Annotated in this window: 133 protein-coding genes, 1 pseudogene and 1 riboswitch; of the genes and pseudogenes, 51 read left to right on the top strand and 83 right to left on the bottom strand. The window is 42.1% G+C overall.

Annotation, left to right across the window (positions count from 1 at the left end):
• Nucleotides 1–111 precede the first annotated feature (111 nt).
• The 5 genes from mog (at nt 112) to DC077_RS05830 (ending at nt 4,591) form a co-directional block, all read left to right on the top strand.
• Complete coding sequence (mog, locus tag DC077_RS05850) at nt 112–678, top strand: molybdopterin adenylyltransferase (protein ID WP_109217896.1); 567 nt, start codon at nt 112–114, stop codon at nt 676–678.
• A 115-nt stretch (nt 679–793) separates the two neighbouring features.
• Nucleotides 794–1,465 (top strand): 5-oxoprolinase subunit PxpB, encoded by a 672-nt coding sequence (gene pxpB / locus DC077_RS05845; protein WP_109201689.1) that lies wholly within the window; start codon nt 794–796, stop codon nt 1,463–1,465.
• Entirely contained in the window at nt 1,462–2,415 is a 954-nt protein-coding gene (locus DC077_RS05840) for a 5-oxoprolinase subunit C family protein (RefSeq protein WP_109201690.1), read from the top strand. Before pxpB ends, DC077_RS05840 begins: the two co-directional genes overlap by 4 nt.
• 18 nt (nt 2,416–2,433) lie before the next feature.
• Nucleotides 2,434–3,192 carry a LamB/YcsF family protein gene (locus tag DC077_RS05835; protein WP_109201691.1) on the top strand — a complete coding sequence of 253 codons (759 nt, stop codon included), beginning with the start codon at nt 2,434–2,436 and terminating at the stop codon, nt 3,190–3,192.
• 169 nt (nt 3,193–3,361) lie between these two features.
• Nucleotides 3,362–4,591, top strand: a complete 1,230-nt coding sequence (locus DC077_RS05830; protein ID WP_109201692.1) for an NRAMP family divalent metal transporter — start codon at nt 3,362–3,364, stop codon at nt 4,589–4,591.
• Nucleotides 4,592–4,790: 199 nt separating this feature from the next.
• Here DC077_RS05830 and tsf read toward each other — a convergent pair whose 3' ends face one another.
• Nucleotides 4,791–5,657, bottom strand: coding sequence for a translation elongation factor Ts (gene tsf, locus DC077_RS05825; protein ID WP_109201693.1), 867 nt, complete (start codon nt 5,655–5,657; stop codon nt 4,791–4,793).
• Between the two features lie 86 nt (nt 5,658–5,743).
• Nucleotides 5,744–6,514 (bottom strand): 30S ribosomal protein S2, encoded by a 771-nt coding sequence (gene rpsB, locus DC077_RS05820; protein WP_109201694.1) that lies wholly within the window; start codon nt 6,512–6,514, stop codon nt 5,744–5,746.
• Nucleotides 6,515–7,003: 489 nt separating this feature from the next.
• On the opposite strand from rpsB, the gene hemE reads away from it, so the two are divergent.
• The 4 genes from hemE (at nt 7,004) to DC077_RS05800 (ending at nt 9,745) form a co-directional block, all read left to right on the top strand.
• Nucleotides 7,004–8,071, top strand: a complete 1,068-nt coding sequence (hemE, locus tag DC077_RS05815; RefSeq protein WP_109201695.1) for a uroporphyrinogen decarboxylase — start codon at nt 7,004–7,006, stop codon at nt 8,069–8,071.
• Nucleotides 8,072–8,080: 9 nt separating this feature from the next.
• A complete protein-coding gene (locus DC077_RS05810; protein ID WP_109201696.1) occupies nt 8,081–8,533 on the top strand; it encodes an NUDIX domain-containing protein in 453 nt (150 codons plus the stop codon).
• Between the two features lie 123 nt (nt 8,534–8,656).
• The gene (locus DC077_RS05805; protein ID WP_109201697.1) at nt 8,657–9,061 is read left to right on the top strand and encodes a response regulator; all 405 of its coding nucleotides are present in this window, start codon (nt 8,657–8,659) and stop codon (nt 9,059–9,061) included.
• Nucleotides 9,062–9,118: 57 nt separating this feature from the next.
• Nucleotides 9,119–9,745, top strand: coding sequence for a DUF1007 family protein (locus tag DC077_RS05800; RefSeq protein WP_157953496.1), 627 nt, complete (start codon nt 9,119–9,121; stop codon nt 9,743–9,745).
• An 86-nt stretch (nt 9,746–9,831) separates the two neighbouring features.
• On the opposite strand, the gene DC077_RS05795 is transcribed toward DC077_RS05800, so the two are convergent.
• Nucleotides 9,832–10,836, bottom strand: a complete 1,005-nt coding sequence (locus DC077_RS05795) for a nickel/cobalt transporter (protein WP_109217895.1) — start codon at nt 10,834–10,836, stop codon at nt 9,832–9,834.
• 472 nt (nt 10,837–11,308) lie between these two features.
• Here DC077_RS05795 and DC077_RS05790 point away from each other — a divergent pair, with 472 nt between their 5' ends.
• The 3 genes from DC077_RS05790 (at nt 11,309) to DC077_RS05780 (ending at nt 15,016) form a co-directional block, all read left to right on the top strand.
• The gene (locus DC077_RS05790; RefSeq protein WP_109217894.1) at nt 11,309–11,776 is read left to right on the top strand and encodes a sugar dehydrogenase complex small subunit; all 468 of its coding nucleotides are present in this window, start codon (nt 11,309–11,311) and stop codon (nt 11,774–11,776) included.
• Between the two features lie 147 nt (nt 11,777–11,923).
• On the top strand, nt 11,924–13,579 hold the full coding sequence (locus tag DC077_RS05785; protein ID WP_109217893.1) for a GMC family oxidoreductase: 1,656 nt from the start codon (nt 11,924–11,926) through the stop codon (nt 13,577–13,579).
• A 3-nt stretch (nt 13,580–13,582) separates the two neighbouring features.
• Nucleotides 13,583–15,016, top strand: coding sequence for a cytochrome c (locus tag DC077_RS05780; RefSeq protein ID WP_109217892.1), 1,434 nt, complete (start codon nt 13,583–13,585; stop codon nt 15,014–15,016).
• A gap of 116 nt (nt 15,017–15,132) precedes the next feature.
• Here the strand turns inward: DC077_RS05780 and thiQ are convergent, their stop codons facing one another.
• The 4 genes from thiQ to DC077_RS10855 form a co-directional block, all read right to left on the bottom strand.
• Nucleotides 15,133–15,798, bottom strand: coding sequence for a thiamine ABC transporter ATP-binding protein ThiQ (gene thiQ / locus DC077_RS05775; RefSeq protein ID WP_109217905.1), 666 nt, complete (start codon nt 15,796–15,798; stop codon nt 15,133–15,135).
• A 188-nt stretch (nt 15,799–15,986) separates the two neighbouring features.
• Nucleotides 15,987–17,579 carry a thiamine/thiamine pyrophosphate ABC transporter permease ThiP gene (gene thiP, locus DC077_RS05770; RefSeq protein ID WP_109201703.1) on the bottom strand — a complete coding sequence of 531 codons (1,593 nt, stop codon included), beginning with the start codon at nt 17,577–17,579 and terminating at the stop codon, nt 15,987–15,989.
• A gap of 25 nt (nt 17,580–17,604) precedes the next feature.
• Nucleotides 17,605–18,660, bottom strand: a complete 1,056-nt coding sequence (thiB, locus tag DC077_RS05765; protein ID WP_109201704.1) for a thiamine ABC transporter substrate binding subunit — start codon at nt 18,658–18,660, stop codon at nt 17,605–17,607.
• Nucleotides 18,661–18,707: 47 nt separating this feature from the next.
• A riboswitch (TPP riboswitch) is annotated at nt 18,708–18,809 on the bottom strand.
• Nucleotides 18,810–18,866: 57 nt separating this feature from the next.
• On the bottom strand, nt 18,867–19,016 hold the full coding sequence (locus DC077_RS10855) for a hypothetical protein (RefSeq protein WP_157953495.1): 150 nt from the start codon (nt 19,014–19,016) through the stop codon (nt 18,867–18,869).
• Nucleotides 19,017–19,363: 347 nt separating this feature from the next.
• Here DC077_RS10855 and DC077_RS05760 point away from each other — a divergent pair, with 347 nt between their 5' ends.
• From DC077_RS05760 to DC077_RS05725, 8 genes are all read left to right on the top strand, one after another.
• Nucleotides 19,364–19,612 carry a FeoA family protein gene (locus DC077_RS05760; protein WP_109201705.1) on the top strand — a complete coding sequence of 83 codons (249 nt, stop codon included), beginning with the start codon at nt 19,364–19,366 and terminating at the stop codon, nt 19,610–19,612.
• A complete protein-coding gene (gene feoB, locus DC077_RS05755) occupies nt 19,609–22,233 on the top strand; it encodes a ferrous iron transport protein B (RefSeq protein ID WP_109201706.1) in 2,625 nt (874 codons plus the stop codon). The genes DC077_RS05760 and feoB overlap by 4 nt, the downstream gene beginning before the upstream one ends.
• A gap of 75 nt (nt 22,234–22,308) precedes the next feature.
• Nucleotides 22,309–22,611, top strand: a complete 303-nt coding sequence (locus DC077_RS05750) for a hypothetical protein (RefSeq protein WP_109201707.1) — start codon at nt 22,309–22,311, stop codon at nt 22,609–22,611.
• 193 nt (nt 22,612–22,804) lie between these two features.
• Entirely contained in the window at nt 22,805–23,608 is an 804-nt protein-coding gene (locus tag DC077_RS05745) for a DUF4198 domain-containing protein (RefSeq protein ID WP_109201708.1), read from the top strand.
• Nucleotides 23,609–23,610: 2 nt separating this feature from the next.
• Nucleotides 23,611–23,835, top strand: a complete 225-nt coding sequence (locus tag DC077_RS05740) for a FeoB-associated Cys-rich membrane protein (RefSeq protein WP_109201709.1) — start codon at nt 23,611–23,613, stop codon at nt 23,833–23,835.
• Between the two features lie 32 nt (nt 23,836–23,867).
• The gene (locus DC077_RS05735; protein WP_109201710.1) at nt 23,868–24,635 is read left to right on the top strand and encodes a DUF4198 domain-containing protein; all 768 of its coding nucleotides are present in this window, start codon (nt 23,868–23,870) and stop codon (nt 24,633–24,635) included.
• Between the two features lie 712 nt (nt 24,636–25,347).
• Nucleotides 25,348–25,569: a type II toxin-antitoxin system RelB family antitoxin gene (gene relB, locus DC077_RS05730; RefSeq protein WP_109201711.1), complete on the top strand. Its 222-nt coding sequence runs from the start codon at nt 25,348–25,350 to the stop codon at nt 25,567–25,569.
• The gene (locus tag DC077_RS05725; RefSeq protein WP_109201712.1) at nt 25,570–25,830 is read left to right on the top strand and encodes a type II toxin-antitoxin system RelE family toxin; all 261 of its coding nucleotides are present in this window, start codon (nt 25,570–25,572) and stop codon (nt 25,828–25,830) included.
• Here the strand turns inward: DC077_RS05725 and DC077_RS10655 are convergent.
• Nucleotides 25,768–26,004, bottom strand: a complete 237-nt coding sequence (locus DC077_RS10655) for a hypothetical protein (protein WP_133243423.1) — start codon at nt 26,002–26,004, stop codon at nt 25,768–25,770. The genes DC077_RS05725 and DC077_RS10655 overlap by 63 nt on opposite strands.
• A 22-nt stretch (nt 26,005–26,026) precedes the next feature.
• Nucleotides 26,027–26,173, bottom strand: a complete 147-nt coding sequence (locus DC077_RS10850; protein WP_157953494.1) for a hypothetical protein — start codon at nt 26,171–26,173, stop codon at nt 26,027–26,029.
• A gap of 128 nt (nt 26,174–26,301) precedes the next feature.
• Between DC077_RS10850 and DC077_RS10845 the strand changes: the two genes are divergently transcribed.
• The 5 genes from DC077_RS10845 (at nt 26,302) to DC077_RS05705 (ending at nt 28,272) form a co-directional block, all read left to right on the top strand.
• Nucleotides 26,302–26,475, top strand: coding sequence for a hypothetical protein (locus tag DC077_RS10845; RefSeq protein WP_157953493.1), 174 nt, complete (start codon nt 26,302–26,304; stop codon nt 26,473–26,475).
• Between the two features lie 92 nt (nt 26,476–26,567).
• Nucleotides 26,568–26,747, top strand: a complete 180-nt coding sequence (locus DC077_RS05720) for a hypothetical protein (RefSeq protein WP_109201713.1) — start codon at nt 26,568–26,570, stop codon at nt 26,745–26,747.
• A 7-nt stretch (nt 26,748–26,754) separates the two neighbouring features.
• Nucleotides 26,755–27,216, top strand: a complete 462-nt coding sequence (locus DC077_RS05715) for a type II toxin-antitoxin system death-on-curing family toxin (protein ID WP_109201714.1) — start codon at nt 26,755–26,757, stop codon at nt 27,214–27,216.
• Nucleotides 27,217–27,789: 573 nt separating this feature from the next.
• Nucleotides 27,790–28,011 (top strand): type II toxin-antitoxin system RelB family antitoxin, encoded by a 222-nt coding sequence (relB, locus tag DC077_RS05710; protein WP_109201711.1) that lies wholly within the window; start codon nt 27,790–27,792, stop codon nt 28,009–28,011.
• The gene (locus tag DC077_RS05705; protein ID WP_109201715.1) at nt 28,012–28,272 is read left to right on the top strand and encodes a type II toxin-antitoxin system RelE family toxin; all 261 of its coding nucleotides are present in this window, start codon (nt 28,012–28,014) and stop codon (nt 28,270–28,272) included. It abuts the gene before it with no gap.
• Here the strand turns inward: DC077_RS05705 and DC077_RS10650 are convergent.
• From DC077_RS10650 to DC077_RS05645, 12 genes are all read right to left on the bottom strand, one after another.
• Nucleotides 28,210–28,446 (bottom strand): hypothetical protein, encoded by a 237-nt coding sequence (locus DC077_RS10650; protein WP_133243424.1) that lies wholly within the window; start codon nt 28,444–28,446, stop codon nt 28,210–28,212. The genes DC077_RS05705 and DC077_RS10650 overlap by 63 nt on opposite strands.
• Before the next feature lie 202 nt (nt 28,447–28,648).
• On the bottom strand, nt 28,649–29,188 hold the full coding sequence (locus tag DC077_RS05700; protein WP_157953492.1) for a DUF2335 domain-containing protein: 540 nt from the start codon (nt 29,186–29,188) through the stop codon (nt 28,649–28,651).
• Nucleotides 29,163–29,402, bottom strand: coding sequence for a hypothetical protein (locus DC077_RS05695; RefSeq protein ID WP_109201717.1), 240 nt, complete (start codon nt 29,400–29,402; stop codon nt 29,163–29,165). Before DC077_RS05695 ends, DC077_RS05700 begins: the two co-directional genes overlap by 26 nt.
• A gap of 181 nt (nt 29,403–29,583) precedes the next feature.
• Nucleotides 29,584–29,805 carry a hypothetical protein gene (locus DC077_RS05685; protein WP_109201719.1) on the bottom strand — a complete coding sequence of 74 codons (222 nt, stop codon included), beginning with the start codon at nt 29,803–29,805 and terminating at the stop codon, nt 29,584–29,586.
• Between the two features lie 230 nt (nt 29,806–30,035).
• Nucleotides 30,036–30,656 (bottom strand): DUF3164 family protein, encoded by a 621-nt coding sequence (locus tag DC077_RS05680; RefSeq protein WP_109217891.1) that lies wholly within the window; start codon nt 30,654–30,656, stop codon nt 30,036–30,038.
• A 338-nt stretch (nt 30,657–30,994) separates the two neighbouring features.
• Complete coding sequence (locus tag DC077_RS05675; RefSeq protein WP_109217890.1) at nt 30,995–31,324, bottom strand: hypothetical protein; 330 nt, start codon at nt 31,322–31,324, stop codon at nt 30,995–30,997.
• Nucleotides 31,317–31,700: a hypothetical protein gene (locus DC077_RS05670; protein ID WP_109201722.1), complete on the bottom strand. Its 384-nt coding sequence runs from the start codon at nt 31,698–31,700 to the stop codon at nt 31,317–31,319. The genes DC077_RS05675 and DC077_RS05670 overlap by 8 nt, the downstream gene beginning before the upstream one ends.
• 83 nt (nt 31,701–31,783) lie before the next feature.
• A complete protein-coding gene (locus DC077_RS05665; RefSeq protein WP_109201723.1) occupies nt 31,784–32,422 on the bottom strand; it encodes a phage baseplate assembly protein V in 639 nt (212 codons plus the stop codon).
• A gap of 3 nt (nt 32,423–32,425) precedes the next feature.
• Nucleotides 32,426–33,559: a phage baseplate assembly protein gene (locus tag DC077_RS05660; protein ID WP_109201724.1), complete on the bottom strand. Its 1,134-nt coding sequence runs from the start codon at nt 33,557–33,559 to the stop codon at nt 32,426–32,428.
• Nucleotides 33,543–34,793 (bottom strand): DNA circularization protein, encoded by a 1,251-nt coding sequence (locus tag DC077_RS05655; RefSeq protein ID WP_109201725.1) that lies wholly within the window; start codon nt 34,791–34,793, stop codon nt 33,543–33,545. The genes DC077_RS05660 and DC077_RS05655 overlap by 17 nt, the downstream gene beginning before the upstream one ends.
• Nucleotides 34,793–37,522, bottom strand: a complete 2,730-nt coding sequence (locus DC077_RS05650; protein ID WP_109201726.1) for a phage tail tape measure protein — start codon at nt 37,520–37,522, stop codon at nt 34,793–34,795. The genes DC077_RS05655 and DC077_RS05650 overlap by 1 nt, the downstream gene beginning before the upstream one ends.
• Before the next feature lie 81 nt (nt 37,523–37,603).
• Complete coding sequence (locus tag DC077_RS05645) at nt 37,604–38,131, bottom strand: hypothetical protein (RefSeq protein WP_109201727.1); 528 nt, start codon at nt 38,129–38,131, stop codon at nt 37,604–37,606.
• A 311-nt stretch (nt 38,132–38,442) separates the two neighbouring features.
• Here DC077_RS05645 and DC077_RS05640 point away from each other — a divergent pair, with 311 nt between their 5' ends.
• A complete protein-coding gene (locus tag DC077_RS05640; RefSeq protein ID WP_109201728.1) occupies nt 38,443–38,766 on the top strand; it encodes a hypothetical protein in 324 nt (107 codons plus the stop codon).
• 41 nt (nt 38,767–38,807) lie between these two features.
• On the opposite strand, the gene DC077_RS05635 is transcribed toward DC077_RS05640, so the two are convergent.
• The 32 genes from DC077_RS05635 to DC077_RS05475 form a co-directional block, all read right to left on the bottom strand.
• On the bottom strand, nt 38,808–39,233 hold the full coding sequence (locus tag DC077_RS05635) for a hypothetical protein (RefSeq protein WP_109217889.1): 426 nt from the start codon (nt 39,231–39,233) through the stop codon (nt 38,808–38,810).
• A gap of 10 nt (nt 39,234–39,243) precedes the next feature.
• A complete protein-coding gene (locus DC077_RS05630; RefSeq protein ID WP_109202149.1) occupies nt 39,244–40,467 on the bottom strand; it encodes a pyocin knob domain-containing protein in 1,224 nt (407 codons plus the stop codon).
• Between the two features lie 53 nt (nt 40,468–40,520).
• Nucleotides 40,521–41,120, bottom strand: a complete 600-nt coding sequence (locus DC077_RS05625) for a YmfQ family protein (protein ID WP_109202150.1) — start codon at nt 41,118–41,120, stop codon at nt 40,521–40,523.
• Nucleotides 41,117–42,166: a baseplate J/gp47 family protein gene (locus tag DC077_RS05620; protein ID WP_239990368.1), complete on the bottom strand. Its 1,050-nt coding sequence runs from the start codon at nt 42,164–42,166 to the stop codon at nt 41,117–41,119. Before DC077_RS05620 ends, DC077_RS05625 begins: the two co-directional genes overlap by 4 nt.
• 9 nt (nt 42,167–42,175) lie before the next feature.
• Nucleotides 42,176–42,529, bottom strand: coding sequence for a phage GP46 family protein (locus DC077_RS05615; protein ID WP_109202151.1), 354 nt, complete (start codon nt 42,527–42,529; stop codon nt 42,176–42,178).
• A 92-nt stretch (nt 42,530–42,621) separates the two neighbouring features.
• On the bottom strand, nt 42,622–44,040 hold the full coding sequence (locus DC077_RS05610; protein WP_109202152.1) for a phage tail sheath subtilisin-like domain-containing protein: 1,419 nt from the start codon (nt 44,038–44,040) through the stop codon (nt 42,622–42,624).
• Nucleotides 44,040–44,246 (bottom strand): DUF2635 domain-containing protein, encoded by a 207-nt coding sequence (locus DC077_RS05605; RefSeq protein WP_109202153.1) that lies wholly within the window; start codon nt 44,244–44,246, stop codon nt 44,040–44,042. The genes DC077_RS05610 and DC077_RS05605 overlap by 1 nt, the downstream gene beginning before the upstream one ends.
• Complete coding sequence (locus tag DC077_RS05600) at nt 44,239–44,952, bottom strand: DUF1834 family protein (protein ID WP_109202154.1); 714 nt, start codon at nt 44,950–44,952, stop codon at nt 44,239–44,241. The genes DC077_RS05605 and DC077_RS05600 overlap by 8 nt, the downstream gene beginning before the upstream one ends.
• Before the next feature lie 9 nt (nt 44,953–44,961).
• On the bottom strand, nt 44,962–45,384 hold the full coding sequence (locus DC077_RS05595; protein ID WP_109202155.1) for a gp436 family protein: 423 nt from the start codon (nt 45,382–45,384) through the stop codon (nt 44,962–44,964).
• Nucleotides 45,385–45,401: 17 nt separating this feature from the next.
• The gene (locus DC077_RS05590; protein ID WP_109202156.1) at nt 45,402–45,749 is read right to left on the bottom strand and encodes a hypothetical protein; all 348 of its coding nucleotides are present in this window, start codon (nt 45,747–45,749) and stop codon (nt 45,402–45,404) included.
• A gap of 77 nt (nt 45,750–45,826) precedes the next feature.
• Entirely contained in the window at nt 45,827–46,744 is a 918-nt protein-coding gene (locus DC077_RS05585) for a Mu-like prophage major head subunit gpT family protein (protein ID WP_109202157.1), read from the bottom strand.
• A 2-nt stretch (nt 46,745–46,746) separates the two neighbouring features.
• The gene (locus tag DC077_RS05580; RefSeq protein ID WP_109202158.1) at nt 46,747–47,868 is read right to left on the bottom strand and encodes a phage protease; all 1,122 of its coding nucleotides are present in this window, start codon (nt 47,866–47,868) and stop codon (nt 46,747–46,749) included.
• A 270-nt stretch (nt 47,869–48,138) separates the two neighbouring features.
• Nucleotides 48,139–48,618, bottom strand: a complete 480-nt coding sequence (locus DC077_RS05575; RefSeq protein ID WP_109202159.1) for a phage virion morphogenesis protein — start codon at nt 48,616–48,618, stop codon at nt 48,139–48,141.
• 121 nt (nt 48,619–48,739) lie between these two features.
• A complete protein-coding gene (locus DC077_RS05570) occupies nt 48,740–49,987 on the bottom strand; it encodes a phage head morphogenesis protein (RefSeq protein WP_109202160.1) in 1,248 nt (415 codons plus the stop codon).
• Entirely contained in the window at nt 49,980–51,662 is a 1,683-nt protein-coding gene (locus DC077_RS05565; RefSeq protein ID WP_109202161.1) for a DUF935 domain-containing protein, read from the bottom strand. Before DC077_RS05565 ends, DC077_RS05570 begins: the two co-directional genes overlap by 8 nt.
• 81 nt (nt 51,663–51,743) lie before the next feature.
• Nucleotides 51,744–51,968, bottom strand: coding sequence for a hypothetical protein (locus DC077_RS05560; RefSeq protein WP_109202162.1), 225 nt, complete (start codon nt 51,966–51,968; stop codon nt 51,744–51,746).
• Between the two features lie 16 nt (nt 51,969–51,984).
• Nucleotides 51,985–52,284 carry a DUF3892 domain-containing protein gene (locus tag DC077_RS05555; RefSeq protein WP_109202163.1) on the bottom strand — a complete coding sequence of 100 codons (300 nt, stop codon included), beginning with the start codon at nt 52,282–52,284 and terminating at the stop codon, nt 51,985–51,987.
• A gap of 91 nt (nt 52,285–52,375) precedes the next feature.
• Complete coding sequence (terL, locus tag DC077_RS05550; RefSeq protein ID WP_109202164.1) at nt 52,376–54,025, bottom strand: phage terminase large subunit; 1,650 nt, start codon at nt 54,023–54,025, stop codon at nt 52,376–52,378.
• 2 nt (nt 54,026–54,027) lie between these two features.
• On the bottom strand, nt 54,028–54,576 hold the full coding sequence (locus tag DC077_RS05545; protein ID WP_109202165.1) for a DUF1804 family protein: 549 nt from the start codon (nt 54,574–54,576) through the stop codon (nt 54,028–54,030).
• A 1-nt stretch (nt 54,577) separates the two neighbouring features.
• Nucleotides 54,578–54,778: a hypothetical protein gene (locus DC077_RS05540; protein ID WP_109202166.1), complete on the bottom strand. Its 201-nt coding sequence runs from the start codon at nt 54,776–54,778 to the stop codon at nt 54,578–54,580.
• Nucleotides 54,779–54,787: 9 nt separating this feature from the next.
• Nucleotides 54,788–55,063 (bottom strand): hypothetical protein, encoded by a 276-nt coding sequence (locus DC077_RS05535; protein ID WP_109202167.1) that lies wholly within the window; start codon nt 55,061–55,063, stop codon nt 54,788–54,790.
• 255 nt (nt 55,064–55,318) lie between these two features.
• Nucleotides 55,319–55,579, bottom strand: a complete 261-nt coding sequence (locus DC077_RS05530; protein WP_109202168.1) for a hypothetical protein — start codon at nt 55,577–55,579, stop codon at nt 55,319–55,321.
• Nucleotides 55,566–55,799, bottom strand: coding sequence for a DUF2644 domain-containing protein (locus DC077_RS05525; protein ID WP_109202169.1), 234 nt, complete (start codon nt 55,797–55,799; stop codon nt 55,566–55,568). The genes DC077_RS05530 and DC077_RS05525 overlap by 14 nt, the downstream gene beginning before the upstream one ends.
• Nucleotides 55,800–55,811: 12 nt before the next feature.
• Nucleotides 55,812–56,018, bottom strand: a complete 207-nt coding sequence (locus DC077_RS05520) for a hypothetical protein (RefSeq protein ID WP_109202170.1) — start codon at nt 56,016–56,018, stop codon at nt 55,812–55,814.
• Nucleotides 56,011–56,541: a glycoside hydrolase family 108 protein gene (locus DC077_RS05515; RefSeq protein WP_109202171.1), complete on the bottom strand. Its 531-nt coding sequence runs from the start codon at nt 56,539–56,541 to the stop codon at nt 56,011–56,013. Before DC077_RS05515 ends, DC077_RS05520 begins: the two co-directional genes overlap by 8 nt.
• A gap of 86 nt (nt 56,542–56,627) precedes the next feature.
• Nucleotides 56,628–57,341, bottom strand: coding sequence for a Mor transcription activator family protein (locus DC077_RS05510; RefSeq protein WP_109202172.1), 714 nt, complete (start codon nt 57,339–57,341; stop codon nt 56,628–56,630).
• Between the two features lies 1 nt (nt 57,342).
• The gene (locus tag DC077_RS05505) at nt 57,343–57,744 is read right to left on the bottom strand and encodes a regulatory protein GemA (protein WP_109202173.1); all 402 of its coding nucleotides are present in this window, start codon (nt 57,742–57,744) and stop codon (nt 57,343–57,345) included.
• Nucleotides 57,741–57,992, bottom strand: a complete 252-nt coding sequence (locus tag DC077_RS05500; protein WP_109202174.1) for a hypothetical protein — start codon at nt 57,990–57,992, stop codon at nt 57,741–57,743. Before DC077_RS05500 ends, DC077_RS05505 begins: the two co-directional genes overlap by 4 nt.
• 224 nt (nt 57,993–58,216) lie before the next feature.
• Nucleotides 58,217–58,507, bottom strand: coding sequence for a hypothetical protein (locus tag DC077_RS05490; RefSeq protein WP_109202176.1), 291 nt, complete (start codon nt 58,505–58,507; stop codon nt 58,217–58,219).
• A 13-nt stretch (nt 58,508–58,520) separates the two neighbouring features.
• Complete coding sequence (locus DC077_RS05485; protein WP_109202177.1) at nt 58,521–59,396, bottom strand: AAA family ATPase; 876 nt, start codon at nt 59,394–59,396, stop codon at nt 58,521–58,523.
• 9 nt (nt 59,397–59,405) lie between these two features.
• Nucleotides 59,406–61,292, bottom strand: coding sequence for a Mu transposase C-terminal domain-containing protein (locus DC077_RS05480; protein WP_239990369.1), 1,887 nt, complete (start codon nt 61,290–61,292; stop codon nt 59,406–59,408).
• 40 nt (nt 61,293–61,332) lie between these two features.
• On the bottom strand, nt 61,333–61,599 hold the full coding sequence (locus DC077_RS05475) for a helix-turn-helix domain-containing protein (protein WP_109202179.1): 267 nt from the start codon (nt 61,597–61,599) through the stop codon (nt 61,333–61,335).
• A 168-nt stretch (nt 61,600–61,767) separates the two neighbouring features.
• Between DC077_RS05475 and DC077_RS05470 the strand changes: the two genes are divergently transcribed.
• Entirely contained in the window at nt 61,768–62,526 is a 759-nt protein-coding gene (locus DC077_RS05470; RefSeq protein ID WP_109202180.1) for an XRE family transcriptional regulator, read from the top strand.
• Nucleotides 62,527–63,227: 701 nt separating this feature from the next.
• Here DC077_RS05470 and rsmD read toward each other — a convergent pair.
• The 4 genes from rsmD to glyS form a co-directional block, all read right to left on the bottom strand.
• On the bottom strand, nt 63,228–63,827 hold the full coding sequence (gene rsmD / locus DC077_RS05465; protein WP_109217888.1) for a 16S rRNA (guanine(966)-N(2))-methyltransferase RsmD: 600 nt from the start codon (nt 63,825–63,827) through the stop codon (nt 63,228–63,230).
• A 2-nt stretch (nt 63,828–63,829) separates the two neighbouring features.
• On the bottom strand, nt 63,830–64,615 hold the full coding sequence (locus tag DC077_RS05460) for a lysophospholipid acyltransferase family protein (RefSeq protein WP_109202182.1): 786 nt from the start codon (nt 64,613–64,615) through the stop codon (nt 63,830–63,832).
• Between the two features lie 9 nt (nt 64,616–64,624).
• Complete coding sequence (locus DC077_RS05455; protein ID WP_109217904.1) at nt 64,625–65,251, bottom strand: HAD-IIIA family hydrolase; 627 nt, start codon at nt 65,249–65,251, stop codon at nt 64,625–64,627.
• A gap of 252 nt (nt 65,252–65,503) precedes the next feature.
• Nucleotides 65,504–67,573 carry a glycine--tRNA ligase subunit beta gene (gene glyS, locus DC077_RS05450; RefSeq protein WP_109217887.1) on the bottom strand — a complete coding sequence of 690 codons (2,070 nt, stop codon included), beginning with the start codon at nt 67,571–67,573 and terminating at the stop codon, nt 65,504–65,506.
• 224 nt (nt 67,574–67,797) lie between these two features.
• Between glyS and DC077_RS05445 the strand changes: the two genes are divergently transcribed.
• Nucleotides 67,798–68,943: a glycosyltransferase gene (locus DC077_RS05445; RefSeq protein WP_109217886.1), complete on the top strand. Its 1,146-nt coding sequence runs from the start codon at nt 67,798–67,800 to the stop codon at nt 68,941–68,943.
• Here DC077_RS05445 and DC077_RS05440 read toward each other — a convergent pair.
• From DC077_RS05440 to DC077_RS05370, 15 genes and pseudogenes are all read right to left on the bottom strand, one after another.
• Nucleotides 68,936–70,063: a glycosyltransferase family 9 protein gene (locus DC077_RS05440; RefSeq protein ID WP_109217885.1), complete on the bottom strand. Its 1,128-nt coding sequence runs from the start codon at nt 70,061–70,063 to the stop codon at nt 68,936–68,938. The two genes, DC077_RS05445 and DC077_RS05440, sit on opposite strands and share 8 nt — an antisense overlap.
• 399 nt (nt 70,064–70,462) lie before the next feature.
• A pseudogene (locus DC077_RS05435) lies at nt 70,463–70,597 on the bottom strand (transposase); the annotation flags it as partial.
• A 97-nt stretch (nt 70,598–70,694) separates the two neighbouring features.
• Complete coding sequence (locus DC077_RS05430; RefSeq protein WP_109217884.1) at nt 70,695–71,075, bottom strand: hypothetical protein; 381 nt, start codon at nt 71,073–71,075, stop codon at nt 70,695–70,697.
• A 34-nt stretch (nt 71,076–71,109) separates the two neighbouring features.
• The gene (locus DC077_RS05425; protein WP_109217883.1) at nt 71,110–72,183 is read right to left on the bottom strand and encodes a hypothetical protein; all 1,074 of its coding nucleotides are present in this window, start codon (nt 72,181–72,183) and stop codon (nt 71,110–71,112) included.
• Between the two features lie 98 nt (nt 72,184–72,281).
• Entirely contained in the window at nt 72,282–73,538 is a 1,257-nt protein-coding gene (locus DC077_RS05420) for an O-antigen ligase family protein (protein WP_109217882.1), read from the bottom strand.
• Between the two features lie 278 nt (nt 73,539–73,816).
• Nucleotides 73,817–75,784, bottom strand: a complete 1,968-nt coding sequence (locus DC077_RS05415) for a polysaccharide biosynthesis protein (protein WP_109217881.1) — start codon at nt 75,782–75,784, stop codon at nt 73,817–73,819.
• Nucleotides 75,785–75,817: 33 nt separating this feature from the next.
• Nucleotides 75,818–76,411, bottom strand: coding sequence for a sugar transferase (locus DC077_RS05410; protein ID WP_109217880.1), 594 nt, complete (start codon nt 76,409–76,411; stop codon nt 75,818–75,820).
• A 7-nt stretch (nt 76,412–76,418) separates the two neighbouring features.
• On the bottom strand, nt 76,419–77,561 hold the full coding sequence (locus DC077_RS05405; RefSeq protein WP_109217903.1) for a DegT/DnrJ/EryC1/StrS family aminotransferase: 1,143 nt from the start codon (nt 77,559–77,561) through the stop codon (nt 76,419–76,421).
• Between the two features lie 37 nt (nt 77,562–77,598).
• The gene (locus DC077_RS05400) at nt 77,599–78,441 is read right to left on the bottom strand and encodes a glycosyltransferase (protein WP_109217879.1); all 843 of its coding nucleotides are present in this window, start codon (nt 78,439–78,441) and stop codon (nt 77,599–77,601) included.
• On the bottom strand, nt 78,438–79,559 hold the full coding sequence (locus DC077_RS05395; protein ID WP_162297637.1) for a glycosyltransferase family 4 protein: 1,122 nt from the start codon (nt 79,557–79,559) through the stop codon (nt 78,438–78,440). The genes DC077_RS05400 and DC077_RS05395 overlap by 4 nt, the downstream gene beginning before the upstream one ends.
• Nucleotides 79,560–79,618: 59 nt before the next feature.
• A complete protein-coding gene (locus DC077_RS05390) occupies nt 79,619–80,908 on the bottom strand; it encodes a hypothetical protein (protein ID WP_109217877.1) in 1,290 nt (429 codons plus the stop codon).
• 5 nt (nt 80,909–80,913) lie between these two features.
• Complete coding sequence (locus tag DC077_RS05385; RefSeq protein ID WP_109217876.1) at nt 80,914–81,879, bottom strand: glycosyltransferase family 2 protein; 966 nt, start codon at nt 81,877–81,879, stop codon at nt 80,914–80,916.
• Nucleotides 81,876–83,141 (bottom strand): flippase, encoded by a 1,266-nt coding sequence (locus DC077_RS05380; RefSeq protein ID WP_109217875.1) that lies wholly within the window; start codon nt 83,139–83,141, stop codon nt 81,876–81,878. The genes DC077_RS05385 and DC077_RS05380 overlap by 4 nt, the downstream gene beginning before the upstream one ends.
• Before the next feature lie 3 nt (nt 83,142–83,144).
• Complete coding sequence (locus DC077_RS05375) at nt 83,145–83,366, bottom strand: hypothetical protein (protein WP_133243543.1); 222 nt, start codon at nt 83,364–83,366, stop codon at nt 83,145–83,147.
• Nucleotides 83,367–83,697: 331 nt separating this feature from the next.
• The gene (locus DC077_RS05370) at nt 83,698–84,174 is read right to left on the bottom strand and encodes a hypothetical protein (RefSeq protein ID WP_109217873.1); all 477 of its coding nucleotides are present in this window, start codon (nt 84,172–84,174) and stop codon (nt 83,698–83,700) included.
• A 573-nt stretch (nt 84,175–84,747) separates the two neighbouring features.
• On the opposite strand from DC077_RS05370, the gene DC077_RS05365 reads away from it, so the two are divergent.
• Nucleotides 84,748–85,707, top strand: a complete 960-nt coding sequence (locus DC077_RS05365) for an Abi family protein (RefSeq protein WP_109217872.1) — start codon at nt 84,748–84,750, stop codon at nt 85,705–85,707.
• A gap of 37 nt (nt 85,708–85,744) precedes the next feature.
• On the opposite strand, the gene queG is transcribed toward DC077_RS05365, so the two are convergent.
• From queG to DC077_RS05350, 3 genes are all read right to left on the bottom strand, one after another.
• Nucleotides 85,745–86,815 carry a tRNA epoxyqueuosine(34) reductase QueG gene (gene queG, locus DC077_RS05360; protein WP_109217871.1) on the bottom strand — a complete coding sequence of 357 codons (1,071 nt, stop codon included), beginning with the start codon at nt 86,813–86,815 and terminating at the stop codon, nt 85,745–85,747.
• Between the two features lie 19 nt (nt 86,816–86,834).
• Complete coding sequence (gene coaD / locus DC077_RS05355) at nt 86,835–87,344, bottom strand: pantetheine-phosphate adenylyltransferase (RefSeq protein WP_109202195.1); 510 nt, start codon at nt 87,342–87,344, stop codon at nt 86,835–86,837.
• 861 nt (nt 87,345–88,205) lie between these two features.
• Nucleotides 88,206–89,234 carry an LPS O-antigen chain length determinant protein WzzB gene (locus DC077_RS05350; protein WP_109217870.1) on the bottom strand — a complete coding sequence of 343 codons (1,029 nt, stop codon included), beginning with the start codon at nt 89,232–89,234 and terminating at the stop codon, nt 88,206–88,208.
• A 359-nt stretch (nt 89,235–89,593) separates the two neighbouring features.
• Here DC077_RS05350 and DC077_RS05345 point away from each other — a divergent pair, with 359 nt between their 5' ends.
• The 3 genes from DC077_RS05345 to DC077_RS05335 all read left to right on the top strand — a co-directional run bounded on the left by DC077_RS05345 (nt 89,594) and on the right by DC077_RS05335 (nt 92,821).
• Entirely contained in the window at nt 89,594–90,379 is a 786-nt protein-coding gene (locus DC077_RS05345; protein ID WP_133243443.1) for a methyltransferase domain-containing protein, read from the top strand.
• A gap of 226 nt (nt 90,380–90,605) precedes the next feature.
• A complete protein-coding gene (locus tag DC077_RS05340) occupies nt 90,606–90,923 on the top strand; it encodes a HesB/IscA family protein (RefSeq protein WP_109217869.1) in 318 nt (105 codons plus the stop codon).
• Between the two features lie 119 nt (nt 90,924–91,042).
• On the top strand, nt 91,043–92,821 hold the full coding sequence (locus DC077_RS05335; RefSeq protein WP_109217868.1) for an N-acetylglutaminylglutamine amidotransferase: 1,779 nt from the start codon (nt 91,043–91,045) through the stop codon (nt 92,819–92,821).
• Nucleotides 92,822–92,899: 78 nt separating this feature from the next.
• Here the strand turns inward: DC077_RS05335 and DC077_RS10840 are convergent, their stop codons facing one another.
• Nucleotides 92,900–93,040, bottom strand: coding sequence for a hypothetical protein (locus tag DC077_RS10840; RefSeq protein WP_157953491.1), 141 nt, complete (start codon nt 93,038–93,040; stop codon nt 92,900–92,902).
• A 141-nt stretch (nt 93,041–93,181) separates the two neighbouring features.
• On the opposite strand from DC077_RS10840, the gene DC077_RS11075 reads away from it, so the two are divergent.
• Nucleotides 93,182–93,307 (top strand): hypothetical protein, encoded by a 126-nt coding sequence (locus tag DC077_RS11075; protein ID WP_275663891.1) that lies wholly within the window; start codon nt 93,182–93,184, stop codon nt 93,305–93,307.
• 156 nt (nt 93,308–93,463) lie between these two features.
• Here the strand turns inward: DC077_RS11075 and DC077_RS05330 are convergent, their stop codons facing one another.
• Complete coding sequence (locus tag DC077_RS05330; protein ID WP_109202200.1) at nt 93,464–93,889, bottom strand: ACT domain-containing protein; 426 nt, start codon at nt 93,887–93,889, stop codon at nt 93,464–93,466.
• A gap of 277 nt (nt 93,890–94,166) precedes the next feature.
• Here DC077_RS05330 and uvrC point away from each other — a divergent pair, with 277 nt between their 5' ends.
• The gene (gene uvrC / locus DC077_RS05325; RefSeq protein ID WP_275663890.1) at nt 94,167–96,278 is read left to right on the top strand and encodes an excinuclease ABC subunit UvrC; all 2,112 of its coding nucleotides are present in this window, start codon (nt 94,167–94,169) and stop codon (nt 96,276–96,278) included.
• Between the two features lie 41 nt (nt 96,279–96,319).
• Here uvrC and DC077_RS10645 read toward each other — a convergent pair whose 3' ends face one another.
• A complete protein-coding gene (locus tag DC077_RS10645; protein ID WP_133243441.1) occupies nt 96,320–96,610 on the bottom strand; it encodes a hypothetical protein in 291 nt (96 codons plus the stop codon).
• On the opposite strand from DC077_RS10645, the gene DC077_RS05320 reads away from it, so the two are divergent.
• The 12 genes from DC077_RS05320 to DC077_RS05265 all read left to right on the top strand — a co-directional run bounded on the left by DC077_RS05320 (nt 96,604) and on the right by DC077_RS05265 (nt 107,653).
• Nucleotides 96,604–97,986 carry an MATE family efflux transporter gene (locus DC077_RS05320; protein WP_239990370.1) on the top strand — a complete coding sequence of 461 codons (1,383 nt, stop codon included), beginning with the start codon at nt 96,604–96,606 and terminating at the stop codon, nt 97,984–97,986. The two genes, DC077_RS10645 and DC077_RS05320, sit on opposite strands and share 7 nt — an antisense overlap.
• 505 nt (nt 97,987–98,491) lie before the next feature.
• On the top strand, nt 98,492–99,043 hold the full coding sequence (tsaE, locus tag DC077_RS05315; protein WP_239990373.1) for a tRNA (adenosine(37)-N6)-threonylcarbamoyltransferase complex ATPase subunit type 1 TsaE: 552 nt from the start codon (nt 98,492–98,494) through the stop codon (nt 99,041–99,043).
• Nucleotides 99,044–99,120: 77 nt separating this feature from the next.
• Entirely contained in the window at nt 99,121–100,227 is a 1,107-nt protein-coding gene (apbC, locus tag DC077_RS05310; RefSeq protein ID WP_109202201.1) for an iron-sulfur cluster carrier protein ApbC, read from the top strand.
• 137 nt (nt 100,228–100,364) lie between these two features.
• The gene (gene dcd, locus DC077_RS05305) at nt 100,365–100,931 is read left to right on the top strand and encodes a dCTP deaminase (RefSeq protein ID WP_094567487.1); all 567 of its coding nucleotides are present in this window, start codon (nt 100,365–100,367) and stop codon (nt 100,929–100,931) included.
• A gap of 202 nt (nt 100,932–101,133) precedes the next feature.
• The gene (map, locus tag DC077_RS05300) at nt 101,134–101,898 is read left to right on the top strand and encodes a type I methionyl aminopeptidase (protein WP_109202202.1); all 765 of its coding nucleotides are present in this window, start codon (nt 101,134–101,136) and stop codon (nt 101,896–101,898) included.
• Nucleotides 101,899–102,000: 102 nt separating this feature from the next.
• Nucleotides 102,001–103,527, top strand: a complete 1,527-nt coding sequence (locus DC077_RS05295; RefSeq protein WP_109202203.1) for an FAD-dependent monooxygenase — start codon at nt 102,001–102,003, stop codon at nt 103,525–103,527.
• 55 nt (nt 103,528–103,582) lie between these two features.
• A complete protein-coding gene (locus DC077_RS05290) occupies nt 103,583–104,800 on the top strand; it encodes a UbiH/UbiF/VisC/COQ6 family ubiquinone biosynthesis hydroxylase (protein WP_109202204.1) in 1,218 nt (405 codons plus the stop codon).
• An 11-nt stretch (nt 104,801–104,811) separates the two neighbouring features.
• A complete protein-coding gene (locus tag DC077_RS05285) occupies nt 104,812–105,063 on the top strand; it encodes a hypothetical protein (RefSeq protein WP_109202205.1) in 252 nt (83 codons plus the stop codon).
• An 18-nt stretch (nt 105,064–105,081) separates the two neighbouring features.
• Entirely contained in the window at nt 105,082–105,366 is a 285-nt protein-coding gene (locus DC077_RS05280; RefSeq protein ID WP_109202206.1) for a cell division protein ZapA, read from the top strand.
• A gap of 188 nt (nt 105,367–105,554) precedes the next feature.
• A complete protein-coding gene (locus DC077_RS05275) occupies nt 105,555–105,965 on the top strand; it encodes an HIT domain-containing protein (protein ID WP_109202207.1) in 411 nt (136 codons plus the stop codon).
• A 42-nt stretch (nt 105,966–106,007) separates the two neighbouring features.
• Complete coding sequence (locus tag DC077_RS05270) at nt 106,008–107,189, top strand: YihY/virulence factor BrkB family protein (RefSeq protein ID WP_109202208.1); 1,182 nt, start codon at nt 106,008–106,010, stop codon at nt 107,187–107,189.
• Between the two features lie 8 nt (nt 107,190–107,197).
• Nucleotides 107,198–107,653 carry a YcgN family cysteine cluster protein gene (locus tag DC077_RS05265; protein WP_109202209.1) on the top strand — a complete coding sequence of 152 codons (456 nt, stop codon included), beginning with the start codon at nt 107,198–107,200 and terminating at the stop codon, nt 107,651–107,653.
• A 14-nt stretch (nt 107,654–107,667) separates the two neighbouring features.
• Here DC077_RS05265 and DC077_RS10640 read toward each other — a convergent pair whose 3' ends face one another.
• The 5 genes from DC077_RS10640 to DC077_RS05260 form a co-directional block, all read right to left on the bottom strand.
• Nucleotides 107,668–107,940: a hypothetical protein gene (locus tag DC077_RS10640; protein WP_133243440.1), complete on the bottom strand. Its 273-nt coding sequence runs from the start codon at nt 107,938–107,940 to the stop codon at nt 107,668–107,670.
• A gap of 37 nt (nt 107,941–107,977) precedes the next feature.
• A complete protein-coding gene (locus DC077_RS10635) occupies nt 107,978–108,259 on the bottom strand; it encodes a hypothetical protein (RefSeq protein WP_133243439.1) in 282 nt (93 codons plus the stop codon).
• Nucleotides 108,260–108,296: 37 nt separating this feature from the next.
• Nucleotides 108,297–108,578: a hypothetical protein gene (locus DC077_RS10630; protein ID WP_133243462.1), complete on the bottom strand. Its 282-nt coding sequence runs from the start codon at nt 108,576–108,578 to the stop codon at nt 108,297–108,299.
• An 81-nt stretch (nt 108,579–108,659) separates the two neighbouring features.
• Nucleotides 108,660–108,869 (bottom strand): hypothetical protein, encoded by a 210-nt coding sequence (locus DC077_RS10625; protein ID WP_133243461.1) that lies wholly within the window; start codon nt 108,867–108,869, stop codon nt 108,660–108,662.
• A 72-nt stretch (nt 108,870–108,941) separates the two neighbouring features.
• Nucleotides 108,942–109,142, bottom strand: a complete 201-nt coding sequence (locus DC077_RS05260; RefSeq protein ID WP_109217867.1) for a hypothetical protein — start codon at nt 109,140–109,142, stop codon at nt 108,942–108,944.
• A 183-nt stretch (nt 109,143–109,325) separates the two neighbouring features.
• Here DC077_RS05260 and moaC point away from each other — a divergent pair, with 183 nt between their 5' ends.
• The 5 genes from moaC to DC077_RS05235 all read left to right on the top strand — a co-directional run bounded on the left by moaC (nt 109,326) and on the right by DC077_RS05235 (nt 112,822).
• Nucleotides 109,326–109,799, top strand: a complete 474-nt coding sequence (moaC, locus tag DC077_RS05255; protein ID WP_109202498.1) for a cyclic pyranopterin monophosphate synthase MoaC — start codon at nt 109,326–109,328, stop codon at nt 109,797–109,799.
• Nucleotides 109,800–109,873: 74 nt separating this feature from the next.
• Nucleotides 109,874–110,383 (top strand): YceD family protein, encoded by a 510-nt coding sequence (locus tag DC077_RS05250; protein WP_094567478.1) that lies wholly within the window; start codon nt 109,874–109,876, stop codon nt 110,381–110,383.
• Nucleotides 110,384–110,434: 51 nt separating this feature from the next.
• Nucleotides 110,435–110,629 (top strand): 50S ribosomal protein L32, encoded by a 195-nt coding sequence (rpmF, locus tag DC077_RS05245; protein WP_094567477.1) that lies wholly within the window; start codon nt 110,435–110,437, stop codon nt 110,627–110,629.
• A gap of 184 nt (nt 110,630–110,813) precedes the next feature.
• Complete coding sequence (plsX, locus tag DC077_RS05240) at nt 110,814–111,857, top strand: phosphate acyltransferase PlsX (RefSeq protein ID WP_420810007.1); 1,044 nt, start codon at nt 110,814–110,816, stop codon at nt 111,855–111,857.
• 11 nt (nt 111,858–111,868) lie between these two features.
• On the top strand, nt 111,869–112,822 hold the full coding sequence (locus DC077_RS05235; protein ID WP_109202497.1) for a beta-ketoacyl-ACP synthase III: 954 nt from the start codon (nt 111,869–111,871) through the stop codon (nt 112,820–112,822).
• Nucleotides 112,823–113,031: the final 209 nt, after the last annotated feature.

Below are 113,031 nucleotides of genomic sequence, written 5' to 3'. Positions count from 1 at the left end.
ATAATTGATTTAAACGCTATTTTCAGAAGTTTTAGATTTCGAGTATTATAGAAAAATAGAATTAGATAAGATTGAGATTTAAATAAGATTAGATGAGAAGAGGGAGTAAATATGCAAGTGATTAAGATTGGTGTTGTCTCTGTTTCTGATAGAGCAAGTCAAGGTGTCTATCAAGATGAGGGAATTCCCCACCTTAAAACGTGGCTCTCCTCAGCGATTAAGAATGAGATCGAATTTCATGAGCGGCTGATTGCTGATGAACAACCGATTATTGAAGAGACATTGAAGGATCTAGTGGATAATCTACACTGTGATCTTGTTTTAACCACCGGTGGAACGGGCCCAACTAAGCGAGATGTCACTCCCGATGCCACCTTAGCGGTTGCCGATAAGGAGATGCCCGGTTTTGGTGAACAGATGCGTCAGGTGAGTCTCTACTTTGTTCCTACCGCAATTCTTTCCCGCCAAGTGGGGGTGATTCGTAAAGAGAGCTTAATTGTCAATCTCCCCGGTCGCCCAAGAGCGATCGAAGAGACTCTCGCCGGTGTTAAAGATAAAGAGGGGAAGACAGTGGTTAATGGCATCTTTTCGGCAATTCCTTACTGCCTTGATTTGATTGGAGCTGGATATATCGAAGTCAATGAAGCGGTGACAACAGCGTTTAGACCGAAGAAGTAATCTTAGTTCTTCACAAAATATAAAATAAACAACATATTTATTTTTGAGTAAATATACAGATACCCTAGAGCACTGTATGCTAATTATATAATTATAACAATCATAGGAGGATTTTGTGTCTGTAAGCATATATACCATTGGTGATCGGGGAATTACACTTTCAGTTGATGGTGAAATCAGTTTAGAGAACCAACAGAAAATTTGGTGGATTGGGAAACAACTAGAAGATGGAGAGGATACCTCTATTATTGATATTGTTCCCGGTATGAATAATTTAACAATATTACTTAATCCGTATAGTGATATTGATAGAAATATATTGAAACAACAACTTCGTCAATTATGGGAAGACTCTAAAAAAAATAATTTTTCACAAGAAATGGGTGGAAAATTATTAGAAGTTCCTGTTGTGTATGGTGGAAACAAAGGCCCAGATTTACTCGACGTGGCTCGGCAGAATCATATGACAATAGATGAAGTTATTAAGCTTCATACAGCACCTATTTATACAGTCTACTTTATAGGTTTTATGCCAGGTTTTGTTTACCTAGGAGGGTTAGACTCAAAAATCCATACACCAAGAAGATCAAAACCAAGGATGAGTATACCTGCTGGTAGTGTTGGAATAGGGGGCGCTCAAACAGGGGTATATCCTAGAGAGTCCCCCGGAGGTTGGCAGATTATTGGTAATACTGAATTACTATTTTTTGATCAAAATAGGGATAATCCTTCGCTATTTCATCCTGGAGATCAATTACGTTTTGTTGTAGAGGAGATATTAGTATGATCGAGGTTCTTGCCCCTGGAATTTTAAGTAGCATCCAGGATTATGGTCGATTTTCTTACGCTCAATCAGGAGTAGGCAAAGCGGGTGCAATTGATGGAGTGTCACTTCATTTAGCAAATCGTTTAGTAGGAAACAAGGGGAATACACCCGCACTTGAAGTCAGTATCATTACCCCGGTAAAACTAAAGTTTCATAGTAGTACCTGGATTTCTGTAACAGGTTCTAATTGCGTAATTATTATTGATGGGCATAGTCAAGGTTGGCATGGTTGGAGAACTTATATTCATAAAGGGCAAGTTGTTGAATTAAGACCTACTTATAACTCTGGAATGTATAGTTATTTAGCTGTTGCAGGAGGGTTTGATGTAGCCCCTACAATGGGATCTTGTAGTACTGATCTTAAAAATGGTATCGGTGGGCATAAAGGAGATGGTACTCCGCTATCAAAAGGAGATAAGCTTCATTTAAATGAACCTTTTCACACTATTACTCGAGCCATTGGGGTAAGGGCATTTAGTCGAACCTATATTAGCAGTACAGTTTCTGTTTTAAAGGGACCAGAGTTTGATCAATTTGATGTTAACTCCCAAAAAAAATTTTTTACTCAAGAATGGGAAGTTGATAGCAATAGCAATCGTATGGGAATTCGTCTAAAGGGAGATCCATTAGAATTTCAGAGTGTAAAAGAGATGCGCTCCCAGGGAGTCTTTGAGGGTGTTATTCAAGTTCCACCAGATGGGCAACCACTTGTCCTTGCTGCAGAGTGTCAAAGTACCGGAGGTTATCCTCGGATAGCAGTTATACCTCAGGCAGAATTATGGAAGTTAGCATATTTGCCGGCGAGAAATAAGGTGCGTTTTCTTTTAATTAATGAAGAAGAGGCTAGAAAAAAGTTAAGCATACAACAGCAGTATCTGAATAACTTTGAATATATTTTGCAAGAATCTTAAGAGACTTGGGAGAAAATTATGGAGAAAACAGTAGACCTTAATTGTGATTTAGGTGAAAGCTTTGGTATTTGGAAAATGGGAAACGATGAGGCTATTTTGCCCTTTGTAAGTTCTATTAATATAGCATGCGGATTTCATGCCGGTGATCCAGATGTTATGCATAAAACAGTTCAGTTAGCACTAGATCATGATGTTGCTATAGGAGCCCATCCAGGTTTTGCTGATTTGCAAGGATTTGGTAGAAGAAATATAGCTATAACCGCTGAAGAGGTATATAACTTGATTATTTATCAAGTTGGGGCATTGCAAGGGTTTACTCATGCTTTAGGAGGAGACATTCATCATGTAAAACCTCATGGTGCTTTATATAATATGGGAGCAGTAAATCAAACTATTGCCTTTGCTATTGCTCAAGCTGTAGCGGATATATCTAAAGGTCATGCTATTTTATATGGCTTATCTGGGAGTGCGTTAATTGAAGCTGGAGAATCTATTGGTTTAAGAACAAAAAGTGAAGTTTTTGCAGATAGAAGTTATCAGCCAGATGGTACATTAACAGCTCGTTCCGAACCTAATGCCTTAATTACTGATCATGTTATTGCTACTGAGCAAGTTCTTCAGATGGTAAGGGAACAATCCGTAACTACCGTAACAGGAAGTACCATTCCATTAAAAGCAGAGACGATTTGTGTGCATGGTGATGGGGTTGCGGCATTAAAATTTGTGAAAAAAATTAGTCAATCTTTAACAGAACAAGGAATTAAAATTAAAGCTTAATTATCGATGAACTATCTCAAAATAGTACATTTGCTTGAAATTTAATAATTTTTGTGTAGATAAAAAATAAATTAAAAATATCTATTTGATGCTATATCTATATATGAAATAAGCCATAAAATAATAAACAATAAATATAATAGATTATCTAAAACCAAAGGAGCCATCTATGGAAAGGGATATTTCAACTCAGCCCTATAATATTAACGAGAACACAAAAGCGCGGCGTAGTGCAATTCTTGGGGCTGTTTTTTTAATGGGTCTATCTGCAATTGGGCCAGGATTTTTAACGCAAACAACTACTTTCACGATGCAGCTAGGTGCTAGTTTTGCATTTGTTATTTTCTTATCAATTATTCTTGATTTAGGTGCGCAGCTAAATATTTGGCGAATCATTACTATCTCTAATATGAGGGGACAGGATATTGCAAATAAAGTAATACCTGGTTTGGGGTATTTTATTTCTATTCTTGTCGTGATGGGTGGATTGGCTTTTAATATAGGAAACGTCGCGGGTGCCGGTTTAGGGCTAAATGTCTTTACTGGTTTATCTGTTGAAGCAGGTGCAATGATTAGTGCTGCTATTGCCATAGCTATCTTTCTTTTTAAAGAAGCAGGGCGGATTATGGATAAATTTATTCAGTTAGCCGGCATTATAATGATCTTTTTAACAATTTATATTGTACTTCAATCGGATCCTCCGGTCGGTGAGGCTGTTTATAGAACTTTTGTCCCGGATGCTCCTATTTCTGCTTTAGTCTTGGCAACTGTTACTTTGGTTGGCGGGACAGTCGGTGGTTACATTACATTTGCCGGAGCACACCGCTTATTAGATGCAGGAGTACATGGTAAGTCAGCAATTCGAGATGTTTCTAATGGGTCTTTAATGGGGATTGGCGTAACTGCAATTATGCGAGTTATTCTTTTCCTTGCAGCTCTAGGGGTGATCAGTCAAGGATTTCAATTAGCAGCTACAAATCCAGTAGCATCTGTATTTGAACATGCGGCTGGCAATATCGGATATCTGATTTTTGGTGTTATTATGTGGGCAGCTGCAGTCACGTCTGTTATAGGTGCAGCATATACATCTGTTACATTCCTTCGTATTTTTAGTAGTAAAATAGCGGAGCATCAAAATAAGGTTATTATTGCTTTTATTTTTATTTCTACAATTGTTTTTGTAAGTATTGGCCGTCCTGTAGAGATATTAATTTTTGTAGGTGCTTTAAACGGGTTAATTTTACCATTGACACTAGGTCCAATTTTATTTGCTGCTTATCGTAAAGATGTAGTGGGAGATTATAAGCACCCTGTGTGGCAAACAGTTTTTGGGGCGATAGTTGTTATTGTTATGACTATTTTAAGTGTTCAGACTTTATATCACTATATTGCTGGTTAGTTATAAGGGATTACTATTTTTTATTAGACAGAAAGCTTTAAAGAGATAACAGAGATATATTTTAGAGATGTTGTAAAAGAGAGAGCCACTTCATTGAAGTGGCTCTCTCTTTTACAAAATAGTCTCTGCTGATTTAACATTGAGATCGTGCAATGCTTTATTGCGGGATCTGTTGTGATCAGCTCTGATCTATTGAGATCTATTTTAATTGTTCCATAACTTCTGCTGCGAAGTCTGATTCAACAATCTCAACACCTTCACCAAGCTCTAAACGTACGAATGCGTTTACTTTTGCAGATTCTGATTTAAGAAGTTTTTCAACTGTCATATCAGGATCTTTCACGAAGCTTTGTCCGACAAGAGTAACTTCTTCAAGATACTTACGGATACGACCTTCGATCATTTTTTCTTGGATATCTGCAGGACGGCCTGACTCTGCTGCTTGTGCAGTAAAGATATCACGCTCTTTTTGTAAAAGCTCAGCAGGAACACCTGTTGCATCAACACAAACAGGGTTTGAAGCTGCGATATGCATTGCGATATCACGTGGAAGCTCTTCATTTCCACCTTCAACGTCAACGAGTGCAGCGATACGGATACCGTGTGCATAAGCACCGATACGACCTTCAGCATGAAGACCTGCTACGCGACGAACTGTGATATTCTCACCGATTTTAGCGATAAGGTTTTTACGCGCTTCATCAAGTGATACACCATCAACAGTGATCTCAGCTAAGTCATCAATTGTGTTCGCACGTTTTTCAAATGCGATATCTGCTACTTTGTTTGAGAATGCGATGAAGTCTTCGTTTTTAGTAACGAAGTCAGTTTCACAGTTAATTTCAACGATTACACCAAATTTGTCATCGTTACGAATTAAAAGAACGCCTTCTGCAGCTGCACGATCTGCTTTCTTGTCAGCTTTTGCTTGACCGCTCTTACGCATTAATTCGATTGCTGCTTCGATATCGCCGTTAGTTTCGGTGAGCGCTTTTTTACATTCCATCATCCCTGAACCTGTACGTTCACGGAGTTCTTTTACCATAGCTGCTGTAATTGTCGCCATTATAAATACCTTAATAAATGAAAAGTGAATCGGAAATTGGTGATAAAGTGAAGCGCCCATACAAGATGAGCGCTTAACCTTACTGATTATTCTGCGGCTTCTTCTACCACTACAACTTCTTCAACTTCTACGAATTGATCTTTCTTTTGAAGATCTTCAGAGATAAGTTGTGCATTTGAACCACGGCCTTCAATTACCGCGTCCGCTGCTGCTGTTGCATAGAGTTGAATTGCACGAATAGCATCATCGTTACCAGGAATGACATAGTCAATGTTCTCTGGTGAGCTGTTTGTATCTACAACACCGATTACCGGAATACCCATTTTTTTCGCTTCAGCTACTGCGTTGCTCTCATAGCCAACATCAATAATGAAGATCGCATCCGGAATATTAGGCATATCTTTAATACCGCCAAGGCTTTTTTCGAGCTTCGCTACTTCACGCTCTAATAAAATACCTTCTTTTTTCGTCAAGCGCTCGATAGAACCATCTTCTTTCATCTCTTCGATTTCACGAAGACGGCGAATTGAGTTACGAACAGTTTTGAAGTTAGTAAGCATACCACCTAACCAGCGATGGTTAACGTAAGGCATACCTGCACGTTTCGCTTGCTCTGTGATAATGTCAGATGCTGCGCGTTTTGTACCCACAAAAAGGATACGACCATTTTGTGAAGCAACTTTAGAGATAAAGTTCATCGCATCATTAAACATTGGAAGAGTCTCTTCTAAGTTAATGATATGAATTTTAGAACGTGATCCAAAGATGTAAGGCTTCATTTTTGGATTCCAGAAACGAGTTTGGTGACCAAAGTGAACGCCCGCTTCGAGCATATCGCGCATTGAAACTTGTGACATATTATTTCCTTTTGTAAATTTAGGGTTAAGCCTCCAGATTTTCCTAAGACGTAACTCATATATGGCTTTTGCACCTCTCCTCTTAAGTGAAGTTATCGCATTTCTGCCATGATGGATTGATCAATATTTATCGATCGACCTCTATCAGTGCTGCGATGACTCAATCTTCAGCGCTATGAGAAGTTAAGCCCTACAGAGCACCCCCGTCTTGGAGTTTTCATCTGTGAGTAGTTTAAGTTAAGTTTTACCAGAATATCCCTTCCGTTTATGGGTCATAAAAAGGGTTAATCCAGCCTTCTTTGCCCTTGTTACCTCTCTCAGTGAGTGATTCGATGAGTAGAAAGTAATCAAAATGGCAAGCCCCGTATTATAGTCCAAAAAAGCCTTATAAGCTAGCGATTTAAAATAATAAAGAGAGAGGAGAAAAGGGGGATATGATATAATCGTGCCGATATAAATTAGATATAAACTAAGTGTTAGGACAGAACAATGACTTATAAAAATGATCGTTTTATTCGTGCCCTTTTAAAAGAGAAAGTAGACAGAACACCGGTCTGGATGATGCGTCAAGCAGGGCGTTATCTACCAGAGTATCGCCGAGTGCGCGCACAAGCGGGTGACTTTATGGCGCTCTGCCGTAATGCTGAACTTGCGTGTGAAGTGACCCTTCAGCCCATCGATCGTTTCGGCTTTGATGCTGCGATCCTCTTCTCTGACATCTTAACAATCCCAGATGCAATGGGCTTAGGTTTAAGCTTTGTTCCTGGGAAAGGTCCTGTCTTTGAAACGCCGATTACCGATCCTGCACAAGTTGCAAAACTCCCGGTCGTTGATGTGGAAGACTCCTTAGGCTATGTGATGAATGCGGTATCAACCATTCGTAAAGCATTGAAGAATGAAGTGCCACTAATCGGTTTTACCGGAAGCCCTTGGACACTTGCCACCTATATGATTGAAGGGGGCGGTAGTAAAGATTTTGGTAAGGTGCGCGGCTTTATGTATGAGCATCCAAAAGTGATGCATCAATTGCTCGATAAGCTCTCTGATGTCGTGATCGACTACCTCAATGCTCAGATTAAAAATGGTGCCGCTGCCGTTCAGATCTTTGATACTTGGGGCGGTATTCTCTCTAAAGAGCATTATCAAGAGTTCTCTTTGCGCTATATGGAGAAGATCCTAAATGGCTTGATCAAAGAGTATGATGGCGAGAAGATTCCTTCAATCGTCTTTACCAAAAATGGTGGCATGTGGTTGAAAGAGCAGGCGGCAATTGGTGCTAACGGCTTAGGCTTAGACTGGATGACCGATATTTCTGAAGCGAAAGCTTTAGTGGGTAAAGAGGTTGTGCTTCAAGGAAATATGGACCCAGGTGTTCTCTACTCAACGCCTGAAATTGTTCGTGAAAATGTGAAGAAGGTGCTTGCGGGCTTTGGTAAAGTTGCAGCAGATGAAGGGCATATCTTCAACTTAGGTCACGGTATCCATCCGGGAATCGATCCTGAGAATGTTAAAGCAATGGTTGACGCTGTTCGTGAGTTTAGCCCTGAGTACCACTAAAGGTTAAAGATGAAACAGAGTCCTCCTGAGATTTTATCTTGTGGAGCGGTCATCGTACGATGGGATAGACGAGAGTTTCGCTACCTTCTGCTTCGAGCTTACAACTTTTGGGATTTTCCTAAAGGTCAGATCGAAGCGGGAGAGAAACCCTTAGAGACAGCACTGCGGGAGGTTCGTGAAGAGACAACCATTCGTGACCTCACCTTCCCCTGGGGCTATGACTACTTTGAGACAGATCCCTACTTTCGCGGTAAAAAGGTTGCGCGTTACTATCTTGCAGAGACGAAACGACGCGGTATTCGCTTGCCGATCAATCCCGATCTTGGGCGTCCTGAACATAGCGAATGGGCTTGGGTTACGCGCGCAGAAGCGTTGCGCCGAGTGACCCCCCGTGTGCAGGAGGTGATTCTCTGGTCAGATACCTTTTTAGCGTATGATCGAAGAGTCTCCGGCGGTCGTTAGAGCGGTGTGCAGGTTCCCAATTTAAGATCAATTATTCATCTCTAGAGCGATCCCTAATGATTGCAGATAAGATGCTGAGTGCCGGGCAAATGCTACGGCACTCTCTATTTGGAGGCTTAAAGAATGTTATTGAAAAATATTCTATTGGTGACGGAAGATGCCACATTGCAGGAGAAATTTCGTGGGCTCTTCTCGCAGGATCAATGTCAATGTTGTTATCACTATGCAGAGGCTGCTCGCCTCTTAAATGCCGGTTATACGCCCGATCTTATTGTTGTGGATCTGATCTTGCCGGTTATCACCGGCGTTGAGACCTTAGATCTCCTACAGAAACAGCTCGCTCCGAAAGAGGTGCCGGGTATTATTGTGACGCAAAATGATCGTTTAGTACTGCACTCTCTTCCTCGCCCGCCGGCGCTCTTAGGCATTATTAGTAAAAAGGCAGATCCTTTAATCCTCTTTGAACGCATCAAAAAGTTGTGGGAGGAGTATCAAACATGGTTATTTGATGATGAGGATGCTTTTTAGTAAAAAAGGGTTTATTATTGGCATTAATAGAGGTCTGTCAGTTAAATGTGGTTGATTATGAAAAAGATATTATGGGGACTACTCTTTCTTTTTTCGCCGATAATAATATTGGCTCATCCTCATGCTTGGATTTATACAGGTTCAACATTTCTAGTCTCTAATGATGGAAAATTGATGGGTATTAAGCAGCGTTGGCATTATGATAATCTCTTAACTGATGTCGTATTACAAGATTTAAATTATCCTAAATCAAAACAGAATTTTCATCTAGATCAGTGGGCAAAAGAGACTCTAAGAAAATTAGCCCCCTATGATTATTTTTTAAAATTAAGTGTGAATGGTCAAAGCGTTCCTTTAAGTGAAGTGGCGCAATATCGAGGCGAGTTAATCGATGAGACTTTAGTGCTCAGTTTCACAATGTTACTTAGCTCACCGATTGATATTAAGAATCAAAATATTACCTTAGCAGCTTATGACCCCTCTTTTTATATCGAGATATTACAGTCTGCAGATTTTCCACCACAGATAGAGGGGCTTATTGATAATTGTCGACTCTATATCGAATATCCAGAGCCTACGGCAGATGATTTCCTTCAAGCAGCGATGATCGATTATGGGGTACAAGTAGATCCTCAATTTGGGGAGTTATTTGCGGAGATCGTTCATCTTGAATGTTCATCTTGAATGTACTTATTAATGTTGGTGAGTCGTTAATAGCTGTTATCAACTCTAAAGTACCTTTTGGTTAAGGGGCTTTATGAGATATAAATTTATAGCAGGGGACTCACCGGCTGCTGTATACCTTGTAACAGGAGCATGATCCCCATTGTAAAAATCAAGATGCCGCCTAATAGCATGGAGGTGTTGGTAAAAATTTGATAACGGGAATGTTTTTTTTGTGCTTTTGTTAAGTGTTTTAATACAAAGTTACGGGAAGAAACGGTTAAAATTGCGATAAAACTGACGGTAATACCCGTGCCAATAGACATGACTAATACAGCAATAATCCCAACCCAGCGTAACCCCATGGAATATGCACCGAGTAAGATTAAAATAGCCCCGGTACAGGGGCGTAGGCCTATGGCCAATATCACGGTAAGAAGTTGTTTTAAAGTGATGGGTTGCTCGAGATAGGAAGCGTGCAGGGGGGTGGTTGTGCAGCATTGATATGGGTCTTTTTCAGCGTTTTCCTCCTCGAGTTGAGCGTTATTGAAGATTTTATGATGAATATGTATGCGATAATATTGGTAGAGTTTCTGGACACTTTTAATGATCAGCAATAAGCCAATGATCATGACAAATATAAAACTTATACGGTTAAGATAGAGCGCTGTTTCTTGAGTTTTTCTCAAGGATAAATGGATCAGTTGCATCGAAATTTCAATAAGCAGAATAGCTACTAATCCTTGGACTAACGCCGTGATCAGGGATAGTAATATTCCTCGTCGTAATTGCGTTGGGCTACTCCCTAGATAAGTGATGATCACAGCCTTTCCATGCCCGGGGCCAGCAGCGTGAAAAAGACCATACAAAAAGCTAATGCTAATCAATGCCCCACTCGCTTCCCAGCCATGTTTTGCAATAAGATGTAGTTTTTGGGTCAGCTTTTGCTGCAATAGAGTCTGTGTTTTTATAATATCGATCAATAATTGGTCCCAGGAGATAAAGTAAAAGATACCTATTCCGATAATTAAGATCAAGGAAAGTATAAGAACCGTTTTAAAAAAGGGGAGGATTTGATTGAAAAGGGAAGGTGGTAAGTATTTGTGTTGCATAGCGGTATTTCTCTATTTATTTCTTTAGAATGATGATTAAAAAGAATAAAAAGCATGCTATTTTATAAAATTTTTTCTGTTTCTTCTAGGAGGAAAACTAAAAACTAGAAGTGATGATAAATCATATTGATTAATATTATTTTATGATTAGATGTTTAAATTGATATAGATGGATATAAATAAATTATTTTTATATTATGTGATTTAATGAAAGTGTGGTTATTATCTCTATATTTTTGGAAGTATGCCATTAATAGTTATATTTCTTATATTTCCTTTTATTTCCTTTCATTAAGTTTAATATCAATGACTCATCTATTTTGTAAGCTCTAGTCTTTTGTGGGCTATCTAAATAATACAAATTAAGGAGAATATTATGATTGGGGGAATTAAATATTAGTTTATTTTAGTATTTTAGTTTGCTTAATTTTATATATATATGTTCCTGATCGGGATTATTATGAGGAGTTCTATGTATCAAAATGATCTTTCTCGCCGTCGCTTTATCTATGCGGGTGGCTTTCTTCTCTCTACCGCTCTTTTACCGCCACTTTCTGTGGCGCAGGTAGCCTCTCCTCTTGTGGAGCAACATCTCGATGCATTTTTAGATCTGTCGCGAAAACTAACCGGCTATGAAACGCTTAATCGAGAGTTAGGCGCACGTTATCTTGCCGCTTTTCTAGAGCTCTTTCCTGATGAATCCCCCCAGTTTGCTAGCAATCGCGCTCTTCAGAAGAAGATTCTTCACTCTTGGTATACCGGTACTGTCGGCCCTAATGAAGCGGGGCAGGTGCGCGTTATTGCCTATAAGGATGCATTTATGTATCGCCCAACGGCGGATGGTTTGCCGACACCTACTTACTGCTTTCGCGGTGAACTCTGGTTTAAAGCGCTTCCCCCTGGGATTACTAAGGAACCCAATTTTCCGATCTCTTTTTAGCTTTGTGATTTGATTTGCTTTGGAAGCGAAAAATCATGATAAGTCGCTATCCGAATCTCTCGGAATAGTTGGATATTGAAGACTTTAAGAGAACCACATTATCAGAATAAGTCATCAAGCTATTAAAAATAATAAGGTGTAATTAATATGGTAAAAAATAGAGCAAAGCAGTTAGCAAATGGGGATTGGGAAGCCGATGTTGTGATTGTCGGTAGTGGAATTGTGGGTGCGATGATGGCAACGGAGATCTCTGCAAAGGGGCATAGCGTCCTCCTGCTTGATGCCGGTCTTCGTGTTGAGCGGGGGCAGATTGTTGAGAACTCTCGTAATATGCCGGAAAAGAATCGTACAGGGATCGATTATCAGAGCCTCTATCCACAATCTCCCAATGCGCCTTTCCCCGATTACTTCCCCGATAATGGATATCTTAAGCTCTCCGGCCCCAATGCCGCAGCTTATGCGCAAGATTATCTTAAAACGGTAGGGGGAACCACTTGGCACTGGGCCGCTTCTTGTTGGCGCCATGCCCCTCATGACTTTAAGATGAAGTCTCTCTACGGCGTGGGCCGAGATTGGCCGATCACATATGATGATCTTGAACCCTACTATACCCGTGCAGAGTATGAGATCGGTGTCGCCGGACCTCGAGATCCTAAGATGCAATCGCCACCGGAGCGCAGTAAACCCTATCCCATGGAGATGATTCCCTGGTCCTATTTTGAGCGTTCAGTTGCGGCAACGACTAATGCGTTTGGTTGTCACTTAGTCCCTATTCCACAAGGGCGAAGTTCACGAGTGTGGGAGGAGCGCCCCGTCTGTTGCGGTAACAATAACTGTATGCCGATCTGCCCCATTGGTGCGATGTATAACGGGATTCATCATGTGGTGCGTGCAGAGCGAAATGGTACAACAGTTCTCTCGGAAACGGTTGTCTATCGTGTGGATAATGATGAAAATAATCGTATTACCGCGATTCACTACTACGATCGAGAGAAGAAATCCCACAAGGTGAGTGGAAAACGCTTTGTCTTTGCTTGTAACGGGATCGAAACGCCGCGTCTTCTGCTGCTTGCCGCTAATGAGAGTAATCCCAATGGTATTGCCAACAATAGCTCTGGTTTAGTTGGGAAAAATATGATGGATCACTCCGGTATTCACTGCTCTTTCCAATCGAAAGATCCGCTCTGGGTAGGTCGAGGTCCGGCGCAGAGTGCCGCAATGGTGGGCTATCGTGATGGGAGCTTCCGCCGAGATCATGCGGCTTTCTTAATTATTATGAATAACCTTAATCGAAACCTTGCCGAAACGCAGGTAGCGCTTGAGAAAGGGTATGAAGGAAAAGAGTTACAGCGCGAAATTCGGGAGCGAACAACCCATTCGGTCTATTGGGATATCATGTTAGAGGTTCTCCCCTCTGAGGAGAATCGCCTCACCTTGAGTAAAACTCGTAAAGATGCATTAGGTTTAGCCTGTCCTGATATCTACTACGATGTTGGGGATTATACCCGTCGTGGTCGTATCGCTGCGCAGGAGAAATTGCGAGAGATTGCCGCACTCTTTAAAGGGCAAGAGGTGGTTGTGACTACAGAATTTGTTCCTAATAACCATATTATGGGGGGCAATATTATGGGCGATACACCGCAAAATGGGGTTGTGAATAGCTATTGTCGGACTTATGATCATGATAATCTCTGGCTCCCTGGGGGCGGTGCGATGCCCTCATCGAGTGTTGTCAACTCAACGCTCTCGATGGCGGCACTCGGTCTGCGTGCAGCGGATGATCTACTTAAAAGTATGGAGTAAATTATGAAAAAATTATCTCAACTTCTCCTGCTAACATTCTCATTCACTTTGGGTTACGCTACGCCAGCATTGGCAGATTCGCTCGATTCCATAAAGGGAGATCCCAAGCGCGGGGAGTATCTCTCCATTTTAGGGGATTGTCAGGCATGTCACACCAACTTTGCTGCAGAGGGTAAACCTTTTGCCGGCGGTTATGCGGTGAGTTCTCCGTTAGGAGATATCTATTCCAGTAATATCACCCCTTCAAAAGAGTATGGGATTGGTAATTATACGCTTGAGCAATTTCGTGATGCTTTGCGAAAAGGTATTCGCGCCGATGGTGAGCATCTCTACCCGGCGATGCCCTATACTGCTTACACAAAGCTGAAGGATGAAGATATCGCTGATCTCTACGCCTACTTTATGACGGCGGTAGAGCCTGTTAATATCGCGCCGACTCATCATACAGATCTCCCTTTTCCATTCGATATGCGTTCGATGATGATTGTTTGGAATGGACTCTTTCTCGATAAAGGCCCTTTTCAGCCAGACACCTCACAGAGTGATGAGTGGAATCGTGGGGCTTATATTGTAGAGGCACTTGCTCACTGTAGTACCTGTCATACACCTCGAGATATGATGATGGGGGAGGAGAAGAGTCAATACCTTGCCGGCGGACAGCTTGGTTCATGGTATGCCCCTAATATCACCTCAAGCATCAATGCCGGGATCGGTAATTGGTCTCAAGATGATCTGGTCACCTATCTTCAGCGAGGGCTTCTCGATGGCAAAGCACAAGCGGGCGGACCGATGGCAGAAGCGGTCTCCGATAGTTTTCAACATCTTCGGATCGAGGACCTTCAAGCGATTGCGACCTATATTCGCAGTGTAAAAGCGATCGAGAGTAGTGAGCAGAAAGCACCTCGAGATAGTTACGGTGCGCCATTTGATGTGGATATTCTCCTTCGAGGAACAGAGCCTGTTGATGCCTATCACACTCTAAAGAGTGGGGAGAGCCTCTATAGTGCCTACTGTTCATCATGTCATCAGAATGATGGGAGCGGAACGCCTGAGCAGTTCTATCCATCGCTCTATCACAATACGGCAACGGGAGATTACAATCCGGGTAATGCGATTGCCGCAATTCTCAATGGGGTTGATCGCACAGTGGGGGAGACCCGTTACTATATGCCTAACTTTGGGGTCAACTCACCGACACAGGCGTTAGATGATACCCAGATCGCTAGAATTGTACAGTTTGTCTATGAAAAGTATGGAAATCAATCGGTGAAGATTACACCAGAGATGGTGCGCGAGGTTCGTTTAGGCGGTCCGGCACCGTTACTTTTAAAGGCGCAACCCTTTATGCTACCGGGAATGGCGATCGGCGGAGTGATTCTGCTTCTGCTCATTATCTGGGGCGTGGTGCATTTCCGCCGAAAAGGAGCGCGTACTTAATAAGGCGTTTATCAAAGAGTGTTATCAAAGGGTGCTATCCATAGGGTGGCACTCTTTTTTTGAATCTCATTTATCTCTATGCTGGGTTGTCTCGGATTATTTTGGATTATTAGAAATTATTTGGAGTAGTCTTGGGTAATTCCCAATAGCAGTGCCGCAGGGTCTTCCCCGGTTAAGAGCGCTTCTGTGGCACCATCATAGGCGATTCCTCCGCGGTCGATCACTAAGGTGCGGGGCGCGATCTGATGAGCATCTTCAATATTGTGCGATACCATCAGTAGGGTGATATTGCCACTATTGCAACGCTCTCTTAAGAGGCGCAACATCTCATGGCGCAGGGCCGGGTCGAGGGCTGAAAAAGGCTCATCTAAGAGAAGAATCGGTTGCTCCCGAATAAAACAGCGAGCAAGGGCGACACGTTGTCTCTGTCCGCCAGAGAGCTCTCCGGGAAGTCGGTTGAGTAGATCTCCTAAGCCCACCTGTACAGCAATATCGGTGACACGCTCTTTCGCCTCCCTCTTAAGATGCAGGGTAGGTGCAATGCCTAAGCCGATATTTTGGCGAACGGTAAGATGGTTAAAGAGATTGTTCTCCTGAAAGAGCATCGAAACCGGCCGTTTTGCCGGCGGTGCTGTGGTGAAGTTTTCCCCATTGAGGTAGATCTCTCCGCTTTCCGGGTATTGAAAACCGCTGATCAGATTGAGGAGCGTACTCTTCCCGGCACCACTTGGGCCCATAATGGCCACTCGCTCCCCTTGTGCGATAGTAAAATCGAAGTGCATCTGTAGTGGCACATGGGTAGAGGGAATAGAGAGGGCAGAGTTGTCAGAGTGGGAAGCGTGAGTAATCTTGTGATGACTCTTGTCCCCTTTTCGATCTCCCTTTGCGCGTCTTAAATAGTAGTGGATATTGTTGAGCTGAATCATCGCTGGCGTCATCTCTTGCGTCATCGTTAAAATCCTTTTTTGTATCATCTCTCCTCCTCTATAGTCCGTCCTGAGATCATCTCTAAGAGGGTAAAGAGAATAAAGCAGAGCAGCAGTAGAAGCATCGCTGTCACTGCGCCATCATTGGTGCGATAAGCGCCTAATTGTTGGTAAAGATAGTAGGGTAGAGTCCGGAAATCCTCATTTCCAAAGAGCGCCACGACACCAAAATCGCCAATGGAGAGAACAGAGGCGAAGGCGAGCGCTTGGGCGATCGGTTTCTTAAGTGCTCGAAGCTCAATGATGGAGAGCCGACGCCAACCACTAATGGCAAGCGAGTGGCATAGGGGGTTATAACGCTCCGCAAGATCTCGCATCGGATTCTCCAATGTTTTAAGAGCATAGGGAATCGCTAAGAGGGCATTGGTCAGAATCACTAAGGCGTAGGGGGACTCTGGAATGCCGATCGTCTCATTAAAGAGGATAAAAAATCCTGTGGCGAGAACAATCCCCGGCATGGCTAAAATCAGAAGGCCACTCAATTCCATCGCTTGCCCTAGCTTTACCGCGCGGCGAAGGCGCAATTCCCGGCTACTCCAGAGGAGCATCATCGTTAAAGTTACCGCTAAAAGCCCGGCACAAAGGGCGATAAAGAGAGAGGTGAAGGTGGCTTGCCAGAGAGCCGATTGTTGCAATACCTCCCACACTCGGCGATTGAGCCCATCTGCCATAATGGCGATCAGTGGCGGTAGGAGTAGAAGAAGCGCGATGCTTATAATGATAAAATCTCGCACCTGTCGAAAACGATTATCAGCAGGATCAAACCACGATCGGCGCGTTGTGGTGCCAATGGCAAAGGCGCTATTGATCCGCTGGCTGATCAGCATCAGGCCGATACAGAAGAAGAGTTGAATCAGCGCTAAAATCGCCGCTCTTCCGGGGTCAAAGTCATAACTTAAGGCTTGATAGATCGCAAGCTCAATGGTTGTTGCGCGTGGTCCGCCCCCTAAAGCGAGGACTGTTGCAAAGCTCGAAAAGCAGAGCATAAAGATGAGCGCAGCGGTAGGAAGCAGTTGCCGGCGAAGATAGGGCCACTCCATAATGCGAAATTGTTGCCACTCATTGAGCCCTAATTGTGCCGATATCTGTCTCTGCTCCACCGAGATTCCCTCAAGCGCTTGCAGTAACATGCGCGTTGCCAAGGGGAGATTGAAGAAGACATGGGCAAGGAGAATCCCTTGTAGCCCATAAGGGGAGAAGCGATATTCAAGCCCAAAAAAGTGAAGAAGGGTAGCAAGCCAACCATTTTTGCCATAGATGGAGAGAATGCCGAAGACAGCCACTAATACCGGTAGCACCAGCGTCATTGCCGAGAGGCGAAGGAGCAGGGTACGCCCCCAAAAACGCCGGCGATAGAGGGCGCGGGCAAGTAAAATAGCCGGCACCACAGAGAGCAGGGCCGAGAGCAATGCCTGATAGAAGGTAAAGCCGATCACATGCCAGAGGTAGCGATCCCCTAAGATCTCACTGAGCGAGACATTAGGGGCGAAGAACCAAAGCGCACCAAAAGCAAGGAGTGCCACTATCACCAAGAGCGATGAGGCCAACAGCCCGGGAATCAGTTGTCGATTAATCATTAACGGTTTAATAGTGATCTAATCGTTAGCGACTAACGGCAAATTGCCAGATACGGATCCAATTTTGTCGCTCTTTTGCCACCTCTTCTGCACTAAAGAGCAGTGCTTTTGCCGGTAAGGGCAAGGCATTATAGATGGCAGGAAGTGGGATATCGATCACCGGATACATCCAGTTGGTTGTCGGGAGAGTCTCTTGAAATTCCTGCGTTAACATAAATTGGAGGAATTGATCAGCAAGTTCCGGATGGGGGCTCGCTTTCAATTTCGCTGCCACTTCAATTTGGAGATAATGTCCTTCATCAAAGAGGGCTGCTGCATAGTTATCATCATGATCATAGAGCATCTGATAGCCGGGGGATGCGGTATAACTTAAGACAAAATCGCTCTCTCCTTTTAGAAAAAGGCCGTAGGATTCGCTCCAACCTTTTGTCACGGTAATGGTCTTTTTCGCCATTTTTTGCCAAGCAGATTCACTCTCCTGTCCATAGATCTTCTCCATCCAGAGAAGTAGGCCTAATCCCGGCGTACTTGTACGTGGATCTTGGTAGATAATGCTCCACTGATTGTCGGGATCTAAGAGTTGATCCATACTTGTCGGTGGATTTTGAATTTTGCGCTTATCGTAGATAAAAGCAAAGTAGCCATAATCGTAGGGGATAAAGGTCTTATTCTCCCATTCGATTGGGAGTTTCAGCATCGATTGATCGATATTCGCCGGGGTGAAGAGCTCGGTCTCTTCTGCCGCTGCGATCAGGTTATTATCAAGGCCAAGGATCAGATCAGCTTTACTTCTTTTCCCCTCCATACGTAGGCGATTGAGGAGGGAGACGCCATCGCCAAGGGAGACAAGTTTCAACTCACAATCGCACGTTTTTTCAAAGCGCTCTTTAATCAGTGGCCCCGGACCCCATTCGGCGACGAAGGAATCGTAGGTATAGACGGTCAATGTCGGTTTTTCAGCAAAAGCCAGCGTCGTTAAGCTCGACAATAATAGCGATGCCACCAACAAAGTTCGGCGAAGAGGTTTACGAAACGAGTGGGAAAGGCGCTTAAGGGGGGAAGAAAGGGTTCGATTTATCATAACGGCTCCTGTGTAAGTGTGTCACAGGATTTGAGGAAGAGCCCGCAGGCATCTCGATTCTCAAATCCCTCCGCCGGTATTGTCCGGATCAGGTTCTACGGGTGATTCTCAGCTATGTTGAAAGGTTCACAGCACCCCGTTGAGATAGCGTTATTGTAGAAGCTTTAATCAGATCTGTAAACAGAGTGCAATTTTAAGGAGTTACTCTATTTTTTGCCGGCGCGTAATCTCTGGAAGAACGGGATAGGGAGGACCGGCAACGAAACAGCTCTTTTTTTCAAGATGATGTAATCGTTAAGGTAACGATATTTGCCGGCATGCAGTTTTGGGAAGCATGCAGTGGTAATCTCCGGCAATTCATCAACCTCTTTTGTCCCAATAAATTATTTTATGATTCTTAAGAGAATCTGTTGAGCGGCGGGAGCTGACTATTTCATTCTTTTCACCGGTGCATGCCCGCCAATTGGCATCCATGATGCCTATTTGCCGGCTCAATATCTCAATTCGCTAAATTTTTTTACATATCAATTATGATCATCCATTATCGCTAACCTCTCGATATTGATAACTTATTTCTCAATAATATCCTTTGTTAATAAGAAATAGCTATCAAATGCATTTAAGAATTATTTGCATTATTAAAAAGGGCTAACTAGAATGATTCTCATTACCATTATATTTTCATATTAAATAAAGGTGCAAAATGTCTCAAGAACAGGTTTTAGCGCTGAATCAATTGCAAAGAGAAGAGCGGGCGATTATTAAGGCCGTTCATACGGATGGTGCGTTACGGCAGAAGTTTTTCAATATGGGATTTATCCCCGGTGCCGAGGTGTTGATGGTGCGTTCAGCACCCCTGCTTGATCCTCTTGAGGTGGAGATCCTTGGCTATTTCGTGACGCTTCGTCGAGAAGAAGCAGAAAAGATTGAGATTGAGCGGGTGGGGCAATGATAAAAGCAGCTTTAGCAGGACAACCGAATAGCGGTAAATCCACAATTTTTAATATGATGAGCGGCATTAAACAACATGTCGCTAACTATCCCGGCGTCACCGTGGAGAAGAAGAGCACTCGATTGAGCTATCAAGCGACAGAGATCGAACTTGTTGATCTCCCCGGAACTTACTCCTTTAGTGCCTTTTCGATGGAGGAGAAAGCGACAATCGGTTATCTAATCGATGGTGATCCTGATGTCATTATCAATGTGATTGATGCCTCCTGCCTGCGACGTAGTCTCTACTTAACTTTTCAGTTACTTGAAATCGGTAAACCGGTGATCGTCGTCCTCAATATGATGGATGTTGCTCAAAGACGAGGATTAAGCCTTGATAGAGAACGATTAGAAGAGCTCTTAGGCGTTCCGGTGGTTGAAGCTGTCGGCTCAAAAGGGATCGGTAAAGAGGAGATCTTAGAGAATCTTTTAGCAGCAAAAAGTGGAGAAGAAGCGCGCAACAATCGGGATGAAACTTTCAATCCACAGAAGCGATCATTATGTCACTACGCTCAAATTGCTGATGATCTTGATCGCGTTGAGGCGGCATTAATGGCTGAAAGCGTATTAACCCCTCTATGCGAGCGTATCTCCCCACGATGGTTAGCACTCAAATTATTGGAAGATAATCAGATTATTAAAGCGCAAATCGCTACTGAAGCGCCCGATTTTATGGCGCGTTTTGAAGATTTTGAACTACAACCGCCTAAATCTTCTGAGTCTCCTAAATCTCTGAAACATTCCGCAGTAACTTTGAACCTCGACGGGGCCGAAAAAGCTGAAAAGATTGAAAGCGCAGAACGACGTGAAAAGAGGGCGAAGGTCGATGCCATTGTGGTTGCTGAGCGCTATCAGGTCGCCAATAGTATTTATCAACAAGTGGTGACGGAGCCCACTAATAAAAAACCCACACTCACTGCCTTGATCGATAAGGTCGTCCTTAATCGTTGGTTCTCCTTCTTTATCTTAGGGCTTGTGATCTATGGCACCTATGAGCTCTCGATTGTGCAGGGGTATGAGCTGACCAATTATACATGGCCCTATTTAGCATCCGTGAAAAACTTTATTGTTTCGCTACTCCCCGATCCTCAATTTATTGAGGTTCCGATGGTAACGGAGCTTGGGATCTGGCTTGTCAATAGTGCCTTAGCGCTGCTGAATTATATTCCTATCTTCTTAATTCTCTTTATCATTATCGCTATTTTAGAAGATACCGGCTATATGCCGAGAATCGCCTTTGTTCTCGACCGCATCTTTAATCGCTATGGACTTCATGGGCAATCAACCCTTCCCCTTGTCCTCGGTGGCGCTTTTGTCGGCGGTTGTGCTGTCCCCGGAATTATGGCTACAAAGGGCATTGCTGATGAGCGCGCTCGTATCGCTACGATTTTGACCGTTCCCTATATGAATTGCTTGGCAAAGGTCCCTTTCTATACCCTTATTTTAGGGGCGTTCTTTGCTACCTCTATGTCGTTGATGATGTTTTTTATCTCAACGATTACCTTCTTTATCGCACTCAGTATCGCCCGTTTTTTAACACTGACTATTTTAAAGCATCATGAGCGTACACCCTTTATTATGGAGCTTCCTCCCTATCATCTCCCAACAATAAAGGGTGTCCTCATCCGTGCGATTGAGCGCATCTGGCTCTATATTCACAAGGTGGGCACTATTGTGATGGCGGTCGCTGTAGTTCTCTTTGTACTTTTACAATTTCCAGGGCTTTCTGAGGAGAAGCAACAAGAGATCGATCAACGAGTTGAAGTTCTCTTTGCTCAATATGATGAAGCGATTCACAGCTCCCCCTACTATCAAGAGGTGAGTGAACCTGCGGTGATTTATCAATTGATTAATCTGAATAATCACTATCGCGCTGCTCGAATGGTGGCCTCTCAATCACCAGAAAAAGCCTCTGGCGTAGATGCAAAATATGAAAAGATGGCGCCGCAACTCTTTCGCTTTATTAAGCCCCAAAATAGTGATGAACGCTTGATCAATCGAGAGATTAGAAAGCTGTCACAACAGGGACAACTACTTCAAAACGAGATTAAAAATGAACGAATTACCAACTCTTTTCTAGGAATGTTTGGTCGATTTTTAGAACCCGTCACGAAATGGGCCGGGTTTGATTGGCGGATCAATGTTGCCTTCTTAAGTTCTTTTGCCGCAAGAGAGAGCGCTGTGGCAACTATCGGATCGATTTATGAATCGGGTAAAGCAGAGCGTGCGGAAGAGGCCTTTCGAAGTGAGGCCACAGGATATAACGCGCTTCATGCGGTTGCGATGCTCATTTTTATGATCTTTACGCCACCTTGTATCGCCTCCATGGTGGTCGTCAAGCTCAACGTTAACTCCTATAAGTTGATGCTATTGGCGATCTTTATGCCCTTTATACTCGGGTTGCTCTTCGCCTCTCTCTTTTACACGCTCGGCAATTACTTCTCCTGGAGCGGTCTGGAGACGATGGGTTATTTCTACGGCTTCATTGTTCTGATTACGCTGATTTTAGGTTTTGTCCGGCGTACGGAAAATAACGGGGCGCTCGATAGGGTAGATGGAACCTATCGATATCGTCGCCCATAGCTTATTAACCATCTCTAAATCATGCTGATTTAGATCTTGATCTCATTATCATTTCATTAAACGAGGAATTTGGATATGAAAAAAATGCTTTTAACCGTCACTCTTTTAGCCCTCTCTCCCGCGGCTTTCTCCCACACAGCACTGCTCTCTTGCTTTGATGAAGGGGATGGCACTATCACCTGTGAAGGCGGTTTTAGCGATGGCAGTAGCGCAAGTGGTGTTGACTTCTATGTTGAACAGGAGGGGAAAAAGGTTCTCGAAATGAAGTTCGATGAATTAAATAGTGTCAATTTTGAAAAGCCTGAAGGTGATTACTCCGCTGTCTTTAATGGTGGTGATGGGCACCGCGTCATTTTAAAAGGCGCTCAGATTAATTAACAACCACAAATATCCATGAATAACTGTGTATAACTACGCATCACTGCGCATAACCGCAAGATCGAAAGTATGGCAGAAGTGGCGATAGGGTGACAGGCACCGAAATAGAAACTGAATAATGTCACTTTATCACTTTATCACTAAGTTACTGAATCACTTCTACATACGATCACTTACAGAGAAGAGGAATACCATGAAAAAATCGATGAAAAAATTACTTTTACTCCCAACCCTGCTATTTGGGTTTATGGGGAGCGCTAATGCCCATTTTCAGATGCTCTATACGCCTGAATCTGCGCTCAATCAAGGGGAGACGATCCCCCTTAAAATGATTTTCACCCACCCCTTTGCCGATGAACATGCCATGGATATGGAGGCGCCGGAATCGTTCTATGTAGTCCATAAAGGGCAGCAACGCGATCTTAAAGAGAGCCTCAAGCCGATTACTTGGCAGGGGAATAATAATCAAGCTAAAGCTTTTGAATCGAACTATCGAGCGCGCAGTATGGGCGATCATCTCTTCGTCTTAACGCCAGCGCCTTACTATGAGCAAAATGAAGAGGTCTATATTCAGCAGATTACCAAGTTATTGGTGAATGTGGCCGGGATGCCAACCGATTGGGATCGTGATCTTGGATTAAAAGCAGAGATTGTCCCTTTAACAAAGCCGTATGGTGTTTGGGCAAACTCAACCTTTTCAGGGGTGGTGATGAGTCAGGGTAAGCCGGTGCCTTTTGCTGAGATCGAGGTGGAATATCTCAACTCAGATATCGATCTTACCGCAAATAAAACAGGGCCTACGCAAGTTGTTGCCCCGCAAGATAGCTTCGTCACCTTAGTCATTAAAGCCGATGAGAATGGCACCTTTACCTTTGGAATCCCTAAAGCGGGTTGGTGGGGATTTGCAGCATTAGGTGTCGGTCCTGACAAGGAGTATCAAGGCAAGGAGCTAAGTCAAGATGCGGTGATTTGGGTTCAAGCAAAGGATATGCAATAGCCATGGATAGACTCATCGTTTTAGGAATCTTTCTGGCCGCTCTTTTCTATCTCTACTTTAAATTGGTGAAGAAGAAGGGCTGTAGTGGTTGTCCTTCTTCTAAAAAGGAGTGTGGCAAGCGCCAAAGTTGTCAGCCTAAAGGGTTAGAGAAATCGTCATTACAGAAATCGACATCACCGGCGGGGAAGAGTCTCCATTATCAAAAAATTAAAGAGTTAAAGAATTAAAGCGTTAAAACTCACAGATCGAGGAAATTATCATGAAAAAAACAGTATCTCTATTGGGAATGATCACGGCGTTATTGAGCCTTCAAGCTAATGCTCATGATTTATGGAGTGTGGCAAAAAATGGCTCTGTTTTAGAGGCTGATATCGTATATGGTCACCATTTCCCAACGCCCGAACCGATAGCGAAAGATCGCGTAGCACTCTTTGAGCCGATGAGCGTTATCGGTAAAAATTATCAAGAGACATTAACGCAGAGCGGAGAGCATGATTATCACTTTGAAGGCACAGCGCTTAAGGAGGGAACTTATCTTGTCTTAAGTCGTTATAAGCCCACCACATGGATCAAGAAGGGTGATGGCAGTTGGGAGATGGGTAAGACGCGAAAAGATACGAGTGATGAGGTTGTCTATTGTGGTACTGTGACAAAAAATGGCAAGATGATCTTATCTGTTGGTGATAAAGATGGTGAGTTTGCAACTCAACCGCTCAATAAAGGTCTCGAGCTTACGCCCCTCGTTTCTCCCAATAAGATTAAAGAAGGGGAGTTGGTGAAGTTTAAACTCACTCAAGATGGTAAAGCTGTAAAGCAAGCGACGATTTTAGGAAATTATGGCGGTTATGCTAGTAACGATATGAGCGTTCCTTTTAGAGCAGTAACAGATCTAAAGGGTGAATTTGAATTTAGACCGCTCAAAGACGGACTTTGGTATCTCAAAGCGGAGCAAGATCGGGAGAGTGGCAATAAAGATTGTGAAACAATTACAGAGAGTGCAACTTTAACTTTTGAGGTTAAGCCCTAAATCCTTATCAAGTGGAACAATTGATCATTGAATAGCGCAATTGAATATAGCATCAGCGTCATTCCAAGGATGCCAATAATGGGAGCTGAAGTCTTATACAGCCCCATTAATTAATATTTAATAACTATTTAATATCTATCTGTTATTCCAGAAAGTTAACTTTCATATTGGATGTAACAACTTCAGCCCACATTCGTGGGCTGATTATTAAATCACTATTGAAGATCGCCCCTTCCGGCACGCACCTTGTGGAAGCATGCAGAGGTATTCTCCGGCAACTCAACAGCCTCTTTTGTCTCAATGGTTCATTTTGATGATTCTTAAGAGAGTTTGTTGAGTGGCGAGAGCCAACCATTTTGTTCTTTTAACCGGTGCATGCCCGCGGTTTGGTATCTCTGATGCCTTATTGCCGGCGCACAATTTTTGGAAGCATGCAGTGGTGATCTCCGGCAACTCATCAGTTTTTTTGTCTCAATGAATTATTTTATGATTCTTAAGAGAATCTGTTGATCGGCGGGAGCCAACGATATCATTCTTTTCACCGGTGCATGCCCGCGGTTCGGCATCTTTGACGTCTTATTGCCGGCGCGTAGTTTTTGGAAGCATGCAGTGGTAATCTCCGGCAACTCATCAGCCTATTTTTTTAATTTGATCAATTGTCATCAATCTCTAGCAGTATTACAATGTATTACATTAATAGGGAGGGAAAATTATGACGATCGTTAGCATCAGATTAAACAGAGAGGAAGAGAAAATCTTCAGAGAGTATGCCGCTTTTCATGGGCAAAGCTTATCAGCCTTATTTAAACAGAGTGTGATTGAGAAAATGGAAGATGAACTCGATTTAAAGCTCCTAAAAGAAGCGATCGCTTACAATGAGAAGCACCCTGAAACCTATACTCATGATGAAGTTAAAAAGGCATTAGGATTATAGATGTATCAAGTGATCTATACGGCGAAAGCCTTAAAATCTTTACAAAAAATTGATAAAACGCAGGCGTTATTTATTCTAAATTGGATTGAAAAGAATTTAGTCGGCTGTTCCGATCCTCGGGTAAAGGGGAAGGCGCTCAAAGGTAACCTTGCTGATTGGCACTATAGAGTTGGGGATTATCGTCTGCTCTGTAACATCTTAGATAGAGAGATCATCATCGAAGTGATTAATGTCGGGCATCGAAAAGAGATCTACAAATAGCGACTTTAAGTTATTAGATAATGCCCTTTGCCGGCGCGCAACCTCCGGAAGCGCGCGGTAGTGAGGACCGGCAACGCAGTGGCTTTTTATCTCAAGATGATTAATCGTTAAGGTAGCGATACTTGCCGGCATGCGGTTTTTGGAAGCGTGCAGTTGTAATCTCCGGCAACTCATCGGCCTCTTTTGCCTCAATGAATTATTTTATGATTCTTAAGAAAATCTGTTGAACGGCGGGAGCCAACGATATCATTCTTTTCACCGGTGCATGCCCGCCAATTGGCATCGATAATGCCTTATTGCCGGCATGCAGTTTTGGGAAGCTTGCAGTGGTAATCTCCGGCAATTCATCAACCTCTTTTGTCCCAATAAATTATTTTGATGATTCTTAAGAGAGTCTGTTGAACGGCGGGAGCCGACTATTTCATTCTTTTCGCTGGTGCATGCCCGCGGTTCGGCATCTTTGATGCCCTCTTGCCGGCACGCACCTTGTGGAAGCATGCAGAGGTATTCTCCGGCAACTCATCAACCTCTTTTGTTTCAACAAATAAGAAGGCTTATGGAAGAGCGGGAGCCGACTATTTCATTCTTTTTACCGGTGCATGCCCGCCAGCCGGCATCTATGATGCCGGAATGAGATTTAGTTAATTTGGAGTTGGTTTAGTGATATACTGCACAGACATATAACGATTGTTATATGTTTTTTGTTTAATGATTCGATTGGATCGAGGGAGTAAGTTATGTCAAATGCAGTCTTAAAAGATCAGTATATTGATATACCGGCTCGTGATAAAAGTAAGATAGCAAAACCGCGCCCAGCTAAGGGTTTTACTTGCAACCATGAGCATCAAGCTAGAAAAGCATCTGAAATTAGTTTTAAAGATCATAAAAATACATTTTATCTTTTAGCTGAGGTTTAATTGATGTATGAATCTTGAGTTATGTGGAGAGATTTTATCTGATGGAAGTATTAAATGGCTAACAGTAGAAGATCTAATCCGCATTAATCGAGAACAAATATTACAAGGCCCATTTAAAGATAGTGAGCCAATAGCTGTTCTTAGTATGGAAAGACTTGAATCTTCTCAGGCAAGTCCTGCTCAATATAGATTCTATGAGCAAACGGATGATATGTTTGAATTAGCATCTGTTCTAATGTTTAGTCTTATCAATAATCATTGTTTTGCTAATGGTAATAAGAGAACGGCTACACAAGCTACTTTTGATTTTTTGCTTATGAATGGTTACAGAATTCCGCCATTGGATGAGGCGGTTATTCTTGATATGGTTGTTGGAGTAGCTTCTAAAAAGTATGACCGGGAATATATAGAGAATTGGTTAGCTTATTACGCAGAAGAATTTGATACTCGTCTACTTTGTATTGATTAGTTTTATTAGAAACCTCCCAAGCGGAGGTTTTTTTAATGCTTAGATAGAAGCTTTCTGATTTCTCAATATATCGATCTCATCAACATGTCGTGAAAACGTGTCGATTTTTTTCAATTTTTTAAACATATCCGAGGGATATGTCGATCCTATTAACATATTTCATCATATAAATGTCGAGTTGCTCTAAGAAGATTTTTGGATCGGCGGGATCTTACCATTTCATTCTTTTTACCGATGCATGCCCGTCAACTGGCATCGATAATGCCTTATTGCCGGCGCGTAATTTCTGGAAGAACGCAGTAGTAAGATCCGGCAACGTTCAGCTTCTTTTGTCTCAATGAATCATTTTGATGATTCTTAAGAGAGTTTGTTGAGGGGCGGGAGCCGACTATTTCATTCTTTTAACCGGCGCATGCCCGCGGTTCGGCATCTTTGATGCCTATTTGCCGGCGCTCAGTTTTTAGAAGAACGTGATAGTAAGATCCGGCAACTCATCAGCTTCTATTTTGCTCAATTGTTATCGATCTTCAATCGTATTACAATGTATGACATCATTGATGTAGAGGTGAAGTTATGACAATCGTTAGTATTAGATTAAATAGAGAAGAAGAGAAGATCTTTAGAGAATATGCCGCTTTTCATGGACAGAGCTTATCAGCCTTATTTAAACAGAGTGTGATTGAGAAAATGGAAGATGAACTCGATTTAAAGCTCCTAAAAGAAGCGATCGCTTACAATGAGAAGCACCCTGAAACCTATACTCATGATGAAGTTAAAAAGGCATTAGGATTATAGATGTATCAAGTGATCTATACGGCGAAAGCCTTAAAATCTTTACAAAAAATTGATAAAACGCAGGCGTTATTTATTCTAAATTGGATTGAAAAGAATTTAGTCGGCTGTTCCGATCCTCGGGTAAAGGGGAAGGCGCTCAAAGGTAACCTTGCTGATTGGCGCTATAGAGTTGGGGATTATCATCTGCTCTGTAACATCTTAGATAGAGAGATCATCATCGAAGTGATTAATGTCGGGCATCGAAAAGAGATCTACAAATAGCGACTTTAAGTTATTAGATAATGCCCTTTGCCGGCGCGCAACCTCCGGAAGCGAGCGATAGTGAGGACCGGCAACGCAGTGGCTTTTTATCTCAAGATGATTAATCGTTAAGGTAGCGATACTTGCCGGCATGCGGTTTTTGGAAGCGTGCAGTTGTAATCTCCGGCAACTCATCGGCCTCTTTTGCCTCAATGAATTATTTTATGATTCTTAAGAAAATCTGTTGAACGGCGGGAGCCAACGATATCATTCTTTTCACCGGTGCATGCCCGCGGTTTGGCATCTTTGATGTCTATTTGCCGGCGCGTGTTTCTTGAAAGAACGTGATAGTAATGGGTGGCAATTGATCAGTGCAGGTTGATCTTATTTTTTATATTTATAAGTCAGTGTCTCTATCTCTATGATTTGCATGGTTAAAGAGCAAGTTTTTTAGGCCCATAATAATTGGTAGACTTAAAAATGCGATACTAACTGCAGGATGAGCGTTGCTCCAAATGCTAATAAGAGATGCAATAATTAACCCCCAAATTAGCCATGTTCCTCTTGTATTAGATTTTTCAGCTAGTTTTAATGATCTAGCAACACGACTAATCTCAGAATCTGTTAGAGCTTTTTCAATTTGCATGGTGTGTTTTCTTTGAGCTACTGACATTTCAATAATCTCTTTTGCCGAACCAGGAATAATTTTTTCATACTCCTCTAATAAAATTGGAGGGGGTAGTGGTCCAGAAAAAATTTGGCTCTCAATTTGAAGGGTTTCTTTTATTTTCTCTTCTTTAATATCACTTGGGAGATCACTTGTTGCTATTTGAGTGATCCTTTCAACTTCATCGGTAACTATATTATCTTTGGTTTCGTTTGAAGAGGTTTGGTTTGTTTTACTAGGCTTATCACTTTTTGTTATCTCCTTTTTCATTATAGTCATCTCCATAATGTGCCAGTGTTTTAGCCGTAGCCTTTGCGATATCTTTAGCTACAATTTGCATATCTTCTTCAGGACTTCTTAATTTAACTTTTGCCGGCTTAATGGAAGATAAGTAATCTGTATAGTGTGTTGATGTACTGGGAATATCAGGGAAATTAATTAGTTTATTAGACCAGTTTAAGATTTTATTACTTAGCTTACTCATGTTTAAACTCCTTCTATTTAAAATAGTTGTCACATGGAACTATGATAGTTGTTTATATTCTAAGTATATATCTTCCGAAAATATAGCCCAAATTGAGATTAAGAAAGTATTAGAATACTTAACTTTTTTATTAAAACCGACTTTTGTTATTCTAGGAGATGTTTTTTTATTATGGGAAGTTTTATAGTGTGGCGGGAGCCAACCATTTCATTCTTATGACTACTGCATGCCCGCTATTTGGCATCTCTGATGCCTTATTGCCGGCGCGTAATTTCTGGAAGAACGCAATAGTGAGAACCGGCAACACAACAGCTTTTATCTCAAGATGATTAATCGTTAAGGTAGCGATACTTGCCGGTATGCGGTTTTTGGAAGCGTGCAGTGGTAATCTCCGGCAACTCATTAGCTTCTGTTTTTTATAAACTTATTTTATATGTCGATCCCATCAACATATTGTTAAAACGTGTCGATTTTTTTCGATTTTTTAAATATATTGTAAGCTCGTAAAATTTTTGGCACGTTTTCACAATTTGATTGGCATAGACAATTTATGAAGATTGTAACAGATTTGGCACAAATTAAGCCCTGAATGCAGGGCTTTTTTATTGCGTTTAAACAGTGGTTAAATGCTGTTTAAAGTTTGGAGAAGTCGAGGACGATTTGTCTATATTTACCTAATTCATCTTTTTTATAGATACGAATGTATTCACTGGAACCAATAATTTTGATTGAATCGTTAATAGCATCCATCGCTTTTAACCATTTTTCGTCTTTAATATCGAGGGATCTTAAGCTTAAGACATTACGAACGTTAATAGATCCTTCTTTATCGACACTGAATGCTCGGTTAATAAGCGCCATGATTTCATCAGATGCACCATTAGACCAACTGAGAATGCACTCATCAATGAGCTGTTTGGCGATTGCTAAACTATTATTAAAGTTAATATGATCAGCAACTGAATACTGAATGCGATACTCGCCGTTAAATGCATATAGGGATGCACCACCTTTAGAGCCTTGAATAACCGTATCATACTCGGTAGCGCTGAGTTCGATGAACTCTCTCACTTCATTGAAGATCTTCCCTTTAAACTCAATCCCTGCCTGTTGGTACTCTTCAGCCAAGACGACAAGCTTGCGAACTGTCTGATCTTCAAACTTATCGAGTTCTTTTACTGCTGATTCTGGAACAAGATTCCCTTTGGGATCTTTCCAATATCTTTTACCGTCTAAGATAACGATATGATTCATAATTATTTCCTTTTTATCTATTCACTGATAATATAAATTTGGGTTTTTATTTAACTTTTATAAGTGATCTATAGAGGCGTAGCTTTAGGCGCTTTTTCTTGCTATTAATTCTTTAAGTGCAGCGCTGTTCTTCTTCGCCATATTTCGCTTAATAGTCGGATCTATCGGGCGCTTTCCAGTTGTTAATGTTGTTAGACTATTGATCCAAGAGCCTAGCTCCATCAGCGCTAAATTAGAAATGAACTCTGTATCTAGCCCTGATTTTGCTAATGTGAAGATAGCTATTTGAGTCCATTCCCGGCGCTCTCTTAATGTTGATTGCTGGGTACTACTCTTTGTTATTGGGTAGGCTCTGAGCGCTTTTTTCTTAAATTCATCTCCGCATCTAATAAGATCGTAAACTCTTCAGAAGCTAGATTTAAGATCTCATCTACGGTAAGTTTCTGGCCACCCACTCTTAATGTTTCCGATAGTGTTACAGCTCTTTCAATTGTAAAACGCTCGGTTTCGGGTAATTCATCGAGATTGGGATATTCACTTAAGAGGATATTGAGAGTATTCATCTTTCCTCTGATCGTTAATAAGCACAACTCAAAGTCATAATGAAGATTGCCATCTTTATCTGCATAGCCGTAGAGTAGCTTTCCTGTTTCTTTTAAATTACTCATTGATCTCTCCAAATGCGAAACCTGTGACTGATACTGTTGCTTCACCTTCTGCACTAGATGATTCTGCGGTTGTTTCTACTGCAAAATCCCGCAATGTTTTACGGCGTGAAGGATTATCTAATGGCCAATAGGTGAACTTGCTTGCTGTGATGCTTGCCCAGTTAATATCCTGACTACCGTCGATGAGGATAGGAACATCAAAATTCAGATCAAACGTTGCAATACCTTTGGCGTATCCGAGAGAACGGCCTTTCGAGTTCATCGTATTGACTCTTCTTCGACCTGTGTTTACATCATATTTGAAATTGATCGCCTCAATCTCAACTCCATCAATCTCTATAACAACCGAGCCCACGTAACGTGCGTTCTTAGACATCTCTAATCTCCTCTTGATTACAATTCAATAACGCCATCATAGATAGATATAAGAAGCACGAGAGCCTGCGGGGCTTCAGTATTTTAGGAGGGCTTATCAGATTCTCCAGCAGGTGTTGGATGCGTATGATTATTAAAGCTTTTACCGGCAACGATCACATCATCATCTGCGGTTACTTTCGATTTCACATCTAACGGCATATTAATAGTAGCTGTTGCGCCTGAAGCACCGCCTCCACCTGCATTCAATGCACCATTGAGATTAATTACAGGTGCTGTAATCGTTGTAGATTGAGTTGCGTTAAGCTCGATATCATCAGCAGTTCCAGTGATCTTTGTTGCTTTGAGATTGATCTCTTTGGCATTAATATCGATAATGTTTCCTTCCTTTAGTACAACAGTAGAGCCAAAAGAGCTATATAGCGCTACTTCACCAGGTTTCAGAGCTGCTAGCCGATAGTTACCATTCTCTGTTGCAATAATTACTGAATGACTTGTAAGCCCATTGAGTGGCACAACAATCACATTTGTGCCGGCCGGAGGATTAGAGGTAAAGCCAAAGTGTTGATAGAGCTCCACATCTTGCAGCGTTTCATCCGATAAGCCTGATACTTGATGTCTTTGGATACCAGCACTGCTATCGCTACTATTGAGAATCCCACGGAATGGAGATCTGATATTATTAAGAAGCTTCTGTACTTCCTGTTTTATTCTATTAAGCATAGTTTATCCTTTAGTTGGTGTAATCACTGCTAGCTCTTTCTTCTGTTTTTTACCTTTTCTTGAGCGTGCTTTTGATGCTCCCGGCGAATCTGGCAACCAAACGCCATCCTCTTTAAGTTCTAAAATAGTGATCCTTCCTTGGCTTCGAGATGATTGGAATCTCCTCGACATCACAAAAAAGACACGATCGATACCGAATACATCACTCTCTAAATGGACTCGTTGGCCATTCTCCCAAAGAATTCCAAGATCTGTATAATGCCCAGGGACTGTTGCTCTGATCGTTAATCCTTCTAATTGCACATCTGCAAGCCACTTCTTCGCGGCTTTCTCTAGCGCTTTTTGATTCTCAACATTCCCTAGAATAATCGTTCTTTTCTTCTCAAATTGAGCGGTTTCATCTTTATGAACATACTTAAGATCATGCTTAGCACTATCTGTTTTACGGCCGTGAGATTGTCCTAAGAATGTTACTTCACTATAACGATTCGCCGCAGATTGCTGCATTATTAGCTCAGTAACATTATTAAGATGGCCATTGTAATTTAAGATCAATTTCGCTACTGGTGGCGTAGTATAGTCGGCTTCTCCCACAACTAAAGTGCCATCCGCTTTAAACCAGGCGTGCATGCCGGCGCTATTAACTAAGCGTTTTACTGCTTCCCAAGCATTCATTCCGGGTTCGAGCTCTGTCTTATCAAAAGCAATATCTTCCTTGCCTTTGAACTCAATCTTGTCAATTCCTAAGGGATTAACGATCTTTTCAATCGATTCTTTAAGTGTTAAGCCAACAAAACTCGTGATCTCCGCATCGCAATCGACTAAGATCGCACCTTTATCGCGGCCATTGATGCTAAAAGAGTGATTAAATTTTGTCAGGGAGTGTTCGATACGATCGATAAATCCTGTAAGAATGAGCTTTCCATCAATCCTTACTGTGCAAGTCGCACCCTCATTAATGAGTGGAACAATCGTGCCATCTGGGATACCAATGCGCATACTGAAAGCATCTGCCGGCGTTTCAAAACTATTTTCAATATCGTACTCTTGCCATTTATCGTGTGTTAAACCATCGATTTCTACGGCGATGACACTATCTTTAATCATCCAATTCGGCCTATTATTCAGAATAAGCATTTAATAGCGCTCCTTGTTGAATAAAACTAGAATGAATAATCTGAGGATTAAGCTGTAATAGCTCTTTAAAACGATAACGATCCTGATAAAGATCAAAAGCGATCTGTTGTAATGTTCCAGATATAGGTGCTGGGATCACGATTAAGGGTGGCCTTTTAGCGATATAACTGACAGCTAAGCGCTTTAAATAGTGTTGAATATCTCTTAAAGATTGCACCATGATATAAACCTCATCGGGATTATTCACCGCTCCACGAATAGCTTCAATTGTTGATGCAGTGAGAGTTCTTGCGTGATTAACGATATTCTCTATCTCAATGACAGATAGACGATCTTCAGAGATAATCTCCGTAATCTTTATAATGTAAACAGCGTTTAATAGCGCTTTAAACATGATATTAATCTCAGTAACATCTCCAATGGCAATCGGCACACCGAGATCTAAACGGCTATCACCTTTCCCGATTTTGATCGGGAGAGCCTCAAGCACATCGATCGATGTTTGCAATGCATTAAGCTCCACATTAGGTAGAGCACTATTACGGATCGTACTGTTATCAATGTAAGTCGTGATGCCTTCTGATAGCTTGGTGACGATCTCATTATCAAAGCCTGATTCTGCATATTTACCGCTATTTGAAGCGAAAAGAAGTTCATTATCGCCACGCGCTAATCTCTGAATCTCATAGTTAAGATTAATAAGTGATGCTTCAATCGCTCGAGCACGGGCACGATAGGATTTAACTTCATTGATTGAGGTTCTAAAAGCGCTAAAGTAGTCTGTTGCCAATGCAATGAGGTTTTCTGCTTGATTGAATAGACTATCAATCACAGAGAAGATTGAGCTTAGCGAGAAGATTGGTAATTCGTTGATCGATTTACGAAAAGTGATTGAGAAGCGAACATAGTCAATATTCTCCGCTTCGTGTGTAAAGTGATAACTTGATGGGTGCATGTTTGGTATTCTGCCACGTACTGGATGCACCAATGTTCCACCACCTTTGGTGGCCAGAGCTTTGAGAAGTTGATTAAAGCGAAACTCATAATCATTACCCCAAAAGACCGCTGTAAGTGTTACTTCTTCCGCATCATTGCCGAGATCTTCGATATCTGCACCATCTTTATAGGCATATTGATGCAGTACGAGTGCTTTCGTATTTGAATCATCGATATCTTTCACATCAAAAGGGATACCGCGATAAGATGCTGTTTGTAAGTTATTTCGCCAGGACATTAGTAGTTACTCCCTCGATTCATTCGATCAATCGTATGCTGTTCAACAATCTCCATCACCTGCCGACCATCAATTTCACCGTTTACGTGAAGCTCAATAATGGTTGGTCGACTATTGATCTCATTATGCTGTTGCTTAATTTGCTCCAGATTCTGTTTTACAAGGTTCATGATTTCACCACCAATAATTAGAGGCTGATAATCGGGATTCTTTGCTACTTTAGGCAGTGAAGAAATAACAGGCATAGATTGCTCTTTTATTAATTTGTTATAATTATCCATTACCTGTCCAATAGGTAAGTGATCCCAATTTACGCCCTGATTTTCATCTTTTGTAAAGTGATGATATTCATGAGTTTGTATTCCTTCATGAATTTGGTTAATGGTTGTTTCTGATTTATCAATATTTTGGGTTTCTTCAATCGACTCTAAATAAGTATCATGATTTTCTATGTGGTTATCGATACTCTTTGTAATAGCTTCTTCAGGCAAATCCTCCCATCGCTGCTCTCTATCAGGAGTAGGCTTATCTGTTACAAGAGCTTCTGAATAGTGATATTCAGAGTTTTGATTAATCACTGTTTTTGAATTATCAATATCATTTTTTTTAATTAGCTCTGAATATGGGGCAGATTTATCTTCACGATTATCGGTATTGCTTGTAAAATCTTCTTCCGTCCGCTCTTTTAATAGTGGCTCTCTAAAATAAAGTTCACCAATTACAGGTACCTCACCGGGATGAAATGGAGTTTCTGTAGATTCTGCCGGTTTTTCATCACCAAGCCCAAAAGCATTCACGAAGCTTTTAAAAGCCTCAGAAAAGGGCGTTAAAGCAGTATCTACAATCGGTTTGATTGTTTTTTCATAACCTGTTTCAGTAATCTCATGAGCCGCATCTGGCGTAAAACCCCCATGCTTATCGACAATATTACCAATATCATCTTTTGAGCCTTCATATAGCGCGTATGCTTCAGCAATGAGGGGAGCTCTTTGAAATCCCCAGCGCAGAGCCCCCATTGCTAATCCGGGTAATCTTAAATTATTAGTATTGGCTGGGGCTGGCGGACGACCGGGAGATGAAGAGGGCCCAGGTGCTGGTGGTCTCGCTCCCCCTGGCGAGGTTGTTGGAGGTCTTCCCCAAGGCAGTCCTCCTCCACCTTTACCTAATACTTTACTAAGTAGCGCCATTCCAGCGGCAGCTGTTCCAAGAGTAATCAACGCATCTCTTGCTAAAATGATCGACTTCGTTAATTCTGGATATTCAGAACCATAAGCTTCTAACTTTTCTAATAAAGAAGCATAAGCATCTGCAACAGGACGGTAAGCATCCATTTCTCGCCATTCTTGGTTATTTATTGCCATATCAGCCTTAAACTTGTTTTGCGATGAGACGACTTGGTGAGAGACATTTACAGCCCCTAATGCATCCTCCAGTTCTTTTGTTAACTCTTCTCCATATTCCTGATTCAACCTAACAGCAAGGAAGCCCATAAGAGCCTGCTTATTTCCCAGTATTTGAGAAATTTTAGATGATTCAAGAATGGTCATTAACTGCTGTAATTTAGCTTCTCTTTCTGCACCATCTACAGACAGGATCTCTTTTTCGAGTTTTTGATATTCCGCATCTTGGGCAATATATTTATCCATAATCCCCATAAAGGCTTGGACAGGACTTAAGCCTGCATCCACACCTGCCATCATGCTTTTAGCGAGATCAATCCCTTTTTTATTTCCTTCCTTATAGTCACTATTAGCAAGAGCATTGTTGGTACTGGAATCAAGCAGTGCGAGTAAGAAAGAATCAACATAGTTACCTGCTTGGTCATTCGTACCCGCTACTACAGCGGCTTGCTCATTCATCACCAGTATTTCCCGGTAGTGATCCATTCCACGCATACCTCGAGATGATGCAGAAGCTAATTGTTGCGGAAGCCATTTAGACATATCTCCAAGCTCAAAAGAACCACCTTGACCGGCTTTCAATGCCATATCAAGTGCTAATGGGATCTCATCAATCGCTAACTTCATACTCTGCATAAGCGCATTGACTACCATCGAGATATCCTCAGTTGATGAACCAGTTGCTACCGCTGTTTTTTGGATCGTTGGCATTAATTCGGCGACTTCGTCATAACTTAAAGTACCGAAAGAGAGCATTTTATTAATACCGGCCAAAGCATCTTCTTTACTACCACCTTGCTGAATTGTTTGAAATACTAATTCTCGGATATCTTTAGCGCCTTCTATTCGCCCTTCAGCATCTCGATCGGAGAAAGCAGTATTAGCGGCATTAGCCACTTCATAATCAAAATCTAAAGTCTTTTTCACAGGCTCTTTTGCGAGGTTATAACCGACTGTAGCACCGGCGGCAATTCCTCCACCAATCCTGGCAAGATTATTAAAAGCACCGGATAATTTACTGGTTTTACCCATTTCTGCATTGAGTTCCCGGACACGATTCGTCATTGCTTGGTAAGCCCGGCGCTGTTCATTCGCACTAGAGAAGCCTGCACGAGCTAAACGATTGTAAGATGCTTCTGTGCGCTTAATTTCGCGCTGTATATCGCTTTCTGCGCGAATACTTAAGTTTCTCCGGGCATCGGAAAAGCGCTTATAGCTTTGAGCTCGTTTCGTTTCACCACGCTCCATCTCCGCCATTGCTTTTTTAATTCCGCTCGTGGCTTGATCTTTAACGGTAAGCGCAACATGATATTTAAGATTTTTAGACATATAAAAAGCCCTAATAAATGGATATTAGGGCTAGTTTAAACACTGTTTAAATACAGGGAATGATGTGGGGTTTCAGGGATATTACTTTGAAGGAGTTATTACTACACCTCTATATTCATCTTTAGGACCTTCAAAGATTTCGCGCAAACATGCAGGAAGGCTTTTATCGTACTGATCTCTATACGACATCCAGGTCTCATGTAATCTACCTATTTTATTGAGTGTCCCCATATCATCTTTACCATTCTTACGGGCATTATAGATATCATAAACCATATCAAATCGCGCACCATATTGGTTAGATAACATCTGTATCGTAGCGTAACAAGAAGCGAATGGAGATCCAAAAGGACTACCAATAATTTCATCTGATTGATTACTTAACTTATTAAGCTCTCTTCTCAATACTATTGCACTTTGCATATCTATACCATTCTCATAATCATTTAGCACTTGAGTTGATGTAGATAACTTCTCTTGGGCTGTTACTAATATAGTGTAGATTTCATTTTTCTTCTCATTATACTCCTTCAATTGCTTTTGAAATGAGGCATCAGATGCAATGGCAATGCCCATTAAGAGCGAAAGTGTGATTAATAATCTTTTCATAAATCCTCCAAAATTCATAAATATTACAATAATCTACTAATTTTCTAGCTTAATAGCACATATTTATTTGATAATCTCTTCTCCATATTTTCCTCTTTTATATTAATAAAACAGATAAAGCCATATTTGTTGTTATAATAACGTTTATAAAAAATAGAAAAGTTGTTGATCTAATTAAATCTGTAGGACTTATGCAAAAATTGTATGATTGGACCCTGATAACTTACAAAAATCTATAGAAGTGAGAGATTCTCAGAAGTAATTACCTATAAATAAGTTGTAGTAATTTGATAAATTAAAAGGAAAATTAAATGATTGCTAATGTAACTTTAGAATTAGTTTTATGCGCAGGCAAAGAGTATCCTAGTTTTATGCCTGTATGTGTGTATAAGGATTTAGAATTACCTTCAGCACCTTTTGTTGGTCTCAATATTTTTGATTCCATCGTAAAACTAGAAACAAAATTAATAGTAGAAGAGGTAACTTATGATACTGACAGTAAAAAATATACCGCAACTATTATATTAGAGGGTTTTACAGATAGAGACCAGGCTATAGCATTTGCTAGAATGGGGGCAGACTATCATGGTTGGTACCATTATCTGGACATAAATGCCAATTTTCATAATATATAATGCATCTAAAAAAAGGCCTCGTTAATCGAGGCCTACTTATTTTAATCATTTTCAATCGCTTGAATATCACGATATAACTGCGTTGATTCGTCATATAACTGCTGAAGCTTCGCTTCTTCATCTTCATTACGATCCCTGATCCGTTCTAAGCGAGAAATATCTCGTTCTAGTATTTCTAGATCAGCGTGCAGTTGTTGTAATTCTCGTTGCTTTTCTTCTTTCAAATGCTTCTGATAAAGCTCATCATCAACGATCCACGATTCTGATTCACGATCCCAAACTTCATAAGATTTTCCTTGCTCGACATTGATCGGCAAACCCTTCTTGTTCGGTTTAATTGCTTTACCCTCTGATTGAGCGTTGAAAAGTTCTGTATGTTTTTCTTCTGTAATTTGAACCGAATCTGCCGGAGCAGAAACAGGGTAAAATGAATTTGTTGTTGCTGAATATAGATAAAACTGCTTCATTATTTCTCCTTTAATAGCCTATAGCGAACCATGTAAAACCGCGAGCATCTCTAACACTTCCACCTTCATGCTGTAAGTCAACTAGCATCCCTGTTTTATCTATTTTTACTAAGTTGGCCCAAGCATCTGCGTAATGACCTCCTAAAGATTTTCTTGTTACTTGCGCATTCAGCGGTATATTAAAAGCAATCGGAAACTTAACTTGAACATCTATCTCTCCTGGATATTTTTCATAATCAACTGTGCCCCACTGATAAATCACACCTGTCGCACCACATTTCCACCAACCATTCCTTCCTTTTGATGCTGTATTTATCTTGATTTTTGAATTGACACTATTCACTAACGCTTGACTCGCAACAAGTATTTTCGAGTCACCCAATGATGATGTCATATTCCTGATTGCTGAGTTACCCAATCCTAGATTCACTCTAGCTGTTGCTTTATTGGTTAAATCTTTCAAGTTCTGTGCTTTTACTAATGCACCATCAGCTGTTTTTTGGGCTGTAGTTGCTTTCGTATTAACGTCATTTACTACTTTTTGAGATACTGTTTTATTCGTAGATGTCCCTAAGTTGTTTAAAATATCTGATGTATCTAGTAACTCAATCCACTTATCCCATTTTCCACCGTAATTATTTCTTGTGAATATTCGCTGTCCTTGATTATATGTAATATATAATTGAGTGATACCTGCTGATTCTAAAACAAATAAAGTTCCTGCAAGTTTGACTGGATAATGACGTTCAGCAAGCGCATTTGCGTTAGCTGTTTGATGATAGATACCGGCGTGCTTATCGGAATTTAATGTGTTTAAATCTTTCGTACCGAGATAACCACCATTTTTAATCGCACTATCAGCTGTTTTTTGAGCCTTAACTGCTTTTGCATCTGCATTGTTAGCTGTCTTCTGCGCTGTTGATGCTGATCGATTGACATCATTCACAACTTTAATCGTCGCGACTTGATCTGTTCGATCAGATAATTTCGAAGTGCTACTATTAAGTATTATTTTTTTTATCGCATCCCTTACTTGTGTGTTATTAAGTCTATTGGGATTGATGCCGGCGGCTTTTAAGACTTCTAGCATCTCCAATGTGAGTGATTTTAGAGAGTCTTCGGTTGTTTGAAGCCATTCTGCCGGGACTCTTGTTCCTAGCTTGCCAGTGGCTGGGTCGGGGTTTTGCCACTTTTCTCCCTCAAGTTTGAGGATATCAGGATACTCTTTTTTCATGTTACTCCTCTTGTAAAGCTTGTTTTAACCTTGTTTAAACAGGGTTTAAGTGATTATGAATAGTTGAAGATACAGAGCGTATGCGCGGGTTTTAGATCGTTAAAGATCTCTTCTATAATCGGATCTCGTATTGTTAAGAGTCTTTCACCAGCTCTCGCGCTACCTGCTCGGAAGTAATATTGCTCGGTATAACTGCTCTGGACATTGACATACCAAACCCACATTTGATCTAGTCGACCAATTCTATCGCCCACGCGATTCTCCCCAGAGCGAAAGATATAATCATCTCCTTCGATGATTGTGATCTCGTACCCAAGTTTTTTGGCGAGATTGATGAAGTATGGAATAGATAGACCACCCACCTCAGCCAGCTTCTGCAATACTCGATTAACGCGGAACTGGTAGTTCTCTTCAAAATCTATTGGGATTCCAAGCATGCGCTCCCAGTCGGCTATTAATTCATTGGAATCATGTGGTGTAATGGCATTGAGAACTCTTTGTCCATGGGCATTGATACGGTTGAATAATCGAGCCTCAACCGTTAATGTTGGCACCATCTGCTCACCGTTTCGATCGTATGATACCGGCGGTAGAAGGCTCTGTAAGCGCTCTAAATAGGCTTGTTCACTGTAGATATGATTACGCTTGTTCATTTCATCTCTCTCACTGTAATCGTGCCTAAGCGATACCATTCGATCAGTAATGCATCTGGCGTGAGGTTTTTGCTTGGTGTAATGAGCTTTCTATCCACGACACCTACTTGGTCACTAATCAATGCCTCAATCTGGGAGATAATCAGTGTCTCTGCCGGTGCAATACGGGAGAAGTGATCTTCCAGGACTCTTTTGAGTGTCTTGGTAATATCATCTAATGCGATCCCTTTGAGTTGGACTTCAACCACGACATCAATGCGCTTAATGAGCGGTGCAACTACATAAGTACGTTTTGCCGTTACGGGTCTTACATCGTCAATGTAAGCTTGGCAAGCGTTAATCACTGATTCACTCGGTAGATCATCACCTGATGTGATAGCGATATCCACTGTTCCAAGTCCACGTCTAAGCGGATAGACATAAGCATTGGTCACGCCGGGAACTTCTAGCGCCCATCGCTTATAGTCGTAGCGATTTCCGCCAGCAGGTGGCCGTCTTAGGATTTCAAGATAACGAGCTAAGAGATCACCATCTGATTCGATATCGGTTCCACCTTTGGTGCTAACGATACACTCTGAACGAATGCCGGCAGGTGCTGCGGTTAAGATGCCATTCACCTTTACAAAGTTGCTCTTTGTGCCGGGATCTTTGGCACTGATCTTGAGTTCTGCTTGGTTGCTTTCTAGCGTTGTATCACTTAGCGTTAGAAAGTAGCAATCATTCGCTTTGATCTCTGTTCCAGCCGGAATCTTCCGGCCTTTTCCCCCAGTGATCGTTGCGATACCTTCCGCTTTAACGGCATTTTTACGATAGATTGCACGAGTTGAAGCGTGTTTTTCTAAAAACTCACTATCGGCGCTATCAGCAAAGATCTGGCGTGCAATCCATGCGTGATGGGCATAGAGCCCTTCTGCAAGAGCAGCTAAGCTAGAGGCGCGAATATAGTTATCGCTATCTGAATGAATCGCTGCACTTTGATCGAGAGAAGTGATGTCGTTGAGGATCATCTCTCTGATCTCATCAAAGCTCGGCACCATTAACGGCATATTCTCTCCTTAGATAATTGGTACAAGGTGGTTAAAACTGTTGCGCTTACCTTCGATATCGACAACAGTGATATGTAATAAAAGGGAGCCGTTCGCTTGAGTTGCGTCTACATCGATGGTTTTTGCACGTCTCTCATCTAAGATGGGTTGTAGTGCCTCTTCTGCATACTGAATCGCTAACAAGCGAACACGGCTCACATTCTTTTCACGCTGCAATGTATGCAGCAATGATCCAAGTTCGGCATCTGCCCAGTAAGTTCCCTTGGGTGTTTCAAGGCGAACATAAACAGCATTCTCTAAGCTGTTTCCGACTCGTTGGTCGTTGTAGTAATCCCCGGTCTTAGGGTCAATTAATCTGTCCATATGCGTATCTTAAGCAATAAAAAAGCCCACACGAGCGTGCAGGCTTTCAGGGTTTAATCGAGGTTAATAGTGATTATGGTGATTAGAGTGGTTTAGAGGTAAAGATCAATTCTTGCTGCTAAAACATGTAGACCATTTACCACATCTGCCGGAATGATAAGATTTAGGCGGTTGGCATCTTGGAGATCACGTTCTACGACTAAGAGTGATTTATTCTCTTCCACTTGCTCTAGAATTTCGAGATCCTCGAGCTTCATCAAGACATCAAGGGTTTCAGATCTAACCTTTGGTGGTGTCTTATCAGAGAGCTTTTCGCGCGGAAATCTAAGCGCATAGCGTTGATCTAAAGCATCCCGGGTATAATCGAGCGTTCTGATCGTTGTGACATCTAAGAGCGCCGGATCATCTGTTCCAGTAGCGTTCTTTGTGTAGGTAGTAATGGCGCGCATGATCTGAACTCTATTATTCACCACTTGAAGCGGTGACAAACCGTTATAGAGCGCATTGTTAAACTCCGCAAATGTTGGCCATTCACTTTCAGGCGTGATATCTAAGCCTTTTACTTCTAAAGTATTTAAAGGTCTTGCGGGATCTTCTTCTGAAGCCATCACTGCTGCAAATCCCGCAGCAATCAGAGCATTACCCATCTTCGAGCCTTTATACCACTGCAAAATCATGCGTCCCGAATTGAGCTTACTTGCCTTGGTGATCCCTTGTGCAAGCGTACCATTCCAACCAGCAACACCAATTCCACCACGTTTTTCAATCGCATTAGAGACCGCTTCGATATGCTCATTTAAGCGCGCTAAGTTCTCATCATCAGAGAATGCACTCACATAGATGTGGTAACGTTTACCAGCCACTTCTGCCAATGCTTCAGAGATATCGGCATTGCCTTGGCCATTCTCCATATTACCCACTTTTAATGTCACGCCTGGCGCATTGCTTTCGCCATCGAGATAGATCTCATTGCCGATCTCCCCACCATTTTTCGCAGTCAATGTAATGCCGGCATCTTCCGCTTCAGCTGTTACTAAGACTGATTCATTGGCATTAATCACAGCGGTTAGACGTTCTGCCAACTCTTTAGCGCTTTCGCTACGGGTTGCGGCAATCTTAAGCGATTCTTTCCCAATATTGAGAATAATTTGACCTTCACGGGTTGCAGAGCCTTCGATCTCGATTTTACCAACTGCTTTTACTGCGGCAGAGTCATCCGGTAAACCGATGATGGAGAGATTGATATATTGGTTATTACGGATCGCTTGTTGTGCCATGAGATGCGCCCAGGAGCCATAACCGAACTTTTCGCCAGCTTCAACATCAGAGAAGACCATTACAGGATCAAGGGGCTTCTGTGTGCCTGAATCTAGCATCGGCGCGACAATCAGTACATGTTGAGGGTTCACAGGTAAGTTACGCACTGCGAGCTTCGTATTAAACTCAATATAACGCCCAGGAACACGAATTGAGCTTGGGATCGTTTCAAAACTAACGTTAGGACTTGCCATTACTGATCTCCTTTTTCTGTTTTGGTTGCTGGCTTACGGACTGCTTTAGGCTCTGGCACCTCAATGAGATCGCCATCGCTGATACGCCGGCGATAGTAGAGCGTATTTGGCACTTCTACGGCAGTATCTGTAATGTAGCGATTGGCGCGATTTTCATAAGGGACTTTTAAGCCGGGAGAGGCTTTTACAAATAGTGGTTTACTCATCTTTCTTTCCTTTCAACATATCTAAGATATTGTTCTGAAGCGCACTATCACGGGTGATATGCTTCATTTCTACTTTTGCGGCTGAGTCAGGATCATAGGTGGGATCTTTAATCTCGGCATTAATCTCATGCAGATCCTCGAATGGTTTGATCAGTGCTGTACGGCGGAACTCGTTAAACCAGTAATCCTTATGATTTGGATCATCGGTAATTTCAGGATAGGCACCATCTTCCAAAAGCTGTGAGTTATCAACTACCGCACTCCATTCAATCGCAAAAACAGAGAGCGCATTGCGTTGCACAATGTAATGATTGAAGAGAGAACGGATGCCGGTAGGCTTTAATCCTCGATAGACAATGCCGCCTAATGTCTGATTGGTGAGGAGATAACGCACTGCTTTAATTAGATTGTAAGTGCCGATCTCATACTTATAAGCGCCGCCTTTGCGGGCTGATTCTTCTGATCTGACTGATTGAACGGCAATCATCGTAACAAAGCGATGCTCTTCCAAGTAGCGACTTCTTGAAGTAGATCGCGCTTCAAGCGATGCGCCGGCATATGTCACCCAAATTGAGGGCATAGCACGAATCGTATTAAAGAGATCATCTCCATCAAGCTCACCGCCGTAGGATTTAACTTCTCGAACGATCTCGCCTAAGCCTTCCTTCAGCCGTTCAACAATCCGATTTTCAATCTGCTCAATCATAAGATTCCTCTAACGATTTTGGCGGCTAAAGACAGAAGGACTCTGATTAGGGAACATGATGAGATCATCTGCTTCTGCAACTTGTTCCGTTTCATCATCCAGAAGTGGAATAGATCCATTGGCCACTCGTTCTAAAAAGCGAATTGCTCGCTCATACGCATCAACGATCTTCTCACTCATCATGAGATAAGAGGCTTCACATAAGAAAAAGCGAGCGATATTCACACAGTGCCGCTTTAAGATTGGAGGAGTCTTCTTAAACGGTAATGAATATCGCCCGAGATAACCGTTAATCTCGTGTGTTGCATCATCTAAAGCGATCTGAAGAACTTCATTACTGATCACGCCATCACGCACACGATCAGAAAGTTCAATCGCTTCTTGCTCTCCAAATTGGCGTACTAAATCATCAATCGATGCGTATGAAATCATGATCTTCTCCTTATCAATTATTGTGAAATAAGAATCGCGTTATCTTGCTGCAACTCTGCAAGTACTTCATCACTCACTTCATGCCGGACACGTTCGTTCGTGACTTTGATGCCGGCTCTAAATCTTGCCTTAATGCCTACCGGAGTTTGTAGATAGACAATATTTAAGCCCTCTTTTGTTTTGCCACTTTCGAGTTCTTGTAACTTTTTCTCTGCCACTTCAAGCGCTTTTTTAGTTGCTTCATGGGCTTTTGTTTCAGTTTCAAGCGCTGTCTCAAGCTTCTTTTGGTCTGCTTGAAGGGCTTTGTTTTCTGCTTCTAAAGTTGCAAGATCTTGCGTTTCTGCTGTTTTGGTCTCTTTACTCATTTGATCTCTCCATTTGTGAATGCCTCCTGGTGAGGCATCCACGTTTAAACACGATTTAAAGAGTGGTTAACCACGGATTAAAGGGCTAACCACGGTGCTACAACCGGTGTTAATAAGCCTTTTAAGGTGTTAGTTGTACCGCCGATTACATCTGCATTGCAGAGTTCCAATGCTTTCGCTTCATCGTTCGGATGAACAAGGAGGATGTTAGGATTCACATTGATAATGCGGCCACCATCACCCTTAATCGTGCGCATCTTCGCGCGAACATCTAACACGGCATCTTTGGTAAGATCCGCTTTTACTTTATGCGCAAACTGCCACATACCATATCCAGCAGCACCGCGAGCACGGGAGCCGTAGAGGTATTCATCTTTCATAAAGACACGATCTGATTTATCCGCATCATTCTGAACATTGAATTCAGGGCTAACACGGTTTTGATAGATCAGCGGTTTGATATGGCGAGTGGTATCGAGCAGATAGAATGCGTTCTCAGAATCGCTATCCTCGGTAATATTGGAGACAAACTCAGGATCACCTTCCTGATCTACCTTTTTATAAACGGGATGCTCTTTATCAAAGAAGGCTTGGCCGTCATAGCAGATGCCTGTTTCGCCATTTTTAAGAGCTTCAAAAATCAGCTCATCGGGCAACTCAGCAGCACTCATCGCCATCTCACGGATCATATCGGTATAGAGTCCGATATTGTCATCTTCGATATCTTCAGCGCGGACGCCGACCGTTGCTTCAAATTTACGATTCACTAAGACCATTGCTTGTGCTGCCATTTTTTCGATCGTTCGCTCATCGAGCCACTCCTGCATTCGCGGGAAGCGACCTAACCAGCCGTAGGTATTGGAAGTGGTATTGGAAGGAATGACCATCGCAAACTTTTGATACAACGTTGGAGTGGTCTCTAAGATACGCGCAAACTCTTTGCGATAGAGGGTGTTAAGACCGCGCAGGATCTCTGGGATATTGTTTTTAGCCATGCTTATTCTCCTTGGGATGATTTAGCATTAGTGAATGAAAGTCCTGTTAATTGCTCTAGGCGTTGTTGCTCAGGGGTTAAGGCATCAGTAGTGGGAGCGCCACCGCTTTGGGTTTTGCCGATAGGAACAATAGGTTGAGCATTTGCAAGATACTCTTTGAGTGAATCGATATTTTTAGTACCGAGATTAAGCGCCCAGTTTTTCTGGGACGGTAGAAGCTTGCCAGCCTGTAGCGCTTCCTCTACAACACTATTGAGTGCTTGGGTATTTTGTGCTTTTTGCAGTTCAGCAAGTTGATCCCTGATCTCGTTAAAAGCTTCGATAGGCACATACTTTTCAGGATCAGGAGCTTCAGCCGATGCTTCTGTGTTTGTTTCCGGCTCTTCTACAGGATCTGGTGTTGGCTCAGGCTCTTTCGGAGCAGGATCTGCTTTAGGTGCTTCAGGTGCCTTTTGCGTTAACCAGTCAACTTGAGTGACCATCTCTTTCACAGCTCCAACTAATTGATCAGCAGATAATCCTTCGGCATTGTCAATCAGTGCCTTGAGCTGCTCTAAGAAACTACTACGGCTTCGGGTACTCGGCACAAGCTCACTCAAAGCCACCACTTTCGCCATCCCATCAATCGCCGGTGTATTGGTTAAACCGACATTAAAGAGCGAAAGAATGTTGCCTTCTTCATCAGATTCAAAGAAGGGAGAGATATAGCGATACTCATCATTTTTGATCTGCTGTGCGGCTGTAGCAGTCCACTTAACTTTGGCAAAAAGTCCTTCACCTTCACGATACTCCAATCCTTTAAACCATCCAGCGGCCGGATTGGGTTTCCCATTACTTGCTGCGTAGATCGTTTGATGCTCATAGTCGACCATATAGTCATCTTTCTGAGCATTGGCGGCTTCAATAAGCTTATTGGCAAACTCAGCAGTTAACTGCCAGCCCTCGGGACGGCGGCCGTCTTTCGCATAAAAGCGCCCATCGGGGAAGATCTGGATCTCACCATTGCCGTCACTATCAATGTTCTTATCGATCGTGAGCGTGAGCGCCACCATATTGTGATCGGGGTGATCAGGTTGTTTATTGGCGCCTTTTGTTAGCGCCCATTTTTCTCGAAACTTATTCATTCATGACATCCTCTATAAAAGTCCTCAATGAGAATCTTGATTCATCTGCGGTATAGAGCTTCAATTTAAAGAGTAATAAGACACAAAAAAGGGTGAGCCCTTTCAGGGATCTAAAAGGGCTCTTAAAGTCATTTTTAATGAGAAAAGGGTGAACGGGAGAAAAGTTGGCTTTTAAATAGTGTTTAAAACGTTCAGAATAGCGTTTAAAAACGTTTAATAAATTTTTAACGAGTGAATCTTAATTAAAAGTATCAACGTGGCAAATAAGGGCTATAAATCGCCTGCTAAATATTTTGAGATTGTATGAGAGATTTCTTCAATTTCATCATCCGTTAAAACTAAGAACTCACGCTTTGGAATTTTCGATCCTGGATGATTTACTTTTTTCACTACCTGGCCATTAAACTTTAAGGCCTTTTTATGCTTTGGACGGATCACGTGCGGTTTGGTTTGTCCACCAAAATTGTGAATACCAGCATAGACAACATTGGTTCCCACTACGGCACTATCATTATCTGATAGAGAGCTGATACTCCCGGCGAGGTGTCCAGTTAATGTAAGAGGTAAACCACCTCGGCGAACCGGAGCCCATTTAGGCCGACCGCCGGCACGAAAATTATCTTGTACACCTGCTTCCATCACTCCGGCAATCTGTCTCATCAGCGGTTGGCGCTGAGTACAACGCTCTGCTAATTGATCTAACTGATTTTGTAACTCTTTAGAATCAATAGTGAATTGAATATCAATCATATTGTCACCCCGTTAGATATTCGTTATTATAAAGATAGACCTTAGAAGAAACACGGTGAATCTCCCTGCCGTAGGCTTGAATTTTATTCATGACCGCGTGTATAGGTGGGAGCTATACCTTCTAAGGTTTTTTTATGACTACTGCTTTTTTAAGCTCTTTTTGAAAATTCTTATCTCTAACTAAATAAACAGAATCAAGATAGAGTTCTTTTATTGCAGTAATTTTTACAACGGCTCGAAGCCAACGCTCACCATCTTGTTTTACAAAGACTCGCTTTAAATCCCCATCTTCTAAAATGTAATCTGGTTTATTAATCAAGCTTGGAAGCTTTGCATAAGTCGCGATGTCAAATAGATCATCTTTCAATCTACTATCAAATTGCTTCAGCAACGTATCATCAGATAACCAAACGGTTTTAGAATCAAAACCAACTTCATGATTAATTACGCCCGCCGTAAAGTTCAATTGATAACGCCGACTGTTTCTAAACTCATTAAGTGACTTTCTATCGATTTTCTCACTGTCTGATAGACCAAGCCTTTTACGCTCGGCGATATATTCACCTTGTAATCGTTCATACTGCATTTTGAACTCCGGGCCACTCATCTCTTGAACCGCAAATTGATTAGCAATCTTAGGATCATACTGATCTAAGTTTGGCCGATAACCGTGGCGATGGACGTTATAGCCAAAGTCTTTGCCAGGGTAGACTTTTGTGCCGGCACGATCGAAATATTGGCGACCTTCTTTATCTTCATGCACTTCAGCACTATTTGTTTCAATCCCGCGCTTTTGTGCGTAATACTCAGAACGTGCAATTACGGTACAGCGACAACGATAATCGATTGGGGGATAGAATGTCTGCCAGAATGGGTCATCATAGCGTTTAATGACACCGTTCAGCGCGGCATGGCTTGCTCTTGTCTTATCGTCATTGACCGATACATATTCCCAGTACGGCATAGCCATCGCATTATCAAGCTGTCTTTGATAACGCGCCGTCTGATAGGCTGAATTCATATTGGTATTGAAGATCGTACCGATGCGATGCGGGGCTAGAATCTCGCCAGTGTCTGGATTCACAACATCACCATCATTAATCCAGCCACGCTTTTTGGTTTGATTGAGAATATCATCACGCCATGCATTAAATCCTTTACCACTTTTAATCGCTTCATCCAGGCTATCTTTAAAATCTTGAAGCAGATTAATATTGTTAATATTCTTCAATGTAAACGCTTTAGCATGCATACTTTCGCCGAGTGCTACCATTTCATCTGAAGGTAATACCTTCTTTCTTGTAAAGTAATCAATCGCGCGCTTGTTTGGGAGATTGAGCGCAAACCCCAAATTAATTCTCTTACTCATCACTGATCTCACTCTCTTTATCAACACTTAAGATCCCGGCGATATCCGCCACCAACAAAGCCTGGCTCATCGCTTCATTAAATTGGGTATCTTGGTTCATCTCTTCCATCATTGTTTCAAGCATCGATTCTGCTTCTTCATAGCTCTTTGCTTCTTTCAGCTTTGCCACGGCTTTCCGAACGACTGAATCATAGCTCTGAGTATATTTACTCGGTAAGCCACGGACAGCGCTATCGAGCTCCTCTTGTGATTCGATCGCACTGGTTGCCTCATCATCAAGAGGCGGATTCTGACTGAGAGCCACAGTATGCGTCGAACAGCAAGAGCATTTCTGATTGCCGGGCAAATATGTATGAAGAAGAGCATTATTAGGAGGTTGCTGACTCATAAAGAAAGGCGATGCTGGCGCGGTATGACTTGCTTGCAATACCTCATCATCTTCTGAAGGCTTACTAAATCCTGTTTGCTCGTAAAATTCATCGGCTTTTATTGGTGCAATATTTCGGGCTTGATCGAATGTTTGGACAACAAGGGAAAGATCTTTCTTCTCCCGTGTATCAAACTCAAAATACGGCAAACGACCTAGGTTTACATCCGGGAAGTTCTTCTGTAGGACTGGTCCGATAAGTTGCATAGTGATTGTCTGTGCAATCTGCTTAGCATCACTAATCAAGATATCGTGGCGCACTTCATTATGAACATTCCCTAGAGCATTTGTTGAGGTCTTGCCATCTGCTTGGCTTGTGAGTGTTCCACCTAGAATGATTTTTGAAATCCACTTTTCACAAAGCTCAATCATGGCAAGATAAGGATCTTCTGATCCAAGTGCCGCATTGATTAATTCCACATTCATCGACTCCGGCATAATCCCGGCGGCATTATGGCCAATGGATGCCAAAGCATTTAAGAGAATACGGCGGTTCGCTTGAGTCGTACCCTCTGGGTATTTACCAATTCGGATCGGAAGCCCGTAGAGCTCTAAGAACTCGGCAAAGTCTAAGACTGAGAAATTCTTCAGCGCAAATATCCAAGCTAATACTCTAAAGAGGCCGGAACGTGCTTGCGCGCCTGATTTCACTTTGTGACGGTGGATAATCCACGTATCAGGCCATAAATCTTCCCCTTCGAAGTTACCCGGAGTTAAGAGGCGAAACTCATTAGTTTGGATATCATATTTAAAATGGGATTGCGGTTCCCAATCGAACTTATAGGGGAGCAGTTTCCCATCGGAGTAATCCCAGGTCATCGCAATCGCAGAGAATCCGGCACCGATTCCATCTGAGAGATCGAGTAGTAAAGAATCAATATTGGAGATGTTCTCCAAGTAATCCCGGATAAACTCGGCTTGTTTCTCTTCTGCCGGCGTTGGATTCTTAACGCTTTTAATGCTCCATTCTAAAGTGAGAATCGCATTACGGCGCTTTTGCATCTCCGCAAAGATATGTCCATCTTGCTCTTCCATCTCAAAAAAGAGTGCATGCATCGCGCTGATATCGCCCTTATCCGCATCATCCAACAAGCGCTTTAACTGTACCGGCGTTATCGTCCGCGCATTGCTCTCATAATAGGTGGGCATCTGATCCCGATCGAGATCATCCACCTGTGTTTTATTCGGTTTTAAAGCTGCTTTAACGGCACTTGAAAGTGCGTTTAAACCTCGTTTAAAGATGTTCATTATTCTCCCCACAAAAAAAGCCTACATTAGCGGTAATGTAGGCTCTTCAGTTCACCGTGTGAGGGTGATGGGGTTCAGGGGTTATCCTAAAGTATATTCTGTCGCCATCTTACATTCAGGATCTTGTTTTATAGCAATTAAGTATTCCATAGCTAGCTTATATAAATCCATATAAGTATAATCTTTTCCCGGCTCAGCACCATGTGCTAACAAAGAATTTTCAATATTGCTAACAATAACGGTTAAAGCATCTTCTAAGGCCTTTGTATCAACCATTTCATAGCGTCTAGTAAGTCTTTTAGTCATTAATTAAGCTCCTCGATTAAAATTTAGGAAGATTTTCTAAATTATCTTTTTTAGATTTATTACTTACTGTAGTAATAAACTCATCATATAAAACTACTTTCTCACCAGCTCTGTAACCCGACTGAGTTTTAATTCCTGTATAAATATTTAATTTTCCCGTTCTCAACAGATCATAAATAAAGTCCCTTGAAACAGTTCTAGGAGTGCCAATTTTACTTTCCCCCGTAAATGGTTCCAGTCTTAATCGTATTTTTACACTATCAATAACATTATCAACATATGAAACATTTGTTATATAAAAATCAATATCATTCATACTAATAATTCCTCCATATAAAATAATTGAATAGCGTTTTTAATATGGGGATAAAAATTATAAAATCAATGTTATTAGTAATAATTTTGACTTAACGACCAAACCAAGCATTATCATCATCAGGATCAATTTTATAATTATTATCTACAGGTTCATATTCCCATTCCTGAGAAAATTTTGTTGCAATACGCCAAAGCATTTCTATCGTATCAGGTCCATCTATATCACCATCAGGAAAATGTAACAGCTGATTTATTAAAGTTTTTTGTGATTGATGTATAAGAATCAATCCATTCATCATATGAGGCTGTATTGACTGGATTCTAAGTATTTTGTCATCTTTCTGGGTAACAGGAATAGCAGGAACAGGTACTCCTTTCTTTGCAGAGATTTTTACTAATTGTGTTCTTAAGTATTCTTGAAACAATACAGACTCAAAACCAAAACCAATTGTTTTATAAATGCGCTGATGTTCGATAATATCATTTAAAAGCTTATCAGGAACACGACGTTGAATATCAGCAGAAATAATATAAACTTTCCCTTCTTTTCTATCTTTTGCTCCGATTAATATTACGCTCGGGCAATTTGTAGATCTTATTCCCATCGCTGGGTCTACTGCTCCAAAATAGACTAATCTTTCTTTTGGCGGTAATTCACTCCAATATTGAATTGACTCATTAAAAGTTGCATCTTTATTTGTTGCTTCATTAAGTTGTTCTCTATTAAACTGTTCTGGTGATTCCGCTCTATATTGCATCATTGAATATAGACTTCGTCTACTCCAGCTTAAAATTGCACCTTTATCCATCTCTTTTTTATTATCAAGATAGAATTGTCTGGCTTTTTCTGCATTTTCTCTTTTAAGGTCATTATCAATAATTCCGTGGGGTTGCATAGCCTCCCATTCTTCCCATAACTTTAAATTATCAGGAAATTGAATAATTGATTTGAAAATCTTCGATACCCAGAAGGCATTACGTAGCTTTCTCATTAGTACAGAATCATAATGCAAAATTGTACCAGCAAAAATCATATCAAATTTTGCACCAACTTCTGCAAGCCCTTTAACAGCGCTATCGATATAAGCTTCACCTTTATCTCGTTGTTCTTTCTTTCTAACGTTATCATCATTCTCTAAGTCGTCAATAAAAACTAACTCTGGACGATAACTACCGTGACGCAATCCTCGGATATTTTCTCCCATTCCGAGCGATTGAATTTTAACGTTATTACGAGTAATGATCTGTCCAATACGCCAAGTGCTTCCTTTTCCAGTGACTTCTGGAAAATCACTTCTTAATCTTGGGTTAAAGAGCAAATCTGCTTTTGTCAGTTCTAAGAACATTGATGCTTGTTCAAATGTGTCGGAGATTATCACATTAAAGTGTTTATAACCTGTTACTACTGTCCAAAGATTGAAAATATGCGTAATGTATGTTGTTTTTGCTTCACCACGAGGAGCAGCTACTCCTAAGTTTGTAGATTCTTCACTTAAGACAATTTTAGGGATTTCATCAAATAACCAAAGATGAAGTTCTGCACGGGAATCATCACGAATTACATGAGGGAAATAAGTTTCTAAAAAAAAACGATATCCCGTTTCTTTATTAAATACTTTTTTGATACGTTCAGTTTTAGCTACTTCATCAATATCAAATCCATCAACTTCAGCTTCTATCTGCTCACGAAGGGAATTTGCTAGCTCCTCTATACTTCTTATAAAGTCTTTATCTTTCATTTTTATTTATTCCCATACTTCTGCTGGATCTCATATCCGAAATCTGTCAATACATCCACAAATGCAGGCAATAGATCTTTGTGCTTATCTTGTAAGAACTGCCCAAAGTCTTGGATGACATTCATCGCAACCACTAATTCTGATACTTCGGGCAACATCTTGCGTGATGCCGAAGTTACTTTATGTAGAGAGTCAGTGAGGCTGGCAATTGCTTTAGTAGCCTCCAATGGATCTAAAAGCGGATTACCTTCTTCATCGGTAGCATTGACGCGATCAATCGTAGACTTTAAAAGAATCATCAGAGATGTAAGACCGATACTTGCCACATTATCTGCACCTTTGCCGGCCACTAAATGGGCATTTCGTACCTTATCCCAGTCATCGCCTTTCTCCAGGGCTTCACGCTTCCAGCGATATAAAGTCGCAACTGGTGGCATGCCTTTCATTGCGGCAACTTGTGTTAACGGCATCTGTTCAAAGACATAATATTTACGAACATCATTTTTAATGCCGGGAGAGTAGTTCTGTCTGCTATTCTTTTTCCGTGACATATTAGAGCCCAAACTTAGACTTAATAATTGCAATGCCGGCTGCAACAATTCCACCTGAGACACCGCCAGCAATCGCTCCTTTAGTGATCGCTTTCTGTTCGATCTTGTCTGTCTTCTCATGAAGCGCATCTAACTTACGGTTCATATCGGTTAGAAGAATTATGATTTCTTTGTCTGGGGTTTCATTTGAGTGGCGCACCATTATGTTCTCCTATTTATCTGCTTTCTGATCGAGTTTTTCTGCAAGTTTATCGATCTTATTGGTGATGTTAGTGAGTTGAGTTGAGAGCAGGTCATAGTTTCTTAATGAATCTGCTTTTTGAATATAATCGACTTTAATACGAGTCAACTCACGCTGAGTGTCTTCCCGTAGCTTTGTTAGTTCTGCACGCTCCTCTTTTAATCTTTCCGAATGCGTTTTGATGAGAAAACCGAAAAGCGTAGAGATAAGACCAAGCGCAATATTAAACGCTAATTCAAAGGTCATTAGGTGCCTCCTTATTGTTATCTTTATTATCTGGATGCTTTGACTTCACAAAGCAGAATATACAGAGATCTCCTGATTCTTCGGTGTAGAAGTTGATGAAGAGATCTTTTCCACATGCTTGGCATTTTTTCTTATCCATCTGTATCCTCACATACAAGATCAATCCAGCGATTAACGATAAAAGCATTTTGAATAAGGAGAGGTTCGGTCGTTTCCCGAACCTTCATCTTTGGGGGATCTAAACATAAACCCACATCACTCGGGATATACCTCACCCTTTGCGCGCATGCGCTTAAGAAGCTCATCAACATCACTATGAAAAGCATCTTCTTTAATAACGCGGTACTTTTTGGCATTTTGTTGCATCCTTTTAAACCCTAAAATAAGATCATCTCTTTCGCGTTTAACCGCTTTTAATTCACTGTTTAAACGCCGGTTAAACTTCACTTGATAGAAGATTGCAACCGTTAAACCAGCGATAACCGTGATCATTGAGATAAAACTAATCGTGTTCATTATTCTCACCACGTCTATGTGTAATCCAGCCCTTCGATGCCGGCGTTGCTACTGCAATACCCGCAAGAAAAAGCGCGATCTCTGAAGCAATGGCATTCTGTGTAATCACGGCATAGATAAAACCTACAGCTAGTACGATGATCGATAACACCTGGATAAAGTTGGTCGTGCTATAACGTCCATCATCGTTGCTCATAATCTCGCGTAATAGATTTTTCATAACTTCCTCCTACTATTCGCATAAACGTTGCATTGCCGTATTTCTTGATAATTTATCGTATAGCTCTTGTCGCGTATCATCAGGGTGCGCAATTTCAGGCTCCCACGTATCACAAGAGAAGACATCATTGCCTGGCTCTTCATAAATGGGTTTAGGATGACAAGCAGCAATTACGGTAATCACAAAGATCAGCGCGATGGTATTAATAATCTTATTCATATTTATCGGTCTCCAATTTCCAGTTGATATTTGATAAGAGCAATAAGCGGTTCATCCAGCCACGGCCAAATGTGTTGAAGTGCTTTAAAGTGCCGTAGAAGTGCATACGGACAATGTTGAAACGGAGGATCAATTCACTTTCGCTATATCTGCTAATCGCATTGATGGTATTCGCGCCAATCACACCATCTTCGGTAACGCCTACAGCACGCTGTAGAAGCTTAATCGCACGGGAATATCCGCTATTAATGGAGCAATCATAGAGATGGAATGCCACATGATTCTTAATATGATTCATCAGCTTGCCATCCCAGTAATCTTTAAAATAGATCTCAATGGCCTTTTCACGAGGGAGATCACGCATATGACCGGTATAACCATTCGCTCGGGCTACACGTTCTGTAATGCCATAATTGGTTGCACCGCCGGGATCTGATGGATGATTAACAAAGCCACCTTCTAAGTGGTCAATGATGATATTGGTGTACGCAAGGAATTGCGCTGGATACTTTGCTTTAGACATAAAAAAACCTCATCTGTTATTGATGAGGTTCATGGTAGCTTTCAGCTACAAAGGATTGAGGGTGTTAGGTTTCAGGCTTTCATCTTTTATATCAATGCTTGTTGTCTGTTAGATTCCCGTTCTGCATTCATCTCTTTCTTGATATTGAAGGCTTGACGGTATGTGATTCCAAATCGAGGACCTAATAAAAAGATCGCACGCTCTTGGCTGATCCCGAGATCAATGATTAACTTCTCTACGGCTTTCCAAAACTCCACATTACGGATCTTAACAATCGCTTCAAAACAGCGGGGAATATAGAGCCTAGTGCCTTGGTAGTGCTGTACGATTTTCTCAACCGTAGATTTATCTAATATAGAGAGCAGGTCCTGATATGCGTAACTATCTTTGGCGTTCGTGATGAGCATCGTATTGCCACCGTACTTCTTAATAACTTCAATCGCGTTTCGCATCCCAATCACTTCCACTAACTCTTTTCCAGATTCCGGCAAGATCTCGCTATACTTGCTGATCTCATCATAGAACTGCTCACTCTGGGTTAAGCGCTCTAAGTAGGCAGATTCAATCTCATCAAGATCACTAGGGATAATGAGATCTTGGCCTCGGAAGACCTCCATAAGAGGTCTTGTCTGATTGCCGAGAATATGCTTTAAAGCGTTATAGACTGAACCACTTAAGTGTTCGCTTGGTACTGCAAAGCTTGAACCGCCGAACTCTCTGACTAATTCTAGTGTTAGTTTGATACCGATCGTATCAATGATCATCTGGGTCGTTCGCGGTAGTAACTTTAATCGTTCCATCTTAGATCTCCTTCCTGTTGTTCCGGTTTGCGTGCGTTTGAAGTGCTGCCACTAATCGATGAAGCTGATCATGTGAGAGCCAATTTGCACGATCAACACCAAACATTTGCTTTGCCATCCCATTAATATAATTCCAAGTGAGGTTTTGCTCTTTTAGAATGGCGTAAAGCTTACGGAACATGGGCTTAAGAGCTTTTCTAGCGCGGTCATTCTCTTGGAACATGAGCTTATCCATCTCTTTGATCACTAATAGTTGCTCATCTTTGGTCATCTCTGTTGTGGAACGCTTCTGGGTTAAGCGGTAGAGAAATGCTTCATAGTTATCACGATCAGAGAGCCCTAAGATCTTACTTTGCATAATCTTGATTCGAGCTATTCGCTTATTACGATCTGCTTTATTCATCGTCCTTCCTCCTTGTAAATTTCATAGCAAGGCATTGAGCAGAGAAGCTTATGCGAAACAGTACCGCAGATCACACAAGCCTTCTCACAGTCACACCAGCCGGCATTACCGCACATCTGCTTAACAACATGATGATCTTGCGTTTTAGGGCTAAGATAATGTTTATACTCCAAAGCGGTACTAAAATTCGCATAGATTGGGCTGATAGGTTGATTGCGATCGCTATTTCTTTTGAATACTGCAAACATCTAATACCTCCATGATCCGAGATGAGAAGAGATTTTATTCATACTCACTGAAGCTAACTTCACATCCTCTTTGCTATATAAGTGATAGCCCAACTGTACTTTAATGATTTTATGGACTTGGTTCGCGATCCTCCGAACTTGAGGAATTACATCACAAATAATATTGAGTTCTTTCGTGAAGTTATCGTCTTGATATCTCACTAACTCTTTTTCGATCTGCATACTCATACCCACCCCCAAACTTTACGCTTTGGCTTAATTTCTCTAATAGGTGCAGATTGCTTCCAAGTGATTTTGAAACCACTCATCGAAATAAAGAGCTCATTCCGTAGATCATCACGATGAGCTACGCCGTAACGTAGCTGCATCATCTGCTGTGAGGTTGGACGTTCAATCTTGATTTCATGACCCGTTAAGGAAACATCAATCACAGAGATTCCGGCAGATTGAAGTCTATTCAATGTTGAAAAGAGGTTTTTTGTTTCATTCAAAAAGTGTTGAGTTGATTTAGACATAATTCGCTCCTTATTAATGCACAAGCATTTCAGAAAATTGGTTAATGATGTTTTGATCAATCGGACGATCATTGATTTCAGCAGTTCGAATAGCACCGCGCAGTAATTTATTGAGCCTACGGGCATTAGCACCACATTTCTCGAAGAGAAGCCCATTAAACTCATCAGTGTTAAGCGTTGCTTCCGCCAGTGCATAGATATCTTCTTTCTCTAAGCGATCCCCCATTGAGTAGTGAAATCCAACTCTTGAGTAGAGCTGTGCATGCTCACTATTGCGCCCGCGCATATTCATAAGTAAACGCGGAAGACCTGCAAGCACTAATCCCACGCCAGCCTTATCGTGGATACGGCGTAATGTCTCAAGTGCGCGGTATGGGAGATATTCCGCTTCATCAATAATGATTAAGCGACCGGTACCTTTAAGGCGCTCAATAATCGCTTGGCTCATATCGTGTAGAGATCCTTTCTCTGATAAATTCAATCTAATACAGATCTCACGAAGTAGGACCTTCGCGGTATAAGTTGGCTCAGTCTCGATAAAGATCACGTTCTTCTCTTGGCGGACATACTCTTTGAGTGTTTGAGTCTTACCGAGTCCTGCTGCACCCGTAATGAGTGAAATATCATTCTCAAGATGCGCATAACGGATCACATCCAAAGCTCGGCGTGATTTGGGCGTTGGCACGTAAGGAAAGGTATAACGATCTAATACTTTCTCTTCAACACGCTGTAAGAGTCCTCTGATAGAGTTCTCAAGGTTTTTGATATCTCCAGGATAGTTACCTTTGAGGTACTGATTGATGACACTTGTTGAAACATCGAGTTGTGCCGATACTTGGCGTTGGCTGAGTTTATGCTCTTGCATATAGGCTTTTAATTCATTAATCATGTTTAACTCCTAGGCTTTCTTTTTTTTTAATTCAAACTCTTCACGTTCTGATTCAAACAAGAAGACAGGTTCTTTCTCTTCTTTGGGCATCTCGATGAAGTTGCCAAAATCGGGTTGGTGATCGATCGTTCCACGTGCTTCCGCTTCAATCTCTTCAATCTTGCGCTGTGCCGTACGTAGACGATTTTTACGGCGTTTTTCTCTAACTTCTTCAATGTAGGCTTTCGGGAAGGCATCACGTTTATTGCCATCAAACTCGGCCTCACATATAAAGCGGCCATCCAGATCTCGGATAATGACGCTCGAAGCATCGTGAATATCGAAGCTCACCTGAACCTCTAAGCCGTTATACGGTGCGAGATCCATCGAAAAGTATTGGTTGTTGTAGAGCGATACCCAGCCACGCTGAACGGTACGGATTTCGCTTGGTCTAAAGAGATCACGGATCTCCGCATCCGTTAGATAATCAACTTCAGCTGTTTCAAGCTGTTTCTTACGAGCTTCTGCCGGCGTTGTTCCAAGCTCTCTATGAATATGTTCATTGTTGTACCAGTCGATACCTGCCTCACACATTGCGATAAACTCCGCCCAACTCGGTATTTTGTTAACCGCTGAAGATTGCTGTACCGTAAGCTCTTTTCCTTTCGCTACCGCATTTGAGGCACTCTCAACAGCTACAAGCATCTTACGTGTTGATTCGCGATCTGCATTACCGCCGAAATAGGTTGGAAACTGTCTGGCAATGCGTTGTGCTACGGTTCTATTTAAGCGCTCAATGATTCCTCGACCTTGTGGATTACCAGGAATCCCTGTTTTATGTTCAACACCAAGACGGGCAAAGATACCGGTAACATCGTGATCTAGATGCGTAGCTGTCTGACCTCCACCATTATCTGAGTAGTAGATAAGCGGAAGGCCGTGCTTCTCAACACCGTGACGGAAGGCATCTGCAACTGCTAATGTGTTCTCTGCAAGGGATACCGACCAACCTACAATGTAACGATTCGCTGCATCGATGATCATCGTAAGTTCAGGGATAAATGGACGACCATGATCAGGATGCTGCACTTTGAGTTTCATCGAAGTACCATCTCCCACCCAAGCGCCATTTAATCCAAGTACTTCCCAATTGCGCTTCACATATGGCAATACCGCTTTACGATCCGATCCAGTTACGCGACCTTTTTCGCGGTCAATTTCACTCATACGACGCAATGCATAGCGCACTTGGTGGATTGTTGGATACTCTTTTTTCTGCTCAATGCAGACATTGACAAATTCAACATAAGCCTCTTCAACACTAATGCCACTTGGTACTTGATAGATCTTCAAGAAGAGCGGTAACCAAGGAATAGACTTCAAAGGTTTCGCTTTTGGTTGACCTGGTGCAAGCGCTTGCACTCTTTCCGCCGGTGTTTCGCATTTAACTGCCGTTAATACATAGCGCATCAAAGAGCGCTCGGAGATTACACGGCCTTTTTGGCGACGAGCATTCGCTAAGTAAGCAGCTTCTTGTAATGAAGGTTCTAACTCTCCCGATTTCGCTTGTTTAACAATCGTTTTAACAGCGTTTAAACGAGTCGTTGTTTTTTCAAGCTCCGCAACAGCTGCAACAAGATAGAGACGCGCATCGGCAATCTCTCTCTGCTCAGTTGTAAGCTGATCTAATTCTTTAGATTCCGGAATCGTTAGAGATTTAACTTTTGCATGACGCGGTTCAATAACCAGGTTCGCAATTTCGTATTCGCGGATCTGTTGTTGAATTTCGGGAGGCATAGAAGCAACTTCATATTCGTAGCCACCGCCTCGACCTTGTCTCTCTTGCTTATTCCAGTTGTTGCGATTAGCTGTTGCAGTAATATTTTGAACAGTACTGGGTAAACCATGTAAGTTCATTTCTGACAATTCTTTCGCACTATAAAAAAGTTTCATAAGATTACCCAAACATACGAGATTCTTTTAGTTTTCTTTCCTGAAAGCGAGTAGGCCATATTTGTTCAGGTGGAATTCCAATCGCATTTGCGATAATTCTTTCTCCTTTTGGAAATGGTCTATATAATGCTTGGCTTAAAGAGGAAGATCCGGCATAACCATGTTTAAAGGCTAATTGCCTGATCGACCAACCATTTTTATGAAGAGCTGCAATGATGTCAGCGCGATGCCAATCACGTTGGCTGTTTTTTTCTTTGCTTAATACGTTCATTTACTAACCCTCTTTATTTAGTGAAAGATGTTAACGAATGAGTAGATGATATAGCCAAATAAGAAGATAGTCAACTTGAATGATCATGCCGATATCATCATTCAAGTTCTTAATCGTATACAAAAGAGCATTTAGTATGTTCTAGCGCATATATCAAGGAGATAAGTGATGTCAAATGAGAAGTTGAATGAAACAGCTAATCATTCAAGTTTAAAAAATGAACTTGAATGCGAAAGTTCTTTTCACAAACGATTAGTTTCTTTAGTAGAAGAAGTCGGGAACCCAAATGCTTTTGCTAATAAGGTAGGAGTATCTCCATCCGGAATTCATCGATTGATGGAAGGTGGAACACCAGGAATGCCTCTATTAATTAAAATATGCGATGCATTTAATATAAGTAGCGATTGGCTAAGTAGAGGTATTGGACAAAAATACTTATCTTCAGAGAGCGTCAATACATCTAATCTAGTGGCTACTAATACACTAGGGGAACCTATTGATTTAAATGAGTTTGTATTTATTCCACGTTATAACATCAGTGCAAGCGCCGGCCATGGCTGCGATGTAAGTCAAGAGATGTATATGCACTCAATGGCATTTAGAAAGTATTGGGTGGATAACGTTCTTGGTGTAGGCGCTAAGGATTTGATCGCTATAGGCGTAAAGGGTGATTCTATGGAAGGTGAGATTAGTGATGGGGATGTCATTCTCATTAATACAGCAGATAAGCACCTTAACAATGGGATTTACGTCATCCGAATCGATGGGGATCTCATCGTTAAACGTATCCAAAAGCTACCAGGTAACAAAATTGAGGTCTCAAGTACCAATAATGTCTATAGACCCTTTGAGATAGATCTAAGCAATCAACCAAACGATTTTGGCGCAATTGGTAGAGTCGTTTGGCATGGTCGTAATGTGCCGTAACTTTAAAGTAGTATGTAAAAAGTACTTTAGAGTTACTTACATCCTAGTAATCGCCTAAAAATCTCCAAAAACCAGTCATTGCAACTGCTTTGAAGTATTTTTGCCTGAACTATTAAAACCTATCATTTTTTAATAGTTCACTGTTTAAAGTTGAAAGTACCTAATCTTTCAAACAGCTGTTTAATAAACGTTTAAACACCTATTAAACACTTGTAATAATATGCCAATCATTTCGCAAAAAACTAACATGAATTAGCATTTTGTGCCAAAGGCCGTTTTTTGCAGCAAACCTCGGTGAAGCCGATAACATCAAAGCTCATCGAGGTTTTTCTTAAGCCTCTCCATGTGCCACAATGATCAGTACCCCACAATATCCGAGAGATATGTCGATCCTATCACCATATTTCATCATATAAATGTCGAATGACTCTAAGAAGATTTTTGGATCGGCGGGATCTTACCATTTCATTCTTTTCACCAGTGCATGCCCGCGGTTTGGCATCGATAATGCCTTATTGCCGGCGCGTAGTTTCTGGAAGAACGCAGTAGTAAGATCCGGCAACTCATCAACCCATATTGTTTCAATAAATAAGAGAGTCTGTTGAGCGGCGGGTTGAGAATTATGCCGATCATCTTCTTAGCCACCTGTTTTCTTGGCGAGATCTATTTAACTTAAATGTCGCCGCTATTGATAAGCCGTTTTAATTTGCTCTAAACAGAAACACCTTACTCTCTTTTGTCTTCATCTCGCGACTTAGTTGGAGTGGGGCGAGGGTGGTTTCTAGGTTGAAGCTGGCTTTGACCGGCATCTCAATGGAGAGGGAGCTGAGGGTAGAGAGAAGTGGATTCTCTGTTAAAACTTCAAGAAGCGGTTCGTAAAGCGCGTGGAAGAAGGGCGGGTCGAGGAAGAGATGCTGCCGAGGATATTGTGTGGCTAATTCTAGAAGTTCTTGATGTCTGCTCGATCCTGCTGTTAAAACCTCTAAAGCACTCCCTTTGATTAAGCGATAACGCTCCTCCGGCACTTTAAGCGTACGGAGATTCTTCTCTAAGGTGCGAAAGACATTGGCATCCTTTTCGATAAAGATCGCTCGTTTAGCTCCGCGCGAGAGCGCTTCAATGCCTAAAGCACCTGTGCCGGCAAAAGCATCGATCACTAACGCACCGGGAATGGTTGTCTGTAACCAGTTAAAGAGTGTCTCCCGAACGCGAGAAGCGGTGGGGCGTAAGCCATCGGCATTGATCACTTCAATCTTCCGTGAGCGATATTCCCCCCCGATAATTTGTACCGCATCTCTCATCCTTATTTCACCTCTACTTCTGTCGCGGTTAAGGCTCTTAATTCCGCTTCTGTTGCCTCTTTTTTCACATTGAGTGTGGGGACAATATGGCCACGAATCCAGCGCTCGGTCTCTTTGGCTAACTCTGCGGTAGAGAGCGATTCTGACTCAATCGGCTTGCCAATCACAATGGTGATGATCCCCGGCTCTTTTAGAAAACGCCCTTTAGGTGCCGCAATCCCGGAGTTGATCGCCATCGGCAATACCGGTGCGGCTAACTGTTTGGCCACAATAAAGCCCCCTTTCTTAAAAGGCACTACTTGCCCAAATGGCACGCGCGTCCCTTCGGGGAAGATAATGACAGAACGCCCCTCAGCAAAACGCTCTTTTGCTTGTGTAGAGATCTGCTTTAAGGCATTTTTTCCATCTTTTCGATTGATCGCAATTGGCTTTGCTTTTGCCAAACCCCAGCCAAAGAAAGGAATATAGAGAAGCTCCTTTTTAAGGACAAAAGAGTGGGGCGGGAGAATAATGGTATAGATCAATGTCTCAAGCGCTGATTGATGATTGGAGATAATAAAGTGCGGGCGCTCTTTGAGATACTGAAGGTTCTCCGCACCGATGATACGATAATCGATACCAGCACCGATCCGCATCCAGCCCACTAAAATCTTCGACCAAGCGATCGTCACATTGCGATACCACGAACCGGTCAGCAGAACAGTACTAATCAGCATCACCGGCGTGATAATAAGATAGATAAAGAGAAAGCCGATAAAGGTTATAAGTGAGCGAATCCAAGTGATCATACGCAATGACTACTCCTCTGTTGATAGGGCTGATAAATCTGATGAATCAAATAGTAACGCATCCACAAACGATGCAAGATCATTATAAGTAAGTCGCTCTCGATCGTTGAGCTTTTTTTCGCTCTTAATCCCATTCCCCGTGCGGACTAAAACGGGAATGACGCGATAATCACTCTGCAATGTGGCATTCTCTGCCGCCGCCACATCGGAGCTTTTATCACCGACAAAGTAGATCACACTCGTTTTGGGCAGATCAAGGGCTTTGATAATGGTGAGTAACATGCCGGGATTCGGTTTTCGATCGGGATGAAGTGGATCATCCGCCGTGCAGAAAGCAATCTCATCGATCGCGCCTCCCACATCACTTAAGAGTTCTGCCATCTTCTGATGCATCTCTTCGAGCGCTTGATGATCATAGAGCCCGAGCGCAATTCCCCGCTGATTGGTGGCAATGCCGATCTTCACCCCTGCTTGATGCAAACGTGCCATCGCCTCTAAACTGCCGGGAATCGGAATCCACTCATCGCGTGATTTGATATAGGCGCTTGAATCCTGATTAATCACTCCATCACGATCTAAAATCACAAGATCGGGGAAGGGCAGCCGGCGCCCCTTTTCAAAATCCTGCTCCACCATAGGTTTGATAGGCTTGTTACTCATCTTTTACCTTATCCTCATATCTCTATATAATCTCTGAGTTATATCGTCTCTGAATCAGAAAGAGAGAGGGGAGCCACTCATCTGAATGCTCCCCTCTGCTGATCGATTCTACGCTGATGCCTCTCTCTTAAGTGTCACTTACGCGACTCAAATACTCAGCATAAAGAGTTAAGCTCATCTCAGGGCATCATCTCTTAGCGCGTCATCTTTTAGTTTCAATATCTCGATCTAGAGCTGTAACTTTGAGATATCGGCGACGGTTTCAAAGTAATCCCGAATCTCTGTGAGAAGTGCAATACGATTTTGACGCACCGCAAGATCATCCGCCATCACCATTGTATCGGCAAAGAAGTTCGCAAGCGGCGTTGCTAAATTACTTAGCGCTTGTAAAATCGCCTGATAATCGCGCGCAGCAGAGAGCTTACCGATCTCCTCTTTAAGTGCTTGGCTTGCATTGTAGAGCGCTTTTTCCGAATCATTCTCTAAGAGAGAGGCCGAGACAGCGCTTGATGCCGATTCTGATTGATTGTTCTCTAAGATATTGTGAATTCGTTTATTGGTCTCGATCAATGTGCCCGCTTCTGGAAGCGCTTTAAATTTCGCAACCGCAAGGAGACGATGGTAGATATCGAGCGGATTGGTCAACTTCAATTCAGAGATCGAAGCAAAGACATCACTCGACACGCCAAGATCCGCCGAATAAGCACGAAGACGATCGAAGATATAGGTGAAGATGGTAGATACAGATTTTTCCGCATCGATCTCTGCCGGCATAGTATCGGCACTAATTTGGATCAATTTTAGTAGATCGAGATTCAACTCCGACTCAATCAACATCCGTAATACCGCAAGTGCATTACGACGAAGCCCATACGGGTCGCGCGAACCGGTAGGAATCTCCCCAATAGAGAAGATGCCAACAATGGTATCTAAACGCTCAGCAAGCCCCAATGCTAACGCCTCTTTGCTCTCCGGTAAGCGATCGCCGGCAAAACGGGGCCAGTAGACCTGCTCTAAAGCATCCGCCACAACTGCATCTTCCCCTTGGACATTAGCATAGTAGCGCGCCATCGTTCCCTGAAGTTCGGGGAATTCTTGCACCATATCACTAATGAGATCCGCTTTATTAAGGCGTGCAGCGCGAGCCACTAATGCTGTATCTGCGCCAATCTCTGCGGCAATCGCTTCACTTAATGTTGCAACACGGCGAATCTTATCCGCTTGTGAACCGAGCTTCGTTTGGAAAACAACATTCTCAAGATCGGCTAAATAATCACTTAATGGCTTTTTCTTATCCTCATTCCAGAAGAATTCCGCATCCGCAAAGCGAGGACGAATTACCCGCTCATTCCCAGAGATCACCGCTTCCGGCTCTTCGCTCACAATATTGCTTACAAAGCAGAACTTATCGACCAATTTACCTTCAGCATCAACAATAGGGAAGTAACGCTGATGATCTTCCATCGCGATAATGAGCGCCTCTTGCGGCACATCTAAGAAGTGGGATTCAAACTGCCCAATCATCGCATTCGGATACTCTACTAACGCCGTCACCTCATCTAAAAGGCCGGCATTGATAATAGGCGTACCGATCGATTTTGCTGCGGCATTGATCTGCTCTTCAATCATCGCCTTACGCTTATGGAAGCTCGGGATAATATGCCCTTCAGACTCCATAATCGCCTCATACTGATCTGCATGGGGAATAGTAATCGGTGCTGTAGTGTGGAATCGATGGCCACGGCTCACATTGCTCGCTTGAATGCCGAAGATCTCAATATCGATCACCGCATCACCATAAACAACCGCCAACCAACGAACGGGGCGAACAAACTCAAAATCATGATCAGCCCAACGCATCCGTTTTGGAATCGGCAAACCTTTGAGCGCTTTTTCGATCATCGCCGGGAGAAGGGAAGCGAGTGATTCACCTTTCACCTCCTCTTTAAAGGTATACCAAGCCCCTTTTTCGGTCTCAAGCAGCGTCAACTGCTCAACATCAACCCCACAAGAGCGCGCAAAGCCCAAAAGTGCCGGCGTCGGCTCACCCTCTTTCATCGCCGCCTGAAGCGCAGGCCCACGACGTTCATTACTATAATCTTCCTGTTCCGATTGCAGATCCGAAATCACAACCGCTAAACGACGCGGGGTAGCATACGCTTTAATCTCTGAAAACTCTAACTTCTTCGCTTTCAATTCTGCTTCAATACCCGCTTTAAAAGCGTTGGATAAATTGTTCAATGCTCGTGGAGGAAGCTCTTCCGTCCCAATTTCAATCAGTAGCGTCTCTTTAATCATTGTGATTCCATCTAAAAAGTGTATGAAATAATCGATAGTTCCTATATAACCGGTTATTTTAGCGTATTTCGCTGGTTTATCCCAACTTATTGTAGTCTCTATTTAAATCTAAAAAAGTGAATGATTGATATCGATAAAGCAGTAATATCTCCCCTATAACAGCGTAATAGATGATAGAATCTATCAATATCTAAATTAATGATTTTCATGGAACATAAGTTTAAATGGATAAAGTGAATCAACCACTTCGCATAGGAATACTCCTTCGCAATCGCCACGATGGTCCCGGCGGGCTTGAGAAGGTGCTTGAAATTTTTGCCCGTGCAATGCCGGCGAAGAATGTCGAGCTCTTTTTTTATGGTCTATATGAGCCCCGTTATGATGCTTTTACAAAAGATTTTAAGCACCTTAAATATCTCTCTTATCCTAAAAGTATAATGGCGTTGAAAGGAATTCTCCCGCGCACGCTTTTTAGAGCTTTGCAAAAGGCTTATGTTCGCTTTAATGGTGATAAACTCTTTGATGAGATGGCGAAGGATCAGCTCGATGCCTTAATCACGATGGATCTCTCTAAACAGTTTTTGACCAACTATCCATTTTTAAAACGCTTTAAAGAGAAGACGGGAATTCCGCTCTTTTCCTGGATTCATCTTTCCTTAACGGGAAGTAGCGAAGCAACTGCAATTGAAGTGGCGAAAAAGATCGATCTTTTTGATGCCCATTTAGCCATTAGTCACGGCATTGCCGATGAACTTCGGCATGATTATAAAGTGAAGAATGTTACCGTTGTCTATAATCCTGTCGATGCGGCGGAACTGGTAGAGCGGGATAAGAATCGCTTTGTCTATATTGGTCGCATTAGTGATATTAAACGGGTCGATTCCCTCTTAGAAAATCTTGTTTCACTAAAAGGTGATTGGCATCTCGATATCTTCGGTTCAACAGGGAATCCTGAAGGGGATGAGAGGTTTAAAGCCCATATTTCGGCGCTCAATTTAGAGCAAAAGGTAACCTTCCACGGCTGGCAGAAAGACGCTTGGGATCAAGTACAAAGTGCCGGTGTCACATTGCTTAACTCTATTAGAGAAGGTTTACCACTCATTATTATCGAGTCGATGATGCGCGGTATACCCGTTCTTGCTACCGATTGCCCTACAGGCCCGGCAGATCTTATTACAGTTGGAAAAAATGGCTGGCTCTATCCGATGGATGAAGAATTTCAAAGCCGAGAATATCTCCAAAAGATCCTCGATGGCGAGCTAGAACTCCCAAGCCCCGAAGCGATTCAAGCAAGCGTTCAGGGCTATGAGACGAGTAACTATTTAAATAGTTTTATTGACTGTATAGAACGCGGGAGAATCTTTAAATAGTAAGTGCTTTAAATACATTTTTGGCAACTAATTCAGGGGAAATACTATCGATATTGTCTTTTTTCTTAGGAACCCAGATTACCGTTGAAATTGATTTATCTAAAGGAACCCAGTGAGGAGTTCGTTGCCTCATTAATGCTATTACCGGTGTTTTAACTGCATTGGCTAAGTGAATCACAGATGTTTCTACTGAAATTATCAAATCAGAAAGTTCTAACATAGCGGGGAGTTGATAAAAATTTTCTGTAGCACTATATGAGTAGGTGTTAGATAAACTATGCTCTTTAATATTTTTGTCTAATGATGAGATTAATTCGGGTAGCGTGTTAATCAGAAAAGTAGTTTTTTGAAACCGTTCGTTTTGTTGTATTATTTCGACTAACTTAAGAGCCTGTTCTACTTTCCAAGACCTTTTAGGGTCTTTTGCTATGTAGTTAATAAAGATCGTTGGTGAGGATTCTACTATTTTTAAATTTTGGAGGTGTTTTTGAGCAGCTTTAAGCCACTGTTCAGGAATATCGACAAATGGTAGTCTATCTTGTGGTGATAGTGTTACACCTGCAAGTTGCTCTGCCCATGAGTTATAAACTGCACTGATATGATCTCCAGGCTTTAAAGGTTTGCTATAGAATGCTAAATCTAAAACTCTCCATGATGGCCTTTTAATTAAATGGTGTTTAAAGCGATACCATTTTAAATTAATTTTTAATCCGACAAGTAGCCCTTGTTCTCCAGCTATTTTCCGTCCTAAAATCTCTGTTTGTTCATCTTGTAATGTTCCTAGGGTAATCACTATCGGATATTTTTGTTGGTGGGCTTCTGCAATTGATTCTTTTAGGAATTTGGGAGCGTAATTACGACGATAGATCTTATTATAAAAACCGCAAGTCTCCAACCAATCGTAGATTACATAGTTCTCGAGAGCTGGCCATTTGCTTGCATCTTCCGTACAGCGATTTTCTAATATGAATAAGTCTATTTTTATGTGAGGGTACTTTTGATGAAAAGCTCTAAACATGTTTTGCATATAGGTGTAATCACCAATAGCTAAGTGGATTAAAAATAGAACTCGATCTGTTTTTTGAAGTTTTGTATTAGATAAGACTTGAGTGTATTTCATCGGTATATTTATTTTTAAGAGAAAAAGAGTTAAAAGTTAGTCTATAACGATAAGACTATAAAAGTTATTAGAAGAATAATTCCTGAGAGGCGAAGTAATTCGATATTTAATAACTTTTCTTTTTAGATCTGCATAATCTTCATCCTCTGCTATCATAGTATAAAAATTTTTGGGGAATTTATTCCCTATATTTGCTGCATCACCATTTAAGCGTAGAGTTGTTAATGGTGTTTGATAATACCTTAGAGCAATTAACGTACTCTTGAAATATCTTTTCAGCACAACAGCCTGTTTTATGAAAGAAGTTAGAATAGTATGACTCAGGTTTTGGTAAAGATTTAAATAATCTGCTGGCAATATCAGATTTTGTTAAAAGAAATAAGTCGCTTGTTAAAGGAATCGCATCAAATCAGAGGCTTCTAAGCCTCCATATTTACTTTTCCATTGATAGTACGTAGCACTACTAATGCCGTACTCTCGGCAGATATCGGTCACTTTAACGCCTTTTTCTGCCAGTTTTAAAATGTTTACAATTTATGTTTCTGTGAATTTTGATCGTTTCATGATTTCCTCCATCTAAATAATGATGACAGAAATCTCTAGTTTTGGCTTGTGTCTTTTTAGGGTAAGTTTACGGTGGAGAAATAGTTAAATCAAATGCGTTAAACTTTGATGTATCTATTCCTTTATCTGGATAAAATGCATATAGATCCTTATATAGCTCCTCATCCCCAATAGACCGTGATACTACTGTTCTTTTTGCTGTTATTAGCTCTGATTTATCAGGATACTTGTAGGCAAGTCTGGTTGGATCTTTAGCTAGATAACTTTTTTCGTTTATACAATGTTTTGCTATTAAAAAATAGAAGCCTTTTTTAAATAGAACAGGGAAGCATGTTCCCGTAACAATCCATCTGTTTTTATCTAACTCATACTCTAAATACCGCTCTTCTGTATAGTCAGGATAATCTTCAGAGGTTGTCTCATAAAGCAGAGGCTGTATACTTTTCATGTAATTTTTGATTTTTCCATTAATGTCAGGATATTTATTTAATATTCCTTAAAAAATCATCACTGACTTCATTGGCTTGCTGATTAATTTTACTCATCCATTCTCCTGTATTTTTAGTATGTGGTCTATGCCTCATTCTATAAACAGTATGAACTACAGCATTCACTATGCGTGCATCTAATGGAAATATAGTCCTCCCACATTCGATAGCGTTCTTAAGCTCAAATATAACATCTTCTCTTAACTCTTTAGGCATAGATACTTTTTCAATTTGATATTTGAAATACTTTATTGCAGCTTCACTTATAGCATTTTCTATATCGATAGGGCCTTTTATAGGATAGAGATAACTTAATCCAGTCTCTCTCCCTTCAAAAACATATGTTCCGCTTTCAATAAGCCCAATCTCCTTCACAAAGTCTAAATAATACCAAATCCAGTGACAATCCTGTTCCGCCACACTCTCATGTAAATTATTTTCAATGGACTGGAATATTGCATCATTTAGTCTTTTTGCATTTATCGTATAAGTTGCTCTAAACTCAACCTCTCCGAGGATACACATATCCCACTTAGCCCATCTGCCAACCCTTTCTATTTTGTGCTCTTTATAGCAAATATTCCTTGAAATACCCGCTTCATTAACCAAATCTTGGTGTTTATAGAGATAAAATATAAATTTTATTAAATTGACATCATTGAATTTCTTTATCTGTTCTAGAGGGCTTTGAATAATTAAACCAGTGGAATGATCCACTATGGGATCAATGAATGATTGGGGAAACCAAATACGATTTTCTGTCGTGCTATTAATTTTATACTTTGGTCTTGGATTCTTTTTGTTCTTATTCTCTTCTCGCTTTAGATCCGTAATTATTCCATGCTCTTCAAGGTTATTTAAAGCAGTTTTTGCATATTTCCAATCTATTAGTAACCTTTTTTGAACAGCTTGAGCAGACCAATAAGTTTCTTCTTTTGTATGAAGGGTACCTGATGAGATAACAATTAAGGCTAACGCTTCGTTTCTCCCTAAATCGCAAGCTTTAAGTAAAAGCTCTTCATTGATAAAACTGTACCCTGTAGATACCGATTTTTCTTTTTGAGCCATAATGTCCTAGTAAAACGTAGTTTTTGAAAGAAATTATATAAGTTATGTAATGCTTGCCATATTGTAGTATCTATTTCTTATCTGCCACTCGGCAAACTTTACTTATTGAAATTACAAACAACCTTCCCTCTCTGATTATTAATTTTATCAGCCTGATATGCTTGCGCTAGACCAATCATAATTGATGAGAAAGCTAGTGACATCCAATAGCCTTCATACAAGCCGATATGACTATTGATCGGCATAATGGCAACAAAGCCCATCATAATCCACATATTTCCCGCTCTTGCTGTAAACATACGGATAAAGAGGTAGAGAAGCACTAAGAGATAAGGAATAAAGCCGATTACTCCTGTTTCGATTAATACCTCTAAGCCGTGTAGATGTGGCTGCCATACGTAGTCAAAGATTTTATACTCTTCTGGATAGGTTTGATAAACCTCATCAAAAGCTCGGGGGCCAACACCATTGATCCAGTAGTTAGGAATCTCGGCAAAGCCTACATTCCAGATATTAGTACGATGAGATGTGACTTGTGCTAAGAATCGATCTGTCCCAAAAGCGGAGGTGGTTGATTGGAAGCGTTTCTGCACAATCTTCGATTGGCTCACGATCGTAAGCCCGGCAATAGCGATGATGGCAATTGCTCCAAAAAAACGCAACTTATGCTTAATTTTGCCGTTATAAAGAAGATAGATAATAAAGAGCAGGGCAGAGACAAAGAGGGAGATCATCCCCGCACGAGCACCGCCGATAAAGATCGCTGTTGTTAGAATCAGTACTGTGATAACCGCAAGTAAGATTCGAAGCCAGCTGAACTTCTCTTCAATTTTTTGATAGAGAAAGAAGAAGACGATCGGCGCGAAAGTCCCCAAAAAGTAACTCAAATGTGCTTTACCTACAAATACACCGAAGACTCGATCCCCTATTACAAGGTCATACCCCAAAATATGGTAATTGGTCTGCCACTGGATAATGGCATCTATCGCGATAAAGAGAACAGCGATAAAGGTGATTAGCGTTAGGCGCTTCTCATTCCCCTGATATTGCACCATCGCAACAGCAATAACGCCGATAAAGAGATAGCGGACGAACCGGCCTAATACAGATAGAGACATCGATTGATTTAATGAATCAATACAGGCGATCGCCACCGGAATCAGAAAAGCTAAGGCAGCATAGAGATAGCGATTCCCCTTTAGCTCATTAAAGTAGAAGTGCCAATTGCACATCAAAAGATAGATAGCAACAAGCGTTCCGATAATAGTGAAGGATTCCAATACAAAACGGCCTAAAACCATCGAGAAGAGAATTATAAAGAAGTAGAGGTAGAGATTGTTTTGTAATAACTTCATAGAAATAGCATCGTTTGATAAACGGATAAGTGATGAATTAAGGAACAGTTAAAAAAATAACTAGCGAAAATTAATTGGATACGATTATCGCATATTTTAAGGAATAATCCTTTTCAATTTTGAGTTTTTCGGGTGTACGATCTAAAACATAATAAAGATCCATGGGAATACTATCTATTTGAATCTGTAATCATTATGTGTAATATAAAAGCCTAAACAAAAAAATGCCGGCACTCATATCGCCGGCATCTTTATCTATGCTAGATCATTGAATTAATTTACCGATCCAAATAGAGTAGATCCACAATCTCACACTGTGGTTGATACCCTGAAACATATTGCAGAAGCAGGGCGCGGATCGTGGGATAGTCGTTATGATCGGCCGCTGTTTTGAGCTTCTCTAGTAACGTCTTCATTTCTGACCACGGGAGCCAATCTTCATGGGCGCGCATAATCATTGGGTGCTCTGTGCCGGTGACATTGTCACCAATTAGTAATTCTTCATAGAGCTTTTCCCCTGCGCGAAGGCCGGTGAATTGAATAGCGATATCGCCGTTGGGATTCTCTTTGTTGCGGATTGTTAGGCCCGAGAGCTGAATCATTTTAGTCGCAAGATCTAAAATGCGTACCGGCTGCCCCATATCTAAAACAAAAACATCACCACCTAAGCCCATTGATCCTGCTTGAATCACAAGTTCTGCCGCTTCAGGAATTGTCATAAAGTAGCGGGTAATATCAGGATGGGTGACGGTGACATTATTTCCCTCTTGAATCTGCTTTCTAAAGAGAGGAATTACCGAGCCGGAAGAACCCAATACATTTCCAAAACGAACCATGGTGATGCGCGTCTTATTCTGTGTTGGATCGCTATCGCCTAAAAAGGTAATTGCGCGCTCTTTACTAAAGGATTGTAAAACCATCTCTGCAAGGCGTTTTGTCGCTCCCATTACATTAGTGGGGCGAACGGCTTTATCGGTGGAGATCAAAACAAAGTTATTCACTCTCGCTTTGATTGCCGCTTCTGCCGTGTAGTAGGTGCCTAAAACATTATTTAAAACCCCTTGGGTAATATTATTCTCTACAATCGGGACATGTTTATAAGCCGCTGCATGGTAGATCGTATTGACGTTAAACTTCGTCATCACGTTATAGAGGCGATCTCGGTCTTGGATCGAGCCGAGAAGGGGGGTAAATTGAATATCAAGTTGCTCTTTCTTAATCTCTTCTTGCAGTTCCCGTGTGATTTTGTAGAGGTTATATTCACTATTTTCAAAGAGAATGAGCTGTTTTGCACCACTTAAAAGAATCTGCCGGCATAATTCAGAACCGATAGAACCACCTGCGCCGGTAACCATTACCACCTGATTTTTAATGCAGAAATCGAAAAGATCACGATGGGGCTCAACAGGATCACGCCCTAAAAGATCAGCAATATCGATCTCTTGCAGATCTTGCACCTTCACTTTCCCTTTTGCCAAATCGATAAACCCAGGAATAGTACGGACACGGATTGGGAATTGAGAGAGAGATGTAATAATCTCTTGCCGTCTCGATCGGCTTGCCGATGGAATCGCAAGGAGTAGCTCCGTTGCCTTTGTCTGGTTAATCGCCATCTCAACTTGATTAGGCGCATAGACCTTTAAGCCATCAATATTCCCCGATCGGATATGGGGATCATCATCAATAAATGCGATCGGCTCGATATGCGATCCACTTCGTAAAGCAGAAACAAGTTGCTTACCGGCATTCCCCGCACCATACACCAAGACTCTCGCTCGCCCTTTATGGTGCCCACCAAAGGGGTGCTTAAAGATATCTAACCAATCCCCTAAAAAGTAGTGCCGAATAAAAAGTCGTAACCCACCGATAACTAGCAGACTAATCCACCAATAGTTAAAGATAAGTGAACGGGGAACTACCTTAGGTGCATCATCATACCAATAGATAACGACAGAGAGCAGTAGCGCCGCTAAAGTGACAGCCTTAGCAATCGTGATTAACGCCTCTTTCCCAACATAGCGGATAACAGCGCGATACATCCCCATCATAATAAAGATAGGTAGAGAGATAATTGGCGCAACAATAAAGAGCCATTCATAATCATTGAGATGGAGCCATGTATCATCCCAACCGATGCGGACAATAAAAGCCAATATTATTGATAACCAAATTAAGAAAAGATCAGTTAGAAGTTGGATTAATCTTTTAACGCTTCTAGGGAGACTTAGGAGCCTGTTTTTTATCATGGTGAAGATCGCCTCTACATTGATCAGAATACTTTATCGTTTAATGATTTTTAGAATCGTTTGAAATATGATTTTGATATCTCCAAGCAAGGAGTGATTTTTAACATATGCCTTATAATGTTCTGCTTTTATCGGCATGATGATATCAACATAAGCTTGGGAAGGATCTTCATATTGGCTAAGAATCTCATTCTCATCTACCATCTCGATAGAAGCGCGATCTGTAATGCCGGGGCGAACCGATAAGATAATCTCACGATCTTCTTTAGAGTATTGATCCATAAATTTGGGCACTTCAGGTCTAGGACCGACAAGGCTCATCTTCCCTCTAAAAACATCAATTAATTGCGCTAATTCATCGAGCTTATATTTACGAATAAAGTGACCACTTGGCGTAATGCGTGAATCATTTCCAACTGTTAATTGCCCGTGTGCTTCACTATCTGTATACATGCTCCGGAATTTATGAATCCGAAAAGGCTCTCCATGCAATCCCACCCGAACTTGGCGGAAGAAGATCGGCCCTTTAGAATCTTTTTTAATCCAAATAGCAATAAATAGTAATAATGGGGCTAGTACTATTAGCCCCATTGCAGAACACACAATATCAAATATGCGTTTGATCATCTGAAACCTATTTGCCTAATAACTCATGAATTGTCTGAATCACATAATCTTGATCTTCACTGCTCATTCTTGTAAAGAGTGGGATAGATGCAATATTGAGATAAGCCTTCTCTGCATGAGGGAACATCTCATTAGTAAGATGATAACCATCTCTCCAAACCGGTTGACGATGAAGAGGAATAAAGTGGACAGAGCAACCAATGTTTTTTTCTGCCATTTTTATAATGAACTCATCACGCTCAAGCGGTGCATCTTCAGTAAGGCGAATAGGGTAGAGATGCCATGCATGCTCTTCAATTCTTTCTGGACGTGCCGGGAGAATTAAAGGTAAGCCTTTTAATCCTTCATCATAACGCTTCGCCATTTCAACACGTTTTTGATGGAAGCGATCAATCTTTTTCAATTGATGAATTCCCATCGCAGAAGCGATATCGGTCATATTATATTTATATCCTGGCTCAATCACCTCATAATACCAAGAGGGAGTTTTAGAGGAGTAGCGGTCAAAGGCATCACGACTAATACCATGTAGGCGCATTACCTTACAGCGCTCAATCACCTCTTTATTACGAGAGACGATCATACCACCTTCGGCAGTTGTCATAGTTTTATTGGCATAGAAACTAAAGATTGTCGCATCAGTATCAAAGGTACCGACTAACTCACCTTCAAAACGTGTTGGGAATGCATGTGCGGCATCTTCCACAACTTTTAAGTTATGCTCTTTTGCAATAGCAATGATCTCTGCCATATCACATGAAAGACCAGCAAAATGCACCGGCATAATCGCTTTTGTCTTCTCAGTAATTGCCGCACGAATTGCATCAGGATCAATGTTTAAGGTACGTGGGTCACAATCCACAAATACAGGGTCAGCACCTAAATAGCGCACAACTTCCGCAGTTGCTGTAAATGTATAGGTAGGGACAATCACTTCATCTCTCGCCTTAATACCTACAGCATCTAGCGCAAGATGCAATCCCGCTGTAGCGGAGTTAACGGCAAGGGCAGAAACATCACCCCCTAAATAGTTAGCAAAATCTTCTTCAAATTGCTTTGTTTTAGGACCTGTCGTAATCCAACCTGTACGTAATGAATCGACAACCTCATTAATCTCTTCTTCTCCAATTTCAGGTAGGGAGAAGGGCATAAATTCTCTGGTCACTGATAGTTCCTTTAGTTTCGGATTAGTTTGATGAATCTATTTTTTTTCTAAGAAAAGTATTATAGATTTTTTGAAGCAATGAAGTAGGTAATATTCTAATACTTGATTTTAATAAGAATAATAAAAATGCATTAAATCTGTTTTGATATTTTAAGGAGCATTTTAACTTAAACATTTGCCATTCGCTTTTTATATATTGCCATCCTCTTCTGCGTCCATGCATCCCATTACTTATTCTTTGGTACAATAAAATATCTGGCAAATTTGCTGTTTGATATCCTTTCGATAATACTCTAATCCAAAGATTATAGTCTTCCATAAATAGATGGTGTTTATACCCACCTATTTCTGTAATCTCTTTTCTTTTATAGATTGAAGTAGGATGATTAAATGGCGACCTATTTTTGGAGAAAGAAGTAATATCATTATGTGATAATGGGACGTTTTTTTCAGAAATGATGTTATCAAGAGATCCAACGAATTCTTGCAGTTGCCCACCGAGCACGACTATATTAGGATGCTTTTCTAAATATTCTATTTGCATTTGGAATCTATTAGAAACAGAAATGTCATCTGTATCCATTATTGCTATATATTCATAATTACATAATTGTAGACCGTGATTTTTAGCTCGGCCTGTTCCCTCATTTTTTTCTAAGGCAGATACAATAAAAATATCACCAAGTTTTTGTTTCCAATGTTTAATTACATCATCGAGCTCAGGTGTTAATGGACCATCTTTTACTAATACAATTTCATTAGGTTTTAGGATTTGGTGATCCCAAATACTTGTTAATGCCTCATCGAAGTGAGTTGGATCTTCTTTGTAATAGATAGATAGAAGGACGGAAAAAGAAGCAGTCATTTTTTTAACTCTCTCGGTTTATTTAAAAGTTCATATATCGTGAGATAGCTATCAATCACATTATCTAAAGAATACTTTTTGCTATTCAACAGCCCTTTTTTCGATATTTTATCGTAAAATAATTTATCTTCAGCAAGCATTTTTATTTTATTTGCAAGTTCTTCATCATTGCCACATTCAAATAATAATCCTCCATCTTGCATTACATCTCTCAAACCATCTACATCACTACCTATGGTGGGGATTCCCATCGCCATAGCTTCAATCACTACTAAGGGTAACCCTTCAAAATTACTTGACAGAATAGAGATATCGCAAGATTTAACAAGCGAATCAGCATCGAGCCTATAATCTAAAAAAATGACTTTATCTTCAATATTCAGATCTTTTACTAATTGAATTTCGGCTGACTGGTCCCCACTGCCCAATAATAGTAATTTATACTTATCATCAAGCCTAGTCATACTACGAATTAATGTTTTTTGATCTTTTGGAGGAGCAAAACGGGCTAGCATACAAATCAAAACTTGATCATTTGTTAGCGAAGGATTTATTAATTGTCTTTTAATTCTTACTACTTTTGAGTATCTATCTAAATCAACACCATTGTTTATAACTATAAATTTTGATTTTTCTTTCTTTGAAGGGGTAAGCCAATCTTGTAGATTTTTATTCACTTCATTTGAAACAGAAATAATTTTGCTATAACGCTTATACATCCATTTATCAATATATTTAAACCACCATTTTTCTCTCCTATTATTCGTTGTTGAATGCTCTGTTAATATGTATAATTTATTAGCTAAAAAAATACTGGCGCAAGCAGTCCAAAATTGAGATGGAAATGTATTTACATGGATGATATCGTAATTCTTTAAAATCTGTATCAATTTTCTTATATACCTAATGTCGTATATTTTCGTTTTTCCACTTAAAAAAAGCACCTCAATATCCTGCTTTAATAACTCCTTTCCATATATATCATCTCCACCAGTTAAAGCGATAACTGAGAAACTTAGGCCTTTCTCTTTATACTTCCTTGCAAGATCATAAACGTATTTACTAACTCCACCAGGACCTAGGTTATGATTTATTAAAGCAACTTTTTTATTATTCATCATATTATCCGTTTTAAAGATTTATTTAATTATTAACATATCTTATATATATTATTTTATCATGATGCCTTGTAACTCATTGAAGTTTCGTAAATTCTATCACTTGATGATACATATTCTTTACCACTATATGATAATTGCAATATCACTAATATAAAAAAACAGATATAAAAATCGAATAATATTGCACCTTTGAAGAGTACAACGAGTAAAAATATTCCTATAAATAACGAGGTTATATTTTTGATATTTAATCTTGTCTGAAAACCTAATAATGAAACAAAATAAATTATTAAGAAGCCACTACCAAGATATCCAAATGCGAATAAAAGTCTATACCAACCAACGTCTGTATCCATATAATATGATTTATCGATTTCAGATTTGGACCATCTAAAATCTCCTAATAGTGAAAAATCATCCCAGCCATACTTATACATTGCTAAATTAGCTTTCAATGAGCCAGTGTCCTTGCCTTTGGTAAAGAATTCAAGCATCCAGTTTTCAAAAAATGAATAGAAATTTTCGGGTAAAAAATATTGAGATGTTAAAAATAAAACCACCAAAAACACTATAAGTAATAATGTATTTTTAATAATATCTTTAAAATTTAAGAATAATAATAGATAGATAAATAGTAGAGCAATTCCCACAAAAGCTGTACGACCTGAAAGAACTGCAGATAATAGGATAGTCCCTAACACTATAGAGTTTTTTATAGTAAATCTCTGTGCTGTTGTTAATACATAATAAACATATACAAATGCTAGAACAACTTGAGTAACAGCCATTCCATATGTCGCACTTCCAGTTAAACCTATCATTCTCATTGAATACAAAGAGCTTGTAAGATCTATATCCCCTTTTAAATTTGTTAAATCTGTACTAAGCAAAAGGGATAAATAAGTTGCTTTAAAAGAATAAGATAAAAACATTCCAATCAGAAATATAGCATTAATAATTCCAGCTAATGCTATATAGCGTAAAATCATAACTTCTCTATTTTTGAAATAAGCTAAGTATGCATAAGGGACTATAATTGAAATAAAGAATATAGTACCTCCCATTTTTATTAAATGTATATCAGGATTACCAGCATTAGCTGCAAAAGAGAGCATTAATGTAATAAAAAATAGAGCATATAAAAATGATAGCTTTAAAAAACGAGAAGAGATGGTTCCGTTTTTTGCTATAAAGTATAGCGCCATAATTGTTAAAATGGCGGACGAGATAAAAAAAGTAGGTGGTAGGCCTTTAAATTTTATATTAAACAATAAAAATGTTGTCAACACTGTAAAGAAAAAAGATTCTAATGCATCACATGGTTTAACCTTATGTTTAACAAGCATTTTTCTTACCTTTTCAATATATTGAAAATAAATTTAAATAATTTTGGTGACTTTAAAAATAGCAAACTTCCTAGTAAATATTTCGGTTTATTTTTAAAAGAATAGAGGATCGTCGATGTATTCACTATACTAGGATCTAAAGAGCTTATAAGATTGAAACGATCCTCATAAAAGTTCGTTGAATATTTTGTAATTTCTAATGCTTGAGAATATAGACAGTACTTCAGATAAGAAGCCTTATAATAATCTTCATATTTTGAATACATTCTATTTTCTTTTAAAAATAACAAATGACCTTTATAAATCGTAATTAGACTACTCAAAGAGTTAGAATTATATGTATTCATTATCGAGCCTGGTCTTTGAACATAGTTATACAATGGCTCATCAATAGCGAATAATTTTTTTTCATATAAAATAGCTGGAATTATTTCCTTATCCTCATAAATAATCCCTTCAACAAACCATCTGTTTTTCCAAATATCCGACTTATATATTTTGCTCCAGACACTATAATTAATAGTTTCTTTTGTTAATAGTATATCCGACTGCTGATAATATGCATCAAGATTAGGAGTGATTTCCCCTAGAATCTTGCCACTGACTGACACCAAATTAATCCCAAATAACACTATTTCCACATTTGGGTTTGTATCAAATATCTTGATGCATTCTTGAAAACAGTTATTAGTAAAATAGTCATCAGAATCTAAAAATGCTATATATTCACCTCTAGCATATTTTAAACCATAGTTTCTTGCACTAGATAATCCCCCATTTTCCTTTTCCAAGAAAATAAAACGAGAATCATCCCCAACAAGCTTTTTTGCTACAGCAATAGACCCATCGGGGCTTCCATCATCTATGATTAAGGCTTCAAAATCGGTGTACGTCTGATCCAGTAGGCTTTGAAGACATTTTTCAATGTATTTTTCTACTTTATAAACAGGCACAATAACTGAGATTTTCATTCTGATGAATTCCTAATATATGTTTTTAATTGCGTACAATGCAAGACACAGATGCATAAAATAATTGTGGTTACGATTTCCGTAATCAAAATAGAATACGATGCACCAATCGCTCCATAGTAATGACTTAGAAAAGTACTATAAACTAAGTGACATAACCCTATTATTAAAGGAACTAAATAGTAGATACGTTGATATCCTAACGGTAGCAACAAGTTGTGAGCAAAGACTACAGAGTAAGGTATTAAAAACAACATCGGAGCCATAATCTTTAAAGTTTCTGCTGACTCGTTAAAGCCTTTTCCTAAAATCCAAGGTGCAAGAATCGGAACTAATAGATAGAACAGAAGACTTGCCACTAATAGGGTAGGAAACATATAGATCAATAGTTTCTTAACAAAAAGATAGGCTGAGTCAACATCAGTCGCAAATAGATGATTAACTCGAGGATATATGACCTGTCCTAAAACAGTGAACACTCCAATTGCAGCTGTTTGCACTCTAAAGCTCGCGGAATAAATCCCAACTTGATCATAACTACTCACTAACCCAAGTATAATAGGAGTACTTGTGTTATAGAGACTGATTGCAGCAGCTCCTATAAATAAGGGTAGAGATTTTCTGAGAGCGTTTAAAACTCTTAATTGATTGAATTTTATAAGAGTAATGAAGCTTTCCTTTTTTACGAGAATAATGTTGATTATAGCTATGGTTAACAATGTGCTGGCTTGAATAAGAGCAGCAAGGACAACATCTTCTGGGCTGTGAACAAATAGAACTAATAGAGGAATATTGAATAGCCTAATTCCTGAGCCAATTAGAGATACCTTTTCAAGTTTTTCGATTCCCTGGAAAAACCAAAGGGGATCAATAGCTACAGACAATAACTGAATGAAGAGAATAAAAACAATCCAACGGATTTCATAAAAGCTTGAAACATTTAATGTGATTACAGTAAGACCTATACAAGCTATGAATAAAAGTATTAGTTTAGCAACTATTGTTTCCCAAAAAACTTTGCTTACGATTACATGGTTATGTCGATGCTGCGCAATATATTTTGTTGCGCTTAAATTAAAACCAAATGTAACAAACAGTATTCCGTATTGAATTAGGCTTAAGGCTAAATTAAGAGCTCCGTATTGATCCACTCCCAATGTTCTTGTCAAATAAGGAAGTGTAACTAGAGGTACTAGATAGTTTATTGCTTGCATTGTGAGTACTGCAAAAGCATTTCGCTTTAAAGATGATTTTTGAGACATTTTTTACACCAATGCTTTTGAGGCTATAAAGATCTTGGGAAGAACTTGTTTCTCAAAATTGTTTTCATCATTGGATTGAAGTGAATCCTCATCCACCAATCCACCATAACGTAACCATTGTGGTAGAAGGACAATTAGGAGAAAGCCGATTACAATCTGAAACCAGAAGTTAAAGATAATAACTTCATACCAGCGGGAGTGGCGGCGATGATAATTCTGAGTCAAATCCAAACCTCAACTTTGCAATAAACCAAGATGTTTTCCTAAGAGGGTATGATACTTTAATGACGTAAATATATCTAAATATATTGTCTTAACTTATTGTTAAATGAGAACTAAATGCAAAGGAGTCTTATTTGCATTGCTGTTTTATTTTTTTAATATGAAAAATTATCTTTAATAATCATCAATTAATGATTTTATGCATCTTGAGATTAATCGATAAACAGTAGAGCCAGTATTACCGATGGTGTGATATTTAGTAGGGAGAGGTTTGATGAATATCGATAGATGATCGATTTACTTATTAAAACCTCTCCTTTTTCTGTGAATGTTATTACGGTTTTTCGCTATTTTTTATCTGTTTTTTAGAGGGAATGAGCCCTAAAATAAAGAGAAGGGCGATACTAACAAGAGCGATATCTTGATAGTCGAACCCTAAGAAGCCATCGATATAGGCTTGTTGCTGATATTGAAAATAGCGGATCACTAAAGGGGCATTGCCGTGAATAGAGCTTAAGAAGCTTACTTTAAAACTAGCGAGAAGATCGGGAAAGTAGGTGATTGCTGTGGGAGCAAAGAAGAGGGCGAAGACGATCTTTTCATTACTAAAATCACTCACGCGGTAATAGATTAAGTACGCGGCAAAGAGAAAGGAGACAAAACCTAAAGGAACAATAATGAGGTTAGTAAGCCAGATCGTAAAATCAGGGAAGAGATCGAGTAGCTCAACAATTAAAAACTTCAAGCCAAAGAAGAAGAGAAGATAGAGAATGATCAGTATCCAATATTGTTTACGAGAGAGATTATCCATAAAAAACCTTTATATTTATTAGTGATTTATCAATCTACTCATAATAGAAGCGGTATATTGGAAATAGATTAATGACACCAATAAACCCATTACTATTATGAAGTTACCCTATTTAATAAAGGGTTAATTCTACGGCGATTAATCATCCGCTTCAAATATAAAGATCAAGTAGTTGCATTTTTTATGATAAAGTTCTGCTGTTTTTAGCACGGTTTTGTTGCTCAAGCGCCCACTTTACATGTTCCCTCACTGCCTCATCTTCAAACTCTAGCTTTGCTTTTAATGCCTCAATATTTGCCTCTGCATAGGGGCTGTTGCCGATGCCGATGGCGATATTGCGGAGCCATCTCGCGTAGCCGAGCCGGCGGATGGGGGAGCCTTCTGTTTTGCGGAGGAATTTCTTTACTTAGGTAAAAAGCTCTTAGAATATTTGTTTTGATAAAAACAGGTTTTCATTTTTTAAGTTATCTTGTTATAATTTGAGCATCACACCTGCCATGCCTCTGAATTAATTAATTTTAATTTATGCACAAATGAGCAGGTTTTTTGTTTTCAGGATTATTTAAGAATTATATGAATAAGCCTTTTTTCTCTAAATTCACAAAATCAGTGCAAGAGTTAGTTGATCAGTGGGAACAGCGTGGTTTAATTATTGAGGACAGAGAGCGTACTAGTCGTTATCTAAGTTACATTAATTATTATCGGTTCTCTGTATATACTATTCCATTTCAAATTAAAGGTGATTCTGGGCATCGATTTAATGAAGGTGTTACATTTGATCAAGTTTTAGAAACATATGTTTTTGATAGAGAGTTACGATTATTAGCTTTTGATGCCTTAGAGCGTGTTGAAGTAGCGATTAAGTCACAATTATGCAATGTCATGTGTGATGAAACTCAAGATCCATTTTGGCTTTATGAGAAAAGAAATTTTAAAGATCAAAAATCATATGCGTATTTTATATCTAGATTAGACAATGAGCTGGAGAGCGCTCAAAAAGCTAAATATTTTTGTCATAAAACACCTATACAGCATTATTTCTCTGTTTATCAAGGGGATTACCCACCTGTTTGGATGGTATTTGAAATATTATCTTTTGGGCAAATTTGTCGTATTTATAACAATTTAGCAGATGTAAAAGTGAAGAAGAGAATCGCAAAGAATTTTAAATTGCCTTTTCCGTTATTGAGTTCATGGATGTTATCACTTTCAAATGTACGTAATATTATTGCTCATCATTCTCGCTTGTGGAATAGAGTTTTTGGTACATCATTGGCGAAACCTAAATCTAAACATGTTAAGTGGATAGAAAATCATAGAGGTTATTCTTCTTTAGAAATAATGAGAAGGGTTTATGGTGTTTTATGTGTGCTCCAATATTTTCTATATACAGTGAGTCCACATTCAGGGTGGGCGATGCGATTACATCATTTGTTAGAAAAATATCCTAACGTATCAAGAAAAGCAATGAGGATACCTGAGGATTGGTATTCAGATCCCTTCTGGGAATCAGCTTTTATTGGGGATAAATAAGCTTTTTTGGAGAGTGTCAGATTAGGAAATAGATGAATTATTTTTTTTCATTCTGCTCTTTAAGCGCCCACTTTACATGTTCCCTCACTGCCTCATCTTCAAACTCTAGCTTTGCTTTTAATGCCTCAATATTTGCCTCTGCATAGGGGCTGTTGCCGATACCAATGGCGATATTGCGGAGCCATCTTGCGTAGCCGAGCCGGCGAATGGGGGAACCTTCTGTTTTGCGGAGGAATTCTGCTTCGCTCCAATTGAAGAGTTGCAGTAGGGTAGATGAGTCGAGCTGATGGCGGGGGAAGAAGTCTTCGGTTGTTAAGTCGATCGCAAAGCGATTCCAGGGGCAGACAATTTGGCAATCATCACAGCCGAAGATGCGGTTACCCATAGCGGTGCGGTACTCTTCGGGAATGGGGCCGAAATGTTCGATTGTTAAGTAGGAGATGCATTTGCGCGCATCGATCTTAAAAGGAGAGACGATGGCGTCGGTCGGGCAGGCTTTGATGCAGCGGGTGCATTGGCCGCAATGGTTGGTGATCGGCTCGCTCGGGATCTCGATCCGTTTTGAAAGTAATAATTCTCCCAAAAAGAAGAAGGAGCCCCGTTTGGGGTGAATAATCATGGTATTTTTGCCAAAAAAGCCGAGGCCGGACTTCTGGCTAAAGGCGCGTTCTAGCACTGGGGCGCTATCTACAAAGGCGCGGAACTCAAGATCGGGGATCTCCGTTTGGAGCCATTTGCCCAATTTGGTGAGCATATTGCGGAGTACCTTGTGGTAATCTCGCCCGAGGGCATATTCGGCAACGTAGGCGTGGTTTGGGTCTTCGAGCCGTGCTTGGGCATCGATTTCTGGATTGAAGTAGTGGAGTTGTGCGGTCAGCATCGATACCGTGCCGGGGACTAATTGATCGGGGTGGTAGCGCTTCTCCCCATGTTTATACATATAGTCGAGCTCACCATGGAAGCCTTCGCCGAGCCATTCGATAAAGTAATCCCGGTTTTTACCGGGATCGATATCACTACTCGAGAGTTCATTAATCCCGATTTCGCGTGCTTTTGCCTGCAATTTAGCGATAAATTGGGGCGAGTTATAGGTGTCATTGCTACTCACGGGGTGTTAACTCCGGTTCTTATTCAGATTGCGCTAGGCGCTCTTGATATTTACGCTCAAGTGCTGCTAACACATAGGGGTGGACAATGGCGCTCACATCACCGCCGAGCATGGAGGCTTCGCGCACCATGGTGGAGGAGACAAAGGAGTATTTCTCACTCGGTGTGAGGAAGACGGTCTCCACTTTGGGGTTGAGGTGGCGGTTGAGGCTCGCCATCTGGAATTCATACTCAAAGTCCGATACGGCGCGGAGCCCTCGCACTAAGATATGGCTATCGATGGTATCCATATAGCGCGCAAGGAGGTCATTAAAGCCGATCACCTCAATATTCTCATGCCCTTTAAAGATCTCTGTGGCCATATCGAGGCGTTCTTCAAAGGTGAAGAGGGGTTTTTTCTTCGGGCCGCTAATCTTCGCCACAGCAACAATCAATTTCGGAAAGATGCGGGCAGCGCGAATAATAATATCGGAATGGCCGCTGGTAATCGGGTCAAATGTGCCGGGATAGACGGCAGTTCTCTCGCTCATAATAATCCTCTTTATTGGGGCTGCTCATGGCAGTCACCTTCTATATTATTTAATGGTTTAGTAAATCGTGGCTCTATTTTACGTGATCTCAGTCACTTTCGCATTAGCCGATTGTACAATCTGTTCGCTAGATGGAGATTTTTATTCTCTATTTTTCAAGTAAGAAGGTTTTTGGAGGGGCGGGAGCCGACGATTTCGCTCTTTTCGCTGGTGCATGCCCGCCGGTTTGGTGCTTTCAGCGCCGGAATTCTATCGCCAAAGGAGCGAGACTTGCGGGCGCGTGATCTTGGGAGGAATGCAAAGGTAATCTCCCGCAACTCAACAGCTTTGATAAGAATGAATAAGATTTCCGGCGATTAAGATCACCAACTGCCGGCGCGAGGTTTTTGGAAGAATGCGATAGTAAGGACCGGCAGCGTTCAGCCTCTTTTGTCTCAATTAATTCTGATGAATGATTCTTAAGAGAGTTATTGGAGGGGCGGGAACTCACCATTTCATTCTTTTCGCCGGTGCATGCCCGCCGGTTTGGCATCGATGATGCCGGAGAAATCATTAAACATGATTTAAACAGTTTTTAAACAGCAGTTAAACATTATGTGCCGGTGATAGAGATCGCCAACTGCCGGCGCGAGTTTTTGGGAAGAACGTGATAGTAAGGACCGGCACCGCTCAGCCCTTTTTGTCTCAATTAATTCTGATGAATGATTCTTAAGAGAGTTATTGGAAGGGCAGGAGCCGACGATTTCGTTCTTTTCACCGGTGCATGCCCGCCGGTTGGCATCTTCGATGCCGGGTATTTATTACAGACAAGAAAAAAGCGCCTTGTGGCGCTCTTTTTGTGTCTTTTAATTTTGGGAAATCTTAAGCTTCCGCCGCTTTGCGTGCTCGATAGTTACGAATTGCTTCACGTAAAAGAACAATGACAACTCCGAGCATGCCCCCTAAGAGGAAACCGATGATGATAATTAGTTTTTTCTTTGTAGGAAGTGGTGCTGTGGGTAGTGCTGCAGACTGGGAGAGGGTATAGACCTCTAAATTATCTGCTTCTGGAAGGGTAAAAGCTTGGAGTGCATCGATCTTTGCGGTGAGCTCATTGTGTCTCTGATTATCACCATATTGACCTTTCTGCTTCTCTAAAAAAGCGATCTTTGCCGCGAGAATTTCTGTCCCTAAAAGATAAGGATCTTCCCCATTACCGGTCGGGAGGGTGAGGTTGAGTTTTTCCGCTGTTTGATAGCTATTTTCAAGCGCGGCAATTTGGTAGAGTCGCTCTTTCTCTAATACCCGCTCTAAGCTCTTTAGTTGACGTGTGAGATTCGCCTCTAATGCATGGATCTCTGCTTGACGATCTTTTAAGAGGATATCAGCTGTTACATGATCAAGATAATTGAGATAGCGCGTTGCAATGACTTCTGTATCTTCCGCAACAGGCCCTTGGCTAGAGATCGTTAATGCCGACTTCTTATCATCGACATCCACTGTAAGATTCCCCTGAAGTGATCCGTTTTGATCTTCTTGTTGTAGTTGTGTAAAGAAATCGCTCTGTACCCGCGGTGATTGTGCAACAGAGGTGAGAAGATCAAAGACATCTTGCGTTGTCAGTGGCATTAAAGTATCTGCAGAGAAGGCAACTTGCTCCGGCAGTAATGTAATCGGTGTCGCCCCGAGATTGAGCTCTGCAATTTGATAGACATTTGGCGGTGTTATCGTGGCAGATGCGCGGTAACTCGGTTTAATCGTTAAGAAGGTAAATAATCCCGCAATTAGCGTGCCAAGAATTGTGGTGGCAATAATCAGCCATTTATGGCGCCAAAGGGTGGCGATTAGTTCAAAGAGATCGATCTCATCATCATGATAGGCGGGAGTGTTTGTAAGGTCTGTTCTGCTCATGGGATTATTTTGTTAGTTTGATTGATGATTGATTAATTTTTATTAATGATTGAAAGATTGTAGCTATTGATCTTAGATTAGCTTATAGAGGGATATTCTAACCTAAATAGGGGGATTATCACTATCTATTATCGAATAGGAATATTGAATATATATTTTGTCGAAAAATCTGTTCTGATTTTGAAATAACTCTGAAATGATTTTGGAATGAGTCTAGAGGGAATTTAAAGTAAATCTAGCGAGATTGGTGGGCGGATTATCTGCTTTTCTCGTACAAGGATAAAGCATCTTCTTCCGCAGTTTTGGCAAAAAGCGTGATAGAATGGGCTTTGTTTAATCGATCATAGATAGTGAGAGAGATGGATATGAGAAGGACCAATGCCGTGAACCGTCAGCAGCTACAATATCATCCGGAGCTTTATGGCAATCATGCTTTTCTGCATCATGAGATCGCCCGCAGAATGGTGGAGTATCTCGATGAGTCATTGGCGCCGCAAAAGATTTTAGTGGATGGCGCATTTGATCACTATCTCAGTGATCTGCTCCAAGCGCGCTTTCCGGAGGCGACGATTTGGGAGAATATCGAATCGCTAACCGATCCCACCCTACGTTTTGATCTGGTGGTGAGTAATCTCTATCTGCAAGATGTGTGGGAGTTTGAGGAGCGGGTGCGCGATTATCAGATCCGCCTCAATGCAAAGGGCAAACTCTTCTTTACCACTATCGGCACCGGCAGTTTTCCCGAGGTGAGTTATCCCGGCGGGCCATTACTCAATGAGTTTCCCGATATTGAAGATATTGGCGATTTTCTCCATGCTTTGGGCTTTAAAAATGCCGTGCTCTTTATTGAGAAGATCAATCTCACCTATGAGAAGCTCGATACCCTCCTTAAAGATGCGCGCGTAGTTGCCGGCAGACCATTTTCCTCCTTTAAAGGCTTACGCACCTATCGTTGGTTAGAGGAGTGGAAGCGCTATGCCGCAGAGAAGCTTAAGGCGGAGGATCAGCTCTTTCATATCGGCTTTGATGTGATCTATGCCGAAGGGACGCTCTCCGATATTAAGAATCTTCAAGGGGAGGATAATGCCGTCTATGTGGATATCTCTCAGCTCTCAAGCTCTAAAGCAGAAAAAGAGCAGAAGTAGCGCTGAAGTAAGAAGTAATAGTCGTCAGCAGGCGGGAGATAAGGTAATATAGAACTAAATTAGTCCTATATTGATTCTTCGATGAAATCGAGATAATGAAATAGAGATGATGAAATAGATATTTTCTACCAATATATGAGTATGAATATATCAATATACGGATATATGGTGGATATACGAAGATACGGATTAATACGATTCAATCTAATGTGATGGAGTTTTAACGATGTTAACAGTGACAGATGCAGCAAGAGCACAACTTGCAAAGAACTTAGGTGAGAGCAGTGCCGAGGCGATTAAGATCGCGCTTCAGAAATCGGGCTGTTCCGGTTATAAATATTATATCGATTTTTGTGACAAGGTGGATGAGCGCGTAGTCATCCTTGAGGAAGCGCCGGTGAAGATTGTGGCAGAGCCCGATATTCTCCCCTACCTTGAGACTGTAACGCTCGATTATATTCAAGATGGCATCAACCGCATGTTTAAATTTCAAAACCCCGAAGCGAAAGCAGAGTGTGGTTGTGGTGAGAGCTTTCTCCTCTAATCTTGCGCCGATATCGAAGCAAGAAGTTGAAAGCGCATAATCGTTGTGAATCAGTAGTGTAAGGTTCGTGAGAATCAATCTCAAAAGATCAGACAGATCGATCAATAAGGAGAGTACGAATGAGTGGAATCGCCGGTGTATTAAAATTAAATCAGACAGCTGTAGCGGAAGGATTACTACAGAAGATGTCGGAGCCGATCCAGAAACGGGGTCCTGACGGCACAACGATTATTCAATATGAAAATATGGGTTTTGTGCAGACAAAGCTCGCTGCGGTGAGCAATGGCACAGAGCCCTTTTTTGATGAAGATTTTGGCATCATTGTTGCCACTAACGGCACGATCTACAATCAAGATGCGTTGCGTGAGCGCTTGATCGAAGCGGGATATCGTTTTCTAACCGAGAGCCAAGCGGAAGTCTTAACAAAAGCGTATCACTGCTGGGGCGAATCCTTTGTGGAGGAGCTCGATGGGGCTTATGCCTTTGCCATCTGGAATGAAGCGGATCGTTCGCTCCTACTTGTTCGGGACCGTTTTGGTAAAAAACCGCTCTACTATAGCTTTGGTCAATCGGAGACGGCGCTCTACTTTGCCTCTAATACGCAGAGTCTTCTGCAGACGCGGGATATCGACACAGAGATCGACCCTCATGCGCTTCACTTTATGTATTCGCTCCATGCAGTAGTGCCGGCGCCTTGGACCATTCTAAAAGGGATTCGTAAAGTTGAGCCGGGGCATTATCTACGGATCGATGCCGATGGTTCGAGCCGATCAGTGAGCTATTGGGAGCTAACGGCAGAGCGCGATTATCCACAATATGATGATGTTGAGTGGCGCGAGATTATCGAGAGTACGCTCAAATCTGCTATTAAGAAAGAGATGAATTTCGCCAATGAAAAGGTGGGTGTTCTTCTCTCAGGCGGGCTCGATTCAACATTGATCACCGCACTTGCGATTGAAGAGGGAATTGAAGGGATTCAGACCTTTTCTGTCGGCTTTGAAGATCAGCCAGAAGAGAAGGGTTCAGAATTCTTCTATTCCGATCAATTTGTCGATAAGTATCAGACCGATCATTACAAATTTGAAGTTCCCAATAGTGAGGCGCTCTCTCGTCTTCCAGAGGCAATTGCCAATATGAGCGAGCCGCTCTTTGGTCAAGATGCGATCGGTTTCTATCTTCTTTCTGAAAGAGTGAAGACCGTCACCTCCGTGGTGCAGAGTGGGCAGGGGGCAGATGAGGTCTTTGCCGGTTACTTCTGGTATCCGAAAATGGTGGAAGAGACAGAGCAAGATCCTCTAAAACGCTTTGCAAAGCACTATTTTGATCGTCCGCATGAAGAGTGGTTAGCAGCATTCACACCGAAATACCATACGGAGAATATCGCCGGTGAATATATTCGGGAACACTTAACGCGCCCGGGGGCAGATACCTTCTTAGATCAGGTATTGCGTCTTGATGTGACGCGCCTTGTGGTGGATGATCCGGTTAAGCGGGTTGATAATATGACAATGGCGCACGGTTTAGAGGCACGAATGCCCTTTATGGATCAGCGTCTTGTTGAGCTTGCGATGGCACTTCCGCCGGAGTACAAATTGAAGCATCATGGAAAAGGGATCTTAAAAGAGATCGCAAGAGGTCGCGTTCCCGATTCAATTATCGATCGCCCAAAAGCCTACTTCCCGATGCCGGCACTCAAATATGTGCGTGGTGAGTTTTTAGAGATGATGCGTGATACCTTAACCAGTAAAAAGGCAAAAGAGCGCGGAATCTTCAATCCCACCTATATCGATGAGCTTCTTAAAAACCCAGAAGCTCCCACAAGCTTCACCAATATCCAAGGCTCAAAATTGTGGCACGCCGCACTTTTAGAACTCTGGTTAAATTCGGTGGGGTTGTAGGGAAGAAGTTTTCTGATCAGGTCAGATCAGATAATCGATAAAATATCTAAAGATAGGCAACTCAAAAGGTTGCCTATTTTATTGCCGGTAATTGAGGATTACCAACTGCCGGCGCGCGATTCGTGGAAGCATGCGATAGTGAGGACCGGCAGTGTTCAGCCCTTTTTGTTTTGATGAATCATTCTTAAGAAGGTTTGTTGAGGGGCGGGAGCTGACCATTTCATTCTTTTTACCGGTGCATGCCCGCTGTTTGGCATCGATGATGCCAACTGCCGGCGCGGTTTTTTTGGAAGAACGCGATAGTAAGGACCGGCAGCGTTCAGCCCTTTTTGTTTTACTTAATTCTGATCAATTATTCTTATGATTCTTAAGAGAGTTATTGGAGGGGCGGGAACTTACCATTTCATTCTTTTTACCGGTGCATGCCCGCTGTTTGGCATCGATGATGCCAACTGCCGGCGCGGTTTTTTTGGAAGAACGCGATAGTGAGAACCGGCAGCGTTCAGCCCTTTTTGTTTTACTTAATTCTGATCAATTATTTTTATGATTCTTAAGAAGGTTTGTTGAGGGGAGGGAGCTGACTATTTCATTCTTTTCACCGGTGCATGCCCGCTGGTTGGCGCTTTCAGCGCCGGGATGATATTAATGCGCGCCTAAACCTTGAACTTTATTTTGTAGGGCGTTGAGGATTTCGAGGGCGGTTTGGGCGTCCTCTTTCTCTACAAAAATCGAACGCTTATAAGCTGTAAGAATGGGGATAACCGAGATGCCGGCCTTTGCAAGAGCACTACTGACGATTGCCGTTAAACCGGCGCAGAGCATCGTGTAGGGGGCATTGAGAATGATGCGACAAAACTCACTCTGATATCCTAAGAGATTATTGTCCGCATCCTCTTTTTTTAGAATCAGCGTAATGCCTTCCGGCTCCTTAAAGAAGGCAACAGGATCAAATCCTAAGATCTTCAGAAGTGATTGATTAGAGACACCGACATAGACATAGGTCTCGGGGGCAATCACAGGGTCTAAGTTCTGCAGAATCTCTTGTAGGGATGCTTCTTTTTGGAGCATGATAATATCGTCCTTTAATCAACGAAAGAAGTTAGGGGTTAGGTTGCCTGAGGGCGCTATTTCTGGGATAAATCGATTGGGTGGCTCTGTGAGTGGCATTAGCTAGTTTAAAAAGATTCGTTAATATTAGCTAATATTCAATCACTTAGGGACGATTGTTACCGATTTTTTGATCGATAAAATAGTCGCGCTTATAATTTTGTATAATAATTTTTATCTATTTTTACATACTCGTTGAGTCTTTACAATGTAGAGATGTGATAAGAAGTTTTTCAGTGTGAAGTCTAGTGAGGCAGGAGTTGAGATGGATCGAGAGGGGAAGAAGCTGGCAAATTGCCCAGAAAATAGCCTAGAAAATAGCCTAGAAAATAGCTCAGGGAATCGGTCGGAGAATGAGTCAGAAATGGGATCAGAAATGGGATCAGAAAAGATGCCGGTAAAATCGACTGCGGAAGTGGCTGATCAAGCGGATCAACCAGATCAAGCCGTGATGCCGGCAGAGAGAGAGAATGATTTTGATGCCGATGAATTGCTCCGCCATGCGCCTACAACGCCCGGGATCTATATGATGAAGGATCGTGAGGGGCAGATTATCTATGTGGGGAAGGCGAAAAATCTTAAAAACCGCCTCTCAAGCTACTTTAAGGGGAAGCAACATGCGCCGAAAACAGTGGCGCTCGTGGCAAATATCGCCTCGGTAGAGATGACCCTTACCGCAACGGAGAAGGATGCGCTGATTCTAGAGGGAAACCTGATCAAAGCCCATCGCCCGCGCTATAACGTTCGCCTGATCGATGATAAGAGCTATCCCTATATCTATCTCTCCGATCATCCCTTTCCTCGCTTTAGTTTCTATCGCGGAACCCGTAAACGCCGAGGTCGCCTCTTTGGCCCCTATCCCTCTTCCGGTGCGGTGAAAGAGACGCTCAACTTGATGAAGAAGGTCTTTCGCATTCGAGAATGTGAGGATTCCTTCTTCTCCCATCGAACGCGCCCCTGCCTGCAATATCAGATCGATCGCTGTAGCGCTCCCTGTGTGGATAAGATCAGCCGGGAGGATTATCTCGAAGCGGTGAAGGAAGCGGTGCTCTTTTTGAGTGGCGAGTCGAATCAACTGGTGGATCTCTTGATTGAGAAGATGCAACACTTTAGCGCAGAGCTACAATTTGAGGCGGCGGCGAAGATTCGCGATCAGATCCAAGATATTCGGGAGATTCAAGGCTCTAATCGTATGGAGGAGAGCCGTGATTCGCTCGATATTATGGTGCTCTACCAAAAAGCGGAGGTGAATAATATCGAGGTGATGACGATCCGTGATGGGCGCGTCTTAGGAACGAGAGCCTATTTCCCCCAAGTGCCGAAAGATACCCGTGATGAGGAGATTATGAGCGCCTTTGTGGGGCAATATTATGGTGAGCATCGTCTCCCCCCGCGGACCATTATTCTCAATATTCCGCTCTCAGAAGAGGAGGCAGAGTGGCTCAAACTCGGACTCGGTGAGTGGGCAAAACATCCGATTTTACTGCAATATCCCCACAATATTCGAGGGCGTAAACGTCGCTGGCTGGAGATGGCAGAGCAAAATGCTGAGCATTCGGTGGCGATTAAATTGGCAAGTCGAACCCAGATTGAGGATCGGCTCTATGTGCTCAATCAACTTCTCCTTCCACAATTGACAGGGCGAAGAGAGAAAGAGGCGCTACTCGATGAGCGGATGATTCAGCGAATTGAGTGCTTCGATATCTCCCATAGTTTTGGCGAGCGAACGGTGGCCTCTAATGTGGTCTATACCGCAGAGGGATTTACCAAGAAGCTCTATCGTCGCTACAACATTGAGGGAGTAACGCCCGGTGATGATTATGAAGCGATGCGCCAAGCCTTAACGCGCCGTTTTCAGAGCCGGGAGAAGAGTGGCGAAAAACGCGGTGAATTGCGAGATCGCCCTGATCTACTACTGATCGATGGTGGAAAAGGACAGTTACAAGTGGCGCTAGAGGTGCTCGAAGCGCTACAGATTGAGGATCAATGGGTGATTAGTATCTCGGAAGGGGAGGGGAAAGTGCGCGGGAAGGATATTATTTGGCTTCGTGATAAATCCCCACTCTTGATCGATCCTGCTTCTCCGGCATTTCATCTCTTAACGCAGATTCGAGATGAGGCCCACCGTTTTGCCATTGAAGGGCATCGCGCACGGCGAGATAAGATGCGTCGCCGTTCAGTATTAGAGGATATCCCCGGCATTGGAGAGAGCCGAAGAACTGCACTCTTAACCCACTTTGGGGGCTTGGAATCTCTTAAAAATGCCGCCGTAGAAGATATCGCAAAGGTGCCGGGGATTAGTGATAAGTTGGCAGAGGTGGTCTTTACCGCATTACGAGAGTCTTCCTAAAAATTCACTCTATTGTCGCGAAGAGAGGGGCGCAAACTTGGCTAAATGGGGCTTGAGAGATGAGTTGAAGGATTCTTAATGTAATTGTAATACTTTTCCGGAGCAGTTGCGGTAGAATGCAGGCTCACTTTTTTAGCATCTGCCGATTGTGCGCTTTGATAATGGTGATCGATGATCGATGTCGGTGGTTGACGTAGATGATTGCCATAGATTTGATATTGACGGTTGATGCCGAAGAAGTGGCAGTATCGATGCGATAGATAATGATCGCAAAAGAATGATGGCCGAGTGATAGAAGATTGATAGAAGAGAAGGAGCGGAAAGAATGGCACAGAGCAGTAGCATCTATAGACGATTTCGATTTCAGCGAGATGAGCTGAGCATGCTGATGACTCTCTCATTACCGATCCTGATTACACAATGGTTTCTGGTGGGAATGGGAGTTGTCGATATCGCGATCACCGGGCACTTTGATGATAATGTGCAAGCCTCTGTCGGCTTAGGGGTGATGATCTGGAATCCTTTACTTCTCTGTAGTACCGGCGTCTTGATGAGTGTTGCGATCTTTAGCGCCCATGAATTTGGTAAGGGGAAGAGTGAAGATGTAGCCCTTATTTGGCATAACGGCCTGCTGATCTCCTCAGTTCTAATTGTGGCGGTTGTGCTGATTATGAATCTCTTCTCTGGGCATCTTTTGCGCTTTCTGGCGGTAGAGGAGCATTTGATTCCAGGATCAGTCTCCTATCTGCGTGCGCTTAGTATCGGTGCGCCGGCGATCTTAATCTTCAATAGCCTTCGTGCGGTGTGTGAAGGGGTGGCGCGGCCGCTTCCGATCACGATTGTGTGTGGTATCGGCTTTCTGGTGAACGCTTTCCTCAACTATATTCTTGTTAATGGTTGGGCGCTGATCCATCTTCCGAGCCTTGGTATTATCGGTTCCGGCTTAGGGACAGGACTCACCTTCTGGGTGATGCTTCTTCTACTTGTGGGGATCACCTTTGTTGATCGTCGACTTCGGAGCTTGCAACTTCTTCGGGGCTTTCAGCGTCCTGATGCGCGCCTTGGGGAGATGATTCGTGTAGGGATTCCAAGTGGCGCTACTCTCTTTGCGGAGGTGGCGATCTTCTCCGCGGCGGGGCTCATTTTGGGGCAGTTTGGTACCATTGTGGTGGCGAGCCATCAGATATCGCTTGCGATCACCTCGATGACCTTTATGATCCCTTTAAGTGTTGCGATGGCTCTCACCTCGATGGTGGGGCAGCGCATGGGGCGGATGGATTATGAGAGTGTTCGACGTCTCAGTGATATGGGGCGTTTAGTGGTTTTAGGATTGATGTTGGTGACAAGTTTGATGCTCTTCTTCGCGCGCTTTCATATTCCGCAACTCTTCAATACCAATCCGGAGATTATCCAGATGTCGGCGGCGCTTATTGTCTATTCGCTCTTCTTCCAACTGCCCGATGGATTGCAGATCTCCGCAAATGGAATCTTACGTGGGATGAAGGATACCAAAGTGCCGATGTATCTTGGTATCGCCTCTTATTGGTTGATCGCATTTCCGCTCAGTTACTACCTCGGCGTGGTGAAGCATTTAGAAGCGCCCGGAGTCTGGATGGGGCTGATTGCTGGTCTTACGGTGGCGGCGCTCTTCCTCAATATTCGTTTAGCGATCTTAACGCGCCGATTACCGGCACCTAAAGTCGCTTAAGTGAGTCTTAAATGAGTTTTAAATGAGTTTTAGGTTGAGAGCTGTTAACGTTTTTAGAGATACAGTATTAAGAACGATATTCAGAACGATATTCAGAACGATATTCAGAACGATATTCAGAGCAATATCGGAGCGATATTAAGCGTAATATTAGATGAGAGAGATGCTTAAGAAAGATATTTAGAAAGATACTTAAGAAAGATATTTAGAGAGAGAGACGATTTAAGCGTAGCGCAAGAGATTCTTGCAGAGTAGGTGAAAGATGATCAATGAGAAAGAAGCAAGCGATGTGGATCAAGTGATCAATGATCGCACGGAAAATGGATACGATAGTTGTGATGAGTATGAGGGAGCTGAGGGAGAGAGCAATGGGGCTGAAGCCATTATTGATGCCTCCTTCACCCTGAGCCGAAATGGTGATGGAACCCTTAATCTACAACTTCCGGCTGAAGCCGCAACGGCTCACTTTGCAACGCAATTGGCAGGGCTGATTGTAGAGCACTTTATGAGCGCAGAGGATGGAGCTGAGAAGAAGCAGGATAAGCGGGAAGAGAAGCGACAAGCTCCGGGGCATGATCTGAAACTCTATCTCCATGGCGATTTGGGCGCGGGGAAGACCACCTTTTCACGTTACTTTATCCAAGCCTTTGGTGTGACCGGTGCGGTGAAGAGCCCCACCTATACTTTGATCGAGCCTTATGAGATTACTCTCCTGGCAGAGCTTGCATCAGAGAAGGGGCGTGGGAAGTCGGCGTCGAAAACAAATTCAAAAATGGGTCAGGAGCAGAAAGAGGGTGAGAGCGATCATGTAATGACCATCTATCATGCCGATCTTTATCGTTTAGCCTCCCCTTTAGAGCTCTATGATTTAGGATTGCTCGAAGAGCAGGGGATCTGGCTTATTGAGTGGCCGGAGAAGGGGGATGGAGTCTTGCCGCTAGCGGATATTGAGCTCAATTTAATGCGCGAGGGCGAGCAGCTGAGTCTGCGGATGAGTCCACAGAGTCCTCTTGGCGAGGAACTTCTTGCCACACTTGAGGCGCAAAATCAAGAGTAGGGAAGAATCCCGGTTAATTTATTTGTCAAGCAGTGTTAGAATAGATCCACTCATTTTAATTTAGCGAGGATGAACCTATGAACGTAACAAAAGCGACGATTGAAGAGATTATTAAGCAGCATCAAGACCCCTATTTAGAGGTTGATCTTCTTTCAGCGGGGTGTGTGAAGTCGATTGAGATCAATGAGGGCGCATCGCCGGCGGTTAAGGTCGATATTGTTCTAGGTTTCTATGCCAAAGCACATAGCGAAGCGATTAAAGCACAATTAGAGACAGCGATTAAAGCGGCAACAGGTGTTGATGCGCTTGTCTCTGTCACGACAAAAGTAGTGGCTCATAAGGTGCAAGGTCAGCTCCATGCGCTTCCTAATGTTCGCAATATTATTGCGGTGGCATCAGGGAAAGGGGGCGTTGGTAAATCGACAACCTCTGTTAACTTAGCCCTCTCGCTACTTAATGAAGGGGCAAAAGTGGGGATTTTGGATGCCGATATCTATGGCCCAAGCTTACCGACGATGCTCAATAGTCATGAAAAACCCGTTTCACTCGATGGCAAATCGATGGAGCCGGTGGAGACACAAGGATTACAGACCAACTCTATCGGTTATCTTATTGCCGATCGTGATGCGGCAATTTGGCGTGCGCCGATGGCGGTCTCAGCGCTTGCACAGATGTTAAAAGAGACCAACTGGAAAGATCTCGATTATCTCATTGTCGATATGCCACCGGGAACAGGAGATATCCAATTAACACTTGCTCAGCAGGTGCCTGTCTCAGGAAGTGTTATTGTGACAACGCCTCAAGATATCGCACTTCTCGATGCGCGTAAGGGAATTACCATGTTTGAAAAAGTGGGAATTCCAATCTTAGGGATCGTGGAGAATATGAGCTACCACATCTGTTCAAAATGTGGTCATGAAGAGGCGATCTTCGGCACAGATGGCGGGCGCACTTTAGCAGAGAAGGAGGGAATCACCCTCTTAGGCAGAATGCCGCTCGATATGAAGATTCGAGAAGAGGCCGATCGCGGTCAGCCAACAGCAACAACTGATGACCATTTAGCGAAACTCTATCAAGATATCGCGATTAAGATGGCGGCAAAACTCTCCTTGCGAGAGCGTGATCGAATGGCGGGCTTCCCTAAGGTCGTTGTGCAGCAGTCGCAAGGTAAAGAGTTAAAGTAAGATTAGAAAATCATAATATTAGAAAGCCATAATATTAGAAAATTATTAAAGCAATACTGAAGTGGGTACTGAAGGGAACACGGAAGTTAAGGTAGCGTAGATGCTATCGCATACTCTATTTGTAGGAAGGAAAACGTATGTCAATTAAAGCAGACCATTGGATTCGAGAGCAGGCAGAAAAGCATCGCATGATTGAGCCCTTTGAACCTGGGCAAGTCAGAGAGAATGAAACCGGTCGCATTATTAGCTATGGGACATCAAGCTATGGTTATGATGTGCGTTGTAGTAATGAGTTTAAGATCTTCACCAATATCAATTCGAGCATCGTCGATCCTAAAAACTTCGATGAGAATAGCTTTGTTGATCTTGTCTCTGATGTCTGCATTATTCCTCCTAACTCCTTTGCATTAGCACGGACGGTGGAGTATTTCCGTATTCCTCGCTCTGTGTTAACGATCTGCCTAGGTAAATCCACTTATGCGCGTTGTGGCATTATTGTGAATGTCACGCCATTAGAGCCTGAGTGGGAAGGGCATGTCACCTTGGAGTTCTCCAATACCACCAATCTCCCGGCGAAGATCTATGCCGGCGAAGGGGTCGCGCAGATGCTCTTCTTTGAGTCCGATCAGGAGTGTGATATCTCCTATAAAGATCGTGGTGGGAAGTATCAGGGGCAGACCGGCGTGACGCTTCCAAGAACTTAAAGTAGCCCTTTTTAAGTGTAGAAGCTCCTCTTAAGGAGCTTCTCGTTTTTCTACCCTTTGAGAGATCGTTGATGGCGTATCAGGCAGATCGCTCAGGTTAGTGAAACCGGACTTCGTGATACGAAGCTAGAGCTAGAATTAGATATAAAACTAGATACAGAACTAGATACAGAACTAGATACAGAATTAGGAATTGAATGTTATGTCAAAAATTATTGTCAAGAATGCAGAGCAGATTGAAGGAATTCGGAAAGCGAACCAAGCGGTTGCGAATCTCTTAAAGCGAGTTAAACCTTATGTAAAATCGGGCGTTACCACTAAAGAGATCGACGATATGATCCACGGCTGGATGGATGAAGAAGGGTTAATCTCAGGAAGCCTCAACTATGGGCAGCCTCCTTTTCCCGGTGCGACCTGTATCTCTGTCAATCATGTAGTGTGCCATGGAATTCCCGGCGATCGCGCGCTAAAAGAGGGTGATATTGTTAATATCGATATCTGCTTGGCAAAAGATGGTTTCTTTGGAGATTCGAGCCAGATGTTCTGCATCGGTGAGGTTTCGATCTTGGCAAAACGCTTAGTGGATGTCACCTATGAGTGCATGATGCTCGGGATCGAAGAGGTTAAACCGGGTGCGCCTTTTAGAAATATTGGTCGTGCGATTCAAAAACATGCCCATGCGCATCACTACTCCGTTGTTCAAGATTTCTGTGGTCATGGCGTTGGTCTTAGCCTGCATGAAGCGCCACAAGTACTCCATTATGACTCCCCATTAGTGACGGAGATTATGGAGCCGGGGATGATCTTTACGATCGAGCCGATGATCAATGTCGGTAAAGCGGCAGTGAAGGTCTTAGGTGATGGTTGGACGGCAGTAACTCGCGATCGCTCCTTAACGGCGCAGTGGGAACATGCGGTATTGGTGACCGAAGAGGGCTATGAGATCCTCAGTCTCCCAACGATCTAATCGCTCTCGCCTTTGCAGTTGTGCAGTTAACTTGTGATATATCAATCATGCTTATTTAAAGATCGCTACAATGGATGGCATGCAAAAAAGAGGATCGCACCTATGGAACAGAGAAAAGGTCAACAGCCAGATCAACAGCTAGATCAATCCCTAGCTCAGCAGGGTCAAACAGGTCAAAAGGGTCAACAAGCTCAAAAGGGTCAAAAGGCAGCTCAGAAAACTCGGAAAGCTCAGAAGGGGCAAAAGCCAGAGCAGCCGGCGGCTCAAGTATCCGGAAATAAGCCTGTCGCTACCGAGCAGAAAGCCCATAAAGATCAGAAAGACCAGAAAGATTCGGCCGAAAAGCCAAATCAGCAAGATCAGCAGAATCAGCAGGGGCAGAAATCGGTGGAGTCTAGCAGAGAAAAGAAACGGATTTTGATCTCAGGTGCCGGTCCGATAGGGCTCTCCTTTGCGTTAGGCTTAAAAGAGAGTTCGCTAGCGATCACCATTGTCGATCAGCATCCAAGACCGACGATAGAGCTACTCAATGAAGATACGCGCATGATTGCGCTCTCTTACCGTTCGGTTAAATATCTAGAAAAGATCGATATTTGGCAAGCTTTAAAACCTTACGCAACACCGATCGAAAGTGTTCATGTCTCAGAGAAGGGGTATGCCACAAAGGTGGAGCTCTTCGCTTCAGAGCATCATCTCCAATCATTTGGTGCTTTAGTGCCTTTAGGGCGCTTGCGTCTAGAGATGCTCTCAGCGATCGATCAATGCCCCAATATTGAGTATCGTGATCAGACGGCACTACGCCACTACCAATTAGAGTGTGCTAACCCTGCTAATCCTGCGGATAAGTCCCATCGTGAGGTGGCGCGTTGTCAGCTCCTCTCGACAAAGAGGGGCGAAAGCAAGATGGAAAAAGTGGAAAAGGTGGAAGAGGAGATCTTCGATTGGGTTATTGCGGCAGAAGGGATGCATTCCCACCTGCGCCAGCTCTCGGGGATTGAATCATTCCATAGCGATTATGGACAGGTTGCGGTGATTGCGCGCGCTAAATTTGAGCATCCACACCACAATATGGCCTATGAGCGCTTTACAAGCGATGGTCCTCTGGCGCTCCTTCCTGTAGGCAGCCATGAGATGGCGGTAGTTCTAATCGCCGATAGTACCGATAAAGCCCATTGGCAGCAGGCGAGCGATCTGCAATTTGCCAATGAGGTGATCTTCCGCCTCGGTTATGATCTTGGGGAGATTGAATCGGTCACGGAGCGCCATGTCTGGGATCTCACCTTAATGATCCCTAAATCGGTCTGTAAACCCTGTTTAACATTGATTGGTAATAGTGCCCATTCACTGCATCCCATTGCCGGGCAGGGGCTCAACTTAGGATTTCGTGATTGTGAGTTACTACTCCCCTATTTTGAATCGGGTAATATTCCGACACTGCATGATCTTGAGCGGTATCAACGAGCGCGCCGGAAAGATGTGGTAAAAGTAGTAGGTGCCACCGATTTCTTAGTGCGAAGCTTTGGGATCGATTGGCCCTGTGCGCCCCAATTGCGTAATATCGCCCTCCGGGGAATTAATTTCTTAAAACCCTTGAAGAAGCGCATCGCTCGCTTTGGAATGGGATATTGATCGATAATCTTGCGCGATCGTCGAAAAGATCATCGCTAGCAGAAGAGAGGAAGAGATGAGTAATCGTTACGATGTCATTATTAATGGAGCCGGCTTAGTCGGTTCAAGTATTGCGATTGGTCTTGCAAAAGCGGGATTGAAGGTGTTAATTATTGAGTTTCATCCGCTAGAGAAGCTCTATCCAACGGACGATTATGGTCTTCGTGTCTCTGCTTTTACCCCCTCTAGCCGGAAATGGCTCGAATATGTGGATGCGTGGGATGGGCTACAACACACCGGCCGTATCACCCCATTCCTCCATATGCATGTCTGGGATGAGGGCGGGCGCGGTGAGCTCACCTTTGATGCTGCTGGTACCGGTTCCGACGCCTTAGGTTGGATTATGGATAATGAAGCGACGCAGGGTGTTCTTCTCGATCGGGCAAAAACATTAGATCTTATTACGATTTTAGATCACTGCAAGCTCGAATCCTTTATTCGTCTTGAGGATGGTCGCGTGGAGGTCACGCTCAATAATGGTGAAAAATATGAAGCAGAGCTCATTGTTGGCGCTGATGGAGGCCGCTCTTTAGTGCGCGATTGGGCCAATATCCCCACAACAGGCTGGAGCTATGGGCAGAAGACAATTGTTGGCCAGGTGCGCCCGGAGAAGAGTCACGACAATACCTGTTGGCAACGCTTCCTTAACAATGGTCCGCTAGCGCTGCTTCCTCTCAATGATGGACGCTGCTCTTTAGCATGGCATACCACCTATGAGGAGGCAGATGAACTCTTAGCACTCGATCCAGAGAGTTTTTCTGATCGTCTCTCAGAAGGTTTCGAATGGCGCTTTGGGCGGATCGAAATTGCCGGGGAGTTAGGTGCATATCCCCTCCGACTCAATCATGCACAGACCTATGTGCGCGAGAACTTCGCTCTAGCAGGTGATGCGGCGCATTCAATCCATCCTCTTGCGGGATTAGGGGTCAATATCGGTTATCTCGACTCGTCCACATTGGTAGAAGAGTTAATCAATGCGCGCAAGGCGGGAATTCCTTTAGGGAACTTAGAGATGTTAAAACGCTATGAAAAACGGCGAAAAGCACATAATATGTTTATTATGGGATCGATGGATCTCTTTAAGCGAAGCTCAACGAGCCAATCTGGTATCATAAAGGGGATTCGCAATATTGGGCTATCCGCCGCCGATAAACTTCCCTTTGTGAAGCGAAAACTTGCTAAAATTGCGATGGGATATTATGGCGATATTCCCGCTTTTGTTAAACCAAAATAGAGGTAGAAACTGTGTCAGATACATTGAAAACAGCCTTCGAGACGTTAGAGAAGAAGATGGTGACATTAGGCGAGCAGAAGCAGCAGCTCGTTACACAATTGCAAGAATCTGAAGCAAAAAATGAGGCTTTGCAACTGGAGTTTGGTGCTTATCGTCAAAATATGGAGCAGGAGAATGCTCGATTAGTGGCCGATAATGCCCTTCTTTCCGAGAAGTTAAATAAGCTCGTTTCCCGAGTGGAATCGATGAGCCAAAATATGTAGGAATGTAGGAGAATCAAGATGTCAGAGACTGTAGTTGTATCGGTAAAAATTGCCAATGAAGAGTATCCTATTAGCACCCCAAAATCGGAAGAGGAGGTGTTGCGTGAATCAGCCCTTCGTCTCGATGCGGAGATTGCTAAATTGCGCTCAAAAGGGCGTCTCTCTCTCGAAAAAGCAGCGATCATGGCGGGGATTATTCTTGCCAGTGAGCTTGTTCGTGCGGAGAAAGGGGTAGAGTTAACGGAATTTAAATTACGAGAAGAGTTGGTCGCGCTATCGAAAAAGGTGGATCAATTTCTGTAATACCTTTCTTGCTGGTCTATCTATCATGAAGCCTTATAACGTAATTTTATGACGTCATTGAGTCATGTACTTGATCGAGTTATATAGTGGGTAATTAGTGGGCAAGTAGTGGGCAAGTAGTGGGTAAGTAGCTAGTAAGCAATAATTTCAATAATAAGAGTAACAATAGATATGCATGAGGAGCGCGTATGATTTTAGATGAAGAATTAGCAAAAAATAGTCGCCTTGTAACGAATCTCCCTCTCTGTGAGGTGCGTATTCAGAATGAAGCGCGTTTTCCATGGATTATTTTAGTACCGAAGCGGGGTAATATTGAGGAGATTATCGATCTCTCTATTGAAGATCAGGAGCAACTTCTCAAAGAATTACGCATGGCATCACAGGTGATGCAGACCCAATTTGATGCCGATAAGCTCAATATTGGTGCGTTAGGGAATATTGTCCGTCAGCTCCATCTGCATGTGATTGCGCGCTATGAGACCGATTTAGCCTGGCCTAATCCTGTATGGGGTTATTTTGAGCTAAGTACACAATATGCCGCGGATGCATTAGAGCGTCGCATTAAATTATTGAAGGATGCTTTTGATAAACTTGCCTAATTTTGGCATAGTAGTCTCTGTTTTTCTTCATAAAAGGCATTTATGAAATCGATTATTCAAAAGATAGAAGCCTGGCTCTGGTCGGAGACAGGTTCTTTTTTATTGTTTCGCCGGGCTTTGCAGCTGCTCTATCGTATTGCTGTGCAATATAGCGAGGCGAACTTTAAAGAGCGAGCGCAAGCATTAACCTATACCACAATGCTCTCTTTGGTGCCCTTGATGGCGATCACCTTCTCCATCTTGGCGGGCTTTGGGGTTCACAATGAGTTAGAACCGCTGCTCAAGAGTGCGCTCTCCTTTTTAGGTGAGAAGAATGCCGATGATTTTGTCTCGATTCTGATCGGTTTTGTAGAAAATACCCGGGGGATTATTCTGGGGGGAGTAGGGCTACTTGTTCTTCTCTATACGGCCATCAACTTGATGACGACGATCGAATCGGCCTTTAATCGAATCTGGCGCGTGGCGAAAGGGCGCTCATTTAAGGAGCGTTTACTCTCCTATGTGGTCGTGATTCTGATCGGCCCGATCTTCGCCTTTATCGCTTTCTCTTTCCTCTCAAGTTCTATCGTTCTGCGCGTGACCGGTTTTGTTACCGATCCGGTGATCACCTTTCTTTTAGGGCAATTTTTTACCATCGCGGTGGTTACGGTGGTGATTTGGCTTGCCTATCTCTTTATCACTTTCCGTAAGGTGGATCTCATCCCGGCGCTGATTGGGGCGCTTATTGCGGCCAATGCGTGGTACTTTATCGGTAAGCTCTTTACCCAATTTGTGGTGATGTCGGGTAAGCAATCGCAGATCTATTCCGGTTTTGCCAGTGTTGTACTCTTTATTATGTGGATGTATCTCTCCTGGTTAATTGTATTAGTGGGGAGTCAGATCGCCTTTTATCTTCAATTTAAATCCTTGATTGCTCATGATGATGAGGTCAAAGTTAAGCCTAGTCAGGTGGAGATTCGTCTCTGTCTTGAGGCGAAAGATACCGATCGTAATGAGTGGTTTGTAAAGCATCTTTCAAGTGAGTCGGTGGATATTTCGCCGCCAGCGGTGGGGAAAGTGCCGCATTGTAGTGATGATCGGCAGGTGGAATCGGTGATTACGCTGACACCGATGGAGAAGGATATGGGGGTAGAGGTGACAGATCATCTTGAGATCTCCACAACTTCTTCACAAGCGGAGGGAGATTCTTCTGCAAAACCGGCTTCAGATTCTCTGACTAAGTAGGGGGCAGTGTGAGTGATCAAACGCCCTTTTGGGAGAAACCGCTCGAAGAGCTTACAACTCAGGAGTGGGAAGCGCTCTGTGATGGTTGTGGTCTCTGTTGTCTTAACAAATTAGAAGATGAGGATGATGGGGAGATCTACTACACGCGGGTTGCTTGTAATCTATTAGATCTAAGCGCCGGCACTTGTCGGCACTACTGCAATCGACATCAATATGTTCCAGAGTGTATCTCGCTTCAGTTACAAGATATCGCACAATTTCGTTGGTTGCCGGAGAGCTGTTCCTATCGATTACGTGCAGCCGGGCAGCCTCTACCGGCATGGCACCATCTTCTTTCAAAAGATCGCTTTAAAGTTCGGGAGATCTATCCCTTTCCGCAATTGCAGTTGCTACATGAATCGGCATTAAGTGATGATGAATCCTTAGAGGATTTCCTTATCGATAAGATCAAGCCGGTTAAGTAGATTCTTAAGAGGGTTTATTGAGGGGCGGGAGCCGACCATCTCGCTCTTTTTACCGGTGCATGCCCGCCATTCGGCATCCTTGATGCCGGGAGAATATCATTAAAGCGATACCTTTTTGGGGTAATTGGAAAATTGCCATCTGCCGGCGCGTGGTATATAGAAGCATGCAATAGTGAGATCCGGCAGCGTTCAAACTTTTTTATTGCAAAATTAACCGGAGATAGTAGATCACCACTTGCCGGCATGTGATTTCTGGAAGCACGTGATGGTAAACTCCGGCAATTCAACAGTTCTTTTTGTTTCAATTGATTATTCTTATAATTCTTAAGAGGGTTTTTGAGGGGCGGGAGCCGACCATCTCGCTCTTTTTACCGGTGCATGCCCGCCATTCGGCATCCTTGATGCCGGGAGAATATCATTAAAGCGATACCTTTTTGGGGTAATTGGAAAATTGCCATCTGCCGGCGCGTGGTATATAGAAGCATGCAATAGTGAGATCCGGCAGCGTTCAAACTTTTTTATTGCAAAATTAACCGGAGATAGTAGATCACCACTTGCCGGCATGTGATTTCTGGAAGCACGTGATGGTAAACTCCGGCAATTCAACAGTTCTTTTTGTTTCAATTGATTATTCTTATAATTCTTAAGAGGGTTTTTGAGGGGCGGGAGCCGACCATCTCGCTCTTTTTACCGGTGCATGCCCGCCATTCGGCATCCTTGATGCCGGGAGAATATCATTAAAGCGATACCTTTTTGGGGTAATTGGGAAATTGCCATCTGCCGGCGCGTGGTATATGGAAGCATGCAATAGTGAGATCCGGCAGCGTTCAAACTTTTTTATTTCAAAATTAACCGGTGATAGTAGATCACGAATTGCCGGCACACGATTTTGAGAAGAACGCGATAGTAAGGACCGGCAACTCATCAGCTCTTTTTGTTTCAATTGATTATTCTTATGATTCTTAAGAGAGTTTTTGAGGGGCGGGAGCCGACCATTTCGCTCTTTTTACCGGTGCATGCCCGCCATTCGGCATCCTTGATGCCGGGAGAATATCATTAAAGCGATACCTTTTGGGGTAATTGAGAAATTGCCATCTGCCGGCGCGTGGTATATGGAAGCACGCGATAGTGAGATCCGGCAACGTTCAGCCTTTTTCACTTCAAAAATAGGCGATGAGAAGATCGCCATCTGCCGGCGCGCGGTATATGGAAGCACGCGGTGGTAATCTCCGGCAATTCAACAACTCTTTTTGTTTCAATTGATTATTCTTATAATTCTTAAGAGGGTTTATTGAGGGGCGGGAGTCGACCATCTCGCTCTTTTTACTGGTGCATGCCCGCCATTCGGCATCCTTGATGCCGGGAGAATATCATTAAAGCGATACCTTTTGGGGGTAATTGGGAAATTGCCATCTGCCGGCGCGAGATCGATGGAAGCTCGCGGTGGTAATCTCCGGCAATTCATCAGCTTTTCTATTTCAATATTCATTATTCCTCTCAATAGGTCAAACTCATCCCCAATTGATCCGCTTTTTGGTTACAATATTGTTATTGTGAAAGTAATGAGACTATCCGGCGCGGGGTTGACCGGAAGATTGATACTAACGGCGCTATTAATCAAGGAGATTGAGAGATGAAGAGAGATGAGGATCGTGCAGTGGAGAACTCTTTAGTGGGGAAATTGACCCACCTTAATGCTGAGGGTGAGGCACATATGGTGGATGTGAGCGATAAAGTGATCACAAAACGCCGAGCGATTACAAGCGGAGAGATCTCGATGAGTGAAGAGGCCTTCTCGGCATTGGTTGAAGAGCGTGTCTCGAAAGGAAATGTCTTGGGCGTTGCCCGAATCGCGGCGATTCAAGCGGCAAAACGAACGGCGGATCTTATCCCGCTCTGCCATCCCCTTCCACTGACAAAGGTGAATGTGGAATTTACCCTTAAACCGGAGAGAAAGAGCGTCATCGCTACGGTAGAGGTGGTTACCAATGGTGTTACCGGCGTGGAGATGGAGGCTTTAACGGCAACATCTGTTGCGTTACTGACCATTTATGATATGTTAAAGGCCATTGATAAACGAATGGTGATCTCCGATATCGCCCTTGATCGAAAAACAGGGGGGAAAAGCGGGGACTTTGTTCGTTAGTGCGAACTGATTTATTGCAAAAATTTGCGCAATAGATTACTATATCCCTCTTTTATTAGAATTGATGGTGTTCTTTGAATTACTCTACATTAACCATATGGCAGGCCATTGATCAACGTCTCGTTGTTGAAAATGTACGATTACCGAAAAAACTCTTTCCCCGATTAGAGGAAGCGGTTGAAAAGGTCAATGGTGATATTGTTGTGTCTTTTGAGGCGGGACTCGATGAGAGTCAGCATAAATGCATTGTTGGACATGCGTTCGTCAATGTCGATGTTGAGTGTCAACGTTGTCTTGAGCCATTCCCGATTGATCTGGATGTCGATTTTCGATGGCTTCCTGTCAAAAGTGAATATGAAGCTGAGCTTGTAGGGGATGATGCAGATGTCATTATTATTGAAGATGTCGATATCATCAGCTTCTTATATCATCTTGAAGATGAGTTATTGATGGCATTGCCAATCATACCTTACCATCCGGATGATGAGCCTTGCGAAGGACGTGAGTTTTTAAAGAATCAAGAGCTGCCAGAAGAAGAGGAGAAGAAGAATCCTTTTGCCGTTCTGTCAGATCTATTGGATTAGGTAGATCTTTCTATCACTTGAAAGAATATAGTTTAATTAGGAGTAGTTAAAATGGCTGTACAAAAATCGAAGGTAACTCGTTCAAAAAGAGGAATGCGTCGTGCGCATGATTTCTTAACTTCACGCCCAGTAAGCATCGATAAAACTTCAGGAGAGATGCATTTACGTCACCACGTAACTGCTGATGGTTTCTATCGTGGCCGTAAAGTTATCACTAAAAACGAACAAGTTGTCGATCAAGAATAATCTTTAACGACTGTTAGAGGTTGATAGACATATATCGGAAAACCTACGCCTTGTCTTGTTCGAAGATAGCGTAGGTTTTTTATTATGAGTTTCTCTCCTATTTTCCCGCAATTTGAGTAGCGATAACAGAGCGGGATGAGAATCTGTTATCAGTTGATGTTAAAAATTAGGAATCAGCAACGTGATTAAGAGCAATCAAGTGCCAGTAAAGCTCGCAGTAGACATGATGAGTGGTGACAACGGCGCACCAGAGTATATCCCCGCAGTTGTGAGTGCGTTAAATGCACATGATAATCTTTCTGTCCTTGCTGTCGGAAAAGAGGATATTTTACAACCCCTTTTAGCAGATCAACCCCACTTTAAATCGGGGCGAATTACCATCGTTCCCGCAACAGAAGTGGTAGAGATGGATGATGCGCCACAAAGCGCCCTTCGTAATAAGAAGGATTCCTCAATGCGTGTTGCGATCAACTGTGTGAAAGAGGGGCAGGCCGATGCGGCGATGTCTGCTGGAAATACAGGCGCACTCTTAGCAACGGCTAAATTTGTCTTAAAGACGCTCCCTGGCATTATGCGCCCGGCGATCTGTACATCGATCCCTTCACTGCGTGAGCGGGGTTATGTGCATCTCTTAGATCTTGGTGCGAATGTGGATGTAACCCCTGAGCATCTCTACCAATTTGCGGTGATGGGTTCGCTTCTTTCCTCTGTTGTCAGTGGTGATCCGGCGCCGAAAGTCTCTTTGATGAATATTGGGACAGAGGCGATGAAGGGGAATGAGTTAGTTCGCGGGACAGTTCCGCTCATGGAGGGATCAAACCTCAACTATATCGGTTTTACCGAGCCAGATGGGATCTTCTTTGATGATGTGGATGTGATTGTCTCCGATGGTTTTACCGGGAATATTGCCCTTAAAACTTTAGAAGGGACAGTGAAGATGATTGTCCAGCAGCTAGGGAACTCCTTTAAGAAGAATCTTCTGACAAAATGTGCGGCAGTTGTCTCAATGCCGGTTTTAAAAGATCTTAAAAATAGTATGGATCCACGTAAACATAATGGCGCAAGTCTCTTAGGTTTACGGGGAATTGTTGTAAAATCTCATGGGAATGCAGATCGTATCTCTTTTCAAAATGCGATAGAGATTTCTGTTAAGCTTGTAGAGCAACAAATAATTGATAAGATGAGAAAACAATTTGAAACTGCGGAGAATCAGCAGTCAAACGAATAGGTTGGATAAGGATGAATTCAAGAATAATCGGAACGGGGCAATATTTGCCGAAAAATATTGTGACAAATGAGCAATTGTCCAAAACTGTTGATACGACGCATGAGTGGATTTTAGAGCGGACAGGAATCTGTCAGCGCCATATTGCCGATGAGAGCGATACAACCGCGGGATTAGCCTATGAGGCGGCAAAGAAAGCATTAGAAGATGCGAACATTGATGCAACGGAGCTAGATTTGATTGTTCTTGCAACAACAACGCCCGATCAGACATATCCCTCAACAGCGACATTAGTACAAGATATGCTCGGCAATCATCGTGCAGCATCTTTCGATATTAGTGCGGCATGCTCTGGATTTATCTACGCTTTAGCCATTGCTGATAACTTTATCAAAGCAGGTTCGGCGAAAAAGGCGATGGTGATCGGTTCTGAGATCTATTCGCGCGTTCTCGATTGGAGTGATCGTACTACCTGTGTTCTCTTTGGAGATGGTGCAGCGGCGGTGATCCTAGAAGCGACAGAGGAAGAGGGAATTATCTCAACACATATTCATGCTGATGGTGCTTATAAAGATCTCCTATCAGTGAAGAAGAGTGTGATCTCGCGTGAAGATGTCTATCCCTATGTGCAGATGAAGGGGAATGAAGTTTTCCGTCATGCTGTGACTAAACTTCATGAGATTGTAGATGAGACCTTAACAGCGGCGAACCTCACCGGTTCCGATATCGATTGGTTGATTCCACATCAAGCGAATTTACGGATTATGACGGCAACAGCAAAACGTGCTGGTATGCCTTTAGAGAAGATGGTTGTTACGGTGGATCAACATGCGAATACCTCGGCAGCGAGTATTCCTTTAGCGCTCGATGTTGCACGTAAAGATGGTCGCGTGAAGAAGGGTGACCTTGTTCTAATGGAAGCCTTCGGCGGTGGCTTTACCTGGGGCTCAGCCTTAGTGAGAATGTAAATACAATATTGAAAATTCTGTATTGAATGAAGAGAGGTTTTAAACAGTTCTGTTTAAAACCTTTTTTATGGTTCTTAAGAAGGTTCATTGAGCGGCGGGAACCAACTATTTCGTTCTTTTTACCGGTGCATGCCCGCCATTCGGCATCGATGATGTCGGGAGAATATCGTTAAGGTGTGATTTCCGGTAATTGAGAAATTACCCTCTGC

The sequence above is a fragment of the Ignatzschineria cameli genome (assembly GCF_003121895.1).
Classification (GTDB): domain Bacteria; phylum Pseudomonadota; class Gammaproteobacteria; order Cardiobacteriales; family Wohlfahrtiimonadaceae; genus Ignatzschineria; species Ignatzschineria cameli.
This window is presented reverse-complemented; position numbering and strand designations above follow the sequence as displayed.

Bases quoted from the DNA above. Each gene is read 5' to 3' on its own strand.
- DC077_RS05405 (WP_109217903.1), bottom strand. From the start codon at position 77,561: ATGCCCTTCTCCCTACCTGAAATTGGAGAAGAAGAGATTAATGAGGTT.
- DC077_RS05455 (WP_109217904.1), bottom strand. From the start codon at position 65,251: ATGGTGGAGCAGGATTTTGAAAAGGGGCGCCGGCTGCCCTTCCCCGAT.
- DC077_RS05720 (WP_109201713.1), top strand. From the start codon at position 26,568: ATGTCAAATGCAGTCTTAAAAGATCAGTATATTGATATACCGGCTCGT.
- DC077_RS05595 (WP_109202155.1), bottom strand. From the start codon at position 45,384: ATGATTTCATACGCATCGATTGATGATTTAGTACGCCAATTTGGAGAG.
- DC077_RS05270 (WP_109202208.1), top strand. From the start codon at position 106,008: ATGAAATCGATTATTCAAAAGATAGAAGCCTGGCTCTGGTCGGAGACA.
- thiB (WP_109201704.1), bottom strand. From the start codon at position 18,660: ATGATAAATCGAACCCTTTCTTCCCCCCTTAAGCGCCTTTCCCACTCG.
- DC077_RS10655 (WP_133243423.1), bottom strand. From the start codon at position 26,004: ATGAGTTGCCGGAGATTACAACTGCACGCTTCCAAAAACCGCATGCCG.
- DC077_RS05780 (WP_109217892.1), top strand. From the start codon at position 13,583: ATGAAAAAATTATCTCAACTTCTCCTGCTAACATTCTCATTCACTTTG.
- DC077_RS05795 (WP_109217895.1), bottom strand. From the start codon at position 10,836: ATGCAACACAAATACTTACCACCTTCCCTTTTCAATCAAATCCTCCCC.
- thiQ (WP_109217905.1), bottom strand. From the start codon at position 15,798: ATGCACTTCGATTTTACTATCGCACAAGGGGAGCGAGTGGCCATTATG.
- DC077_RS05575 (WP_109202159.1), bottom strand. From the start codon at position 48,618: ATGATTGATATTCAATTCACTATTGATTCTAAAGAGTTACAAAATCAG.
- DC077_RS05390 (WP_109217877.1), bottom strand. From the start codon at position 80,908: ATGCTTGTTAAACATAAGGTTAAACCATGTGATGCATTAGAATCTTTT.
- DC077_RS05735 (WP_109201710.1), top strand. From the start codon at position 23,868: ATGAAAAAAACAGTATCTCTATTGGGAATGATCACGGCGTTATTGAGC.
- DC077_RS05600 (WP_109202154.1), bottom strand. From the start codon at position 44,952: ATGATTGAGCAGATTGAAAATCGGATTGTTGAACGGCTGAAGGAAGGC.
- DC077_RS05395 (WP_162297637.1), bottom strand. From the start codon at position 79,559: ATGAATAATAAAAAAGTTGCTTTAATAAATCATAACCTAGGTCCTGGT.
- DC077_RS05680 (WP_109217891.1), bottom strand. From the start codon at position 30,656: ATGAATCATATCGTTATCTTAGACGGTAAAAGATATTGGAAAGATCCC.
- DC077_RS05590 (WP_109202156.1), bottom strand. From the start codon at position 45,749: ATGAGTAAAGAGACCAAAACAGCAGAAACGCAAGATCTTGCAACTTTA.
- DC077_RS05365 (WP_109217872.1), top strand. From the start codon at position 84,748: ATGAATAAGCCTTTTTTCTCTAAATTCACAAAATCAGTGCAAGAGTTA.
- DC077_RS05685 (WP_109201719.1), bottom strand. From the start codon at position 29,805: ATGAGTTGCCGGAGATTACCACTGCACGCTTCCAAAAACCGCATACCG.
- DC077_RS05810 (WP_109201696.1), top strand. From the start codon at position 8,081: ATGAAACAGAGTCCTCCTGAGATTTTATCTTGTGGAGCGGTCATCGTA.
- DC077_RS05295 (WP_109202203.1), top strand. From the start codon at position 102,001: ATGGAACAGAGAAAAGGTCAACAGCCAGATCAACAGCTAGATCAATCC.
- DC077_RS05545 (WP_109202165.1), bottom strand. From the start codon at position 54,576: ATGTCACGGAAAAAGAATAGCAGACAGAACTACTCTCCCGGCATTAAA.
- DC077_RS05490 (WP_109202176.1), bottom strand. From the start codon at position 58,507: ATGTCTAAATCAACTCAACACTTTTTGAATGAAACAAAAAACCTCTTT.
- DC077_RS05425 (WP_109217883.1), bottom strand. From the start codon at position 72,183: ATGGCTCAAAAAGAAAAATCGGTATCTACAGGGTACAGTTTTATCAAT.
- DC077_RS05475 (WP_109202179.1), bottom strand. From the start codon at position 61,599: ATGAACGTATTAAGCAAAGAAAAAAACAGCCAACGTGATTGGCATCGC.
- DC077_RS05695 (WP_109201717.1), bottom strand. From the start codon at position 29,402: ATGAGTAAGCTAAGTAATAAAATCTTAAACTGGTCTAATAAACTAATT.
- DC077_RS05520 (WP_109202170.1), bottom strand. From the start codon at position 56,018: ATGAATAAGATTATTAATACCATCGCGCTGATCTTTGTGATTACCGTA.
- DC077_RS05400 (WP_109217879.1), bottom strand. From the start codon at position 78,441: ATGACTGCTTCTTTTTCCGTCCTTCTATCTATCTATTACAAAGAAGAT.
- DC077_RS05655 (WP_109201725.1), bottom strand. From the start codon at position 34,793: ATGTCCTGGCGAAATAACTTACAAACAGCATCTTATCGCGGTATCCCT.
- DC077_RS05335 (WP_109217868.1), top strand. From the start codon at position 91,043: ATGAGTGGAATCGCCGGTGTATTAAAATTAAATCAGACAGCTGTAGCG.
- DC077_RS05505 (WP_109202173.1), bottom strand. From the start codon at position 57,744: ATGAATAAAGCAGATCGTAATAAGCGAATAGCTCGAATCAAGATTATG.
- DC077_RS05530 (WP_109202168.1), bottom strand. From the start codon at position 55,579: ATGAACACGATTAGTTTTATCTCAATGATCACGGTTATCGCTGGTTTA.
- DC077_RS05500 (WP_109202174.1), bottom strand. From the start codon at position 57,992: ATGTTTGCAGTATTCAAAAGAAATAGCGATCGCAATCAACCTATCAGC.
- hemE (WP_109201695.1), top strand. From the start codon at position 7,004: ATGACTTATAAAAATGATCGTTTTATTCGTGCCCTTTTAAAAGAGAAA.
- relB (WP_109201711.1), top strand. From the start codon at position 25,348: ATGACGATCGTTAGCATCAGATTAAACAGAGAGGAAGAGAAAATCTTC.
- rsmD (WP_109217888.1), bottom strand. From the start codon at position 63,827: ATGAGAGATGCGGTACAAATTATCGGGGGGGAATATCGCTCACGGAAG.
- DC077_RS05675 (WP_109217890.1), bottom strand. From the start codon at position 31,324: ATGAGTAATTTAAAAGAAACAGGAAAGCTACTCTACGGCTATGCAGAT.
- DC077_RS05585 (WP_109202157.1), bottom strand. From the start codon at position 46,744: ATGGCTAAAAACAATATCCCAGAGATCCTGCGCGGTCTTAACACCCTC.
- DC077_RS05740 (WP_109201709.1), top strand. From the start codon at position 23,611: ATGGATAGACTCATCGTTTTAGGAATCTTTCTGGCCGCTCTTTTCTAT.
- coaD (WP_109202195.1), bottom strand. From the start codon at position 87,344: ATGAGCGAGAGAACTGCCGTCTATCCCGGCACATTTGACCCGATTACC.
- DC077_RS05750 (WP_109201707.1), top strand. From the start codon at position 22,309: ATGAAAAAAATGCTTTTAACCGTCACTCTTTTAGCCCTCTCTCCCGCG.
- DC077_RS10630 (WP_133243462.1), bottom strand. From the start codon at position 108,578: ATGAGTTGCCGGTCCTTACTATCGCGTTCTTCTCAAAATCGTGTGCCG.
- DC077_RS05345 (WP_133243443.1), top strand. From the start codon at position 89,594: ATGGATATGAGAAGGACCAATGCCGTGAACCGTCAGCAGCTACAATAT.
- DC077_RS05430 (WP_109217884.1), bottom strand. From the start codon at position 71,075: ATGAAAAGTATACAGCCTCTGCTTTATGAGACAACCTCTGAAGATTAT.
- DC077_RS05840 (WP_109201690.1), top strand. From the start codon at position 1,462: ATGATCGAGGTTCTTGCCCCTGGAATTTTAAGTAGCATCCAGGATTAT.
- DC077_RS05330 (WP_109202200.1), bottom strand. From the start codon at position 93,889: ATGCTCCAAAAAGAAGCATCCCTACAAGAGATTCTGCAGAACTTAGAC.
- DC077_RS05525 (WP_109202169.1), bottom strand. From the start codon at position 55,799: ATGAAAAATCTATTACGCGAGATTATGAGCAACGATGATGGACGTTAT.
- DC077_RS10650 (WP_133243424.1), bottom strand. From the start codon at position 28,446: ATGAGTTGCCGGAGATTACAACTGCACGCTTCCAAAAACCGCATGCCG.
- DC077_RS05645 (WP_109201727.1), bottom strand. From the start codon at position 38,131: ATGAAAAGATTATTAATCACACTTTCGCTCTTAATGGGCATTGCCATT.
- DC077_RS05565 (WP_109202161.1), bottom strand. From the start codon at position 51,662: ATGAACATCTTTAAACGAGGTTTAAACGCACTTTCAAGTGCCGTTAAA.
- DC077_RS05725 (WP_109201712.1), top strand. From the start codon at position 25,570: ATGTATCAAGTGATCTATACGGCGAAAGCCTTAAAATCTTTACAAAAA.
- DC077_RS05340 (WP_109217869.1), top strand. From the start codon at position 90,606: ATGTTAACAGTGACAGATGCAGCAAGAGCACAACTTGCAAAGAACTTA.
- DC077_RS05615 (WP_109202151.1), bottom strand. From the start codon at position 42,529: ATGGACAGATTAATTGACCCTAAGACCGGGGATTACTACAACGACCAA.
- DC077_RS05460 (WP_109202182.1), bottom strand. From the start codon at position 64,615: ATGATCACTTGGATTCGCTCACTTATAACCTTTATCGGCTTTCTCTTT.
- DC077_RS05350 (WP_109217870.1), bottom strand. From the start codon at position 89,234: ATGAGCAGAACAGACCTTACAAACACTCCCGCCTATCATGATGATGAG.
- rpsB (WP_109201694.1), bottom strand. From the start codon at position 6,514: ATGTCACAAGTTTCAATGCGCGATATGCTCGAAGCGGGCGTTCACTTT.
- DC077_RS05275 (WP_109202207.1), top strand. From the start codon at position 105,555: ATGATTTTAGATGAAGAATTAGCAAAAAATAGTCGCCTTGTAACGAAT.
- DC077_RS05700 (WP_157953492.1), bottom strand. From the start codon at position 29,188: ATGAAAAAGGAGATAACAAAAAGTGATAAGCCTAGTAAAACAAACCAA.
- DC077_RS05760 (WP_109201705.1), top strand. From the start codon at position 19,364: ATGTCTCAAGAACAGGTTTTAGCGCTGAATCAATTGCAAAGAGAAGAG.
- DC077_RS05420 (WP_109217882.1), bottom strand. From the start codon at position 73,538: ATGAAGTTATTACAAAACAATCTCTACCTCTACTTCTTTATAATTCTC.
- DC077_RS05570 (WP_109202160.1), bottom strand. From the start codon at position 49,987: ATGAGTAAGAGAATTAATTTGGGGTTTGCGCTCAATCTCCCAAACAAG.
- DC077_RS05665 (WP_109201723.1), bottom strand. From the start codon at position 32,422: ATGCTTAATAGAATAAAACAGGAAGTACAGAAGCTTCTTAATAATATC.
- tsf (WP_109201693.1), bottom strand. From the start codon at position 5,657: ATGGCGACAATTACAGCAGCTATGGTAAAAGAACTCCGTGAACGTACA.
- DC077_RS05485 (WP_109202177.1), bottom strand. From the start codon at position 59,396: ATGATTAATGAATTAAAAGCCTATATGCAAGAGCATAAACTCAGCCAA.
- relB (WP_109201711.1), top strand. From the start codon at position 27,790: ATGACAATCGTTAGTATTAGATTAAATAGAGAAGAAGAGAAGATCTTT.
- DC077_RS11075 (WP_275663891.1), top strand. From the start codon at position 93,182: ATGATTCTTAAGAGAGTTATTGGAGGGGCGGGAACTTACCATTTCATT.
- DC077_RS05380 (WP_109217875.1), bottom strand. From the start codon at position 83,141: ATGTCTCAAAAATCATCTTTAAAGCGAAATGCTTTTGCAGTACTCACA.
- dcd (WP_094567487.1), top strand. From the start codon at position 100,365: ATGTCAATTAAAGCAGACCATTGGATTCGAGAGCAGGCAGAAAAGCAT.
- DC077_RS05790 (WP_109217894.1), top strand. From the start codon at position 11,309: ATGTATCAAAATGATCTTTCTCGCCGTCGCTTTATCTATGCGGGTGGC.
- DC077_RS05445 (WP_109217886.1), top strand. From the start codon at position 67,798: ATGGATAAAGTGAATCAACCACTTCGCATAGGAATACTCCTTCGCAAT.
- DC077_RS05620 (WP_239990368.1), bottom strand. From the start codon at position 42,166: ATGCCGTTAATGGTGCCGAGCTTTGATGAGATCAGAGAGATGATCCTC.
- glyS (WP_109217887.1), bottom strand. From the start codon at position 67,573: ATGATTAAAGAGACGCTACTGATTGAAATTGGGACGGAAGAGCTTCCT.
- DC077_RS05835 (WP_109201691.1), top strand. From the start codon at position 2,434: ATGGAGAAAACAGTAGACCTTAATTGTGATTTAGGTGAAAGCTTTGGT.
- DC077_RS05580 (WP_109202158.1), bottom strand. From the start codon at position 47,868: ATGAATAAGTTTCGAGAAAAATGGGCGCTAACAAAAGGCGCCAATAAA.
- DC077_RS05805 (WP_109201697.1), top strand. From the start codon at position 8,657: ATGTTATTGAAAAATATTCTATTGGTGACGGAAGATGCCACATTGCAG.
- DC077_RS05745 (WP_109201708.1), top strand. From the start codon at position 22,805: ATGAAAAAATCGATGAAAAAATTACTTTTACTCCCAACCCTGCTATTT.
- DC077_RS10840 (WP_157953491.1), bottom strand. From the start codon at position 93,040: ATGGTCAGCTCCCGCCCCTCAACAAACCTTCTTAAGAATGATTCATCA.
- DC077_RS05635 (WP_109217889.1), bottom strand. From the start codon at position 39,233: ATGAAGCAGTTTTATCTATATTCAGCAACAACAAATTCATTTTACCCT.
- rpmF (WP_094567477.1), top strand. From the start codon at position 110,435: ATGGCTGTACAAAAATCGAAGGTAACTCGTTCAAAAAGAGGAATGCGT.
- DC077_RS05625 (WP_109202150.1), bottom strand. From the start codon at position 41,120: ATGAACAAGCGTAATCATATCTACAGTGAACAAGCCTATTTAGAGCGC.
- DC077_RS05515 (WP_109202171.1), bottom strand. From the start codon at position 56,541: ATGTCTAAAGCAAAGTATCCAGCGCAATTCCTTGCGTACACCAATATC.
- DC077_RS05650 (WP_109201726.1), bottom strand. From the start codon at position 37,522: ATGTCTAAAAATCTTAAATATCATGTTGCGCTTACCGTTAAAGATCAA.
- DC077_RS05560 (WP_109202162.1), bottom strand. From the start codon at position 51,968: ATGACTAAAAGACTTACTAGACGCTATGAAATGGTTGATACAAAGGCC.
- DC077_RS05235 (WP_109202497.1), top strand. From the start codon at position 111,869: ATGAATTCAAGAATAATCGGAACGGGGCAATATTTGCCGAAAAATATT.
- DC077_RS05535 (WP_109202167.1), bottom strand. From the start codon at position 55,063: ATGACCTTTGAATTAGCGTTTAATATTGCGCTTGGTCTTATCTCTACG.
- DC077_RS05290 (WP_109202204.1), top strand. From the start codon at position 103,583: ATGAGTAATCGTTACGATGTCATTATTAATGGAGCCGGCTTAGTCGGT.
- DC077_RS05555 (WP_109202163.1), bottom strand. From the start codon at position 52,284: ATGAATGATATTGATTTTTATATAACAAATGTTTCATATGTTGATAAT.
- tsaE (WP_239990373.1), top strand. From the start codon at position 98,492: ATGAGCGCAGAGGATGGAGCTGAGAAGAAGCAGGATAAGCGGGAAGAG.
- DC077_RS05385 (WP_109217876.1), bottom strand. From the start codon at position 81,879: ATGAAAATCTCAGTTATTGTGCCTGTTTATAAAGTAGAAAAATACATT.
- mog (WP_109217896.1), top strand. From the start codon at position 112: ATGCAAGTGATTAAGATTGGTGTTGTCTCTGTTTCTGATAGAGCAAGT.
- DC077_RS05415 (WP_109217881.1), bottom strand. From the start codon at position 75,784: ATGATAAAAAACAGGCTCCTAAGTCTCCCTAGAAGCGTTAAAAGATTA.
- DC077_RS05440 (WP_109217885.1), bottom strand. From the start codon at position 70,063: ATGAAATACACTCAAGTCTTATCTAATACAAAACTTCAAAAAACAGAT.
- DC077_RS05280 (WP_109202206.1), top strand. From the start codon at position 105,082: ATGTCAGAGACTGTAGTTGTATCGGTAAAAATTGCCAATGAAGAGTAT.
- DC077_RS05510 (WP_109202172.1), bottom strand. From the start codon at position 57,341: ATGGAACGATTAAAGTTACTACCGCGAACGACCCAGATGATCATTGAT.
- apbC (WP_109202201.1), top strand. From the start codon at position 99,121: ATGAACGTAACAAAAGCGACGATTGAAGAGATTATTAAGCAGCATCAA.
- DC077_RS05260 (WP_109217867.1), bottom strand. From the start codon at position 109,142: ATGAATATTGAAATAGAAAAGCTGATGAATTGCCGGAGATTACCACCG.
- DC077_RS05715 (WP_109201714.1), top strand. From the start codon at position 26,755: ATGAATCTTGAGTTATGTGGAGAGATTTTATCTGATGGAAGTATTAAA.
- DC077_RS05800 (WP_157953496.1), top strand. From the start codon at position 9,119: ATGAAAAAGATATTATGGGGACTACTCTTTCTTTTTTCGCCGATAATA.
- feoB (WP_109201706.1), top strand. From the start codon at position 19,609: ATGATAAAAGCAGCTTTAGCAGGACAACCGAATAGCGGTAAATCCACA.
- DC077_RS05480 (WP_239990369.1), bottom strand. From the start codon at position 61,292: ATGAACTTACATGGTTTACCCAGTACTGTTCAAAATATTACTGCAACA.
- DC077_RS05660 (WP_109201724.1), bottom strand. From the start codon at position 33,559: ATGCTTATTCTGAATAATAGGCCGAATTGGATGATTAAAGATAGTGTC.
- DC077_RS05370 (WP_109217873.1), bottom strand. From the start codon at position 84,174: ATGGATAATCTCTCTCGTAAACAATATTGGATACTGATCATTCTCTAT.
- map (WP_109202202.1), top strand. From the start codon at position 101,134: ATGTCAAAAATTATTGTCAAGAATGCAGAGCAGATTGAAGGAATTCGG.
- DC077_RS05830 (WP_109201692.1), top strand. From the start codon at position 3,362: ATGGAAAGGGATATTTCAACTCAGCCCTATAATATTAACGAGAACACA.
- DC077_RS05610 (WP_109202152.1), bottom strand. From the start codon at position 44,040: ATGGCAAGTCCTAACGTTAGTTTTGAAACGATCCCAAGCTCAATTCGT.
- terL (WP_109202164.1), bottom strand. From the start codon at position 54,025: ATGAAAGATAAAGACTTTATAAGAAGTATAGAGGAGCTAGCAAATTCC.
- DC077_RS05630 (WP_109202149.1), bottom strand. From the start codon at position 40,467: ATGAAAAAAGAGTATCCTGATATCCTCAAACTTGAGGGAGAAAAGTGG.
- DC077_RS05670 (WP_109201722.1), bottom strand. From the start codon at position 31,700: ATGTCTAAGAACGCACGTTACGTGGGCTCGGTTGTTATAGAGATTGAT.
- DC077_RS05320 (WP_239990370.1), top strand. From the start codon at position 96,604: ATGGCACAGAGCAGTAGCATCTATAGACGATTTCGATTTCAGCGAGAT.
- thiP (WP_109201703.1), bottom strand. From the start codon at position 17,579: ATGATTAATCGACAACTGATTCCCGGGCTGTTGGCCTCATCGCTCTTG.
- DC077_RS05410 (WP_109217880.1), bottom strand. From the start codon at position 76,411: ATGATCAAACGCATATTTGATATTGTGTGTTCTGCAATGGGGCTAATA.
- DC077_RS05785 (WP_109217893.1), top strand. From the start codon at position 11,924: ATGGTAAAAAATAGAGCAAAGCAGTTAGCAAATGGGGATTGGGAAGCC.
- DC077_RS05540 (WP_109202166.1), bottom strand. From the start codon at position 54,778: ATGGTGCGCCACTCAAATGAAACCCCAGACAAAGAAATCATAATTCTT.
- DC077_RS05705 (WP_109201715.1), top strand. From the start codon at position 28,012: ATGTATCAAGTGATCTATACGGCGAAAGCCTTAAAATCTTTACAAAAA.
- DC077_RS05605 (WP_109202153.1), bottom strand. From the start codon at position 44,246: ATGAGTAAACCACTATTTGTAAAAGCCTCTCCCGGCTTAAAAGTCCCT.
- DC077_RS05640 (WP_109201728.1), top strand. From the start codon at position 38,443: ATGATTGCTAATGTAACTTTAGAATTAGTTTTATGCGCAGGCAAAGAG.
- DC077_RS05470 (WP_109202180.1), top strand. From the start codon at position 61,768: ATGTCAAATGAGAAGTTGAATGAAACAGCTAATCATTCAAGTTTAAAA.